The following is a 113,286-nucleotide window of genomic DNA, read 5'->3' as shown; positions in this document are numbered from 1 at the left end:
ATCTCGCCTTCTTCAATGGCCAGACTGGCGTCTTTGACGCCAAGCGACAGCCCCGTTTTTTCCAGTATTTGCGCTTTGTTGAGTCCTTTCTCAATATATTTGAAAGCACGGTGAGGGTGCTCGCCAAATATCTTATAAAGATTTTTAATTTCTAATTTAATTGCCATGCAATAGAGAAGTTCCTGTTATTTGTTTATTGCGATATGGTACCCAATGGTGATAATGATCTTTTTACACCCTAACATACTCAGATTCTGTGACAACCCTCAATGGCGAACTCTCGGCAAAATGGAGTGAGGGACATGGCGGCACAGCCCCCGTGATATAAGGGCTGAGCGGTAATTTGTTGTGGGTAATATTTTTTGATTATCTTTGGATAATTCGACTGAAATGGGCCGGTTTTCTGCTAAATATGACGAAGTGATGACGGTTAGACCATGGAGAGAATATTTGGTGGATTCATCGCGATTCTGTGAAATTGATCACCAGGAATATGCGGGCGATATTCCTGGTGAAAGTACGGTTAAAAGTCCCAGTCGTCGTCGGCGGTCTCTTCCATTTTTCCTATCACGTAGGAGGAGCCGGAGCCGGAGAAAAAGTCGTGGTTTTCATCGGCGTTGGGTGACAGCGCCGCGAGGATCGCCGGGTTAACCGCCGCCATCTCCGCCGGGAACAGCGCCTCGTAGCCGAGGTTCATCAGCGCTTTGTTGGCGTTGTAGCACAGGAAGGCGCTGACGTCGTCGAACCAGCCGCTCTCGCCGTACAGCTCCCGGCTGTAGGCCAGCTCGTTGTCGTACAGATCCATCAGCAGATCGAGGGCGAAGTTTTTCAATTCTTCGCGCTTACCGGGGCTGACGATCTCCAGTCCTTTCTGATACTTGTAGCCGATGTAATAGCCATGCACCGCTTCATCGCGAATGATCAGGCGGATCAGATCCGCGGTATTGGTCAGTTTTCCCCGACTGGAGAAGTGCATCGGCAGCCAGAAGCCGGAATAGAAGAGAAAGGATTCGAGAAACACGCTGGCGATTTTTTTCTTCAGCGGCTCGTCGGCCTGATAGTAGCCCAGCATCAGCTGCGCTTTGCGCTGCAGAGGTTCGCAGCTTTCGCTCCAGGCGAAGGCGGCATCCACCTCTTTGCTGTGGCACAGCGTGGAAAAGATGGAGCTGTAAGAGCGGGCATGAACCGCTTCCATAAAGCTGATGTTCGACAGCACCGCCTCCTCATGCGGGGTCAGAGCGTCCGCCATCAGCGCCGGCGCGCCGATGGTGTTCTGAATGGTGTCGAGCAGGGTCAGCCCGGTAAAAACGCGAATGGTCAACTGTTGCTCCGCCGCGCTGAGGGTTTGCCAGGCGGGAATGTCGTTCGACAGCGGCACTTTCTCCGGCAGCCAGAAGTTGCTGGTGAGACGATTCCACACCTCCAGATCTTTATCGTCATCGATGCGGTTCCAGTTGATCGCGCTGACGCGCGTTAAATGGGTCATCCTGTTCTCCTTACAGCGCGCAGGACACGCAGCCTTCAATTTCAGTGCCTTCCAGCGCCAGCTGGCGCAGTCGGATGTAGTACAGCGTCTTAATGCCTTTCTTCCAGGCGTAGATTTGCGCCTTGTTGATATCGCGGGTGGTGGCGGTATCCGGGAAGAACAGGGTCAGCGACAGCCCCTGATCGACGTGGCGCGTCGCCTCGGCGTAGGTGTCGATGATCTTCCGGGGGCCTATCTCGTACGCATCCTGGTAGAGGGCCAGATTATCGTTATTCATAAACGGCGCGGGGTAGTACACCCGTCCGGTTTTCCCCTCTTTGCGGATCTCAATCTTCGAGACGATCGGGTGAATGCTGGAGGTAGCATGGTTGATGTACGAGATCGAGCCGGTGGGCGGCACCGCCTGCAGATAGCGGTTGTAAATGCCATAGCGCATGACGTCTTCGCGCAGCTGGCGCCAGCTTTCCCGGTCGGGCAGGGAGATGCCGGCGCGGGCGAACAGCGCGCGGACCCGTTCGGTTTTCGGCTGCCACGACTCCTGCAGATATTTGTCGAAGTATTCCCCGCTGGCGTAGCGCGACTGCCCGAAGCCGGCGAAGCGCTGGCCGCGCTCGCGGGCCAACAGCATCGAGGTGTGCAGCGCGTGCCAGGTCACGGTGTAGAAGTAGATATTGGTGAAGTCCAGCCCCTCCGGGCTGCCGTAGGCAATGCCTTCCCGCGCCAGGTAGCCGTGAAGATTCATCTGCCCCAGACCGATGGCGTGGGAGGCGGCGTTGCCGGCCGCCACGGAGGGGACCGACTGAATGTGGCTCATGTCGGACACGGCGGTCAGGGCGCGCACTGCGGTGGCGATAGTGAGGCCGAAATCCGGCGAGTCCATGGTGTGGGCGATGTTCAGCGAGCCGAGGTTGCAGGAGATATCTTCCCCGATATGGGCATAGCTAAGGTCTTCATTATAGGCGGACGGCGTACTGACCTGCAGGATCTCGGAACACAGATTGCTCATGGTGACCCGCCCGGCCACCGGACTGGCGCGGTTCACCGTGTCTTCAAACATGATGTACGGGTAGCCGGATTCAAACTGGATCTCCGCCAGGCGCTGGAACAGGTCGCGGGCGCGGATCCAGCGTTTGCGAACCCGATCGTCGGCTACCAGCTGTGGATAGAGGTCGCCGATAGCGCAGTCGGCGAAGGGTTTGCCGTACAGCCGTTCGACATCATACGGCGAGAACAGCGCCATCTGCGCGTCTTCTTTCGCCAGCTGGAAGGTGATGTCAGGGATCACCACCCCCAGCGACAGGGTTTTGATGCGGATTTTCTCATCGGCATTTTCACGCCGGGTATCAAGGAAGCGCAAAATATCGGGATGGTGAGCGTGCAGCCAGACCGCCCCCGCCCCCTGGCGGGCGCCGAGCTGGTTGGCATAGGAGAAGGCGTCCTCCAGCATCTTCATCACCGGCACCACGCCGGAGGACTGATTTTCGATGCGCTTGATCGGCGCCCCGGCCTCGCGCAGGTTGGAGAGTAAAAAGGCCACGCCGCCGCCGCGCTTCGACAGCTGCAGCGCCGAGTTCACCGCCCGGCCGATGGACTCCATATTATCTTCAATGCGCAGCAGGAAGCAGGAGATCAGCTCCCCGCGCTGCTGTTTGCCGGCGTTAAGGAAGGTGGGCGTGGCCGGCTGGAAGCGGCCGCTGAGTATCTCCTCCGTCAGCTGCCGCGCCTGCTGTTCATCGCCCCGGGCCAGCGTCAGGGCCACCATTACGCTGCGTTCCGCGAAATCCTCGAGGTAGTGCTTGCCGTCAAAGCTCTTCAGCGCGTAGCTGGTATAGAACTTCCAGGCGCCGAGGAAGGTCTGGAAGCGAAACGCGGCGCGCCGGGCATGGGCGAACAGCGCCAGCACAAACCCGCGGTCATAGCCGGCCAGCAGCTGGGGATCGTAATACCCCTCGCGGACGAGCCAGCTGAGTTTATCCTCCTGGCTGGCAAAGGCGAGGGTGTTGGGCTGAACCTGGGTCGCCATAAAAGCCTCAACCGCCTGGCGATCTTTCTCAAACGGGATGCGGCCCTCGCTGTCGTACAAATTCAGCATCGCATTGAGGGCGTGAAAATCCACGGCGGCGGTTATACGTTCTGCGGTTGTCGTTGCCAAAATTCGCTGACTCCTTTACGTACGTTATCGATATCGTCGGGGGTTCCCATCAGCTCGAAGCGGTAGAGATAGGGCACGGCGCATTTCTGCGCGATGACATCCCCGGCGCGCCCCCAGGCGTCGCCAAAGTTGCGATTGCCGGCGGCAATCACCCCGCGGATCAGCCGACGATTATGTACGTCGTTTAAAAAGCGGATCGCCTGACGCGGCACGGCGCCGGCGGTACCGCCGCCGCCATAGCTGGGAACGATGAGAATATAGGGCTCGTCTACCTGCAGAGGTTCACGCTCGTTCAGCGGGATGCGCACCGCCGGCAGCCCCAGGCGCTGCACAAAGCGATGGGTGTTCTCCGAACGGCTGGAGAAGTAGACGATGAGGCTCATGCGCTGGCCGCCGCGACGGAGGGGCGCAGGCGATTGATCATATCCGGGCGGAAGCCGCTCCAGCGCAGGTCGCCGGCGATCACCACCGGCAGCTGGCGAAACCCCTGCTCGCGCAGGGTGTCGGCGGCATCCGGTTGCTGGTCGACGTTGACCATTTCAAAGGCAAGCCCCCGGCTCTCCATGGCTCGTCGGGTGGCATGGCACTGCACGCAGTCATTTCGAGTGTAAATAGTAATGCGCATGATTCGTATTTCCATTTAAGATAACAGCACGGCGCTAAACGTAGCGTCGAACGTTGTGGGCCATTCGATAAGGAAATACTAGATGTAGTTATTTAAAACTTCAACCACTCAATATATAGCGTTTTTAGCAAAGAATTCCCCCGCCGGGGTGGCCAGGCGGAGGAGGGGGAAGGCTGCGCGAAACTACAGACGCATGGCGACGGCGAGGCGGTTAAAGGCGTTCATCAGGCTGATGGCGAAGGTGAGATCGCTTATCTGACGTGGGGTAAAATGTTCGCGCAGCGGCAGGTAAACCTCATCTTCCGCATGGCTGGCGGCGATGTCGGTGACCGACTCGGCCCAGGCAAGCGCCGCGCGTTCGCCAGGGGTAAAATGGTCGCTCACCCGCCAGCCGGCCAGGGCATCCAGCTTGCTCTGCGCCATGCCGCCTTTGCGCAGCGCCTGGCTGTGCTTCTCAAGGCAGAAGGCGCAGCCGTTGATCTGCGACACGCGTAAATAGACCAGCTCCACCAGGGCGCTGCCCAGCTCGCTTTTCTCCAGCGCGAGGCTGGCCTGCACCAGCCCTTTATAGACTTCCGGGCTCAGTTCACTGAATGGCTGACGTAATTGGCTCATGGTGTTCTCCTCTCTAAGACGGCAGCCAAAATAGCACTATAATGGACTGCAAAAGATAGCCATATTGTGATGAAAAAAGCAGACCATAATGGAAGCCAGCCACCCCCCTCTCTATCAACGCATCGCCCGCCAGCTGAAATCCGCCATTGAACGTGGCGAACTGGCTCCGGGCAGCCGTCTGCCCGCCAGCCGGGTGTTTGCCCAGGAGCAGGGCGTCTCCCGGGCGACCATCGAAAACGCCTGGGGCGAACTGGTCGCCCAGGGCTGGCTCGAGCGACGCGGGCAGGCGGGAACCTTTGTCAGCGAGCGGCTCAGTCCGCGCCAGCTGGCGCCAATGCCGCCAGCGCAACCTGCCGCGCCGGCGGAGCCGTTGCCGTTTCAGATGGGGCTCCCGGCGCTGGATCTCTTTCCGCGCGGGCTGTGGGCGCGGGTGATGGGGCGCCGGCTGCGGACGCAGTCGCGGTTCGATCTGGCGCCCGGCGATCCCGGCGGCGACCCGCTTCTGCGTCAGGCGATCGCCGACTATCTGCGCCTGTCGCGCAGTATCGACTGCCAGCCGGAGCAGGTACTGATCGCCGGCAACTATGCCACCGCCATGAACCTGATCCTGCGTACCCTGGCGCAGCCGGGGCAGCATATGTGGATGGAGGATCCGGGATATCCCTTTATCCGCCCGGTGGTCGAGGCCGGGCAGCTGGTGGTGGATGCGATCCCGGTGGACGACGAAGGGATGGATATCGCCTGGGGCCAGCGCCATCACCCGCAGGCGCGGTTTGCCCTGCTCACCCCGGCGCATCAGAGTCCGCTGGGAGTGGCGCTCTCGCTGCCCCGGCGTCGCCAGCTGTTGGCATGGGCCGCGGAGCGTGACGCCTGGATCATTGAGGATGATTACGATAGCGAGTTTCGCTATCGCGGCAAACCGCTGCCGCCGCTGAAAAGCCTTGATGCGCCACAGCGGGTCATCTACGCGGGCACCTTCAGTAAGTCGATGTTTCCGGCGCTGCGCACCGCCTGGCTGGTGGTGCCGACCGCGCTGGCGGCGCGCTTTCACCAGACCGTGGAGCGCCAGCCCTGCACCGTTCCCACCCTGTGGCAGCAGACGCTGGCGGATTTTATCCAGCAGGGCCATTTCTGGCGTCATCTGAAAAAAATGCGCGCCAGCTACAGCCAGCGCAGGGAGTGGCTGGAGTCGGCTCTGCAGGCGCAGGGCTTTCAGGTCACGCCGCAGCAGGGAGGGATTCAGCTGGTCATGCCGGTCAACGGCGACGATCGCCTGCTGGCCCAACGGGCGGTGGCGGCCGGGCTGGCGGTACAGGCGTTGAGCGACTGGCGGATGCGCCATACCGGCGAGGGGGGATTACTGATGAGTTTTACCAATATTCGCTCGCCGGCAATGGCTGGCGCGCTGGCCCGGCGGCTGAGGGAGGCGATCGGCGGCGTCACGCCCGCTGGCGCATAAAAAACCCCTGCGGCCAGAGGCGCGCAGGGGCTGACGCGTATTTGTTATCTTCATTGCTTTCCGTGAAGCTGGCGGGCTTCCGCGCGCTTATCGCGCGGCGGCAGCAAACGCTATAGCTATTATCGACGTAAATTGAGCAATACGCCAATAAATACCCCGACGGCGGCGGCGGCGCCCACGCTGTGCCACGGTTTATTGCGCACGTAGGTGTCGGCGCAGCCCAGCGCATCGCACGCTGCCTGGCGCGCATCCAGCGCCGCCTGCTGCACCCGGTTGTGGCCATTAAGGCGGGCGCGGGTCTCTTTTAACAGCGACTGCGCTTTGACACGCGCCGCTTCCGCTTCCTCTTTCGCGTCACTGCCCCACGATTTCAGCACCTCTTCCAGCGTGTCCGCTAATTGGCTGACATCGTTATGAATATCTTCGGCGTTCTCGTCAAAATTGTTGCGGTTCACATGGTTAGCCATCGTTATCTCCCTTAATTCCATCGAGTGAGTAAGTGTAGGACAAGATTTTGAATTATGCTTACTGCTGTGGTTTCTGGAATATTCCGAAAGCACTGCCCTTAATGAATAAGGTAAGGTCAATGTGCGGTAAAAGATAACGAGGAATCAGTATGTATTTAAGACCCGATGAGGTGGCGCGTGTTCTTGAAAAAGCCGGCTTCACCATGGATGTTGTGACGCAAAAAGCGTACGGCTATCGCCGCGGCGATAATTATGTTTATGTGAACCGCGAAGCGCGCATGGGGCGAACAGCGTTAGTTATTCATCCAGCGTTAAAAGAGCGCAGCAATATGCTGGCTGAACCGGCTTCAGATATCAAAACCTGCGACCATTATGAACAGTTTCCGCTGTATTTAGCCGGGGATGCGCAGCAGCATTATGGTATTCCGCACGGCTTTAGCTCACGCATGGCGCTTGAGCGTTTTCTTAATGGACTGTTTGGCGAAGCCCAGCCGGCCATGTCGACGAATTAATTCGCTGGATAAAGACCCGGGCGAAGCTGGCTGGCGGGAGGAAGCGACTGGCAGAGCCAGTCGCTGTTAACGTGTCGGTCAGGCTTTTGCCTGCTGGTAGGGCGCTACGCGGAACAGGCGGCGGCAATAGTCGAGGAAGTAGCCGTAAGCGGCGCCCATCATCATTGAAACCGCCAGGTTCGAGCTCACCGCAGCGACAATCTGGTGCCAGTCCGCACCCACGCTCCACAGAATGGCGACATAAACCGGCGACTGAAAGGTCACGTAGGCCAGCACGTCGGCCATATTTTTCATCCAGCCGGCCGGAGTAATACGCCGGGCCTGACGCATCGCGAAGTCGCGATAAATCCCGTAAGGGACAGCGATAATAATGTTGACCGGGATCGCCACCAGGCGCGACGATAACGACTGCTCAAACGTCATACCAGAGAGAAAAATTTCGATCATCATGTTGACGACGGTGCAGTAAACCACCATCGCAAAGGTGTCTGCAACCGCATGCCGCAAGCGGGAGTGCGCAGAGAACATCGGAGTGCTCCTCGAAAATGAAGTCAATAACGCCGAAAAATGCGCGTTGGTATAGCGTTTTTGGGCTGCCTGTTTTGATGTGTGTAGAGTATATCTCTGCATTAAAAGTGGCAACTAGCTATAAATTTTTATTTATTGCCTTTTTGTCGATAAAATACTCTGCGAAGGTCGGTTTTTTTCCCGTTACGCTACTTTTATTGCTTGTTTTATTAAATTCTTTTACTTTCAAATAGTTGAGTTGTTTTGCGCCATGATATCTGACCAGGGGGTCGGTATCTGACCGCCCGCTGTGGCGCAAAATCGCGTTAGCCTGTGATGAGGGTCGTGTTTAGATGTTTTTATGCCATTATGCCGGTTTTTGTGGTGGAAAATTCTAAAACGATATGTGGCGTTTTATTCTGAATGGCTGAGTAACTATTCATTTGGCCGCTCGGCGAGGACCTGCGCATTCACCGATGATAAGAGGATAACCCGCTGACCATAAAGGTAATATCGCCTTCTTGATATATTTCCCTATCTCACCATCCGCCGTTTTTATTTATTCAGGGTCTTATTGGCCTGCGCTGGCGAAAAAGAAGCGGGGATTTTCCGATATAAAGTAGGTGGAAAAGGTTTACTCTCTGCATAATATATTTATCTGGATAACCGAAGGCTGGAAATAAATAAACGTTTCTATTACACTTGCCGCGTTGTGTCTTTTAATTTGCTATTTGGAATTTTTTAATTTTATGTCTTCAATGTTACACAAACTGAATAATATCCGTTCACTGCGCGCGCTGTCCCGTGAATTCTCCATTGACGTGCTTGAAGAGATGCTGGAAAAGCTCAGGATCGTCACTGAAGAAATACGTACGCAACAGCAGCTGGCGGCGCAGCAGCAGGCGGAATATCAGGAAAAAGTGAATACCTGGCTTGAGCTGATGCGCGCCGACGGTATTTCTCCTGACGAGCTGGTGGCCGATATTCAGCCGCCGATGGCGGGCGGTAAAAAGCGCAAACCGCGCCCGGCGAAATATCGTTATACCGATCATACCGGCGCCGAGAAAACCTGGACCGGCCAGGGAAGAATGCCGAAGCCGATTGCCCAGGCGGTCGCCGAGGGGAAATCGCTGGACAGCTTTTTAATTTAAAACCGATGCGGCCAGCGCCGCGACGGCGGAAAGACCCACCGCCCGGCCTGGCCTTATGATCTGCAGCGAGGGGCTTCAGCAGACGCCGAAGTCCCCCTCTTCCTGATAGGACGTCACCTCGTCTGACTTCAGCGTATAGTGTTCTCCCTGCTCCTGCGCGGCCTGAACCACCACCAGATCCTCGCCCTGCACTTCGACCACTTTCAGTTTTGGCCCGCCCGCACGCGGTTGTACCAGATCGCCGACAGAAAACATCATTCACTCCTCACTGTTAATACCACGGATGAACCTAAACCATAGCTCAACGCCCGCGCACTGAACACCGGGTGTGCTCTTTTTTGTTAAAACAATTTGGAGGTATATGTATTAATGTTGTTAATGTTTTGCTGGCGCCATACCGCTGCTGACAAGGGGGACGGCGAGGGTAGGGTTACCATCAATCAGGTCAGGAAAGACACCATGAAGTATATCATTCTGTTGATCATTGTTATTGCTGTGCTGTATGTCCATTACCGCGGACGGGTGCGCTATCGTTTCTGGCGACAGCTCTCCGACCATTCCACATTTACCGCGCCGTTGAATGGATTTATGTATTTATTTTCCCGCGTGCCGAATACGCCTTATCTGCGCCCGGAGATGTTTCCCGAGCTGGCGATATTGCAACAAAACTGGCTGGTTATTCGCGAAGAAGGCATCCGCCTCCAGCAGCTGGAGCAGATTAAAGCGGCCGATAAATATAACGATGCCGGATTTAACTCATTTTTTAAAACCGGCTGGAAACGCTTTTATCTGAAATGGTATGAGGATGCCCATCCCTCCGCCAGCCAGCTTTGCCCACAAACTACCGCGCTGCTGCGGGATATTCCGTCGGTGAAAGCGGCCATGTTCGCCACCCTGCCGGACGGCAGCCGTCTGCCGCGCCATCGCGACCCCTACGCCGGTTCCCTGCGCTTTCATCTTGGCCTGGCGACGCCGAACGATGACCGCTGCTTTATCGAGGTGGATGGTCAGCGCTACAGCTGGCGCGACGGGGAAGGTGTGCTGTTTGACGAGACCTATATCCACTATGCGGAAAATACCAGCGGTGAGAATCGGCTGATTCTGTTCTGTGATATTGAACGGCCGATGCGCTACCGCTGGGCGCAGAAGGTCAACCACTGGCTGGGGCGCAATCTGATGAGCGCCGCCTCGGCGCCCAACGACGCCAGCGATCGCACTGGCGGAATTAACCGGGCGTTTCGCTATATCTACCAGATCCGCATTGTCGGCAAGCGGCTGAAAAAATGGAATAAGACGGTCTATTACGTCGTCAAATGGCTGCTTTTCGGCGGCATTGCCTGGCTTATCTGGAGTGCGTTTTAACTCCCCTGGCGCCGGTTCCACGGCATGATCGCCAGCAGGCGCGCCATGCCGCAAAAGCCGGTTATCCCGGCGAAAGTGAGCCCGGCGCCGACCGCGCCGCTGAGCAGGAAAAAGCCGCCGTTCACGGTATAGCCCAGCAGTACCCCCAGTAAGATCAGAGCGCCAGCGGCGATTTGCACCTGGCGCATCAGCGGCAGCGGTTGCGATTTATCTTCCTCAACCGGGAGCCCCGCGGCTTTCCATGCCTGAATCCCCCCCGCCAGCAGGCTGACCTGCGCCGGCGCGGCGGCGGCGGCCAGACGAATGGCGTTGTTCTGCGTCCGGGAGCCGGCCTGGCAGTGGAAGATCACGCGCTCGCCGGCCCGGGCGTTTAGGGTCGCGCCGCCGTTCAGGGTGGCGAGCGGCACCAGCTCGGCATCGGGAATATGTTCGCGCGCGTATTCATCCGCATCGCGGATATCTATCAGTCTGGCGCCCTGGGCAATCTGCACCCGGGCTTCGGCAGGGGTTAAGGTGGCGATGGTCATAGGATCCTCACGGGCAATAGAGCGTTTTCAGCGTGTTGATCACCTGCTGTACCGCAGGATGGGTGATGAAATAGTGGATGCGCTGAGCGTCGCGTTCGCTGTCGATCAGCCCCTCGTCACGCATCCGCGCGAGGTGCTGCGAGGTGGCGGAAGGGCTCAGGCCGGTAGCGCGGGCCAGTTCACCGGCGCTGGCCCGCGGCGCGTCGCATAGCATGCACAGGATCAGCAAGCGGTGAGGATTGCTCATCGCTTTCATCAGCGCGGCGGCTTCGCCGGCGCGGGCCTGCAGGTCTTCGGGTGTGGTCATGTATTTTAGCTTTTTCTAAATTTAGATAACTCTAAAATAAAAAAGCCGCCAGCGCCAGCCCCTTTTTCCCCGCGACTCAGGCCGGAACGGCGAGATCGGCTATCTGCGCCCGGGCGCTGGCGATCCCGGCGTCGCGACCGTGCGGGCGGTTATCCAGCCCTTCGGCATAGATAAATTCCACCTCATGGATCCCCATCAGCCCCAGCACCGCGCGCAGATAGGGGGTGACGGCGTCGGTGGTTTCTCCCTGGTGAACACCGCCGCGGCTGCTGACGACCACCGCCCGGACGCCCTCGACCAGCCCCTGCGGCCAGCTGTCGGTGTAGCGAAAGGTTTCCCGCGCCCGCGCCACGAGGTCGAACCATTTCTTCAGATCGGTCGGGACGTTGAGGTTATACATCGGGGCGCCGATCACCAGCAGGTCGCTGGCTTTTAACTCGGCGATAAACTGGTCGGAGAGCGCTACCGCCGCGCGGATGGCCGGCCGCGGATCCGCCGCCCCGCGCAGGGCGGCAAACAGCGCGCCATCCAGCGTCGGCAGCGCCATAGCGCTGAGATCGTGTTCGCGGATCCGATCGTGGCGGCCCGCCGCCCGGCGCGCCGCGAGAAATTCGTTAATCAGCTGATTGGTCAGGGAAGTTTCGCCATTAATACTGGACTTTAATACCAGAACGTTAGCCATGATGAGTGCCTCAAGTGAAGGATAGAAGCAGAGACTAACACTGTCTTTTTTCTCTCTGGAGTGACATTATTTTCCTCTATTGTATCCCGTAAGGAACCAATCTGTGCGCGACGATCTGAACGCGATCCCAGTGTTTGTCACTGTGGTCGAGAGCGGTAACTTTGCCAGCGCGGCGACGATCCTCCACGTGACGCGTTCGGCGGTGGGAAAAACCATTGCCCGGCTGGAAGCGCGTCTCGGCGTGGCGTTATTCCAGCGCACCACCCGCAGGCAACTGCTGACGGAAGAGGGAGAACAATTTTATCACCAGTGTCGGGAGGCGCTGGGACGCATTCGCGAGGCCGAAGAAGCGCTGCAGCGCGGCAAAGGCGAGGTGCAGGGACGGCTGCGGATTTCGCTGCCGGTACTGTTTGGCCAGCGCTGCGTGGCGCCGCTGCTGTTCCGCCTGAGCCAGCGCTATCCATTGCTGAAGCTCGAACTCCACTACAGCGACCGGCAGGTCAATCTGCTGGAAGAGGGGTTTGATCTCGCGGTGCGTATCGGGAGCCTGGCCGACACCGGGTCGCTACGGGCGCTGGCGCTGGGGGAGCATGGCATGGTGCTGTGCGCGGCGGCGGAGTACCTGCGTCGCCAGCCGGCGCCGGGGACCATCGCCGGGCTGAGCGAGCACCGCACCCTCGGCTATCTGCATAACGGTCAGCTGCAAAAATGGCAACTTTACGACCCGCAGCAGGGCGAAGTGCGCTTCACCCCGGAGGCGTGGCTGGTGCAGGATGATTTTGCCGCCATCGCCGCGGCGGCGCAGCAGGGAATGGGCATCGCCTGGCTGCCGGACTGGCTGGTGGCGCAGGCGCTCGCCGACGGGACGCTGCAGCAGGTTCTGGCGCCCAGCGACCGTGTGCGTTTCGCCATCCACGCGGTGTGGCCGGAAGGGCCGTGGCTGCCGCAAAAAACGCGGGTGACGATCGATGCCCTGCGGGCGGGGCTGGGTCTGGCGTAGCGTCCGCGGCCGGCGCGCTTTAGGCCATCGCCTCAGCGGCGTGGCCGTCCGGCACGGGCGGCGCGGCGGTATAGCGTGCTGCGGGCGATGCCCAGCATCTGCGCCGCCCGGCTGACGTTGCCGTTGACCCTGGCGAGGGTATCGACAATCAACTGCTCGTCATGGGCCTGTAACCCCCCGCGCGGCAGCGGCGCAGGCGCAGCGCGGTATGCGTCCGGCAGCGCATCGGGCGTCAGCGTGTCGCCCTCATCGGCCAGAGCCAGCATCACCTTCAGGACGCTCTGCAACTGGCGCACGTTTCCCGGCCACGGCAGCTGGCTGAGGTGGGTCAGCAGCGCGGTGGACAGCGTCACCCGGCGCGAAGCGCCGCCCAGGTCGCGCCACAGGGTGGCGATAAAGGTTTCCAGCGCCGGCCACTCGCGTAGCGGAGGCAGCGCCAGGGCATACTCCCGCAGGCGCCACAGCAGATCTTCGCGAAATTCGCCGGCGCTGACCCGCTGGGTCAGGTTGCGGTGCGTGGCGCAGATCAGGGCGAAGTTCACCGGCACGCTGCGGCTGGCGCCGAGCGGGGCGACCTCTTTCTCCTGCAGTACTCGCAGAAGGCGGGTCTGCAGCGCCAGCGGCATATCGCCGATCTCATCAAGAAACAGCACCCCGCCCTCGGCCTCGCGGATTTTGCCGATATAGCCGTTTTTGCTGGCGCCGGTAAACGCCCCTGGCTGGTAGCCGAAAAGCTCGGACTCGATCAGCGATTCCGGGATGGCGGCGCAGTTAATGGCGACGAATTTACCGCTGCGCCAGCGGCTGTGCTGGTGCAGCGTGCGGCTGACATACTCTTTGCCGCTGCCGGTTTCCCCCTCAATACAGAGCGCGATGCCGGCGTTAAGCAGCCGGAGCAGCTTTTCGCCTTCCCGCGGGCTGGTGAAGGGGAGCTGCATGGCCGGCGGGGCGCTCACCGCCACCCGGCGGCGGGTGGGCTCGCGCAGGCGATAGTGATAGCGGCCCTGCGGGGTGGTCAGGGGCAGGGGAACGCTGACCGCCGTTTGCGTCAGCGTCGGAAAAAGCGACGCAAAGGTGAGCTGGCCAAACTGCGCCGCGCTCAGGCCGAACTCGCGCATCGCCAGCCGGTTGCCGGCGGTAAGGACGTTGTCGGAAAAGACCAGCAGCAGTTCCTCCACGCTGTCGAGTTTGTCCACCTGCCGGTGGAGGCTCATCAGCCACTGCTCAGGATGCAGGCTCTGCTTCACCCACAGATACTCAATCTGCTTTGCCGCCGCTTTCACCCAGCCAAAGGTGTGCTGGTGGGGAAAATCCGCCGGGCCGGAGATATCCAGCACGCCGGCGATGCTTCCGTCCGGCCGCTGGAGCGGCATCGCCGCGCAGTACAAATTCTGGTTGCGGGTGAGAAAGTGCTGACGCCCATCGATTTCGCAGCCGTCGTCAATCGCCAGCGCGGTGCCGATGGCGTTGGTCCCGCGTCCGCTTTCGCTCCACAGATTGCCCGGCGCCAGCGCGACGCGCTGAGCCTTCTGCATCGCCTGGGTATCGCCGACGGTATGGAGCACCAGGCCGCCGGGGTCGGAGAGGATCACCACCGACTGCAGGTCCGCCACCTGGCGCGACAGGGCTTCCACCACCGGCTGCGCCAGCTGCTGCAGGCTGCGGTGGCTGGCGAGCCGGTCCGCCAGCTCGCCGGCGTCGAGGCGGGGAAAATCCTCGGTGGCGGGATCCAGACCGTAGCGCTGGCAGCGAGACCATGAATCGCTCAGCAGGGGATTGGCGTTAACCTCTGGGGCGAGAAGAAAGGGATTGCCTGGCACAGGGCACCTCTGGGTCGATGTTGCTGTGTTGCAATATTGTAGCTATTTGGTTTATTTGGTGTTGCGATTTGCAACACATAAGTGGAAACCCGTGCGACAGTGGCTGACCATCTGCCCAGCCAGTGAATACAACCTGTTAATAAATAAACCTATTTAGAGAAAATGAAAAACTGGCATAACCCCTGCAAAGTGAGAAGCGTTCGGCGGCAAGTTTAAAAAATCAATATGCCGCTGCGTCTCAACCCTACAGAAGGAGATTTGCGATGCGTTATGCACACCCTGGCCAGCCCGGCGCCCTGGTTTCATTGAAATCCGCTTACGGCAACTTTATTGACGGTAAATTTGTCGAGCCGCTGAGCGGTGAATTCTTTATGAATACCTCCCCGGTAGACGGCAGCAACATTGCGCAGTTTCCCCGGTCGGATGCCAGAGACATTGACTTCGCCCTCGACGCCGCCCACCGTGCGGCGCCGGCGTGGGGCAAAACCTCAGTGCAACAGCGCTCCAGGCTGCTGCTGCAGGTCGCCGACCGTATTGAACAGCATCTGGAATATCTGGCGGTGGCGGAGAGCTGGGACAACGGCAAACCGATCCGCGAAACGCTGAATGCCGACCTGCCGCTGGCGGTGGATCACTTTCGCTACTTCGCCGGCTGCCTGCGCGCCCAGGAGGGAAGCACTGCCGAAATTGATGAAACCACGGTGGCCTACCATTTCCATGAACCGCTGGGGGTGGTCGGTCAGATTATCCCATGGAACTTCCCGCTGCTGATGGCCGCGTGGAAGCTGGCCCCGGCCCTGGCGGCGGGGAACTGCGTGGTGCTCAAGCCGGCGGAACAGACGCCGCTGAGTATTACCCTGCTGCTGGAGCTGATCGGCGATCTGTTCCCGGCGGGGGTGCTGAACGTGGTGCAGGGCTTCGGCAAAGAGGCGGGCGAGGCGCTGGCCACCAGCAAGCGTATCGCCAAGCTGGCGTTTACCGGCTCCACGCCGGTCGGGCGACATATTCTCGCCTGCGCGGCGGAGAATATTATCCCCTGCACCGTCGAGCTGGGGGGTAAATCGCCCAATATTTACTTCGCCGACGTGATGGAGGGTGAAGAGGAGTTTATTGAGAAGGCGGTGGAGGGGCTGGTGCTCGGTTTCTTCAACCAGGGTGAGGTCTGTACTTGCCCGTCGCGGGCGCTGATCCATGAATCTATCTATGAGCCCTTTATGGCGCGGGTCATGGAGAAGGTGGCGCAGATCCGTCGCGGCGATCCGTTAGATACCGACACCATGATCGGCGCCCAGGCTTCCCGCCAGCAGTTCGACAAGATCCTCTCCTATATTCAGATTGCCCGGGAAGAGGGCGGACAAATCCTCACCGGCGGCGAGCGGGCGGCGATCGCGCCGGCGCTGGATAATGGTTTTTATATTCAGCCCACGCTGATTAAAGGTCGCAACGATATGCGCTCCTTCCAGGAGGAGATCTTTGGGCCGGTGATCGGGGTGACCACCTTTAAGGACGAAGCGGAAGCGCTGGCTATCGCCAATGAGACCCAGTTTGGCCTCGGCGCCGGGGTGTGGACGCGCGATACCAACCTCGCCTATCGCATGGGGCGCGGTATTCAGGCCGGTCGCGTATGGACCAACTGTTATCATGTCTACCCGGCTCATGCGGCGTTCGGCGGCTACAAACAGTCCGGCGTCGGGCGGGAAACGCACAAGATGGCGCTGGATGCCTATCAGCAAACCAAAAACCTGCTGGTGAGCTACGGCACCGCGCCGCTGGGCCTGTTCTGAAGCCCATCTCATTACTGATTGATGCTCAGTCCGCAATCCGTTCGGGTTGCGGATTTTTTTTGCGTCAAAATAACCCGGTGAAAGGGAGCGGTTACGGTGGCGGATAACGGCAATACATTTGGGTTAATGAAGTAATAGCTTTCATTTGAAAATAAAAATACTTCCAGAACAAGAAATTACAGCGTGGATCAGGAGCGCTTTGCCCTAATTTGTGTAGAAATGATGAAGATTAATACCAGGAAAATTCCTAATTTTATCGTGGCGCCGGGTTTGAGCACAATAAAACAAGACGCTTTTTTGAGCAATTACCTTTAAATTTGTTAATAAAATTGACGTGTTGTTGTTGAGAGGTATTTAATTTTCTTTTGTATAGATATGTAAATTAACATCGAAATGCCATTTCAAAAAATAACTTTATGGCAAGTATAGTCGTTAACCTGTATGTAACATTTCATCAGGTTGCCTTTTTTTACATCGGGTAATATATTTATTTTGCACATCAAAATAACTCTTTTTCTTCTGCTTGTTATTCATGGCCACCTTTCGGCGAAATAAAGCGGAGTCAAAGGACGTGTGCCGATTATCCTGCGGAAGGAACGTAATGAACATTTACAGGGAGGAACGGACGAGCCGTTTCGCGATAGCCATGGGGCTATTGTCGATGACGGGAAAATATATTCGTTAACGATGAGATAAATAATGAAAACGCAACTTCGTATTATGGCAATTCTCATGGGAGCGCTGGTTTCTGGCGCTGCAATTTCTGTTACTACGCCAACCATTAACGTTAACCCTGGCACCAAGGCGGGTACCCAGGGTACCGGCGGACAGGTTATCTTCAATGGATCAATCACCGACAGCTCCTGCAATATCGACAGCGCATCCACCAGCCAGACGGTGGATCTGGGCAAATGGGCCAGCACCTATTTTACCAGCACAGGTTTTGAAACCACCAAAACGCCTTTCCATATCAAAGTAAAAGATTGCCCTGCCAGCGTGACAAATGTCGCGGTGCTGTTTGACGGCGCGCGCGATCAGTCCGATAACACGCTGTTGGCTACCACCGGCGGCGCCGCTGGCGTGGCGATCAAGCTGTATGAAGATGACAAGTCTACGGCGGTCAGCCTCGGCAAAGTGTCGAAAGCCAAAAATGTCGTTGCGGGCGCGACTGCCGGCACCGGCACTGCCGACCTCGAGTTTTTCGCCGACTATATCTCCACCGGTGCGGTGACGGCTGGCGATGCCAACGGTACGGCTAATTTCAATATGATTTATAACTAATCATATTGCGCGCTATTCAGAGTCAGTCCACTGCGACCTGATTAATTGCAGATAGCTAAAGTGATAATTGTCATAAAGTCACGGACTATATTCGTGACGGTATAGTTGTTTTTGCTAATTATCCCGACGGGTACTGGCTCTGATATTCCCTGCTTTATTTTATTGTTTGTTCAACCTTTACCTGATGGTAAGTCATGATGAAGAAAATAATTGCTGTTGCGGCCTTTCTGCTGTGCTCCACGGCAGCGCAGGCCGGTATTGTCATGGGTGGAACCCGTGTGATTTATCAGGAAGGGAAGCGTGAAGCCGCTATTTCAGTCACTAATGCCGATACCCATACGCCCTATCTGGTGCAGTCGTGGGTGGAAAATTACGCGGAAAACGATAAGGCCAAGGTGCCCTTTATTGTTACGCCGCCCTTATTCCGTCTCGATCCGGAGCAAAATAACGTCCTGCGCATTAACTTTATTGGCGCCTCGCTGCCCAGCGACCGTGAATCGGTCTACTGGCTGAACGTCAAAAGTATCGCCCCGACGCCCAAGGGCGAGGTGAACAAGCTGCAGGTCAATATTAAGTCGAAATTCAAAATCTTTTATCGCCCCAACGGCCTGGCGGGCGACCCGGCTAAAGCCTGGCAGCAGCTGAAGTTTAGCCAGTCCGGCGGTCATCTGACGGTGGCAAACCCCACTCCCTATTTTGTCTCTTTTTACGCCGTCGAAGTGGGCGGGAAGGCAATCGACGAGCCTGGCATGGTGGCCCCCTTTGGCGAGAAAACGTGGCCGGTGAGCGGGCACGGCACCGTCAAATGGCGGGCGATTAACGACTACGGCGGCGTCAGCGATTACGCCCAGCAGTAATTCCCCTTTGTGATGAGCTTACCGGACGGCGCCAGCATGAAAAGAATAACAACAGCCAGGGTGCGGGAGTATGCCGCGTTGCCCGTCACCGCCGGACGGGCGCTGGCGCTGGCGACGCTGCCGACGATGATGTGCTGTCTCAGCCCGCTGAGCCGGGCGCTGGCCGACGACTATTTTGATCCGGCGGCGCTGGAGTTTGCCGACCCGCAGCAGCAAACCTCCGATCTGCACTACTTCGCCAAACCCGGCGGGCAGCAGCCGGGGACTTATCCTGTCACCGTGGTGGTTAACGACCAGGAGCTGGGCCAGGCCAATATCACCTTTGTTGACGATGGCGGGCAGCTGCAGCCGGTGCTGACGCCCGGGCAGCTGGCGGATTATGGGGTCAACGTCAGCGCGTTTCCGGCTTTTCAAACGCTGCATGAAGGTGAGACCTTCACCCGGATCGAGAAGTTTATTCCCGACGCCAGCAGCCGCTTCACCTTCGCTAACCAGCGCCTGACGCTGAGCATTCCCCAGGCGGCGATGAACGTGCAAAGCCGCGGCTATGTCGATCCCTCGCGCTGGGACGATGGCGTGCCGGCCGCGTTTGTCGATTACTATTTTTCCGGCGCGCAGATAAAGAATGCCGATGAAGGGGAGAGCAGCCGCTCAAACTATCTCAATTTACGCAGCGGCGTGAACCTGGGCGCCTGGCGGCTGCGCAATATCTCCTCAATGCAGTACGACCAGCAGCGCCGACACTGGGATTCACAGAGCACCTGGCTGCAGCGCGACGTCCGCTCGCTGAAGAGTCTGCTGCGGATCGGCGATACTTACACCACCGGCGATGTGTTTGACAGCATCCCGTTTCGCGGCGTCCAGCTGATGTCTGACGATGAGATGCTCCCGGACAGCCAGCGCGGCTTTGCCCCTACCATCCGCGGCGTGGCGCACAGCAATGCCAAAGTGACCGTCTCCCAGCACGGGTATGTGATCTACGAAACCTTCGTGTCGCCGGGGGCGTTCGCCATCAGCGATCTTTATCCCACCTCGCAGAGCGGCGATCTGGAGGTGAAGGTGACCGAGAGCAATGGTTCGGTGCGCACCTTTACCCAGCCCTATTCCGCCGTGCCGTATATGCTGCGCGAAGGGCGCGGCAAATTCAGCCTCAGCGCCGGTCGCTACCACTCCGGGGCGGATTCGGTGCGCTCGCCGGAATTCCTGCAGGGCACCCTGTTCTATGGTCTGTCGGCGGGATTTACCCTCTACGGCGGCACGCAGCTGGCCCAGGACTATCAGTCGTGGGCGCTGGGCCTGGGCCGCGGCTTTGGCGAGTTCGGTTCGCTGGGAGGCGACGTCACCCAGGCCGTCACCCGTACGCCGTCGGGCAAGCGCTATGCGGGCCATTCGCTGCGCGCTCAGTATCAGAAAGATTTCGTCAGCTCGGGCACCACGTTCAGCCTCGCCAGCTATCGCTACTCCTCCAGCGGCTATTACGATTTTGCCGAAGCCAGCGCCCTCGAAAGCGCGCAGGGGCAGGTGGACAACCGGCGCCGCCGGGAGGAAGTGTCGGTGTCACAACGCCTCGGCGGTCTGGGCAGTCTGGCGGTTTCCGCCTGGTCGCAGGAATACTGGCACCGGCAGAGTCGGGATGAGACGGTGCATCTCGGGTTCTACAGCGCCTGGAAAGGGATCTCCTGGGGCGTGGGCTATTACTACACCCGCGCCAGCGGCCAGCAAAAAAATGACCGCTCCTGGTCTTTCAATATCAATATTCCGCTGGGCGGTCCGCTGTCCGACAGCGCGGTGAGCTACAACACCACCTCGGACAGCAATGGCTATACCTCGCAGCAGGTGTCGCTGTATGGCGCGGTGCCGACGCGGCCGAATCTGTTCTACTCGGTTCAGCAGGGCTACGGCAACCAGGGGCGGGGCACCAACAGCAGCGTCGCCCTGGACTACCACGGCGGCTTCGGCAACGCGCAGCTCGGCTATCGCCATGACGCCGCCAGTAATCAGCTGACCTGGGGAGGCGCCGGCTCGGTGGTCGCGCATCCGCACGGCGTGACCTTCGGTCAGACGGTGGGTGAGAGCTTCGCCATCGTCCGCGCGCCGGGGGCTGCCGGCGTGGCGGTGCAAAACGGCAACAATGTGCACACCGACTGGCGCGGCTATGCCGTGGTGCCGTCTCTGACCACCTACCGGAAAAATGTCATTACCCTCGACACAGAGTCGATGGCGGATGATACCGACGTCGACCAGCAGGGTCAGACGGTGATCCCCGGCGGCGGCGCGGTGGTGATGGCCAACTACCGGACCCGCATAGGCAACCGGGTGCTATTTACCCTGCGCAATGCGCAGGGGCCGTTACCCTTTGGCGCCAGCGCACGGTTGGTCGGGACGGAGGAGAGCGGCAATGCGCCGGGCGGCATGGTAGCCGACGGCGGTCAAGTGTACCTCAGCGGCGTGCCGCAGGAGGGAACCCTGGCGGTGAGCTGGGTCGTCAATAACCAGTCGCAGAGTTGCACGATGCATTTTCATCTTGCGGATAACCCACAGCAGAGTCTGAATACGGTGAAAACCGTCTCCGGGCTGTGCCAGTCACGCTGAGGCGGCTATGAAATCTGTTTTTCGTCTACTTCCTTTTCTCTTTTTGCTGGCGCTGAGCGGCTATCTTCCCGGCGCGCGGGCTGAAAACTGCCGCGCGAATATCGGCCAGACCACCGTCAATATTCCCAATATCAAGTATTTGCCCACGCTGCCGGTCAATACCCAGATGACCAGCGCGATGGCGGATAACGGCAGCGGGATCCCCTTTTCCTGCGACCTGCAGCTGCCGACGGCGAGCGCCAAACGCATTGTCTATAAGCAGCTGAAAACCGGCGGCTCGCCGGTGGTGATTAACGGACAGCACGTCTACCCCAGCGCCATCAATGGCATCGGCTACTCGCTTAGCTTCCAGTGCGCCGGCGGCCCGATGCGCGCTATCGACGGCAGCCACTCCGCTGGCGGCGAGTCGGTGGTGGTCTGCGACAGCACGATGCTCCCGGCGCTCATGACGCAGCAGCAGACGACGGTCAGGATCGCGGTAACCTTCTATAAGACCGGTACGGTACAGCTGGCGGACGGGACGCATACCAACTCGTCGCCGCTGCCGCAGGTGGGGGAGGTGACCATTGAACAGCAGGCCAACGGAAACGCCGGCTTTGTCGCCAGCGCGCCGGTCAGCATTGATATCGCCGCCCTGAACGTGGACATTGGCAGCAGCGGCAGCTGCCAGGTGGCGACCTCAACGATCCAGGTCAGTCTGGGCACGGTAAACCGGGCGGAGTTTCACGGTAAAGGGAGCACCGGCGGCCAGGCGAAGCGCTTTTCGATCCCGGTGTTCTGTCCGACGCCGACCGATGTGCGCATCGGCTTTTTCGGCGTCAGCGTGGAGAGTGATACCCTGGCGCTAAGCAAGGCCAGCAACAGCGCCAGCGGCGTCGGCGTGAAGCTGACCTACGGCAATAACCCCGGCGCGGCAGTGTCCGATGGCGCCAGCGTTAAAATCAATGAGGCCAGCAACTTGCCGATCCTGAAAAGGGTAACCGGCAGTAACGCCGGCACGGCTGAGGCCATCAATTTTAACGCCCAGTATGTGCAAACTGACGCCACGGTGACGGCGGGCACAGCCGACAGCATGGTGACCTTCGCCCTCGAGTATAACTAGCGTGGGGCCGGAGCATAGGCCGCCTGAAGGGGGATCGCCACCACCGCGCCGTCATCGTCGATATAGTTCAGCTTGTACAGGCGAGCGCTGTCGGTCGTTGACACGGTATAGCTGCTGTACGGCCGGAGCATCACGTTTCTCATCGGCGAAATGTGGCCTTTATTATCGATCAGCGCCCCGTTGACCAGGGTGATATGCAGTGGGCCTGAGTTAGTCAAGCGCAGGTTATTGCCGCTCTGCTGCCACTGCAGCTTTCGCACCTCTCTGGCGAGGGTGGTGGCGATGGCGGGAGGACGATAAAAGAGCTTCAGGCGGGTGCGGACGATAAACTGCAGCGTATGGTTACCGTCTGACGGCGGCGGATTCTCCTGAATATTGACCCAGTACAGGCTTTCCCGATCGGCGGGGAGCCCGCCGCCGAGATAGATAAAGCGCAGCTGGGCGGTTTGCTGGGGGGATAAATAGACCAGCGGCGGGGTCGCCACCATCGGCAGGCCGACGCGCGACCTGTTGAGCCCGGCGTCCAGCCAGATCTGCACTTTATAGGGTGTGCGGCTGCGGTTATGAATGTTCAGGGTGGCGGCTTTGTCTTTTCCTGAGTAGACCACCCGCGTGGCATCGATGGTGATCCCGGCGCAGGCCTGAAAGGTCATGGCGCTCAACAGCACAGCCAGCTGTATTTTCATCTTCGCTCCCTTTACGTCTCATCCCTGACCGGGAAGCTATTCCTGCATAATGGTAAACCGGGCCGTTGCGTTGCCGTCGCCGGGGAGTACGTGGGCTTTATCCCAGGTGTAATAGAAGGCTTTCAGACTGAAGGTGCCGGAGCCGCCGTCCACCGGGATCTCAATGCGGGGATCGTGCTGTGGATCGAGGTGTGCATCGAGGCCGAGCGGCGTCCCCGTACGGTCGGTGAGCAGAATACCCACGCTGCCGGCCGGCTTACCGCTATCGTTGAGGGCCAGCACATGATTTTCAGGCGTGGCGGTGGGAGAGGGGCCATCCACCACAATGTAGTAGGTGCCTTTCTCGCAATCTTTGACGCGAATATCGACGCCGACCGCTGGCCCGGTACCCGACTGGCTGTTTTTCAGTCTCGCCAGCGGAATATCGCCCATGCTGATGTCGATGACCCCGTTATTGCCCGCCCCTTCGAGTTTGCAGGCGCCGTTCACGACCCTGCCGATGAAATTTAGCGTGCCGTCGGCCGCGTAAACCGGGCCGGCGGCCAGTCCGACGAAGAGCATCGCCAGACCCAGGGTGGTTATTTTCATGTTCATTCCTCCTGTCGTGCCGGTAAACCTGGCGCCAGGGTCATTATTTTTCGGGTCAGATACGGCACAAAATGACTTTAATCGGGCATGTTTTTTATTAATTCATTTATTTGGCAAATATATTGTCGCCTGGAATTAATATATGCTTGTTATTTATTACCTGCGTTTTCCGGGATAGTACTGTGGAGGAATGCTGGAGTAAATAAGACGGTAGTTGTCGATGTCTGAACTCGAAATATCATGCATTTAAATAAATTATTAATTTATTCAATTGGTTGCTTCTCTCTTGCTGCTGTTTTTTGTGCTTAATTCGGCACGGCGTCAGTCTGGAAAATACGATCGCCGGCGTAAAGCTACGCCCGGCGGATGAGAAATCATTCACCGGGCGATAGCCCTGTTTCGTTGTCAGATTTGCGATCGGCAACCCGATCGTCGGGTTGTATGTCCCGATGTTTAAAAATAGGATGAATTCCCTGTTACGCGCTGCGGATGATGTTGACTGAGAAGCGGCCGGCCACCCCGGCGCAAAAACCCGATAACAATAAGGATGGCGAGATGAAACTGACGGTGGGGCTGGCGCTGACGCTGGCGATAATGACCTGCGGCGCCCAGGCGCGCGATATGCAAACCATTGAGCGCAGCGGTGAACTGAAGGTCGGCGTGCCGGGCGACTACGCCCCGCTGGCGTTTCGCAATGCCGCCGGCGAGCTGCAGGGCTATGACGTGGACATGGCCCGCGATCTCGGGCGCACGCTGGGGCTGAAGGTGAGCTTCGTCTACACCAGCTGGCCGGCGCTCGCCGCCGATCTGCAGGCGGACAAGTTTGATATTGCGATGGGCGGCGTGACGCAGACCCCGGCGCGGGCGAAGGAGTTCGCCCTCAGCCACCCGGTGGTGGCGAACGGTAAAATCGCCTTAGCCAACTGTCAGGCCGCCCCCCGGCTTGGATCGCTGGCGAAGATAGACCGTCCGGAGGTGAAGGTGGTCGTCAACCCTGGCGGCACCAACCAGAGCTTTGTCGATGAGCATATTAAGCAGGCGCAGATCATTCGCGTGAAGAACAACGTCGATAACCTGGAGGCGCTGCGGCAGAAAACGGCCGATATGATGGTGACCGATCTGATCGAAGGTGACTATTACCAGAGCAAAGAGCCCGGCGTGTTCTGCGTCGCCAACGAGACGCCGTTCGCCGGCACCGCCAGCGACAAGGTGTATATGATGAGTAAAGATAATCCGGCGCTGCTGGAGAAAGTGAACCAGTGGCTGGATAGCCAGGATAAAGAGGTTCTCAAACGGAAGTGGAAAATTCGCGGTTAAGCGCTGAGGCGCCCCACCGCCGACGGGCGCGTCCGGCGGTGGTTGTCGGCCGCGGTCAGCGCTGCGGCGACAGCGTCTGTCGCGCCAGGTCGCGGAAGTAGCAGGCGTAGCCGAGGGTGGCGGTCAGGCACAGCATATAGCCAAACGACTCGCTGCCTTCCTCCACCGTATTTTTCACCACCCGAGCGTAGTTCTCATCCAGCACGGCGTACCACAGGCCGTGCATACCGAACAGCCGCGAGAAGACCAGAATCGCCAGCAGGCCGCTGATCATCATCCCGTAATACGGGGTGCGGGTATAATCCGCCAGCTGCGACAGGGTCTGGCGCAAATGGCGCAGCGGCATCAGCAGGGACCCTGCGGTAGCCAGCAGGGCAAACCACACCCAGCTGCCATGGGAGAGTAAATCAAACAGGCCATCCAGTTCGCGGATCAGCATGGCGAGGAAGAAGCCGCCGATGAGGATATTGCTATAGCGCAGGTGGGCATATTTGCGCGCCAGCAGAAGATGAACCAGCACGATGACGGCCAGCACGCTCTCCTGAACCACTTCGGTGAGCGACACCTCCGGGATGTCGTTGCCAAATACCCGAATATCCACCCACAGGCAGAGTACCGCGATGGCGGCCGCGACCGCCGCGCCGAGAAAGAAAAGCAAGCTTCGTAACAGAGACATTAACACCACAACTTATATTTAAAACAAATATCATAAGTTTTGGGAATACATGTTCCTGTTCACTTTGTGCGACTTTGCGGCGGTTTTTTAACGTTTTGCGCTTTTTAGCGCCGGGAAAGACGACAGGGGAGGGGGACTCCCCTGAATGAGAGGACGTCAGAGAATATCATCCACCACGCCGCCGTCAACGCGCAGCGCGGCGCCGGAGGTGGCCGACGCCTGCGGCGAGCAGACGTAAACCACCATATTGGCGACCTCTTCCACCGAGGCCGCCCGCTGGATCACCGAACTCGGACGATGGGTCATGACAAACGCTTTCGCCAGTTCCTCCAGCGACTGGCCGGTTTTCGCCACTTCGTCTTTCAGCATTTCGGCAAAGCCGTCGGAAATCGTCGGCCCCGGCAGAACGCTGTTAACGGTCACTCCGCTGCCGGCGACATATTTCGCCAGGCCGCGGGCCAGCGACAGCTGGGCGGTCTTGGTGACGCCATAGTGGATCATATCCGCCGGGATATTGCGCGCCGATTCCGAGGAGATAAACACCACCCGCCCCCAGCCTTTACTGACCATCGCCGGCAGCAGCCCCCGCGACAGGCGCACGCCGGACATGACGTTGGTCTGCCAGTAGTTTTCCCAGGTCGCGTCATCGGTGGCGTAAAAATCCTGCGGGCCGTAGATCCCGGCGTTATTGACCAGAATATCGACGCCGGTCACGGCCTGCAGCAGCTGTGCCGCGCCGTCGGCGCCGCTGAGGTCGGCGACGGCGGCGCGCGCTTTCGCCCCCGGCACCTCATTTTGCAAGCGGGCGATCGCGGCGTTCACACTCTGCTCGCTGCGCCCGTTAAGGATGATCTCTGCGCCGCTCTCCGCCAGGCCTTTGGCGATAGCAAAGCCAATACCCGCCGTGGAGGCGGTGACCAGCGCGACTTTCCCCGATAAATCAATCTTCATGTTCCTGCCTTCTGGTTGTGGATCTCCCATTAAGCGTAGCAGCGGCGGTATCGGTGGGGATCAGTAACCGGCGTGCTTATTGACCAGGTTTTTGAGCGGCAGCCCGCGACGCTGGCGCTGAATGTTCTCCAGCAGCTGGCGGGCGATCACCTCGGCGGGGGCCGCAGAGGCCATATGCGGGGTGATCACCACCTGCGGATGGCGCCACAGCGGATCGTCCGCCGGCAATGGCTCCTGCGGGAAGACGTCGAGCACCGCTCCGGCGAGCTGGCCGCTCTCCAGCGCCGCCAGCACATCCTCATTGACCATATGCTCTCCACGCCCGCAGTTGATTAACACCGCCCCGGCGGGAAGCCGGCTGAAGAGCGGCGCGGCGAGAATACCCCGGGTCTGCGCGGTGAGCGGCAGGAGGTTAATCAGCCCGTCAAGCGACCCGAGGAAGCTGTCGAGCGCCTCCTCGCCGCGGTAGCAGGTGACGCCAGCCAGCTGCTTCTCACTGCGCGACCAGCCGGAGACCCGATAGCCAAGGCGGGCCAGCTGGTCGGCGATATAGCCGCCAATTTCGCCGAGGCCCATAATGCCGATATGGAAGTCGGCGGCGGCGCGCTGGGGATAGAGCTTCCAGGTTTGGGTCCGCTGGTGGGCCAGCGCCCGGTCAAAATAACGCTGGAACCACAGCACGCCCCACAGGGCATATTCGAACATGCCGTGACGAAAGTCCTCATCGATCACCCGGCACAGCGGGATATCGCTGGCGAACAGCGCGGGCGGCAGATGATCGACCCCGGCGGACGCGGCCTGGATCAGCTTCAGCCCTGGCGAGCGGGTCAACAGCTGCGGGCTAGGGAACCAGCAGCTGGCGTACTGCGCGTCGCGCGCCGCCTGGTGATGGGGCAGGAGCGCGGTGACGTCGGGAAACTGCTGCAGGGCGGCGCAGATATCGCGGGCGAAATCTGCGTCGTTACAATCCACCACGATAGTGATATCGGACATAGGCGTTAGTCTTTGTAAGAAGTATCGAGACGGTCAAGACGGCGCAACCACGCCTGCCAGACCTGTTGACGTTCATGCTCCACGCCCATCAGCTGCTCGCAGGCGTGCTGGCTGAGGTGCGGGGCGATGGTGTGGATCGGGCTGAGGGCCGCCAGCTGGGCGGCGGCCATCTGGATCTCGCAGGCACGATTGAGGTAGAACATGATGTAAAAGGCGTCAGCCACGGTACGGCCCACCGACAGCAGGCCGTGGCTCTGCAGGATCATGGCGATGTTATTCCCCAGCGAGCGCTGAATGCGCGCCCGTTCGTCGAGGTCAAAGGCCACCCCTTCATAGGGGTGGTAGCCGACGCGCTGGTAAAACTCAGTGCTGATTTGGTTGAGCTGCAGCAGGCCGTCCTCGCAGGCGGCCACCGCCATCCCCGGCAGGGTATGGGTGTGGATCACGCAGTGGGCGTCTTCCCGGGCCATATGCACCGCGCTGTGGATGGTGAAGCCCGCCGAGTTAGCCGGCGCCTCGCCCTCTACGACCTTGCCTTGCATATCCACCACGATCAGGTTGCTGGCGGTGACTTCGTCAAACATCATGCCGAAGGGGTTAATTAAAAAACGCGGCTCGCCATCGCCGGGCAGGCGCACGGAGAAGTGGGTGTAGAGGGTATCCTCCCAGCCGAACAGCGCCGCCAGACGGTAGGCGGCGGCCAGCTGCTGGCGCAGGTGTTGCTCAGTTGCCATTTAGTGCACTCCCATAAATTCACGGATTCGTTGCAGAGAAGGGGCCTCCAGCGGGCTGCGGATCACCTGCGGGGCGATGTCGGCCTGCACCACGCCGTTCTCCATCAGCACCACGCGGTCGGAAATCGACAGGGCAAAATCCATCTCGTGGGTGACAATCAGCATGGTCATGCCTTCGCGGGCCAGCGACTGAATGACCTTCAGCACCTCGCCCACCAGCTCGGGATCCAGCGCTGAGGTCGGTTCGTCAAACAGCATGATGTCCGGCTTCAGCGCCAGCGCCCGGGCGATCGCCACGCGCTGCTGCTGGCCGCCGGAGAGCTGTCCGGGGTACTTGTGGGCATGGGCCAGCAGACCGACGCGGTCGAGCAGCGCCAGGGCCTGCTCGCGGGCGACCGGCTGATCCAGCAGCTGGTGGTAGCGCGGGGCCAGCATCACGTTGTCGAGCACCGTGCGGTGGGGGAACAGGTTGAAGCTCTGGAAGACCATGCCGATGCGCCGCACCCCGGCGCGCATCTGGCGCTTATTGACGATGGCTCCGCCTTTCAGATAGTCCTCGCCGTAGAGAATGATCTCCCCGCCATCAATGCTTTCGAGGGCGTTGATGGTGCGGATCAGGGTTGTTTTGCCGGAGCCGGACGGGCCGATGATGCTGATCACCTCCCCGTTATCCACCTGCAGGTCGATGCCTTTCAGCACCTCATGCTGGCCCCAGGATTTGCGGATGCCCCGCAGATCCAGCGCCGGCGGCGCGCCGTTGACGGCCGGGGTGTTGATCGCTTCCGTCATCGCCGGCAGGCTCTGGCGCAGCGCCTGGCATTCCGCCTCGCTGAGCGTTTGCGGACGCTTGCGCTGAATATCGAGGCTATTCTCCAGCGCCCGGAACAGCCAGGTGAAGACGGTAACCACCATGACGTAGTACACGGCCACCGCCAGCAGCGTCTCCATCACGAGGAAATTTTGCGCATACAAGCGCTGGCCGGTGAGCAGCAGCTCGGGTAAGGAGACCACCGATAAAATCGAGCTCAGCTTAATGATGGTGATGTATTCATTGATCAGCGTCGGCAACGAGATGCGAAACGCCTGAGGAATTACAATCAGCCGCTGGATGCCGATAAAGCTGAAGCTCAGCGCATGGCCCGCCTCGCTTTGCCCTTTGGCCACCGACAACAGCCCGCCGCGGTGGATCTCCGCCATATAGGCCGCTTCGGTGACGGTCATCGACACCAGCCCGGCGATAAAGGGCACCCCGAGCAGCGGCTGGGTCAGCGGAAACAGCTGCGGCAGGTTGTAGACAAACACCAGCAGCACCATCAGCGGCACGCTGCGGAAAAACCAGATATAGAGTTCGACGGGGATCTTGATCCAGCGCGGCGCCGAGAGCTTCGCGCAGGCTAGCAGAAAACCGACCACCAGGCCGATCCCCCAGGACAAGGTGCTGATTACGATAACCGTCACGCACGCCTGCCAGAATGCCCCAATGCTAAATAATGAAAAAAAGTATCCCCAATCGAACGCCATACTGACTCCTGTTGCGCAGTGCTTATTGTCTTAATCGATGCTTTCTAAGTTGTATTTTTTGATCAGCGCGGCATATTTGCCGTTGGCTTTGAGCGTGGCGAGGGTGGCCTTGATCGCCTCCGCCAGCTCGGTGTTGCCTTTGGCGACATAGATCCCCAGCGGCAGCGGGTAGACGAGGCGCGTCGAGCTTATCCCCAGGCGACCGCGGCTCTTATCGACGATAATCTGCGCCGCCGGGGCTATCTCAAGCTGGGCGTCGATGTTCTTCGACAGCAGCGCCTGGGAGGCTTCCGGCGCCGTCGGGAACTCCTGAATAGTGATGGCCGGTTTGCCGTTTTTCAGGCACCACTCATCGGAGTGTTTTTTCAGGCTGGTCACCCAGGTGGTGCCTGCCTGCAGACCGACCTTCACGCCGCACAGCTCATCTTCGGTTTTCGGCTGCGCCGCGCCGCCCTTCAGGGCAATGATCGACGCGCCGGAAAGGGCGTAAGGGATGGCGTCGGCCTGCTTCTGGCGCTCCGGCGTCACGTACATCCCGGAGATCACTGCATCATATTTCTTGCCGATGCCGAGGATCAGGCTGGTGAACTTGGTGTCGATCAGCTGCGGTTTGGCCTGCAGATGCTCGGCAATCAGCGTCGCGAACTCGGGGTCGAGACCGACGATGTTGTTATTGCTGTCATAGGACTCAAACGGCGGGTAGGTGACCTCCATCCCCACCTTAAAGACGCCCTCGGTCAGCAGTTCCGCCGCCTGGGTGACAGAGGAGAAACAGGCGCTGACGGCGAGGGTAAGCGCGACGCGGCGCGAGATTTTTTTCAGGGTGCTAGTCATCATGGATCCTCACGGGTGGTTAGGGTTTTTTTTGCTGTGCCTGTTTTTTCAGATGGCCAAAGGTATGGGTGCCGCGCGCGCGCGCCGGCAGCTGGAGCTCGCCGCGATTGACCTTCTCGCGCAGATAGCGATAGGTTTGCAGCGCCTGGCTCCACATATGCTCGCCGATGCTCAGCTCCTGATATTCGCTGGCTTCTCCGGCGGCGAGAAAGGTCGGCAGCGGGCGGATCAGCGTGTGGTAATCGCAGGCGAAAAACAGCGGGAAGGAGTACCGCTCCTGCGGCACTTTGCGCACCCGGTGGGCTGTAGCAACAAATGTGCCAGCGCTGAGCACTTCCAGCATGTCGCCGATATTGATCACGAACGCCTCTTCTCCGGCGGCGTTCGTGACGGGAGGCGCGTCGATCCACACGCTTTCTTCATTGAGGACTTCAAGCCCGGGCTGGTCGGCGAGCAGCAGGGTGAAGCACTCATAGTCGGTGTGTGCACCAATTCCGGGAACATCTTCGACGCTGGCGTCGAACGGGTAATGGATGAGCCGCAGCTTGGCCGGCGGGCAGGTCACCATCGGTTTGAAATACCCTTCCGGCAGACCGAGCGCGAGGGCGAAAGCGTCGAACAGGCGGTGGCCGAGGGCGAAGACCGCGTCGTAGTAGGCCAGCACCCGCGCGCGGAAATCCGGCAGGTCGGGCCACTCGTTGGCGCCGATCAGCGGCGTACCGGCGAGCACCAGCGGATGGTCGTCCGCCGCCTGGAAGCCAATATCGAAGGCCTCTTTATGGTCCGGCTTGCCGGCGCCGTAGATCTCTTCTCCTTCCGGGACGTAGCCCTTATGGCTTTTGGAGCGGCCGATGTAATAGTTCATCTTCTCCGCCATCGGCAGAGCGAAGATCTGCTTCGCCGCCTCGCGGACGCCGGCGATCAGCGCCGGGTCGATGCCGTGGCCGGTGATGTAGAAAAAGCCCACCTCCCGCGCCGCGCGGCCGATGGCGTCGGCCACCGCCTGGCGCCTGGCGAGATCGTCGCCGGCCAGATCGCGGATATCGATGGTCGGGAGTTCAGTAAAAGCGTGCTTCACGGCGGTCATGGCTGCGGTTCCTGTTCAGTGAGCGTTAAAAACTGCTGAAAGTGGGCCTGCTGGCGCGCGGCCATCCAGGCGTTGAGCGACCAGAGGTCGGCCACCGGAACGTTGGTGAACGGCAGATGGTGCAGATAGCCGTCGGCGCCAAACTCCGGCGTCAGGGTGGTCTGCGGGTAGCCGCGCCGGCGCTGCGAATGCCAGATTTGCTCCCAGAAGCGCTCGGCAAAGGCCAGCGCCGGCTGATACTCCGGCGCCGCCGGGTGCGGCACCTGCGGCCCCTGGTCGTAGCCCACCCGGGCCTGCACGTGATGCACGCGGTCGATAAAGGCGCTGAAGTCATCGCAGGGGTCATCCAGCAGGCGCTCGCTGACCACCACCCAGTGGCTGATGTCGGCGGTAAAGCGCAGCTGGGGGAGCTGCTGAATGATCTCCAGGGTGAGCCACGGGCTGTACAGCGAGGTGGCGCGATGGGTTTCAAAGCTGCAGGTCAACCCAAACCCGGCGGCCAGCTCGTGCGCCTTGCCGAGAAAATCGACCTGCTGCGCCAGCGGCCAGCGATCGTTGCCCGCCAGCAGATTGACAAAGCGCGGGTTGAGGCCGCTGGCCTCGGCGAAGCGGATCCGCAGGCGCGCCAGATGCTGCTCCGGCGTTTCATGCTGAGCGGGGAGCACCCCGCCGCCGCTGAAGAGAATGGCGATATACTCCAGCCCCGACGCCTGCAGGCGGTCGGCGAGCTGCCGCCGCTCCTCCGCGGTTAACGGGACGCGGGCTTCGATACCGCAGCAGCCGACGCGCTGCAGTTCATCCAGCGTTTGCGGCCAGGGGGTCGTCACTCCCCAGAGGGTGCGAAAGCATTTCAGCTCCATGGCGGCTTCCTCAGGCGTACTTCACGCCGGGCAGGACGCAGAGCATCTCGTACAGCAGGTTGGCCGCCAGCTGGGAGGTATTACCGCTCACGTCATAGGGGGGCGAGACTTCAACCAGATCGGCGCCAATCAGGTTCAGGCCGCGGCAGCCGCGGACGATCTCCAGCGCCTGAATGGAGGTCAGGCCGCCGACTTCCGGCGTCCCGGTTCCCGGGGCCCAGATAGGATCGAGGCTGTCGATATCAAAGCTGAGATACACCGGCCCGTCGCCCATCTGCTGGCGGACTTCGGCCATCAGCGGCGCCAGCGAGGTATGCCAGCACTGCTCCGCCTGCACCAGGCGAAAGCCCTGGTCGACGCCCCACTGGAAGTCCCCGGCGGCATAGCCCTGGGCGCGCTGGCCAATCTGCACTACCCGCTTGAGGTCGAGCAATCCCTCCTCAACGGCGCGGCGGAAGGTGGTGCCGTGGGCGATTTTCTCACCGAACATCTCATCATTGGTGTCGGTATGGGCGTCGACGTGGATGAGCCCCACCGGCCCATGTTTTTTGGTCAGCGCCCGCAGGATGGGCAGGGTAATGGTGTGGTCCCCGCCGAGGGTGAGGGGGATCAGCGGATAACTATTCAAACCGGTGTAGTAATCTTCAATAATTTGCACCGATTTGAGCAAACTGTAGGTATTGATCGGCACATCGCCGATGTCGGCTACCGACAGCGAGTCGAACGGCGCGGCGCCGGTCGCCATATTGTACGGACGGATCATCACCGATTCGGCGCGAATATAGCGCGGTCCGTAGCGCGTGCCTGAGCGCTGCGAGGTGCCGATATCCAGCGGAATGCCGACAAATGCCGCATCAAGTCCCTGTAAATCTTCGATAAACGGCAGGCGCATCATCGTGGCGCGGCCGGCGAAGCGTGGCATCTCATTGCCACCCTGCGGTTGGTGAAAGAGGTTATCCATGTCTGCTCCTGAATCTGACGGATGAAACGTAACAGGAGAGATAGTGCGCAACCCGCGCTGGACTTTACATCGTCTGGCGTAAATACTCAGTTCATTTATTGGTGAACTAAATACGATGCATCACGACGCCAGCCTCAATATTCGCCAGCTGCAGGTTTTCGAGGCGGTGGCCCGCCTGGAGAGCTACAGCCGGGCCCAGCAGGAGCTGGGCATTTCGGTCTCCGCCATCAGCAATGCGATGTCGCAACTGGAGGGGCAGCTCGGCTTCACCCTCTGTCAGCGCGGGCGCGGCGGCTTTTCCTTAACGGAAAAAGGACAGCAGTTTTTACAGCAGGCGATCCGCGTGCTGAGCGAACTCAATGAGCTGGAGCGGCAGTCGGCCCTGCTCAAAGGGGAGCACAGCGGCACCCTGTGCATTTCGACGCTCGACTCCATCGAGACCGAAACGGCGCTCTCGCTGCCGGTGGTCTTGCGCAGCTTCAGCGACAAATTTCCCCATGTGCATATCAAACTGATTATTCGCACCCCGGCGGAGCAACTGAACGGGGTGCTGAACAACCATATCGACCTGGCCATCGGCAGCTACAACTCGCAGGTGCATAACATCATCAGCGAGCCGCTGTATCGCGAGCAGCACTGGCTCTATTGCAGCGATCTGCACCCGATGTTCTTCAGCCGCCAGCTCGATAAAGAGCAGATCAGCCAGTGTCCGCTGGTGACCCGCAGCTACTGGAACACCAGCGATCTCCGCCGCCGGGGCTTCAGCAAAGGCAGCGCCACCGTTGAGACCGTCGACGCCCAGCTGCTGCTGATTCTTTCGGGGAAATATATTGGCTATCTGCCGGAGCATTACGCCTGGCCGTGGATCAAAGAGAACCGCCTGCGGGTGCTGTTGCCCAACGAGTTTGGCTTTCAGTCGCCGTTCTCGGCCATCTGTAAGCGCGGGCGCAGCAATGAACCCTATCTGAAAGCGTTCCGCGATCTGCTGAAGAAGAACACGGTGGCGCGGCCGAAGTGGAATTATTAAGCGGGGCGGGCGCTTCCCTCCGCCGTGGTGGCGGTTTTCGCCCTAAGCGCGCTGCCCGGCGGGGGCGGTTTCCCTGTTCAAAAAACGAACGGCAGCCGGTAGCCCGCCCGGGCTGCGGCTGCCAGGCAACTGCCTCCAGGTTATCCACAGGGTTAGGCGCCGCTGATGTGGACAGGTCGCCTGGCGGCGTGGTCGTTAGCGATTCGCTTTAATGGTTTTTTCCGCGATCGCGATGGTGGAGATTTTGTGCAGGCAGATCAGCGCCAGACAAACCCCGCAGGCGAACAGATAACTTGCCATACAGAATTTTTGCAGACGGGATAAATGATTAATCCGCTCAATCACCGCCGGGCTGGCGAGGCCTTCATAGATGAAAGGCAGAGCCGTTAAGAAGCCGCCAATAAAATAGAGCGCCAGACTGATGACTTCGACGCATTTGCGATAGAGCCAGAAGCGATAGCCCCGCTTTTTCCATTTGAATATCCGCTTTTCATTATTGACGGAAATTAAATGCTGGCATTTGCTGTAATTATCAATATCGCTGACCGGATTTTTGCATTTCAACAGTATTTTTCTTTGTTCCATGGTCAGGTTTTTATCTTTGGTCAGCGCGGCGATACCATATTCGTACGCGATCCGTTGCAGATCGGGGTCGTCGCTGTTTTTATGCAGCGCCGTGGCGAACTCACTGATGTTTTTGCGCGAGGTGAATATTTTATCTTTAGGGAATACCCAGCCAGAACGCACGGCAAAAATTTGAATAATCAGCGGGATAATAGCGATAGCATATTTTAAGATCTCAGTCGGAATAATATTCATCTCCGTATTTTCCTTATCCATGATAAAGGCGGGCTGAAATATACCTTAGCCATCATGATGGAGGGGTGTCAAATATCACGAGGCACGCCGGTATATTTTCCATGGCGAAAGGTGAGCGTCTGGTGAAAGAGGGGAGAGGGCGGTCGTGTCGACGAATGAACAAGAGAATACTCCGCCGGCCTGGCCGGCGGAGGGGGCGTCGTTTATATCGGTCTCGCCGTCAGGGTCATCATATCGCCGATCGCCCGCTGACGGTCAAAATGGCGATCTCGGTGGATCTCGCTCTCGCCCACCTGCAGCGAGGCGGCCCAGATCTGCTGACAGCGCGGCCGGCGGCGGGCGTCAAAATGCGCCAGCGCGGCTGCGACGCTGTCGGTCTGCTGCAGCGCTTCGCGCAGCACGATGGCATCCTCAATCGCCATGCCCGCCCCCTGACCGAGATGCGGGGTGGTAGCGTGAACCGCGTCGCCCACCAGTACGACTCGTCCCTGATACCAGTGATCGTCGACGAATAGCTCCTCCAGCGGCTTATAGACGACCTCGTCGTTGTTAACGATATGCTCCCGCAGGCTCCCCGGTAACCCCGCGCCGGGCGGCAGACGGCGGCGCATCTCTGCCGCCAGCTGGTCGCGGGCGTAGCGGGGGTTATCCGCTTCGTGGGAGGTGATAAACAGATACATCAGATCTTCCCCCAGCGGCACCAGCCCGCAGTTGCAGCTCTCGCCCATAAAGCACATCAGATGGTCCACCTCCGGCGGACGCGGAAAGTTGTAGCGCCAAACGCCCTGACCGGTAAAGCGGGGACGATAGCGCTCGCCATACAGCATGCCGCGCACCCGGGAGTAGATCCCGTCGGCGCCTACCAGCAGATCGTAGCGCCCCTGGCCGCCGCGGCTGAAGCTCACCTCCACGGCATCGTCAACCTGACGAAAGGCGTCAATACTCTCGCCAGTGGTCAGTCGGACCCCCAGCTCCCGGGCGGTGGAACAGAGGACGTTGTGCAGGGCCAGGCGGGAGATGCCGACGTTGGCCGGGAACTGTTCACCCGCCAGCCGCTGGCCGGGAAAGCTGGCCAGCTGGTGGCCGCTCAGGGTGTGCACTGAGACGCTGTCAAACGGCCAGGCGGCGTCCAGATAGCGTTCCAGCACCCCAAGCCGCTGCATTTCCCGCACGACATTGTTCTGCTGAATGATACCGACGCCGTAGACCCGCCACTGCGGCTGGATCTCCACCACGTCGACGGCGACGCCGGCCTGGCGGAGGGCGATGGCGGTGCACAGACCGCCGATGCCGCCGCCAACAATTAATACGTTATTGATGTTCATCGTAGCTGTTTTCTCCAGGGTACAGAGTAGAGGACGTTAACCAGGCCAACGGCGCGCTGACTAATCGCGATAAAGAATGATCGCTATCGCAAAAAACGATATCGCCGTGGAAATTGAAAACAAAAAGTTGCAGAAAAGTTAAATTAAGCCACAGGATAAGCACGCCATTTCTCGCCGGGGGACCCATGCGTTACCAACATCTTGATCTGAACTTACTGGTGGCACTGGATGTGTTACTCGATGAACAGAACATCACCCGCGCCGCGGGCCGGTTGCATATGACCCAGTCTGCCACCAGCGGGGTGCTCAACCGGCTACGCACCTACTTTGAGGACGATCTGCTCACCCAGGTGGGCAGAAAGATGCGGCCCACGCCGCTGGCGGAAGAGCTGCGGGAGCCGGTCCGCGACGTGCTGATGAAAATTCAGACCTCCATTGCCCGCCGGCCGGTGGATGAGCCGGCAACCAGTAAGCGCCATTTCCGCATTATGGCCTCGGATTACGTTATCAACGTGATGCTGAAGGATGCGCTGCAGGCGGTACACCTGCAGGCGCCGAATATGACCTTTGAGTTTTTCTCGCCGGACGCCCAGTCCACCGGCATGCTCAACCGCGGCGAGCTGGATATCATCGTGGCGCCGGAGCGTTTTATGGCCGCCGACCATCCCGCCGAAGCGCTGTTTGACGAAGAGTTTGTCTGCCTGGCCTGGGCGGACAATCCCCACACCGGCGAGGCGCTGACCCTTGAAGCCTGGCAACAGCTGGGGCACGTGTCGGTGGTCTTTGGCCGCGAGCGGCAGCCGGGGCTGGAGGGCAATCTGTTTGCCGAGTCGGGGCTGAGCCGCCGTATCGAGGTGGTGACCCACAGCTACCACTGCGTTCCGCAGCTGCTGATCGGCACCTCGCGGATCGCCACGCTGCACCGGCGGCTGGCGGAGCAGTACGCGGCGATGCTGCCGCTGCGTCTTTTCCCGGTCCCGGTGACGCTGCCGGTCATGCGCGAATTTATCGGCTGGCACCGCTCGCTGGATAATGATCCTATCTTCGGCTGGCTGAAAGCGAAAATCGTCGCCAGCGCACGCTAACCCACTGGTATTGCTCCCGTCGATACCTGACATCCTGAGACATGATTGGTCGCCCGCAGGTGCTTTATGTGACAGTGCCTGCGCTACAGCGATTGCGACTGAATGTTGAAGGATGACCCTATGTTTCGCTATTTCCCTAAAAACTATGTCTGGAACCTGTCGGTGGATCTCTCCATCGAGATGGGCGCCCGCATCGGTGAGATCGAAGAGATGTGCGCGCCGCTATTGGCCGCGTCCGAGCATCCCGACGCCGAAGGCACCCGCGCGTTCCGGGAAACCTGGTCCCGCATGGCCGATAAATTATGCGCGCTGGCCGGCGAAGATGAGGCGCGGGGGCGGCGGCTGTCGGCAGGAGAGAAATATCTTCGGGCGGCCAACTATTACCTGACCTGCGAGCGCCTGCAGGCGCATGGCGCGCCGGACCGCGATGCGCTGTACCGCCGCTTTCTCGATGTCTTTGCCGCCGGGCTGCACCATACCCATGCCAACTGTCAGCGGGTGACTATTCCCTACGAGGGCAAAACCCTGTCGGCGCTTTACGTCCGCGCTGAAGGGGCGACCGGCCGCGCGCCGCTGCTGGTGCAGGTCAACGGTCTCGACTCCACCAAAGAGATGAAATATCTGGTGGGGCTGCCGCAGTGGCTGGCGCGGCGCGGGGTCTCCTCGCTGGTGGTCGACCAGCCGGGAACCGGCGAAGCGCTGCGTCTTCACGGCATGCAGGCCCGCTATGACAGCGAGCACTGGGCCAGCCGGATCGTTGACTGGCTGGAACAGCACCCGGAGGTGGATGCCGGGCGCATCGGCATGGAAGGGGTCTCGCTGGGCGGCTATTACTGCCCGCGGGCGGTGGCGTTTGAGCCGCGCTTCGCCTGCGGCGTGGTGTGGGGCGCCAATCACGACTGGCGGGAGGTACAGCAGCGCCGCCGCGAACGCGAAGGCGATTTTCCGGTACCGCACTACTGGCAGCATGTGCGCTGGGTGTGGGGGGGCGAGGATATCGACGCTTTTATGCGCATCGCGGAGAACGTCCATCTCGACGGCATTCTCGACCGCATACGGGTGCCTTTCCTCGTCACCCATGGTGAAAAGGACTCGCAGATCCCGGTGAAATGGGCGCAGCGCACCTACGACCAGCTGGTGAACAGCCCGCGCCGCGAGCTGAAAATTTTTACTGACCGCGAGGGCGGTGTGCAGCACTCCAGCTTCGACAACTCGATTAACGCCGGGCACTACATCGCTGACTGGGTGGCGGAAGCCCTCGGCGGCAGGGTGGCCTGAACACGCATAAGGAACAACCGCGATGAATATTCTTGGTCCGGATTATCTGGTATTTGGCGTCGATGACCTGGCGGGCTGCCGACAGTTTCTTCTCGACTACGGTTTACGCGAGCAGGAGAACGGTTTCTTTAGCGCGCTGGATGGCACCGGGGTGCTGCTGCGGGAGCGTGACGATCCGTCGCTGCCCGCGGCGCTGCCCAGCGGCAGCCAGCTGCGGGAAACCGTCTATGGCGTGGCGGATAGCGCCACCCTTGAGGCGATCGCCGAGACGCTGCGCCGCGATCGCGAGGTGAAGCTCGGCGCCGACGGCGTGCTGCGCTGCGTCGATGATGCCGGCTTTGCCCTCGGGTTTCGCGTCAGCCAGCGTCAGCCGCTGCAGCGGGAAGGGGAGAAAATCAACGCCCCGGGGGATCGCGCCGGGCGGCCGGTCAACCAGACCGGGGCCAGCGCTGACATGGCGGCAGAGCCGCGCTCGCTCTCCCATGTGGTCTATTTTGTGCCGGACGCCGCGCGCGCGGAAGCCTTCTATCAACGGCTGGGCTTTGTCTGTACCGATCGCTTCACCCACGTCGGCCCCTTCCTGCGGCCCGCCGGCACCCAGGATCACCATACCCTGTTTCTGATCCAGGCCCCGCCGTTTATGACCGGTATTGAACACTTTACCTTTCATCTCGGCGGCCCCACCGAGCTGATGATGGCCGGCAGCCGCTTTCAGCAGAAGGGATATCAGACCTTCTGGGGGCCGGGGCGCCATCAGCTGGGATCGAACTGGTTCTGGTACTTCAACAGCCCGCTCGGGTGTCACATCGAATACGACGCCGATATGGATCAGCACGATGACCACTGGCAGCCGCGCGAAGCGCTGCCGGGAGCCGATAACTCGCAATATTTCCTGCTGGGGTATCGCGAGAAGTGGGCCCCCGGTCCGGATAACGCCCGCTGATGGTTCGCCTGTGCCGTGCCGACAGCCTGGCCGAGGGCCAGGCGCGGGGATTTGACCCTACGGGCAGCGGGCAGGCGACGGTGATTGCCTGCCGCTATCAGGGAACGCTCTATCTGTGGCGTAACCGCTGTCCGCATCTGGATACCCCGATGAACTGGCGGCAGGACGCTTTTTTCAACGCCCGGGGCGACCGGCTGGTCTGCTTCGCCCACGGGGCGATTTTTATGCCGGACAGCGGCCTCTGCGTGCAGGGCGCCTGCGTAGGCCAACGTCTGAGTCCGCTGGCTGGCGAGGTGGACGCCGACGGCTGGCTCTGTCTGCTGGAGGAGGCAGGTCATGAAACTGGCAACACGAGATAACGGTGAACGCGACGGCTGCCTGGTGGTGGTCTCGGGCGATTTGACGCTGATGGCCGATGCGGCGGATATCGCTCCGACGCTTCAGCAGGCGCTGGAGCAGGCCGCGCGGGTCTGGCCTGCGCTGCAGGCGCGCTATCAGGCGCTCAATGCGCGCCGCTACCCGGCTGCGCAGCCCTATGATCCCCGGCGCCTGCTGGCGCCGCTGCCCCGCGCCTGGCAGTGGCTGGACGGTTCGGCCTTCCTCAGCCATGGCGAGCGCATGCAGCGGGCCTTTCATCTGCCGCCGATTGCCGGCGCCGACCAGACGCCGCTGATGTATCAGGGCAGCGGGGACGACTTTCTTGCCCCCCACGCCGGGATAGTCTGCCGCCGGGTCGAGGACGGTCTCGACTTTGAGGGCGAGTTCGCGGTGGTGGTGGACGAGGTGCCGCAGGGTTGCTCGCCGCAGCAGGCGCTGAGCTGTATCCGCCTGATCGTCTTGCTCAACGATATCAGTCTGCGGGCGCTGGCGCCGCGCGAGATGCAGACCGGGTTTGGTTTTATTCACGCCAAACCCGCCTCGGCCTTTGCGCCGGTGGCCCTTACCCCGGATGAACTGGGAGAGGCCTGGCAGCACGGGCGGGCGGCGCTGACGCTGCAGGTGACCCGCAATGGCGAGCCGTTTGGCTGCCAGTCGGGCAGCGAGATGCATTTCCATTTTGGCGAACTGATTGCCCATGCGGCGCAGACCCGCCGCCTGCGCGCCGGGACGGTGGTGGGTTCCGGTACGGTTTCCGGGCCGGACGCCAGCCGCGGCGCCAGCTGTATCGCCGAGGCGCGGGCCATAGAGATGCTGGCCTTCGGCGAGCCGCGCACGCCGTTTTTGTCCCCGGGGGAGCGGGTGACGATGGAAGCCCACGCCCCCGATGGCCGGCCACTGTTTGGCGTGCTGGATCAACATGTTGTGATGTTAACGGAGTAAACCATGATCAATCTTTTACAGGGGCGTCGGCTGATCGACCTCTCCGTCACCCTGGATAACAATCCCTGGACCGACCCGCCGCCGCTGCTGCCGAACATTGAGTATCAGGATCATCAGCAGGGATGGCCGGAAATGGCGGCGATGTTTCCGGGACTGGAAAAAACGCAGATGCCGGGAGAGGAGGCCTGGGCCTCGGAGCGTCTGACCGTGACGCCGCACAATGGCACCCATATGGATGCTCCCTGGCACTATAGCTCAACCACCAACGGCGGCGAACCGGCGTTTGGTATCGATGAGCTGCCGCTGGAGTGGTGCCTGCGCCCCGGCGTCCGGCTGGATTTTCGCCATGTCGCCGACGGGGCGATTCTGCAGCCGGAGGATCTGCAGCGCGAGCTGGCGCGGATCGATTATCGCCTGTCGCCGCTGGATATCGTGTTAATCAATACCGCCGCCGGCGCCCGCTACGGCCAGCCGGATTATCTGCAGCGCGGCTGCGGCATTGGCCGGGCGGCAACGCTGTGGCTGCTGGAGCAGGGGGTACGAGTGGTCGGCACCGACGCCTGGAGCTGGGATGCGCCCTTCCACTTTACCCGCGAACGCTTTCAGGCCAGCGGCGACGCCGGGCTGATCTGGGAAGGACATAAAGCCGGCAGGGAGATCGCCTATGGGCAAATGGAGAAGTTGAGCAATCTGGAGCAGCTTCCCGACCACGGCTTCTGGGTGAGCTGTTTTCCCTACAAGATCCGCCGCGGCTCGGCCGGTTTTATCCGCGCGGTGGCGATTGTCGACGCCTGAGGGAGTTGATGGTTATGTTAATTTAATGTGAATGCATTGTATTAATTGTGATAGCAATCGCAGTCCATGCCACCTGCATCCGGTAGGGTAGAACGGTATGTGTGCTGAGTTCGCTGCGGCGTGTTCAGCCAGGATACCGGGGCGACAGAGCGCCTTTCTTTATCGATAAAAAATAGAACTGTAATTCATATTCTAAATAAAGAGCAGTGACGGAGAGCGGAAGATGGTGATGCACAAGGTTTCAGCAACCCCGCGCGAGGCGGGGGCCGTACAGGCGATTTTACTGATGTTGGCGGCCCTGTTGCCGATCATGGGGACCTTGACCATGCTGCCGGTGATGCCGCTCCTGTTCGGCCATTTTGCCGCGCAGCCGCACGCCCAGCTGCTGGTGCCGATGATCATCACCATTCCGGCGGTGAGCATGGCGCTGCTGGCTCCGCTGGCGGGGAGGGTGGGCGATCGCCTGAGCCGTCGTCGCCTGCTGATTGCCGCCACCGCTCTGTACGCGGGGTTTGGCCTGCTGCCGGTGATGCTCGACGATCTGTATGCCATTCTGCTGGCGCGGCTGGTGATGGGCATCGCCGACGCCTTTATTCTTACCACCGCCAATGCGCTGATTGGCGACTACTTTGCCGGCGAGGCGCGCAGCAAATGGCTGGCGGTGCAGAGCGGCATCGGTTCGATACTGTCGACGCTGATCGTGCTGGGCGCTGGCCTGCTGGGCACCCTGGGCTGGTATGGCCCGATCTACCTGTATGCGCTGGCGATCCCGGTCTTTATCGGCCTGTGCCTGTTCACCGCTGAGCCGGCGACCCGCCGTCGCGCGGACAGCGTCGCTGACGAGGAGCCTGTCGCTTTTCCACGGCGCAAAATGGCGACGATCGGTCTGATTACGCTCGCCAGCGCGATCCTCTACTTTCTCGAGCCGCTGCAGATAAGCCAGGTGTTCAGTCAGCTCGGCCTGACCTCCAGCAGCCAGATCGGCATCGCCACCGCCGTTGCGGGCATTGGCGTGCCGCTGGGCGCCTGGCTGTATGGCCGTAGCGCCAGGCAGCGTGTCGACAGGCAGTTTTTCCTTTTTTACGCCATTTTTGGCCTCGGTCTGCTGTTTATCGCCGTGGCCCACAATCCGCTGGCCGGCGTGGCGGCAGCGTTCGTCGCGCAGGTTGGTAACGGAATGCTGATCCCTCTGATGCTGGCCTGGATGTTGGAAGCCCTGCCGGCGCCGCACCGGGCGACGGGGATCGGTATCTGGCACACCTTCTTTTTCCTCGGCATGTTCATCAGCCCGGTTCTGATGACCTTGCTGAACGGCATGACCGGCAGCATGCAGGACAGCCTGCTGCTGTTTGCGCTGCTGACGCTGGCTATCGCCGGCGCGACGGGTATCGCCAGCGCCCGGATGGGGGGCCGCCGCGCGCTGGCTCGTTAATTTCACCTGACGACATAATTACCACACGCCCGCCGGTCTCCCGGCGGGAAGGGGAGGCCATTATTTAGAAAAAGCGTACACCTTATTTAGCGTTAACTTTCAGCCTAATTAATCCCTGTAAATAAACGTATTGTGACTAATTTATTTTTCACGATATGGCGCATCTTACCTGCAAAAAATAAAAATGAGGGTTTATTATGAGTCTCTGCTGTACCGACGTAAGTAAGAAAATAGTGTTTCCACTTTCGGCGCTGACGCTGGCGATATTCTCCAGTACCGCGCTGGCCGATACCTGGACCTGTGAGCAACTGGATAAACTGAATACCCGCTCCGCGCAGGTCGTCAGCCCTCCGTCGACCTGCGAATCGCTCATCGGCGATATTGGCGGCTTTCGCAGCGCGCTGGCCGACCGCGGGTGGGGCGTCCAGTTAAGCTGGAACCCGATGGTGATGTACGATCTGAAAGGCCAGTCCGCTGACCCGCAACAATATGCCGGGCAGAATTTTACCTGGTCGCAAAATATGTCGCTGAACGTCACCTACGATTTAAGCCGAATTGGTTTTAGCAAAGACGCGCAATTTACCTTTTCTCCCCAGTGGGCGACCTCGAATTATCATGATAGCTATCCGGAACTGCATAATATTGCGGTGCTGGCGGTGAACCAGCCCTTATTAAACGGCCAGCTGGAACTGCAGTATGGTTTTTATCCGTTAATTCGTCAGTTTTACGGCATGGTGCTGGGGGGGAACTCCTCCTCAGCCGCGCTGGGGCCGACCAGCGTGATCCCGGTGCAGGTGGGGATCAGCCTCAACGCGCCGACGCCGACCTTCACCGCCATCGTCCGCGACAGCGATAAGAAGTTCTATAACAACTTTGCCGTCAGCCGCAGTATGTCGCCTGCCGGACATCTCGACGACGTGGAGCAGAACCCCTCGGGGCTGAAATGGCACGTCGATGGCGCCAACCCGATCCTGGTGAATGAGTTTGGCTTTAAGCAGGCGGCGGGCGAGTCGCAGCGATCGCTGTGGTTCCGCGCCGGGGCTATCTATAACACCTCGCACTACCAGTATTTTGACCAGCCCGGCGACAGCAGTAGTAACTATGCGTTCTACGTCGCCAACACCATGCAGCTGACCCAGCCGAAAAAAGGGCTTCCGCTGGGGCTGTATCTCGATGTGAAAGCGGACTACGCGCCGGACGATCGCAATGCTTACACCAGCGACTTCCAGGTGACCTTCTTTGACATCGGCCTGTTTCCCGGCCGCGAGCAGGATATGACCTCGCTGGGCTACACCCGCTCCTTTATCAGTAAGAAGTTCCGCGATTATGTCGGCGAGGCGGGGATGGAGGCGCCGCAGAGCATCAATGCCATCTCCCTGTCGCACGCCCTGCGCGTGACGAAAGGTATTTACTGGATCAACGGTATCACCTGGCAGGATAACCCGACGCTGGTGCCGAAGCATGAGTCGGCGGTCCTCTGGCAGTCCTCGATGTACTGGAACTTCTGACACCGATCGCCTCAGGCTTTTAACCCCGCCCGCCGGTACGCCGCCGCCGGGCGGTTTTTTTTTCGTGAATTGGCTGGCGCAGGAATAAAAAAAGAGGGCCGGCACGTTGCCGACCCTCTTTGACATCGATCCGGGCTTAGCCCCGGTGGCTGATTTTCCCGTCGGGAGTCAGCACGAAATCGAAGGTTGCCCGGATATCGTCGCTGGCGAAACCCACCGCCAGCTGCCAGGGGCCGCAGGCCAGGCGCCATTCCTGGGCTGGCACCTGCCAGCGCTGCAGCGCGTGACGCGGCAGGGCAAGGGTCAGGGCGACTTCCTCGTGCGCCGGGACGCTGACCGCCGCAAACTCCGCCAGCGCCGACCAGGCCGTCTCCGGCCCCCGCAGGTAGAGCTGGACCACTGCTTTTCCGGCGCGGGCGGCGCGGTTTTCCAGCCGGCAGCGCAGCTGCAGAGCATCCACCTCGTCGCCTGTCAGCGCGGCGGCGCTCAGGGTGATATCGGCATACCCCAGACCGTGACCAAAGGACCAGGCGGCGGGGCGTTCGCGGGCGTTAAACCAGCGATAGCCCACCTGCTGGCGCTCGTGGTACCAGAGGTCCCCTGCGGCGTCCGGCGTCAGGCTGCGCACCGGATAGTCGTCCAGACGCTGGGCGAAGGTCACCGGCAGGCGACCGCCAGGCTCACGATCCCCGGCCAGCACCGAGGCCAGCGCCGGGCCAAACTCCTGGCCCGGATACCAGACGACCATGACCGCCGCCGCGTCGGCGAGACACCCGGTATCCACCGGATGGGCGACGTTGAGCACCACCACCGTCCGCGGATTCGCCGCGCAGACGGCGCGGATCAGGGCGACCTGATGCGCCGGCAGCGCGGTAGCGTCCCGGTCGATGCTCTCCAGACCGGCATCGGCCGTTTCGCCGATCACCAGCACCACGCTGTCGGCCGCCCGGGCATGGTCGACCGCCTGCTGCAGCAGGTCGATGGTTTGCGGGGGCTGGCAGCCGAACCAGATGCCGTGGGCGATACTGCTGCCCAGCGCCATCTCGGCCCGGAAGGTCAGGGTTTCCCCCGCCTGCAGCGGGAAGTCGAGACGGGTATGCGGGGCTTGCATCAGCTTGCCCATGATATCCCCCTCCAGCGCCTCGCCGTTAAAGGTCGCCATACGCTCGCCGTTCAGCTGCAGGGCGATCTCCCCGGTGCCGCCGATCCAGAAGCCGTAGCGGCCGCTCACCGGCGCGGTGAACTGGCAGCTTACCGTCACGGTGGCGCGTTCGGTCAGGCGCAGCATGTCGCCGACGCCCGGCATATCGCGGAACCAGATCAGCGAGGAGGCGTCGCGTACCTCCTGATGAACCACGCCCCCGTCGGCGGTGGCGTAGGCAACGTCCAGGCCGCGCTCGCCGGAGGCGGTGCGCAGCGGCAGATGATGCAGAGGCGGGATGCGGTAATCGCTCTCCACCCCCTGGGCATAGCTTATTTCGACCCCGGCGGCGGAAAAGCGCTGGCGAATGGCCTCCAGAGGTGAGATCAGCCCCGGCATCAGCGCCACTCTGGCAAAGGTCCCGCCCTGGAAGCAGGGCGTCGTGGCGTTGGGGCCAATCACCGCCAGCCGCTGTCCCGCCTGCGCGGCGAGGGGCAGCAGCCGCTGGCGATTGTGCAGCAGGACAAACCCCGCCGCCGCCGCCTCTTCGAGGGTGTGACGCCGCTGCGCCTCGGCGGCGGCAGAGCCATCCCAGGGCAGGGGATGGCTGACCCGTTCGGCCAGCCGCGCCAGCCGGACGGCGGCATCGTCCAGCCGCCGGGCGTCGCTGTCGGTGTCCATCAGCGCGGGCAGCAGGCGCTCGCCCATATGGCGGGCCGGGCCCGGCATCTCCAGATCCAGCCCGGCGCGGAAGCTGGCCGGGCCGTTCTGGGTGCCGAACCAGTCGGACATCACCAGCCCGTCCCAGCCGAGATCGCGCTTCAGCCACTGGCTGATGGCCTGATGCTGTTCGGCGCAATAGATCCCGTTCACCCGGTTATAGGCGGTCAGCATGCCCCAGACGCCGCGGCTGGCCGCCACTTCGAACGGCCAGAAATAGACTTCGCGCAGGGTGGCTTCATCGACGACCACGTTCATGGTCCGCCGATCGGTTTCCGAATCGTTGCAGACCATATGCTTGACGATGCAGCCTACCCCCTGGCGCTGGACGCCGTCGATCCACGCCGCGCCGAGCTCGGCGATATGCCGCGGGTCTTCGCCGAAAAGCTCAAACGCGCGGCCGGCAAGGGGGCTGCGCAACAGGTTCAGGTTAGGCGCCAGCAGCGCCTGCGTTCCGGTGCGCAGCGCCTCCTCGCCGATGACGCCGCCAACCCGGCTGACCAGCTGGCGGTCCCAGCTGGCGCCAAGCGCCAGTCCGCAGGGGCTGAGCAGGGCAATATCCCGCTCGTCAACCCGGCCGCCGGTGATCCCCATCGGGCCGTCGGACAGGGTGACTGAACCCAGCGTGGAGTGGGGGATAGGGTGGGTGGACCACATCCCCATCCCGGCGGTGAGCCGCGCTTTTTCGGCAACGCTAAGCGACAGACTGAGCGCAGGCATCGGCATGTCTCCGTAAGGGGGCGGCGGGGGCGAAGGCCAGCGCCTGTTCGGCTACGATGGCCAGCGCGCGCTGGACCGCGTCGTCGGTGCAGCGGCCCTCGCTGTCGAACAGCGACACGCCGGCGGTGTTGAGGGTCACCCCCAGCGGAGTCGGCCAGCCGCGCAGGGCGTGAACGATCCCGCGCATGGCGCCGAGGGTAGTGTTGCAACCCTGCCAGCCGGCGGCGGTGACGATGCAGCCCACCGCGCGGCCATCAAGATAGACCCGGCTGTCGCCGCGCAAATCTTCCAGCAGGTCGATGGCGTTCTTCACCAGGCCAGACACCCCGCCGTGGTAGCCCGGCGAGGCCAGCAGAATGCCGTCGGCCTGGCGCACGGCGTCGACAAACGCCGTTTCCTGCGGCGTGCGGGTGGTGACTTCCGGGTTAAACGGCGGCAGGGCCGCCAGTTCAGCGCCGCCGAACAGTTGGGTCTGCGCGCCGAGCGTGCGGGCGTGGGCCAGCGCGGCGGCGAGGGCGCGCTCGGTGCTGGAGCCCGGGCGGGTGGTGCCGCCGATGCCGATCAGCAGCGGCGGGCGTGAGAAAGCAGGTTTATTCATAGCAGGATCTCCCGGTCGGATTAGCGAAAGCGCGGCAGGATCTGGTCCGCAAACAACGAGATCGACTGCTGGCTCAGGCGCAGGCGCTCCTCGGTCAGCGGGCCGTTGGTGAAGCCGAGCAGCACGTTGCCGATGCCCAGCTGCTGATGGCGTTCCAGCTCCTCGGCGACGGTCTCCGGGCTGCCGTACAGGCACCAGGTTTTGATCCACTCTTCGCTGAAACAGTCCGGATGGCGGTGCAGCGTAACGCTGCTGAACTCTTCCGCCCGCTTGTTGTACTCATATTCCCGGTCGATGGCCTGCTGGTACCAGCCCATGATCTGCAGCATCTCTTCGCGGGCCTGCTCGTCGGTGGGGGCGATATGGACGCACTGCCAGGTGTGGGTGGTCCACGAGAGGCAGTGGTTCACCACCTCGTCGCTATGGCCGGCGTTAAGCAGGGCATCGCGGTAGCGGGTGAAATAGTGGGTCAGCTGGCCAAACGGATCGTTGCTGGCCGGGATCGGCGGAGTAAACGCGGGAATAAAGGCCGGCCAGCCGTTATCGGCGGCGCGCTGCATGCTGGTTTCACGCAGCGCCACCGGCATAATGCGGTTGAACGGTTTTTGCCAGGGGGCAGGAACGATGCGCTGGACTACCGCGCCCTTATAGTGGCCGGTTTCGAAAATGATCGGATCGTCTTCAATATTTTTCTCCCACAGCCGCTGGACCAGATCGAGGTTCTCCTGCAGCAGGCTTGAGGCGTCCTTGTAGTTCACGCCAAAGCCGATCATCTCTTCCGGCGTGGTGCCGCTGCCGATGCCCACCAGCAGGCGGCCTTCGGTGAGTTGATCCAGCAGGTTAACGCGCTCGGCGAAGCGCACCGGGTGGTGCAGCGGGACGGTGGTCACCGACATGCCGAAGTGGATCTTTTTCAGCTGGCCGGCCAGGTAAGCGGCGAAGACAAACGGATCGCTGGACATCGGCGCATAGCCGGTGAAGTGATGGTCTGGCATAAAGACCGCATCGAAGCCGCGATCTTCGGCCTGGCGCGCATGATCGATCAGCGACTGCATGACAAAACGATCCTGCTCGGGGGCGGTGGAACGGCCGACGAGGAAAACAGAGAAACGCATAGCAACTCCTGGGTTGTGTGGTGGTTGTTATTATTAAATAGAACTAGAATTATGATTCTAGTTGTTTATCAAAGAATGAAAATGACCGCCATCACACTTTTGCCACATCGCCGACGGGGGAGTCGGGTGGGCAATTTGCAGCGTGGTCGCTAACTGCAATACACTGCGGGGGTTTTCTATGGATAAAGAGGTGAGAACTGCGATGACCGATCTTCCCGCGATGCGCCAGCCGAAACAGGACCGGAGCCGGGTGGCGCTGGAGCGGCTGATGGCCGCCAGCCGTGAAATCCTGCATGAAGGCACCTTTGAGCTGCTGACCATTGCTGAAATCAGTAAACGCTCGGGCGTTTCTGTCGGCTCGATCTATGCCCGCTTCGGCGGCAAAGAAGATCTGTTTATCGCCGTCATGATGGAGGTGATGCAGGAGCTGGACGCCGAATGGCAGCAGCTGATCCAGCAGCTGCACGCGCGCAATCTGCCGCTGCGCCAGCGGCTTCCGGCGCTGATGGATGTCCAGGCGGAGTATCTGCGTCGCCATGCCGGGATCCTGCGGCCGTTTATGGCGCGGGCGGATGATGAGCGCGTGGCGGGGATTGGTAAAGCCGCTTACCAGAAAAATGAGCAGACCTTTATCGACCAGCTGCTCGACGCCGCGGCGGAGATCCGCCACCCGGAGCCAGAGCAGGCCGCCCGCTTCTGCTTTACGGTTTCGTATGCCGCGCTGGCGCGCTTCCTCGGCCTGGGATCGGCGGCAGAAGCCGCCGGCGAGGGCGACTGGGAACAGCTCAAACGCCATCTGGGCATGATGTGTCTGAGCTATCTGGTTACCCCCGTCGAGGCCGGCTAAGCCGCGGGATTTTACTTCGCTAACTGCCAGGCGCTGGCCTGCTTGTGCTGACGCAGGCGCTGGCTATGGCGGGAGAAGGTATAAAGAAATATCGCGGCGGCCAGCACCAGCGCCGCGATGCCGAGCGTCAGGAAGGCGCTCAGCACATCGTTCCCGGCCCGCAGGCGGATCGCGCCGACGATAATCGGGCTGACGAACATGCCCGCGAAGAAGGCCCCGGACCAGGCGCCCATCGCCCGGCCGCAGTAGGCGGGCGGAATCAACGATCCTACCCAGTAAATCATCGCATTAATCGCCATGCCGGCACCCAGCTGCTGGATGGCGGAGCCGATCCCCATGGCGATCAGCGTCCGCGATTCGCCCACCACCAGCATTCCGATCCCCATCAGGCAGAGCATGATGGCGAGCACGCGCTCCGGCGTATAGCGGCGGGAGACCAGACCGAACATCAGCGAACCGACCGGCACGGCGAGGCTGACCAGCGACATAATCAGGCCGATACGCTGTGGGCTGGCGTTTTGCAGGGTATGAAAGGCGTTGGCGCCGTTGATGGTGTACACGTAATAAATGATGGCGCAGACAAAGGTGAGCACGCTGAGGGCGATCACTCGCGGCCACGGAAACGGATTATGCTGCGCCGCCTGGGCGGCGTGCTGTGGACGGGCCGCCTGAGCGGGTTCGAACATCCAGAAGTACATCGCCAGAAACAGCAGGATGGCGACAAAGTAGATCATAAAGGCGCCGTTCCAGCGCAGGGCGGTCAGATAGCCGGAGCTGGCCAGCACCAGCACCGCCAGCGCCGGGCCAATCACCCCCTGCACCGTCAGCCAGAAGCGGCGCTGTTTGTCGTCAAAGTAATCGATCAGCATGGTGTTAGCGATGGTCAATACCACCGCCTCCGCCAGCCCGACGCCGAGGCGGCTGCAAAAGATGCCGGTCAGGGAGGTGATGTACAGCGGCATTGTGCCGCAGATGCCATACAGCAGCGTGGCGCTGAGCAGCAGTTTGCGGCGGCCAAATTTATCCGCCAGCCAGCCGGTGCAGGGCCCGGCGATGGCGATCACCAGACCGGGCGCGGTGAGCATCAGCGGCACCAGGGTTTCGACATAAGGCACGCCGGCGAAGTGCTGGATCAGCGTCGGGACCGCCGGCGCCAGGGAAACGATCGCCAGGATGGGCAGAAAGGCGGTCAGGGCGATGATGATGCCCTGGATCGCGCCGGCTTGCGGCGCGTGGGGCGGATTCAGACTATGGCTCACGACGTTCTCCTTTTATCGCGCGGGTCGCCTGTCGTTGGCGGCGGCGCGGTTTTTTAGTATGCAGGTCAGGGATACAGGTGGCGGCGGGAATAGCCGCGGATTTAAGAGTAGGAGCAGGAACGGCGCGGGGAAAAATTGTGATTACGTATGTGATCCATCACAAACAAAAATACCATTGGTTTTGTATGGTTTTTGCGGCAATAAAAAGGCGACCGGTGTCGCCTTTCGCGGGGAGCGGGGCCGCTTGTGCCCCGGTGAGCCAGAGGCGCTACAGCAGCCGCGCCACGATATCGTCAGCGGCGAGGATCGCCAGCGCGACGCTGGTCAGCGTCGGGTTGCAGGCGGTTGAGGTGGGGATCGCCCCGTTGCCGCCGACGTACAGATTGTGAAAACCCCAGACCCGCGAGTGGCGGTCGGCCACGCTGTTGCCGTCGTTCGCTTCTCCCAGGCGACAGGTTCCCTGGTAATGCAGCGAGGTGCCCGCCGGCAGGATCATGGCCTCCCCGCCGGGCGCCACGCGGCCCAGCGCGGCGCCGACGCGTTCAGTCACTGCCACCGCCTGCTGTAAACGACGGCGATCGCCGTCGGTTAACTGATAGTTCAGCTGCATTTTCGGCAGTCCTACGGCGTCGGTGTCATCACTGAAGACGATCCGATCCTCCTCGCGCAGCTCCTTGGCGAGGAACAGCCCCAGGCCCACCACCGGCTTCGCCGGGGTACCCGACGGCTGGGCAAAGGCGATCGGCGAAGTATCCATCTGCATCAGCTGACCGTGGAACGGAAAATCGGGCTCATGGAACGGCAGCCAGGTGACGCCGGAGACATTGTCCCGTCCGTCGCGCACCGGGGAGGTCGGCGCGACGGCGGCCGGCGGGGCGTCCACTTCAATCAGAGCGATCACCTGCGGCTGATCGTTGAGCCAGCGCCCCAGCGCCCGCGGACGGATGCCCGAGGCGTACAGCAGCTGCGGCGTACGCAGCGCATCGGCGGCGACCACTACCGCTTTGGCCGTCACAACATACTGTTCGCCGGTACGCAGATCGCGCAGCTCCGCCCCGCGGGCGACGCCGTCCTCGCTGAGGATCCGCGTGCACAGGGTGGCGGTGCGGATCTCCACCCCGCGCTGGCGGCGGGTCTCTTCCTCCGCCAGCTCGCCGAGCACCGCGTCGACGCCGGACCAGCGCGGCTTGCCCTCCGGCGTCGCGGCGCAGGCCAGCGGCATAGGCTGCGCCAGCCGCGCCGGCGGACGGTCGCTGGCGAAGTGCTGATTAAGGGCATCGACGATTTGCCGGCCGATGGCGGTGGCCGGAAATCCTTCGCGGGTCACCTGCAGATAATGCTCTGCCGACTCCCAGGCGTCGGCCATCTCCCGGGGATCGAGAAAGGGAATGACTTCGCTGCCGCCCGGGCGCGGACAGGCGCAGGTCCAGTGGACGCCCATGCCGCCGAGGTTAGTGGAGAGCGCGGCGGCTGGCATGCCGCTGTGGGGCGCCGTCGGGTCGAGAAGATGGGTGCCGGGCCGCGCCTGCAGGGCGTCTGCCGGCAGGTTTTCCGGCAGGGCGGCCAGCGGAAACGCCCGGGCGCGGTCGTAGGCCGTTTCCCGCTGCGCTGGCGCCAGGTTGCGGATATTAACCCCGGTGGCGGGCGTCAGCGCTTCGCCGGCTTCCACCACCAGGATCCGCGCGGCGCGGCGGTCGGCAATCCGCCGCGCGAAAGCGGCGCCTACCGGGCCGCTGCCAATAATCAGTACATCGATGTTCTCATCCATATCAGTCCTTGCCATTGTTGTTCTCCGGGCGCATGCCCGTTGCAGGTGTACAGAAAATAGGTACTACAGCTTTGTGCGTCCTGATAAATGGTTCCTCATGATAGCAGCCATTGCCGGACGCGATAGGTCATGGCTTCCCTGGCGGGGGAAGCACCGAGACGGGCAGCAGGCGGCTGAGGGCGGCAATCGCCAGCAGGATCAGGGCGCCAAGGGTCAGCAGGGTGATAAACGCCCCGCGCCAGGCGTCCGGCGCGGAGGCGCTTTGCGCCAGATAGAAGCCGCCAAGGGTCGCCATGCCAAGGGCGGCGCCAAACTGCTGGCCGGTGCGAAATAATCCCGACGCCGCGCCGGCATGGGCCACCGGGATCGCCGCCATGGCAAAGGCCGGCAGCGGGGCGGAGATAAGCCCCATCCCACAGCCGCACAGGCCGAACCCGAGACCCAGCGCGGTCAGCGGCAGCGTCCCCGGCGCCGCGGCGATCCCGTAGCCCATCAGCAGCAGGCCGCTCATTTGTACGGCCACCCCGACCAGCGTCACGTTACGCCCAAGACGAGGCGATAGCCGGCGGCCGGCGACGGCGATGGAAAACATCGCCCCTAGGGCGAAGGGGATGTGCAGCAGGGCGGTATGGAACGGGCTGAAGCCCAGCCCGCTCTGCAGCACCAGCGCGGTGGCCAGCAGCAGCGAGGCGGTGGTCAGCTGATAGAGCAGGGTGATGACGATCCCGGCGCGAAAGAAGCGGTCGCGCAGCACCGCAGGGGGTAACAACAGCGTGCCGCCCCGGCGTTCACGGCCCAGCAGATGACGCCAGAGGAGGGCCACCGTGATGAGCGACAGCAGCGGCGGCAGCGCCATCCATAGCGGCCAGCGCAGGGCGGGGCCTTCGATCAGGGTGAGCAGCAGCGCGCCGCCGCCCACCACCGCCAGCAGGGTACCCAGCGGATCGATACCTTTGGCCTCCGGGCTGCGCACCGCCGGCAGCGCCCGCCAGGCCAGTATCACGGCGACGACGATCACCGGCACGTTGATCAAAAAGATCGGCCGCCAGCTGAGGCCGAACAGATTGCTTTCGATGATGATCCCGCCGAGCACCGGGCCGAGGATCCCGGCGGCGCCGCCGAGCAGGCCGAAAATACTCATCACCCGGAAACGTTCGTGCGGGCGATACAGAACCTGCATCAGGGAGAGGATTTGCGGGCCCATCATCGCCCCGCTGGCCCCCTGCGCAATACGCATCGCCACCAGCATCTCCGGGCTGGCGGCCAGTCCGCAGCCGGCTGACGCAGCGCCAAACGCCAGCAGGCCGCTGATAAACAGCCGCCGGTAGCCATACAGATCGCCGAGCCGACCGCCGGTGAGCAGCAGAATGGAGAAAAAGAACAGGTAGCCGGTGACCACCCATTCAATTTGCCGCGGGCTGGCGAGCAGATCCCGCTGTACCACCGGGATGGCGACATTAATGATCGAGACGTCGATGATCTCCAGCACCAGCGCTATCGAAACCACCAGCGTGGCCAGCGTGCGCTGCCGCTCGCTGGTATAGGGAGGCGCCTGAACCGCGGCCGCCGAAGCGTTATTGAGCATGATGTACCTTCAGATTTGGTTAAAAACTTGTTAAATAATGTTGACAATTTATAGCAACCAGAGATTAGAATTAGAGCACTCATTCTGGTTATGCCGCGTCAGATCCTGCTGTTGACCGCGAAGCCAGAAGGGAAGGCGTCACACTGCCGCTCCGAAACAGAATAAGAATTCTTATTCTAATTTTGTTTGTTTTGATCTGGCAAGTAGAGAAGGGGGTCGGATGTATTTGTCCGCATGTATTGAATGGCTGTTTCGTGAAGAGTATCCCGATTTCAGCGATCGGGTCCGGGCGGCGAAAGCGCAGGGATTCAGCCACGTTGAGTTTCATCTCTGGCGTGATAAACCGCTCGCGGCGCTGGCGCAGGCGCTGGAGGAGACCGGCGTGAGGCTGTCGAGCTTCGTGGTGGAGCCCCGGCGCAGCCTGGTGGATCCGGCGGAGCATGAGCAGTTTCTGGCGGCGGTGAGCGACAGCCTGGCGGCCTCGCGCCAGTTGGGGTCGCCGCCGCTGGTGGTGGCCTCCGGCTTCAGCCGCGAAGGGGTGGCGATCGCCGAACAGCAGGCGCAGGCGATCCACATCCTGCGCCAGGCGGCGACGCTGGCGGAAGCCGCCGGGGTCACTCTGCTGCTGGAGCCGCTCAACACCCGCATCGATCATCCGGGGATGTTCTTAAACGACACCCGGCTGGCGCTGGACATTATCGAGGCGGTCGACAGCCCGCGGCTGCAGCTGCTGTTTGACGTCTATCACTCGCTGGTGATGGAAGAGGAGATGGAGGAGGTGCTCGGCGGCAGAATGCACCGGGTGGGACACGTGCAGATAGCGCAGGCGCCGGAACGTAACGAACCGGATCCGCGCAGCGGCGAGTGGCCAGAAGTGATCGCCCGGCTGCAACGCCTGGGCTACAACGGGGCCATTGGCCTGGAGTATAAACCGTCGCTGCCCGCAGCGGCCTCGGTGGCCCGCGCCCGCGAAGCGACCGGCTTATCCTGTTAACCAACTTACCTGGTACTTTTATGACTCAGAAAATAAAACGCGGCGTCAGTCTGTACAGCTTTCAGAATGAGACTTATCTCGGCAAGATGTCCCTCGATCAGGCGATCGGTCACTGCGCGGCGTTCGGCGCCCGCGGCATTGAAGTCGTCGGCGAACAGACCTTCGCCGGCTGGCCGGAGTGCGGCATGCCGGAGGCGGCGATCGCCGACTGGCGCCGTCTGATGCAGCGCCATGACACGGTGCCGGTGTGCCATGACTTTATGCTCGACTATAAACGCTATAAAGACCGGCCGATGCCGTTTGACGAGCAGGTGCGCAGCGTGCAAAACGACATCGATTTTGCCGCCCGGCTGGGCATGCGCTTTATCCGCTCTCTGGTTTCCGTGGCGCCGGAGGTGCTGGTGGCGGCGGCGCCTTATGCGGAAGACAAAGGGATCACCATTCTGCTGGAGGTGCACGCCCCGCTGCATTTCGACCATCCGTGGATTATTCGCCATGCCGAAGCCTATGAAAAAGCCAACACCCGGGCGCTGGGCTTCCTGCCGGATATGGGGATGTTTTTAGCCCGCTTCCCGCGGGTGTGGAAAGAGCGCTTTATTCGTAACGGTTGCCCGCAGGCGGCGGCGGATTTTATCGAGAAAGCCTATGAGGAGCGGACGCTCAGCGAATACGTGATCCTGGATGTGATGCAAAAATGGGGGCCGGGCCCGCAGCTGGCGATGGCGGAAACGCTGCGCCACAACGCGGCGTTCGAGCCGAAGCGGATGCTCGATTTTATGCCGCGGATCCACAACATTCATGCCAAATTCTATGAGATGACCGACGAGATAAGCGAGTGGTCAATTCCCTACGATGAGATCTTCCGCGTGCTGCAGAAGGGCGGCTATGAGGGGTATGTGTGCTCCGAGTATGAAGGCAACCGCTGGGTGGAAGATGCGCAGGAGGTGGACAGCCTGGAGCAGGTCCGCCGCCAGCAGCTGATGTTCTGTCGCCTGTTAGATGAAACCCCACCCCCGGCGCTGCTGGGTCAGTAAGGAGCATTATCATGTTTGATCAGCATATTATCTGCCGCGAAGGTTTCGGCAACGTCACCCGCGACGGGGAAGTTATCGGCGTGCGCTTTTTGGCCCGTCTGCCTTACTACCGCGGTCTGGGTTTGTCGATGGTGGAAGATATCGCCGTGACCCTCAACGGCGAAGCCATCCCGCGGCAGGCGATCCGCCTGGCGCTGCGCGGCCGGGAGTGGACGCTCGACGAGCTGGAGAGCGTTTACGACGACCGGTGGAACTTCGGTGAAAAGGCGACCATCACGGTGCTCAAACCCGGCGGCCTGCCGGCCGGCTGGCATCGCCTGAAGGTGGCCGAGAGGCTGCGGATCTCCTATCTGCCGTTTGTGCCGGTGACCACCTTTGAAACCGAGCTGGAGTTAACGGCGTAACCTCCCGCAGGATCCGCTGCCGTTATGGCAGCGGATTTCTATACCACGGGGCAGCCACCGGGGAGCGCTGAGGAGATTGCCGTCCAGTCAAACCGCTTCGGAAGAGCGCGGTTTCTCAGCCCGCCTGTGCAGACGAAATAGGAAAATTTACTTCGCAGGCTAACCGCAGATTGCTTCAAAAAAATTCCCGTATTTGTTATATTGTTGTTCATTGATTACTCACCTCTGCGGTGCCAAAAAGAACAAGATTCACCGCAACCCAGGACAATACCATGTTAGATTACCGCTTCCCGACAGCTTTGCAGATGGTTCTCAGCGTAGCAATGGCGGAGCAGATGGGTGAACGTTCGACGAGTGCGATTCTGGCCTACGGCCTGGAAGCCAACCCGAGCTTTATCCGCAAATTAATGGTTCCGCTCACCCGTGACGGCATCATTGTCTCCACGCTTGGCCGCAACGGCTCTATTCATCTTGGCCGCCCGGCGGACAAAATCACTCTGCGTGATATCTATCTTTCCGTTATCGAAGATAAAAAACTGTGGGCGTCGCGCCCTGACGTCCCGGCCCGCTGCGTGGTCAGCGCCAACGCCTGCTGGTACTTCAAATCGGTCGCTGACGAAGCGGAGCAGGCTTCGCTAAACGTCCTCGCTCGCCATACCGTGGCCAGCGCGCTGGAGGCGCTTAAAAACGCTGATACCAGCGGCTGCGACCCGGTACCGGAAATGATCGCCCGCTTTAAAAAAGCGCATTAATCCTGGTCCTGACGAAAAAAAACCGCCTTCAGCTGAAGGCGGTTTTTTGTTATTTGCCGCAGGCTAGGCGGGCAGATCTTCCTGGACCGGCTTACTGCGGGTCACCAGTTTCCGTAGCGTCACGTAAAACACCGGCGTCAGGAACAGACCGAACAGCGTCACCCCCAGCATCCCGGAGAACACCGTGATCCCGGTGACGCCGCGGACTTCCGCCCCTGCGCCGTGGCCGAGGATCAGCGGAATGGTCCCGGCGATAAAGGCGATGGAGGTCATGACAATCGGGCGCAGTCGCAGGCGGCACGCCTCCAGCGCGGCTTCCATGATGCCTTTGCCCTGAATCTCCAGCTCGCGGGCAAACTCGACGATCAGAATGGCGTTTTTACAGGCCAGGCCCATCAGGACCACCAGCCCCACCTGCACGAAGACGTTGTTATCGCCCCCGGTCAGCCAGACGCCAAACAGCGCGGAGAGCATCGTCATCGGCACGATAAGGATCACCGCCAGCGGCAGGGTCCAGCTTTCATACAGCGCCGCCAGCACGAGGAACGCCAGCAGCACCGCCACCGGGAAGACGATCAGCGCCGTATTGCCCTGGGTGGCCTGCTGGAAGCTCAGATCCGTCCATTCAATATTCATTCCATTCGGCAGCACCTGTTTAGCCATGGCATCCAGCAGCGTCATCGCCTGCGAGGAGGAGAGGACGCGCGGATCGGCATCGCCAATCAGGTCCGCCGCCGGATAACCGTTGTAGCGGATCACCGGATCCGGCCCGTAGGTGGTACTGATATTCACCATACTGCCGATCGGCACCATTTCGCCCTGATTATTGCGGGTGCGCAGATTGGCGATATCTTCCACGCTCTCGCGGTACGGCCCGTCAGCCTGGGCCATCACGCGCCAGGTACGCCCGAACTGGTTAAAGTCATTGACATAAGACGAGCCGAGATAGGTCTGCAGCGTGCCGAACAGATCGGTCAGCGATACCCCCTGCGCTTTCGCCTTATCGCGATCGACCTGGACATCCAGCTGCGGCACGTTAGCCTGGTAGGTCGAGATCGGGAAGTGCATCCCCGGCGTCTGCATAATCGTCCCGGACATGGCATTCACCGCGCTTTGCAGCGCGCCATAGCCCAGCCCGCCGCGATCCTGGATGTAAAGGGAGTAGCCGGAGCCCTGACCCAATCCTAAAATCGGCGGCGGCAGGATGGAGAAGCCAAATCCCTGCTGGATTTGCGCAATTTTGGCGTTGATCTCCGCGTTGATTTCCGCCGCCGAGTGTTTGCGCTGGTCGAACGGTTTCAGGCCAAAAAAGACCGTCCCGGTATTCGGCGTGTTGGTGAACTGCAGCGCGTTAAGACCGGGGAAGGCGACCGCATAATCGACCCCTTCGGTATTCATCCCGATCTCGCTCATTTTGCGGATCACCGCATCGGTGCGCGCCAGCGACGAACCTTCCGGCATCTTCACGCCGCCAATCAGGTACAGCTTGTCCTGGGTGGGAATAAACCCGCCGGGGACGACTTTAAACATCACCCCTGCGGCGCAGAGCAGCAGCAGGTACACCACAAACACCGCGCCACGGCGGCCGAGGGTTTTGCTCACCAGCCCCTGATAGCCGTTCGAGCTGCGCAGGAAAAAGCGGTTAAACGGACGGAAAATCCAGCCGAACAGACGATCGATCAGCCGGGTAGGGAGGTCTTTTTTCGCGCCGTGCGGCTTTAACAGCAGGGCCGCCAGCGCCGGGGAGAGCGTCAGCGAGTTGATGGCCGAGATCACCGTGGAGATGGCGATGGTCACCGCAAACTGCTTGTAGAACTGACCGGTCACGCCCGAGAGAAACGCCATCGGCACGAACACCGCGCACAGCACCAGCGCAATAGCGATAATCGGCCCGGAGACCTCTCGCATCGCCTGATGCGCCGCGGCGAGCGGCGCAAGCCCCTCTTCGATATTGCGCTCGACGTTTTCCACCACCACGATGGCGTCATCCACCACGATACCAATCGCCAGTACCAGCCCGAACAGGCTCAGGGTATTCAGCGAGAAGCCCAGCAGATAGAGAATGCTGAAGGTACCGACCACCGATACCGGCACTGCGATCAGCGGGATAATCGACGCGCGCCAGGTCTGCAGGAACAGGATCACCACCAGCACCACCAGCACCACCGCCTCCAGCAGCGTCTGCACCACCGCGCGGATGGAGTCGCGCACGAACACCGTTGGGTCGTACGGCGCCGCCCATTTCATATCTTCCGGGAAGCGGGTGGCCAGCTCGGCCATTTTGGCGCGCACGGCGTTCGACAAATCGATGGCGTTAGCCCCCGGGGACTGGAAGATACCGATCCCGACCGCGTCCTTGTTGTTGAGCTGGGAGCGCAGCGCATAGCTACCGGAACCCATCTCGATGCGCGCCACGTCGCGCAGGCGGACCAGCGAGCCGTCCTGCGCTGTTTTCAGAATGATATTGCCAAACTCTTCTTCGGTATGCAGACGGCCCTGGGCGTTAATCGAGATCAGGAAGTCGCTCTCCTGCGGCAGCGGCTCGGCGCCAAGCTGCCCGGCGGAGACCTGGACGTTTTGCTCCTGCATCGCCGTGACCACGTCCGAGGCGGTCAGCCCGCGCGCCGCCACCTTATTGGGATCCAACCAGACGCGCATCGCATATTCGCCGGAACCAAATATCTGGATCTGGCCGACGCCGGGTAGGCGCGCCAGCTCATCCTTCACCTTCAGCGTGGCGTAGTTGCGCATATACAGCGAGTCGTACTTACCGTTTGGCGAAAACAGATGCACCACCAGGGTCAGCGTCGGGGACTGTTTCTGGGTGGTGATCCCCAGACGGCGCACATCCTCCGGCAGACGCGCCTCCGCCTGCGCGACCCGGTTCTGCACCTGAACCTGCGCCTGATCCGGGTCGGTACCCGGGCGGAAGGTCACGGTGGTCACCAGCACGCCGTCGGAGCCGGCGACCGATTTCATGTACATCATGTTTTCAACGCCGTTGATCGCTTCCTCCAGCGGCGTCGCCACGGTCTCGGCAATCACTTTCGGGTTGGCGCCGGGATACTCCGCGCGCACCTGCACGCTGGGGGGCACGACGTCAGGATATTCGCTCACCGGCAGCAGCGGGATGGCGATTAACCCGGTGATAAAAATTAAAATCGACAGCACCGCGGCGAAAATTGGCCTGTCGATAAAAAAGCGGGAAAAGTCCATGTCTTGGATTCTCTGATTAGGGATCAGTTGAGGGCGGCGCTGGGGGTCATGGCAACGGTTTTGGCGTTAACCGGCATACCCGGCATAAACACTTTTTGTAAGCCGTCGACGATGACGCTATCCCCAGGCTTCAGACCCTGCTTCACGACGCGTAAACCGTCGGCCAGCCGCCCCGGCGTGATATCACGTCGCTGCGCTTTGCCATCTTTATCAACGATATAGACATATTTACGATCCTGATCGGTGAGCACCGCTTTGTCGTCGATAAGCGTAGCCTGGAACGCCGCGCTGCCCGGCAGACGCACGCGGGCAAACAGACCCGGCGTGAACAGCCGCTGCGAGTTATCCAGCAGGGCGCGCATGCGGATGGTGCCGGTGCTCGGCGTTAACTGATTATCGAGAAAATCCACTTTGCCCTGATGGGGGTAGCCCTCCTCGCCAACCAGGCCAATCTCCACCGGGAGCGCCTGATTATCGCTGGACGCGCCTTGCCCGCGGCGGGCGAGATTTTGATAGTGAAGGTAGGTTGACTCGTCGACGTCAAAGTAGACGTACACCGTCTTCTGCGAGACCAGGGTGGTGAGCACGCTGGCGGTGTCGCCCGCCGTGACCAGGTTGCCGCTGGTGATCAGCGCGCGGCTGGCGCGGCCGTCGATAGGGGCGGTCACTTTGGTGAAGTCGAGGTTAAGCTGCGCGGCATCCACCGCCGCCTGCGCAGCGCGAATATCGGCCTGCGCCTGAACTGCGGCTGACCGGCGCTGCTCCCACTCTTCACGGGAGACGAGGTTGGTATGGACTAATTTATCGGTGCGGTTCGCCTCGCTTTGCGCCAGGCTGGCCTGCGTTTTGGCTCTCGCCAGCGTCGCCTGCGCCTGCTCCAGCGCGGCGCGATAGGTTCTGTCGTCTATCGTGAACAGCACCTGGCCCTTTTTCACCTCCTGGCCGTCGGTGTAATTCACTTTATCAATATATCCCGAGACGCGGGGGCGGAGCTGAACGCTCTCCACCGCTTCAATGCGACCGTTAAAACTATCCCACTGACTGATCGACTTCACCAACACCTTAGCGGCGCTGACGGCAGGCGCGGGCGGCGCGGCGTTTTGCGCGACGCTGTCGTCGCAGCCGACGAGCAGAAAGGAGAGCATCATCGCGCCGAGCGCGGTCAGGTGAATGTTTCCCCAGGTTTTTTGCAGGCTCATTATTTTTATTCCAGTCATTGTAGCCGCCGGGCAAGACGCAGCCTGAGAGGCTGCGCCACTTCCTTTGTCCGGGCTGGCTTAAGGCCATTTGTGTCGCTCATCGCCACAAAATTGTAACAATTTCGAATACACTATCGCGGCGATTGTAGGAAGGCGTTTAACTAAGTGCAAGAATAATTGTTGCACTTTATGTGCGATCCTCACCGGAGAAAAAAGGCGCGATCCTGGCAGGGTTTTAAATGCAACAATAAAACTTGCATTTTGTGTAAAACCAGGCCACCTTTTAATGCAACTGCTAAAGATGCTTTTAACCGGCCGCGAGGGGGAAATATGATGAACACTGGCGCCATCATTCAGGATCTGATCGACTGGATCGACAACCATCTTGATAGCCGTCTGGATATTGATACCGTTGCCCGGCGAGCCGGCTATTCGAAGTGGCACCTGCAGCGGATCTTCAAAGAACACACCGGGCACCCCCTCGGGGAGTATATCCGGGCGCAAAAGCTGCAAAAATCGGTCGAACGCTTAGCCCACAGCAACGAGCCGATCCTCAACGTGGCGATCGCCCTCGGCTTTGACTCCCAGCAGTCCTTCAACCGCAGCTTCAAGCGCCAGTTTGGCCAGGCGCCCGGCGTCTGGCGCCGGAGTATCAGCCGCTCTGCCGCGCAGACATCTCGTCAGTGATGCTCATGACCGGGGAGGGTCAGTCCTTACCCGGTCCATGATCGAATTTGCTGCCTTTGCCGATGGCATAGAACTGCCCGCCTGCGACATAGTGAACGGTCCGTAGTTCGTCCGGCGCATCATCAAAGATCCAGTGTCCGTTGCGGAATACCCGGTCATCGCTCCAGGCGGCGACGATGTCGCCCATAAACAGATTGTGCTGTTGCTGGATGTCCGGGTAAGGCATCACTTTACACACCAGCCAGCCCGCGCAGCCTGCGACAAGGGGGAGATCGAACCCCGGCTGATAAAAGAAGGGGATGGTGTCGTTTTTATCCGGCGCATCGGCATAGCTGCGCCCGCCAGCGTAGAGGACGGTTGCCATCTGGCTGACTACGGGGATCTGCACGACGAAATAGCCGCTCTTTTCCACCAGCTGACGAGTGAAGGCCTGGGGGCCGATATAGGCCACCACTTTTCGCTCGCCTGCCAGCCCAACCCAGGCGGCTGACATGACATTTTCGACGCCATCATATTTTGCGGAAATCATGGTGGTGGACCCGACCTGCAATAAACGATACGCCTTACGTAATTCGACAGGCTGAACGGACATTATTTTTCCTTTATGCGTGTTATTTAACGTGGTGATTCTCTGGATATTTATTGAGGGCATGGTCATTTTTGGCCCCTCACGCGATATCCACAGCGCAACGATACGCCAGGCGATTAAGCGCAAAAAGATGCCTAAATTGTTTTCATTATTCATAATCAACGAATAATCATGCCATCTGTCGGTAAGCTGCTCGCTACAGGAGAGAAAGAAGGTGGATCGTATCCAGGCTATGCAGATGTTTATGCGCGTCGCAGAGGCAGGGAGCTTCGTGCGTGCCGCGGAAACCCTTTCCCTGCCGGCCTCCACTGTCACCAGTACCATTAAAAGCCTTGAGAAGTACCTGAAGGTGCGGCTGCTGAACCGGACCACAAGGCGGGTGAGCCTGACTCCGGAAGGGATGCAGTATCTGGCGCAGTGCCGGGAAATTCTCGCCCTCATTGAACATAGCGAATCCAGCCTGAGCGAGTCTGTCGCGCGGCCTCAGGGGCGCCTGCGGGTTGATATGCCCGCGGGCATCGCGCATTTCATCGTCATGCCCCATCTGCAAGACTTTTACCGACGTTACCCTGATATCTACCTGATGATCGGCGTCAGCGATCGGCAGGTCGATCTCATTCAGGAAGGCGTCGACTGCGTGATACGCACGGGAGAGCTGAACAACTCCAGCCTGGTGGCCCGGCCTCTGGGCCGCTTTCGCTGGGTCACCTGCGGGTCACCGGACTATCTCAGGGAATATGGCGTGCCGCCATCACCGGAGGCGCTCTCTCAGCACCGGGCCGTGCATTATTTCTCCGGCCAGGCGAGGCGGGCCGATGAGTTCCGCTTCCTTCGACACGGCGAGACTTTTTCTGTACCCGTCAGCGGCACCGCCGCGGTGAATGAAACGGGGCTTTATATAAAAATGTGCCTGGCGGGCTTCGGGCTGGCGCAGCTGGCGGAGAATATCGTTGCTGACCACCTGCGGGAGGGGAGGCTGGTGGAAGTGCTGGCGGACTGGCAGCCGCCCCCGGTACCCGTCACGTTGCTCTATCCGCACCAGCGCTTTCTCTCTCCCGCCGTGCGGGCGTTTGCTGAGTGGATGAGCGAGGTGGTTTGAGGGGAGTATCGTTTCGGGAGCCCCTCATGGGAGCGCAGGGCTCCTGCAGAAATATCTGGTCTGCCGATCAATCACTCGATATTCTGTAATGCTTTGTCTTTTTTGTGAACAGGAAAAAGTATGTTTAATACGCTCCCCGATTTACACAGAAGTTTTGCAGAGCAACTGAAGCTTAAATTACAGTCTGACCCGCGGATCCTCGCCCTTCTCGCCGGCGGCTCGTTTATCCATGGCGGGTTTGATCAATACTCCGATCTCGATTTCGTGGTGGTGGTCGACCCTCTCTATTATGACGAAATCATGGCTCAGCGTATGGCGTTCGCCGGAACCCTCGGCCATCTGCTACATGCTTTCACCGGGGAACACGTCGGCGAGCCTCGCCTGCTGATCTGTCTGTTTGGCCCGCAACTTCTGCATGTCGATCTCAAATTTATCACCCTGGACATGCTCACTCAGCGCGTTGAGGAGCCTGCCGTGCTATTTACCCGTGATAGCGATGCTCTCAAGCGCCAGCTGGCAAAATTTAGCGCTTACTGGCCGAACATGACGCCGGAGTGGTTTGAGTCCCGAGCCTGGATCTGGCTGCATTATGCCGGGGTTAAACTGGGCAGGGGCGAACTCTTCGAAGCGCTGGGGATGCTGTCCTTCTTCCGCGAACAAATGCTGGGACCGATGCTGTTCCGTCGCGCCAATCTACCGCAACGCGGGGTTCGCCGAATAGAAGCCCTCGGCATTGATCCCGATGGCCTGCTGACTTCCACTCTGGCAACGCACGATCGTCACTCTGTCGGGATTGCCATCCGAAGGGCTGCCGACGCTTATGTCAATCTGCGGGCTGATGCGCTGCCTGACAATATTGCAGACGATGCGGCGCGGTGGGCGGTCTTTGCCATGCTGGACGCCTATTCTGACAGGGAGTAAATCTATCCCTCCGGCCGCTGACGCGGCCGGAGTATGAAAGGGTTGCGCGAGATGTTATGGGTGGTTTTATCCTTAGAGGGGGGCCGGGTAACCGGTAACGCTAAAACTTCCCCTGGCCCGGTTTATTCCGCACCGCCAGACGATTAGAGTTTATCCAGTTCACGCACCGTACGTTCATTGACGATATTACCCGTATTCAGGGTCGATTTTGGCTCCAGTAAAACGACGCAGCACTCTTCGGTTAACGCTTCAGGACAATGCTCAGTTCCTTTCGGCACAATAATAAACTCACCGGCATCAAGAATAATATCGCCTGTTCTTAAGCCCATTCGCAAGCGGCCGCTGACCACAAGAAAAAGCTCGTCCTCCTGTTCATGATGATGCCAGTCAAATTTTCCGGATAATTTAGCCAGTTTGACATATTCGTTATTCATTTCGCCGACAATTTTCGGGCTCCAGTAATCGCTGAACAGAGCAAAACTGTCTTTTAAATTAACTTTACGCATTCATCTTCTCCGTCACATATATTTAATGCGGGTGGGTTGATTTCGTCATAAAAAAAGAGCAGGCATTGGGCCGCACGGCGCACAGCCGGGTTAGGCGATATTGAGCGCTAATATAAAGACGCCAGGACCATCAGGAAAGTGACCGTATTATGGCCAGATTCCCGGCTATTACGCCTGCTTTGCTTTGCTTTGCTTTGTGGGGAAATACAGCGCAAGCAGGCCGGCTCTGCTGTTCGAAATAACAATACAGTTAACCCGCAAACTGAACAACGGGTTTCCCGATGACGGGGGAAGATATTTATCAGTTCGCAATCAATCGACTGAATTTAATTAATTTTATTGTTAAAATAATTTTCCCTCAGGCATTCAGCGGACCGTTTTTGTTTCTTTAAGTGAACAGATGCCCGAAACTCTGGCGCCATATCTCAGGTCTCCAGGTCCGATAATGGCGCGGCGGAGTTAACCGGGCTCGAGGTGAGTCATCACCACCGTCGCGCTAACCGCCGTTTCCGTTGCGCTGTACGTGTGCGCAATCTCCGCAGAGAAGGCATAAAAATCCCCGGGCTCCAGGGTGATGACTTCATACTGGCTCAAGCGCAGGCGCAGAGTTCCGCTGTGTACCAGAATATGTTCATGCGCCCCCTCTGAATGTCCGGGGCTGTGGATGGTGACCCGCGGTTCCATTTGCAGCAACCATATCTCGGAGGTATTGCCGGGGCCGATGCGGAATTTCATCATTTGCGAATACTCGCCCGGCACAGGGCGATATTTTTCAAAGCGGGGATACATCCTGCTGCCGCTTAGCAAATCGCCGACCGGTAAACGTAACGCGGTGGCGATAGCGTCCAGCGTATCAACTCGGGGACTGGAAGATCCTGATTCCAGCTTGGATAACGCTCCCTTTGAAACCCCTGACAATTTAGACAGATCGTTTAACGAAATCCCCCGGGACTGCCGTAGTCGTCTTATTTTACTGCCGATATTTAATGACAACGCAGCTGGTTTATCGCGTTCTGAATCTGCCATTATTGCCTCCCTCCCCGAGTGAGTCCTTCTCATCTGAATAAACGCCCCGCCCAGTTGAGATTGCGGTAGGGACATAACACTGCTGTCGCTGGCCTGATATGTCATCGCTGCATCAACAGTCAGTGATTCTTCACGCGCCCGACATGCCTGAATACCACGTTTATCCTTTCAAATGAATCATTTTGGTGTTTCCCGGTTTGATGGGCTGTCTGGGTAACGGGAGATATTGCACATTGAATCTGTTCGTTGCGTTCGGATGTTGCCGGGCTGTTTTAAGCGAAAAATGGACGATTCTGGAGTAACGGATTGTTTATTGATGTAAGCAGGGGCCGTTATTTTCCCCACTTCTACAGTGGGGGGTTGAGGATCTGTATCAGGAAATGATGCCGGTGTTGCCATATCTAGTAATGCACCAGCCCACCATCTACCGCGTACTGACTGCCGGTGACATAGGATGCATCATCAGAAAGCAGGAAAAGTGCGACAGCAGAGGCTTCTTCCGCGGTTCCTGCCCGGCCGAGGGGGACCTGGCTGACAACAAAATCTTCAAACTGCTGACGCGACTCTTCCGGCATGAAATGTCTAAAGTTCGTTTCGATCGGACCCGGTACCAGCGTATTGGCGCGAATACCCCGCACAGCCAGCGCAGAGGCCCAGCTTTTAACCATTGCGACAACTGCGCCTTTCGTTGCTGCATAGAGGCTGGTCATTGCCGCACCTTCATATACAGATGAAGATGAGGTGACAAGAACAGATGCGCCTGAATTGAGGGATCCAGAAAGAGCGGCAAGCTGCAGCATCGGGCCGCGGACGTTAGCATTCATCATGCGGTTAAAAGCATCCGCTGTCACCGATTCCGGAGCACCTACTTCTGCGAAGCCAGCATTAAGCCATAGTCCGTCGAGTGAACCCCAGTCGCTTATCGCTGCCTGAAGAACGCTTATATCTGCTTCGCTGGCTGCATCGTTTTTCAGAATGAGAGATGATTCAGGCAGTAGACTACGGGCGCGCTTCAGCCTTTCATCATTGAGGCCCGTAATGGCAACATTGCCGCCCTCACTAACAATGCGCAGTGCGCCTGCAAACCCCATACCGCTGGTACCGCCAGTGATAAGGATGCGTTTACCTTGAAATCTGCCCATGATTCGCCTTTCTTTGTCTTTAGAAACATCACGTACCTGACGAAGATAACCATCAGTCGTCATCTGTTACATCACGCCATGGTGACATTATGGCTGCAGCGTTGGCATTTGGCACCAAGCGGGGTGGGGTCCAATGCTGATGGTGGCCCTTTTTTTCAGCGCCGGGGGAGTGTATTTGAAGAACCAGATCTTTCTGCCGAATGGCTTAATCAACAACGCCAGCCCGTCGCCATCGCGTAGTTGCTACTCAGTATTAGTTTGGTATTTCAATTGGTTAGGTATGTTTTTGCACCATGGTTTTTTACGTTATGGCATCGTGGTGCAAAACAAGCATAGATGATGCTCGAGATTGATACAGAAAATATGACCGCACAGGTAACAAAAAAACCCGCAGGGCTTGCGCCGTGCGGGCTCTTAGGACTTCATCGGATGACTCTGGTAATCACCGATGGGCTGGCAGCGGCGTAATTAGTGCAGGAGTAGATCAATTCTGTTGGGGATGTTTATAGGTTGCTTAGAAGGGAAGGCGCAAAAAGAGTGGTGACGGTATTGATAGGGAAAGGCGTATTTATGCGTTGGATTTTTATGGTGATTCGTCGGACTCATTATTGTGAGTGGCTAGCTGTAATAAAGACCCGGCAAATTTAAGCCGGGTCTTTATTATTTACGGTCTTGAAGCCGTGCCGTCAGGTGTGCGCGCCATTGTCCAGGAAGGGATCCCCCCCTCGCACGGGTATTTCGCCGCCTCGGCTTCATCAATGTCGATACCCAAGCCAGGCTTATCGTTCAGGTAGGCATAGCCGAGGTCAATCTCCGGGCAACCCGGGAAGACATCACGCAGCGCGTCGTTCATGGGCGTGTATTCCTGAATGCCGAAGTTCGGTGAACTCAGATCCAGATGCATATTGGCGCAGACCCCGACTGGTGAAATATCACCAGGACCGTGCCACGCGGTACGCACGCCGTTCAGTTCGCTATAGACAGCGAGTTTCTTCGCCGGCGTGATACCGCCGATGGTGCTCACATGACAACGAATGTAGTCGATCAGTTTGTTGTCGATGAGCGGTTTCCACTCATTAACATTGACAAACAGTTCGCCCATGGATATTGGCGTGGAAGACTGCTGGCGCAGCATTTTCAACCAGTCGATATTTTCCGGCGCGACTGGGTCTTCGAGATAAAACAATTGATATTGTTCCAGTGTCTTTGCAAGGTTAATGGCGGCCACCGGGGTGACGCGCTCATGGACATCATGAATAAATTCGATGCCAAAACCGAGCTTGTTACGCAGGTGGTCGAACAGACGCGGAACGCTTTTGGCGTAGGCATCCGGGTCAAAGTAGATGCCAGGCGTTTTGATGCGCGGTGAACGTTTCGGCTGAATGTTCTTCGCACGTGCCAGCTGCGTGGCGATCAGTTTGAGGTCATCGGTCCCCGCACCACCGTACATTCCCATCTGGCAGCGAACGTACTGGTAGCCTTCTTCCATTCTGGCGCGGATGTTATCTTCCACTTCAACTTCATCGCCACCGTCAGTGTGACAGTACAATGGGATCCCATCACGGCATTTGCCGCCCAGCAGATCATAAACCGGCATCCCCGCCAGCTTACCTTTGATATCCCACAGCGCCATGTCCACGCCGGACAATGCATTGTTCATGATCGGGCCATTGCGCCAGTAACCGCTCACCGCGCCTGACTGCCAGATGTCCTCAATACGGGTCGGATCTTTGCCAATCAGAAAAAGCGCCATGTACTCATCGATCGCGTTTTTTACCGCGAAGATACGCTGCGTAAAGGTCGCGCATCCCAGCCCATACAGCCCCGGCTCATTGGTTTCTATCTTAACGACCGCCAAATCAATGCCGCCCGGCGCCGTCAGAATCGTTTTCACATTGGTGATTTTCAGGTTACTCACTTTCTCTCCTCAACTCAGCGAATTTACCGCATGTCATACCGTTGTGGATGACATGGTGCATATTTGTAAGTTGTCCTACAACTTGGTGCTGTTATATCACGCTTCTTTTACAAAGGATCGCTTAGAGTGCCATTCTGTGATAGCGATCAAATTGCGTTCAATGAAAATTAAACAAACACTTATAATTCAATTTGTTAATCGTAATAATATGATCGCGAAATGGAGCTGTTTGTGATCCTTGTTGCAAATTCATAGGTGAACTGTTGATTTTATCAGGACGAAAATTCAACCTTAAAAAAGACAGTCGTCATACAAATTAAACGAATGAGGAAACAACATGAACGCTTTATTTGATTTAACCGGGAAAACGGCGCTGGTGACGGGTTCTGCACGCGGACTGGGCTTTGCCTACGCTGAGGGCCTTGCCGCTGCAGGCGCACGGGTCATCCTGAATGATATTCGCGACACACTGCTGGCCGAATCCGTGGATACACTGACAAGCAAGGGTTACAACGCACAAGGCGTGGCTTTTGACGTCACCGATGAACAGGCGATTGAGGCGGCTTTTAGCAAACTCGATGCAGAAGGGATCAGTGTGGATATCCTGATCAATAACGCCGGTATTCAGTACCGTAAACCGATGGTCGAACTGGAGCTGGAAAAGTGGCAGAAGGTGATCGACACTAACCTGACCAGCGCATTTCTGGTGTCCCGCGCGGCGGCAAAACGGATGATGGCCCGCAACAGTGGCGGCAAAATCATAAATATTGGCTCGCTTACCAGCCAGGCTGCACGACCGACCGTTGCCCCGTACACGGCGGCAAAAGGCGGTATCAAAATGCTTACCTGCTCGATGGCCGCAGAATGGGCGCAGTTTAATATCCAGACCAACGCCATTGGGCCGGGCTACATTCTGACGGATATGAACACTGCACTTATCGAAGACAAACAGTTCGACGCCTGGGTGAAAAGCAGCAACCCCTCTCAGCGCTGGGGTCGTCCGGATGAGCTTATCGGCACGGCCGTCTTCTTATCATCCAGAGCATCCGATTATATCAACGGGCAGATTATTTACGTCGATGGTGGCTGGCTCGCCGTGTTATAAGCCGCCCGTACTCTACCTACTCGCCTTTAAAATTGATGGCATGTGTTCACCCCGATGCATGCCGATATAACACAGGTATCATTATGAAGGCTTCAAGACAACGACTCTTTATTCTCACATTGCTGTTTATTGTGACTGCAATTAATTATATGGATCGCGCCAATCTTGCCGTTGCTGGTTCGAATATCCAGAATGATTTCAGTCTGACGCCAACACAACTGGGTTTGCTTTTCTCCATGTTTACCTGGGCCTACGCCGCCAGTCAAATTCCTGTCGGCTATGTTCTTGATCGCATTGGCTCACGTATTCTTTACGGTGGTGCAATTATTCTGTGGAGTATTTTTACCTTTATGATGGGGTTCGCCTCACACCATTTATTCGCGACGGCAACCGCTTCATTTGCCATGCTTCTGGCCTGCCGCGCATTAATTGGTGTTGCCGAAGCACCGTCCTTCCCGTCTAACACGAAAATAATCGCAACCTGGTTCCCAGACCATGAGCGAGCCCGTGCGACCGCGATTTATTCCAGTGCACAATACCTTGGTCTCGCGCTGCTGACACCTGCACTCGCCTTTATTGTGGCTAATTACGGTTGGGAAATGTCGTTTTATCTGTCCGGGGGCGCCGGGATTCTATTTGGCATCTACTGGCTTATGTATTACCGCGATCCACAGCACAGCACCGCTGTGAACCAGGCAGAACTGGATTATATTAAAGCAGGCGGCGGCTATGGTTCGGCGAACCAATCCTCCGTGAGTGCAAAAATTAGCTGGCAAGATATTAAGTTCTTCCTCAGCAAAAAAACGATTTGGGGCCTGTTCATCACCCAGTTTGCCTGCTCGTCTACACTCTATTTTTTCCTGACCTGGTTTATTGTTTACCTGGAAAAAGGGCTGCATCTCTCTATTTCAAAAGCCGGGGTGGGTGCTATGCTGCCCTATATTATGGCGATGCTGGGGGTGCTTTGTGGCGGTACGCTAAGCGACATGCTGCTGAAAAAAGGAAAATCCCGAACGTTGGCACGAAAATTACCCGTTATGGCTGGCCTATGCGTCACCATGATTATCGGTCTGGTCAATTTCTTTGAAAACCAGCCGGTTATTGCGATTATCATTCTGTCTGTTGCGTTCTTTGCTAACGCCTTTTCAAACCTGGGTTGGGTGGTCTGGAGTGATGTGATTCCTCGTAATTTCCTCGGCACGATGGGCGGCTTTTTAAATATTTGCGGGAACCTTTCTGGGATCGTTAGTCCAATTGTTATTGGGGTTATTCTCCAGCGCACGCAAAACTTCCAGTACGCCATGTGGTATATCGCAGGCGTCGCCGGACTGGGCTTATTAGCCTACATATTCTTGGTGGGAAAGATTGAAGTGATCCTGCCTGAAAAAAAAGAATGCCGACACCGTGGATAAGAATACCATTAATCCGGCAACTGCCAACAAATAATGAGGTCATCATCAAAATGGGAAAAATAACCTGTAACGCTTGTCTGGCCCATGCGGAAAAAGACGTACGCTTTGAATCACGTGAAATCGAGCATGATGAACATGATGTCGTCGTGAAGGTCGCTTGCGGCGGCATCTGTGGCTCTGATATCCACTACTATCAGCATGGCCGCGCGGGGATGTCTGTCCTCAAGCATCCGATGGTGATTGGCCATGAGTTTGTTGGCGTGATCAGCAAAGTGCCAGCAGGCAGCGAGCTGAAAGTTGGCCAGACGGTTGCTGTGAACCCGTCCAGCCCCTGCAATCAGTGCGAGATGTGCCTTTCCGGCCATCAAAATCTGTGCGGCTCCATGTGCTTTATGGGCAGCGCGCAGTTCAATCCACATGTGAATGGCGGTTTTTCTGAATACGTGGTGGTAAAACCGGAGCAATGTATTCCTTACGATAGGCGCGTGCCTGCAAACGTGATGGCCTTTTCGGAACCGCTGGCGGTCGCTATTCATGCAGTAAAAAAGGCGGGCCAGTTGACCGGCAAACGCGTACTGGTGATTGGCGCAGGCCCCATTGGTTGTCTGATCGTCGCGGCGGCGCGCAGTGCAGGAGCATCTGAAGTGGTGGCTTCCGATCTCAGCCCACGCTGCCTGGAACTGGCTCGCCAGATGGGGGCCACTGCGGTGATGGATCCGCGGGTTGAAGAACAGGTTGTCTATTATCAGCAGCATAAAGGCTATTTTGATGTCGTGTTTGAGGCCTCTGGCGCGCCGATTGCCGTGACATCCACCGTCGATTTCACCCGCCCTGCAGGCACCATCGTTCAGGTGGGGATGGGCGCCAGCCCGGTAAGCTGGCCAGTGTCTCCGATGCTGGTTAAAGAACTCAATTGGGTCGGGTCATTCCGTTTTATCGGTGAGTTCATCACTGCGGTACGCTGGCTGGAGGATGGTCGCGTCGATCCTCGCCCGCTTATCAGCGCCGAGTTCCCGCCCCAGCAAATTGAAGACGCATTGATTACCGCCACAGACAAAAATGTCTCTGCTAAGGTGCTCATTCGTTTCGATTAACGGTGAAAAGCGCCCAGCCGGGCGCTTTGTTCTTAAAAGTGAAGTGTTATACAATAAATTACTTCAGCGACATCTTAACGGATACCCATCTTGAGCATAAAATCCATTCAAAAACAAAATGTTGTAAATGAAATTTATGATCAGATCTGCAGCAAGCTGCTGGACGGCAGTTGGGCGCCAGGTAGTCGTTTACCTTCGGAAGCGGAGCTAACTGCCTCATTTAACGTTAGCCGTGTCAGTGTACGTAGTGCGGTACAGCGTTTTCGTGATCTTGGGATAGTGGTGACACGGCAGGGTAGCGGTAGCTACGTGAGCGAAAACTTCACTCCACACATGTTGAGTAACGAGCCCCGCCCAATCATGCACCTAAGTCGCGAAGAATTTCACGATATGATGATTTTCCGCCAAACCGTGGAATTTAAATGTGTGGAACTCGCGGTCTTGCACGCTACCGAAGACGATATTCGTCAGCTCGAAGAAGCATTGAACAATATGCTGATCAACAAGGGTGACTATAAAAAGTATTCAGAAGCGGATTACGAGTTCCATCTGGCAATTGTCAAGGCCTCTCATAATAGTGTCTTTTACAATGTTATGAGTTCAATTAAAGATATCTATTACTATTATCTTGAAGAGCTCAACCGTGCACTGGGTATTACTCTTGAGAGCGTGGAGGCTCATATTAAGGTTTACATGTCCATTAAGAACCGCGATGCTAGTTCTGCTGTACAAGTTCTCAATGAAGCGATGTCTGGAAATGTTGTTGCTATTGAAAAAATTAAATCTATAGATATCTCTGGGGATAAATAATCGCAATTCCAGGCGGTAACCTGAATGGCTGTTGCTTTTATCTGGGAAATCATCTGCCTGCTGGTGTTTCGTTTTATTGATCTGCCTCCTGTATTAGATATAACCTTCAGGTTGATTTTTCTTCATGTTTCCTGTTTCGCCAGACTGCTGCAAATTCAAATGTCATCTGGTAATTCAGCGAAGAAAGAGGACTGGACTCGTTATAGTCATGCCGCCAGTCATGAATAGTTTTCCGGGCATGAAGAACTTCACTGAACCAGTTCTCATTCAGGTATTCATCCCGAAAGCGACCGTTGAAACTCTCAATAAATCCGTTCTGAGTTGGCTTGCCCGGCTGGATAAGCCGTAGTTCCACACCATGCTCAAAGGCCCATTGATCGAGCGCGCGACAGGTAAATTCCGGGCCCTGATCGGTTCTTATTGTCGCCGGGTAGCCCCGAAATAGTGCGATGCTGTCCAGAATATGCGTGACCTGAACACCTGAAATACCGAAAGCAGCCGTGATCGTCAGACACTCCTTTGTGAAATCGTATACCAATAATCACAGGATTTAGCCGGATGTTCTCGAACAACAACAGGCACAAAAAAGCCCGCAGGGCTTGCGCCGTGCGGGCTCTTAGGACTTCATCGGATGACGCTGGTAATCACCGATGGAGAATTTTGGGCTGGCGGAGTCTGAATAATTCACGTAAATATCTGTTATTAGGTGGCTTTTGCCAATTCAACTTTCTTCGGTATACCTAAGTGTATACCAATGGCGATTTGTTGCAGCGCTTCCTGTGATTAAGAGAACCTGTTTTTGGATAGATCACATCAAGAAAAAAACTTTTTTTAGAAAAACTGTTCATACTGTTCACTGTGCATTTTTATTTATAAAATTCATGATATTACGTGGTGAATGGTTGGTGAACAGTGAACACTTTACTGTTCATTTTACTTGCTCACAGAGGATTTCCATACGAATCCTTAAGGAATTGCGGTCATTTTCGCCATTCTCTTGTTCCACTAATGTTAGACATCACATCGTCGAAGTTGAATCTTGGATCTGTATCTGGATTAAATTGGCCATTTTTACTTTCATAAATGAAATTTTGACAATCACAATTGCTGTCACTTTCGCCGCAGTCCATGCATTCAGCATTACAGTAATCTATCATCCTATCAATGGCTTCCCAGGGTTCATAATCGTAGTCGAAATGTCCATAACCACTACTGCCATAAATTCTTCCATTTATGAAGTCGTCAATGTCACTAATATTTCTTAACTGGCAGTTGAAAATATTTGATATAGGTCTAAGGACTACCCTCGAATAATCAAATTTGTATAAGGGCATTTCAAAGAAAACCTTACCATTATCAGCTTTAAGACTGTGAAAAGATAAATCTCCATATTTTTCTATAAGTTCCTTATATCTTTTTTTATCCAGTTCAACATGCTTGAATGAGTTGTTAATCGCATCCAAAAGAGAAAACTTATTGCTAATGTGCTTACTCCCATCCACTTCATATCGTTTATCAAAGCTTTTAATAAAATCAGTTCTGGCTATTTCAGTTTTCTTTTTTGCAATAAATATCATGTAATCAACAACGTGAGCCACGATTGCGTTAAATGAAAATACATGATGAAGCTTCAGTGTATTGTTGTTTAGTATTGTGAAAAACTCTTCAGATGCTGGGGTTAAAACATCATCCAAATAAGAAAGGAGATAACTTGCATCTTTTTCATCGGAGCTGCCTGTGTATAGTTCCATTGCGCTTCCTTGATGGTTGAAATTTATCATTAATAACCGCCAGTAAGTTCTATTAATCTGGGAAAATTAAACGTGATAAATGCAGTATAGCGACTTCCTTCATTGCTATGCAATCATACGATTGTTTCATTACATTGAATCAATTCTCACTCAGAACTGTATCTTAAATTGTGCATAATGTCTGGACTGAGAGTGCAAAAAAAGACCGGCGATTGCCGGTCAGGTCAGGTTATTTCGCTAGGGGGTCATCACATTTCGGCAGCCAGTCGGCATTGCTTTCCTCTCTTAACGCGAGATTGGTTTGTATGCCCTGATTTTTTCGGCGCTTCTCATAACTTAATCCGTACTCTTTCAGCATGGCTGGCAGTCCTTTACCGAACATGGTAAGGCTCAGGGTATTCCTGTAGCCGTGGGCTTCCATATACGCCAGATAGGCATGATACAAATACAGGCGCGGCTGACGCGGAATGATGTTGGCATTGCCAATATACATACCCTCAGGTTCAGGCAGGGCTTCCAGATAGCCGCAAAAATCAAACGTCGGGTCGGCGTCGCGTTTAATACTGAGCGCCTCGTCGGAGTTCTGCTGTGACTGGAGCAGGGCGCGCGCGGTCATCGGGTCGCTGAACTTCTGCATAAGTTGGCGAACAATCACGGCCAGCTCGCGGGCGATTTTGTTCTTAAGCTGCGGGTCGTGCTCCTCCGGGGCAATCTGTTCCGGGAAATGCAGGATCACCCGGCGACGCGAGACACCGCCGCTGCGGTCGGTAAATCGCATCGGGTTATTGTTCACGGCCAGAATCACCGCCGGAATATGGGTGGAGTACGCATCCTTGTATTTCGGGTCAACAGAGACCACATCCCCGCCGGTGATAGCCTTGAGTCCTGCACCGTCACCGCTCCACTTTTCCTGGTCAGGCAGACGAATCAGCGAGAAGCCAATCAGCGCAGCGCGCTCGCGGGGTGATTCCAGCGTTTCGATGGTGGCCGACGTGGCGTTATCTTCCCCGGCAAGCATGGTCGCAATTTCGGCCAGAATACTTTTGCCACTGCCACCCGGCCCGGTCACCTCAAGAAAGAGCTGCCTGTCGTAGCGGTTCGCCAGTACCATAAACAGGGCGGCAAGTATCACGTCGCGTTTTTTCGGTCGGCCACCGGCGGCACGGTCGAGCCAGCGCCAGAAATCCGGCGCATGGGTTTCCAGCGTTTCGCCCTCCACCGGTGGGGTAAAATCGACATCACAGAGTGTGCGCAGCCAGTGCGATTTATGATGTGGGCTGAAAGTACCGGTGGCGGTATCGAGTACGCCGTTACGAAAACCAATCAGACGGCGCGCCGGTGCGTCCTGCTGCGGAATAATCAGTTTCAGGGTCTCCGCCACTGAGGCAATTTTCCCTGACGAGAACGGGGCACGCAGACGCTGAAATAACCCAGCCACGTCGCGGGCAAAGTCTGACGGTGGAATGATTTTCCATATCCCGGCCTCATAGCGGGACAGGAGCTGGCCGTTCGCGTCCACGGCCAGCGCTTCGCCGTAATGTTCATGCACCCGCATTGCCTTTTCACTGGCGCTCATGGCGGTAAATTCCGCCTCGCTCATGGTAGTGAAAGGACTGTCAGCCGGTGGCCGGATGGCGTCATAAATCGCTTTCCGCGTCGCCTCTTCGCCTTTCTGAACGAACGCATCATTCCAGTCACCGAACACCGGCGGCAGGGCAACAACATCCTTACAGGCGTCTGCGGCCGCAGCGGATTTGCTCTGGCCGTCGCCGTTAAGGTCACGGTCGGCAGCGAGCACAATCTGACAGGCCGGGTGTTTTTGTCGGGCAAGGCTCGCCAGAGAAAGGAGGTTCACGGAGGACAGCGCCACCATAACGGTTTCCCCGGTCAGGTGATGCACGGTGAGCGCGGTCGCATAGCCCTCCGCAATCCACAGGCGTTTTTCCGCCTGTTTTTTCCCTTCGATGGTGTAGCAAGCTCCTTTTACCGCCCCGCCTTTCAGGGTGCGTTTGAGACCGTCAGAATTGATAAGCTGAACGTTAACCAGCGCCCCGGCATCGTCATACAGCGGGACAACCACATCACCGGCGCGGAACGTCACGCCGCCGGTTTTGTGTGTGACCGTCAGCATGACACACTCATGACCGGGGAATCCCTTGCGGGTGAGGTAGGCGTTGCCGCTGACCGGTCGGGTTTTCTCCATGAGCCTGACGGCCAGCGCGGCGGCCGCTTTGCGGTCGGCATCGGTTCCGGCCTCTGCGGCCGCAATCACCTCAGGGGCAACCGGCGGCAGGTTGCCGGTCACGGCGTTCACCTTTCCGGCGGCCTCGGAGGCCGACACGCCAAATACTTTCTCAACCAGCTTAAGCCCGTCACCTGCGCCGCACTGGTTGCAGAACCACGTCCCGCGCCCCTCTTTATCGTCAAACCGGAAGCGGTCAGAGCCACCGCACACCGGACAGGCCTGATGGCGGTTTTTAATGACCTTTACCCCCAGCGCCGGGAGAATGCGCGGCCAGTGGCCGCACGCCTGTTTTACCGATTCTGATACGTTCATTTTCATTGTTATTTTCTCCCTCAGTGCAGTACCGGTGCGGTGATATGGAGGGCGCAGAGTTCATCCATCACGGCGAACCCGAGAAAGGACAGCGACGGCGCGGCCTTGAGTGGTCCGGCTTCCATTAAATCTTCCAGCAGTGCACAGGCAATCTGACGGCCTTTTTCCTCGCCATGCTGGCGCAGGTAGAAGCCCTCCAGCTCGGCGGCAATGGCGTTTTCTAGTGTGTCGAGGGTGAGTTGCGGGTAGCGGTGCTGACGTTCGCACAGGGTCAGCCATGCACAGGCCACGGCGCGACGATACAGCGCGGCGCGTAATACGGGCGGTAATGGCTTTTTCATACGTTGCCCTCCCCGGTCAGCCAGTGCTGATTGCAGCGTTCGACCACGCCGTCGAGCTGGGCGGTCATGAGGTAAATTACGGAGGTGAGCTGTAACTGCTGCGCAGGGTCACGACGAATGGACGCGCAGTCCTGCACCTGCATCAGCTCATTGACGGGCTGGCCGACATTGCGCATATGCTCCAGACATTGGAGGTCACGGGCGGTAATGGTGGTGTGTCTCATGCGCGCACCTCCGCAACCGGCAGACGACCGGCAAACGAGAGGACGTAATCACGAACGAGTGAAAGGCGTGCGGCGTGTTCATCACCGGCAACGGTGCGGAGCATACAGATACGGGGTTTACGGTCTGCGCGACGAACGGCGGCAAACACAAAGACAAACTGCGGGTGTGACGGAGTGAGGGTCGTAGCCATAGTGGCAACCTCCTTGAAGTAGCGGTAAATGCCACCACCGGAGTTCCTACGCTCATGGGTGGTGACCCGAACGGGGGTAGGAATACCGGCCTTCAAGGAAACCGGCCAGCCCGAAGGCTGCCCCGCCCGGACCACCATTATCTGACAGGGGCTAAGGTATAAGCACCACAGCCCGAAAAATGGGTGTGCCTGAGCAACGACATAAAAAAAGACGCATGGCGCGTCTGGTGTCGCCTTGAAGTAACTCGGGTTCCTACGCCCGGCTGCCGATTTTGCGACAGCGGGAAAACTATACCTGGAAACGATAAAAAGAAGCAAGCCAGAAAAAAGGGCTGTTTGCTGAATGGTCATCATCATGCGTCATAACCCCGGTTGCGTTCGGCAATGCGGTCAGTCATCCATGCCGTGATTTCTGAGTGCGCCCACGCCACATTTTTTCCACCGAGGGAGATTTGTTTCGGGAAGGCTTCCCGGCTGATGAGGTCGTAAATGGTCGAGCGGGACAGACCGCACAGATGCATCACTTCGGGCAGACGGATAAAGCGCTCGTGAACGGTATCAGAGACCGGCATCAGCGGCGCGGCAGGGGCAGAAGACGGGGAAGAATAAGCGGTGTGCATCGGGCTACCTCACAAAGTCCATACAGTGCCGGTCGTGTCCGTCCGGCTTCGGGTAGCTCTCTATTTTGTGAATATTTTTACGCAGGGCAACAAGTCATTTTGTAGTGCTTCACCACACAACAGAACAATTTTTATACAGTGGCAAACGTTGTTCATCTTTTGGTAAACGTTGGCAAACCGGTGGCCCATTTCTGATTACTTTTATATATATATTTTCATTTTTTTAATCGAAATAAAGTCTAAGTAAACAGGCCGGTCAAAATCCACAAGGTGAACAGTAGTGAACAGTCGGTGAACAGTCATCCCCTCAACTGTTCACCCTTTAATTAACTGTATTACTTATCTTTTTTCTCAAGGTGAACAGTAGTGAATAGTTATAAGTAAAAAAATAAACAGTAAGTAAGGTTTTTCTGCGACCTTTCTCTGGCCAGCCGGGTTTTAAGGTCTTTTTGTGCCATTTTTGCCACAACGGCAATGAATCGTGTTGTTGTGTCTGGCGCGGCAGAATCTCCTCAGGTTGAAACAAAGAGGAGACCCGATATGACCGATACCACCGCCATTCCCGACTACCTGAAACCCGCGATGGAACGCCTTGAGGTTGCCCGGTCAGCGCATCTTGCCAGTGCCAGTCGTATGGATGAAACCACGGCGGCCATCAGCCAGGTAAAAGCACAAAAAAACGAACTGGAGCAGGAAAACGGCAATGATTCCGGTGCATGGCGTACTGCGTTTCGTGCCGGAGGTGCAGTTATCACCGACGAGCTGAAACAACGCCATCTGGCGCGCGTGGCATGTCGGGAACTGGTGCAGGAATGTGACAATATGGCTGAGGTGCTGTCTTTTGAGCTGGACAACCTTAAGGGAGCCTGCGACCGGACGGCCAGAACGTATCGTCAGGCACATCACTGCGTCCTCAGCCAGTACGCAGAGCATGAGTTAAATGCTGCCCTGCGTGACACCTGTAGTGCGCTGGTCAGGGCAATGAAACTCAATATACTGGCCCTTAATAATCCGCTTGCTAATACGACCGGGCACGAGGGATATATTGAACCGGAAAAGGTTGTGATGCAGCAGGTGAAAGCGTGGCTTGAACAGGCCGTGAAGGGCTACAGTATCCGTGTGACCAATGAGCCGGTGCTGTTTAAAACAGGGCTGTCGGCCTCCACGCTGCCGCATATGGAGCATGATGTTGCGGCCACGCCCGTTCAGCGTAAGGTCTGGCAGGAAAAAATGAGGGCGCGTGAAGCCAGCCTGAAAGCAAGGGGATTACTGTCATGATGCGCTGCCCTAATTGTGGTCAGGCCGCCCACGTCCGGACCAGCAAATATATGTCTGAGAACGTAAAAGAGAGCTATCTGCAGTGCCAGAATGTGTATTGCTCAACGACGTTCAAAACGCATGAATCCATTTTTGAGATTATCCGCTCCCCTGCGGAAGAGAAGAAGGCCGAACCCGCTCCGCCGAAAACCAGAACCACCCGCAAAGTGAAAGGGTGTTACAGCTCGCCATTCAGCCATAATCAGGAGAGACGATAATGACTGGCCCGACCTTACAAAATGCGTTCGAAGCCTGTCAGACGAACAAAGCAGCGTGGATGAACCGTAAAGCTGAACTGGCCGCTACAGAGCTGGAATATCGGGATTTATTGCTGGACGACGCAACGGGTTCCCGCCGCTTACAGACGCTGCGTGAGCTCATCGATATAAAAAAATGGGAGATTAATCAGGCCGCCGGTCGCTATATCCGCTCACATGAGGAAGTACAGTGCATCAGCATTCGTAACCGGCTTCATGATTTTATGCAACAGAACGGCGCAGAGCTTGCCGCCGCACTGGCACCAGAACTGATGGGGGTTAAGAACCAGCCCGCGATGATAAAAAACCGTGCACTTGACCGTTCGTTGGCGTATCTACGTGAAGCCTTTTCCGTCTGGCTGGCCGCAGGAAATGACATTAGTTATTCAGCACCGGATAATGACATTTTAACGGCCATCGGATACAGGCCTGACGTGCCTTCGCGGGATGATAATCGTGAAATATTTACTCCTGCGCAGAACATGATTTACACCCGCCGACGCGCTGAGCTGGCCGCACAGTAGACCGTAAAAAATCCCCGTAAATCCCGTCATTTTTCCCGAATTAAGCCATGCATCCATAAGGTGCATGGTTTTGCATGCGTTTTCCCGCTCCTGCATTCCTTGTCTGCGCCAGTTGCGGCGCGGGCAGAAGCCACCTTTGCATCTGCATTAAAAGCGCCCCGTTAAGCGGGCAGGCGTGGCGGGGAGAGCATTGCGCGCTAAGGATGTAGATGTGGTATTTTTTTCTAGATTATTATAAGAATGTGTACTGAAGTGTGCAGGATTTAAAATCATAAGGATTCATATGATAAACCCGATGGGTTACAGTTTTTATGTATGTTAGGATTGGTTGTTACACTACTGAATAAGTCAACAAAAGGAATGTAATTAAAATGAAGAATAACATATTTTATGATTATATAGACAATGAACTTCAGGCTATTATTAACAGTGAGGTTTATTCGGGTTTCTTTGATAACTTAAATCAAGAGCAGCAAAAAAAATCATTTTCTTTTCTTATATGGTTCCTGAATAGTTATGCGAATATTTCGAATGTGGAGCAATATATAACTGATGGTCATGATGACTCTTCTTGTGACATTATATTAGATAAGGTTGATTCGCAAGGAGAGAAATCATTTTATATAGTTCAGTCGAAATGGAATGCAGTTGGCAACTGTAATTCTGATTTTGATAGTAAAGAATTGAAGTCATTCCTTAGTGACATTCATGCTGTTCTTAAAGGTGAGAAGCAAAAGGGTGCTAATGAAAAATTTAATTCTCAATATGATGCTCTGAGAGAGCACGTTAGGAAGAATGGCCGAGTTAAAATTATTTATTTGTGTTTGAAAAATAACTGTAAGGATGCGGATGATAACATCAAAGCACTTAAGAATGCTATCGGTGGGAATATTGAGATTGAAGGCTTTGATATTCATCGTTTGAAAATTGATTATATCAGTCGCGAATATAAGAAGAGTTTCCCACCTAATCCTTTGGAGAATGTATACAACCCCGAACTAGATAATATATCTGTATCCATATTGAGGGGCGAGGGAAGTAATAGTATTGAGGTTCATTCACCATTTAACGCTTACGTATTCCTTGTTCGTCCTAGGTTAATATACGAGCTTGTAAATAAATATGGTGTGTCATTGTTTGAGAGGAATGTTCGAAACCCACTAATGTCCTCAACAATTAATGAGGAAATAAAAAATACTTTACTAAAAAACCCATCTTATTTTTGGTATTATAATAACGGTGTGACGGGCATTACAAGAAGAATGCCGAGAATAAATAGCCAAGCTGAAGAATTTAATATCCTTGGGTTGCAGATAATTAACGGAGCGCAAACTGCATATTCAATTTATCGTGCATATAAAGAGTGTAGTTTAGAGGAACGTATGATTCTTGATGATGAAGCTAAAATTACATTTAGACTTTTGAAGTCAGGTGGCAGTGATTTCGACCTCAAGGTTACAAAGTACACAAATTCACAAAATCCTGTGTCAGAGAGAGATTTTTGGTCAAATGACCCTGTACAGAAAAAATTACAGGACTATTTCTTCAATACTCAGTTATGGTATGAAAAGCGTGACGGTGAATTTAGAGAAGAGCCTGAGGATGTGTATGTCATTCCCAACAGGATTTTTGCAAGTGCTTATATGGGCTTTTGGCTTCTGAAACCTGTTGACGTCGTGAAATCAGCTCTCGCATATAATAATGATGAAAGTGATAGGATTTTTACATCGAGAACAGAAAGTGCTGAGGGATTATATGAAACTATCTTTAACTCTCAAATAGATCCTAAAATTGTCCATGCTTCTTTTATTATGTTCGACATATTAACAGATGTTAGACCGTTTAGAAAAAGAAGGGATGGTATATTCTTCACAAATGTATTCCACGTGCTTAGTGTAATCAGAATTGTAACTGAAAAATATATACGTGAAAAATATGATTCTAAAGCTAATTTAATCTCCTTTATTCTTAAGAATAGCGATGACGATAAAAATGAGATACTAAAGCGATTGGTAGCATATTCTCTGGATTTATTAATCGCCGAAGTGGAATCAAAGCCTGAAAAGGAAAGGGGGGATTATATTTTTTCAATGATGTCTAAACAGGCTTATATAGATATGTTCCTTGAGGATGTTAGAACCAAAGATATAACTCCCGAAATCATTGAAAGTCAAGAGCTCGATATTTTCATTTTAGAAGATGAAGATGAAGATGAAGATGAAGATGAAGATGAAGATGAAGATGAAGATGAGAAAATAAACAATTAGTTTTGTGTTTCATTTATGGTCTAATTATTTTTTATTTGTTTGAAAAGGCCTTTGTATAAAGGCCTTTTAGTTCATCTTTGGTAGATTTTCTTCCCCCACCATTCCATTAGTTCTATTCTTTTTTTCAAATAATTAGAACGGTTATAGGCTCTTCTTATTTCATTTTTATCAATATGGGATAAAGCCGCCTCTATAGCATCCGGATTGAAAAAGGCCTCATTCATTGCAGTACTTGCGATAGCACGAAGGCCATGAGCTACAAGTTTTCCACCAAAACCAATACGTTTTAAAGCTGCATTAGCTGTCTGGCTATTCATTGGCAGCTTAGGGTCATTTCTGCTGGGGAAAACATGCTCTCGATGAGCACTGATAGGTTTCATCACATCCAGAACATCTAATGCCTGAGGAGATAGCGGTACAATGTGCTCACGCTTAGCTTTCATCCGTTCGGCTGGAATAGTCCAGAGCTTTGCAGAGAGATCGATCTCTGCCCACCGAGCACCGGAAGCCTCAGGAGGGCGCACAAGGGTCAGGAGCTGCCACTCAATTAGACAGCGGGTCGAAACAGATAGATTCGACATGACTAGAGAACGCATCAGCTTTGGCAATTCTTCTGGCCGAAGCGTCGGCATGTTTTGTTTTTTGGGCTTCTCAAAGGCCATCCCAACACCTGATGCTGGATTCGCATCAATCAGGCCTGTGTTTACGGCATAAATCATTATCTCGTTAATGCGCTGCACCAGTCGACGTACAGTCTCAAGCGCCCCACGAGCTTTGATTGGCTCAAGAGCTTCAACCAGTGTCCGGGCTTTGATTTGCTGAACGGGGAACTCACCGATGGCAGGGAATACATCTTTCTCCAGTGAGCGCCAAATGTCTTTTGCGTAATCAGGGGTAACGCTTTTGCTTTTGAGCTGGAACCAGTTAGCGGCGACCGTTGAAAAAATACTGTCCAGAGCGATTTGCTGCTGTTCCTCTGCAACTTCAGCTTGAATTTGCGGGTCAATTCCGTTGGCTAATAAGGCGAGATAATCAGCTCGTAACCCTCGGGCGTCAGCAAGTGAAAGGGCGGGGAAAGCACCTAGCCCCATCATTGTCCGCTGTTTTGTCGCCGGACGTTGATAACGGAAACGCCAGAGCTTTTTCCCGCTGGTTTTCACTATCAGGAAAAGCCCATCGCCATCATGCAGCGTTAGATCCTTCTCTAAGGCTTTAGCGCGCAGAACTTCGGTATTAGTCAGGGGGCGTGTTGTCCGTGCCACTGTGGCCGCTCCTTTATGAATTGGTATACGCTTTTAGGTATACATCCTACCGTATACCTAAACGTATACCAATAATCACCGGATTTAGCCGGATGTTCTCGGACAACGCCAGACACAAAAAAGCCCGCAGGGCTTGTGCCATGCGGGCTTTTTGTACTTCACCGGACGTATCCGGATCATGATTTGGTGGAGCTGGCGGGAGTTGAACCCGCGTCCGAAATTCCTACATCCTCGGCACTACATGCTTAGTCAGTCTTTACATTCGCTTGCCAGCTGCGGACAGACACGCCACTAACAAACTAGCCTGATTAGATTTAACGCTTCAACCCCAGGCAGGGCATCCACGCGATCTCTTTTGGGTTTGACCTCTCTTTGATCCCCGTCTTAAGAGCGGAAGCTAGGGAGAGAGGGCTCAGAGCAGGTTATTAAGCTGCTAAAGCGTAGTTTTCGTCGTTTGCGACTATTTTTTGCGGCTTTTTACGAGGCCAACCGCCCCTCGGCATGCACCTTGGGTTTCGCAAATCCCGTCGAATCCAGAATCAGCCCCAATGTGTAGGTCAAGTATAACAGATTTGTGAATGTCGTTACCAGCCCCATAACGCAGGATTCTTTCAGCAGGGGTGGACGAAAAAGCAGCATCAACAAGGATATAGCGTAAGGGCCAGCGAGAGCTGGCCCTCAGGGGAGGGGGTTAGCGTCCGGCGTGCTTCATAATACGCGCCTTATCCAGCGCCCATTCACGATCTTTCAGATCGGTACGCTTGTCATGCTGTTTCTTACCTTTGGCGACGCCGATTTTCACTTTGCACCAGGCATTCTTCCAGTACAGCGACAGGGCGACAACGGTGTAACCTTCGCGGTTAATGCGGCCGTACAGCGTGTCGAGTTCGCGCTGGTTGAGCAGCAGCTTACGGGTGCGCGTCGGGTCGCAGACATAGTGGGTGGAAGCCACGGCCATGGGCGTAAAGTTGGCGCCGAACAGGAAGGCTTCGCCATCCTTCAGGATGACATAGCTATCGCCGATGTTGGCTTTGCCTGCACGCAGGGATTTGACTTCCCAGCCCTGCAGGGCGAGACCAGCCTCGTATTCATCTTCGATAAAGTATTCGTGACGGGCGCGTTTATTCAGCGCAATGGTGGCTGATCCAGGTTTGTGGGCTTTTTTCTTAGTCATAATGTCCTGAAGTCATCGTCTTATACACAGTTACCTCGATCGCATCCTGCGAGGTGTACTGCGCATCTTAGCACGAGTTGCGGCACAGCGTTTTTTTTAGCAGCAGATAAATGATATTATTTGCACTGTGTTTAAATGTGGAACCTGCTATGCCTCAGATTAGCCGTACTGCGCTGGTGCCTTTCAGCGCGGAACAGATGTATCAACTGGTAAACGATGTGAAGTCCTATCCTGATTTTCTGCCAGGCTGCACCGGTAGCCGCGTGCTGGAATTCGGGCCGACGCAAATGACGGCGGCGGTTGATGTGTCCAAAGCCGGCATCAGTAAGACCTTCACGACCCGGAATACACTGACCAGCAACCAGAGCATTTTGATGAGCCTGGTGGATGGCCCGTTCAAGAAGCTGATTGGCGGCTGGAAGTTTATTCCGCTGAGCCCCGAGGCGTGCAAAATCGAGTTCCATCTCGATTTTGAGTTTACCAATAAGCTGATTGAGATGGCCTTTGGCCGGGTCTTTAAGGAACTGGCCGCCAACATGGTGCAGGCGTTCACCTCGCGCGCCAAAGAGGTCTACAGTGCCAGCTAATATTCGTGTTGAGGTCGCTTACGCGCTGCCTGAAAAGCAGTACCTGCAGCGGGTCACCCTGGACGAGGGGGCGACGGTCGAGCAGGCGATTGTCGCCAGCGGCCTGCTGGCGCTGCGTGATGACATCGATCTGGCGAAAAACAAGCTGGGTATTTACAGTCGTCCGGTTAAGCTGCACGACGAAGTCCATGACGGCGACCGGGTGGAAATCTATCGCCCGCTGATCGCAGATCCGAAAGAGCTGCGTCGCCAGCGGGCGGAGAAAAACGCCGCGAAGTAAACCGCAGCAGCAGACCCGCTATCGGCCATAAAAAAAGCGCTCATTGAGCGCTTTTTGCTTTTCCGGGCCTTACTGACTGGTCAGCGCGGGCTTGTTATCAATGTTGGTTAACACGCCGCCATTGTTGAAGGTCAGGGTCAGGGTCTGCTGAGTCACTTTCTCGTGGCCCGGCTCCTGACGGAATACATAGAACCAGGTGTTGGTGCCGAACGGATCCGACATCATTGGCGTTCCGAGAGCATAAGCAACCTGCTGTTGCGTCATACCGACACGAATTTTTGCTACATCGTTAGGTGCCAGATAGTTACCCTGGTTGATGTCAGGACGGTAAACCACTCGTTCCAGAGTGGAACAGCCTGCGGTCAACATAAGAAGAACCGCTGCGGCAGCAGTCAGCGTTTTACAGCGCATAGTGATTTGATTCCTTTTTGGGCCCGAGCAGTACGTGGCTCATCTGTAATATGCCGATAATAATAGACCTTCGCGCCGATGGAAACCTCCGGCTGCGGTCAGCAGGCAATTTGCTGTTCACTATGACCCTGTGAAAATCAAAAAGTTTACGCCGCAAGCAACTCTTTCGCATTCGCCAGGGTGTTGCGCGTGACCTCGCTGCCGCCCAGCAGGCGAGCCAGCTCCTGCAGACGAGCACGCTTATCCAGCGGCTGCATATGGGTTTCGGTCATCTCGCCATCGGTCTCTTTGCAGACAAAGAAATGATGGTGGCCGCAGCCTGCGACCTGCGGCAGGTGGGTAACGCACATCACCTGCGTGGACTCGCCCAGCTGGCGCAGCAGCTTGCCGACCACCGCCGCGGTCGGGCCGCTGATGCCGACGTCCACTTCGTCGAAGATCAGCGCCGGGGTTTCCATTTTACGCGCGGTGATCACCTGAATCGCCAGCGCAATACGCGACAATTCGCCGCCAGAGGCTACTTTCGCGATCGGCTGCAGCGGCTGACCCGGGTTAGTGGTGACGCGGAACTCAATATGATCGGCGCCGTCGGCGGTGAGATGGCGTTCATCGAAAGCGACCTCAATCGCGAAGACCCCGTGCGGCATCGAAAGTGAGTGCATACTCTCGGTGATAAGCTGGGTCAGCTCGTCGGCGCTGGCCTGGCGCAGGGCGTGCAGCTCGCGCGCGGTCTCCAGCGCCAGCTGATGATGTTCGACCACCTGCTGGCTGAGGGATTCCAGCGAGCCGGCGCTGTCGTCCAGCAGGCGCTGCTCTTCGAGCATCGCCTGATAAACCGCCGGCAGCTCTTCCGGCATCACCTGGTGTTTACGCGCCAGCGCGATTTGCCGGGAAATCCGCTGCTCAAGTTCGAACAGACGATTAGGATCGAGGTCCAGACGGTCGTGATAGTGGCGCAGCTCATCGCTGGCCTCGCTGAGCTGAATGGCCGCCTCTTCCAGCATATCCAGCACGCCGGAAAGCTTGCTGTCCATACCCACCAGCTCGCTGACCAGCTGCTTCGCGGTATAAAGCTGGCTCTGCAGGTTGGCCTCTTCGCCGTCCGCCAGTACCGTCAGGGCGTGCTGACAGGTGCTGAGCAACTGACCGCTGTTGGCCAGGCGTTTGTACTCTTCGTCAATCTGCTCAAACTCTCCCGCCAGCGGGTTAAATTCGTTCAGCTCTTTAAGCTGGTACTGCAGCAGATCGGCGCGGGCGGCGCGCTCCTGGCTCTGCTGCTGATGCTGGGCCAGCTCGCGGCAGCTCTGGTGCCACTGGCGATAGTGCTCTGCCATGCGCTGAGTGAGCGCATACTCACCGGTATAGCCGTCGAGCAGCGTTTTCTGGTGTTCGGGTTTGGTCAACAGCTGGTGCGCATGCTGGCCGTGGATCTGGATCAGCAGCTGGCCCAGCTCGCGCAGCTGCGAGAGCGGGACGGCGGTGCCGTTGATGAAGCCGCGCGAGCGGCCGTCGGCGCTGATCACCCGGCGAAGTAAACACTCACGCCCGCTCTCCAGCTGGTTCTCTTCCAGCCAGCGCTGGGCGGCCGGGGTATCTTTCAGCGCGAAGCGCGCGCACAGGTCGGCACGGGTGGCGCCGCGACGCACCATGTCGGCTTCCGCTCTGCCGCCGAGGCACAGCCCCAGCGCGTCGATGGCAATGGATTTCCCGGCGCCGGTTTCCCCGGTGATGGCGGTCATGCCGCTGTGGAAATCAATTTCCAGTTCACGAACGATAGCAAAATTACTGATGGTGAGTTGCGCCAACATAGCTGCCTTCCTGTATGAAAAACCAATACTGTGTTTTCGTACAGTATAGACTGGTTTTTTATCCAGTAAAGAGGCAGCGATGTAAATCAGAACAATTTTTTCGACCAGCCGAGCTTGGTGCTTAATGTATTGAAATAGCTGTAATCTTTAGGGTGAATCAGATTGAGGTGATAATCACAGCGGCGAATGAGAACGTCTTCGCCATCTTGGATCGGCAGGGCAATCTGGCTGTCGCAGCTGATCTCCAGATCGCTGCAGCGGTGAGAGAAGCGCAGGCGGATGGTGCTGTCGCCGTTGATCACCAGCGGTCGCGCCGAGAGGGTGTGCGGGAACATCGGCACCAGGGTGATGGCGTCCAGCGACGGGGTGAGGATCGGGCCGCCGGCCGACAGCGAATAGGCCGTGGAGCCGGTCGGAGTGGAGATAATCAGGCCGTCCGAGCGCTGGGAGAAGGCAAAGACTTCATCGATATAGACTTCGAACTCAATCATATGCGCCACTTTGCCGGGGTGCAGCACCACTTCGTTGATGGCGGTGCTGATGCGTTTCTGGCAATCCTGCTGGCACACCTGGGCCTCCAGCAGAAAACGCTTCTCCGCGATGTAGTGGCCTTCCAGCACGTCGGCGAGCTGCTGCAGGGCGTTGTCCGGGTCCAGGTCGGTGAGAAAGCCGAGGTTGCCGCGATTAATGCCGATGACGTTAATGTCATAACGGGCCAGAGTCCGCGCCGCGCCGAGCATATTGCCGTCGCCGCCTACCACCACCGCGAGGTCGGCCTGTTGGCCAATCTCCGCCAGCGTGCCGGTTTTCACGTTGCTGAGCTGGAGTTCATGGGCGATCTGCTGTTCAACCAGCACTTCATACCCTTTGCTGCACAGCCAGCGCCAGAGCATTTCATGTGTGGTCAGGGCGGTGGGGTGACGAGGATGTCCCACAATGCCGATACACTTGAAATGGTTCTTCATGATCTGGATGTCCTTGCGTTAAATGAAATAGTGACAATCTGTCCGCTTCCCTTGAAACCCGGAAACTGATCCCCATAATAAGCGAAGTTAGCGAGATGAATGCGAAAAAAACGCGGAGAAATTCATGAGTAGTAAAGAACAGAAAACGCCTGAGGGGCAAGCCCCGGAAGAAATTATCACGGAGCAGCACGACGACGTTGAGGCGGTAGAGCCTGAAGTTTCGGCTGAGCAGGTGGATCCGCGCGATGAAAAAATTGCGAATCTGGAAGCCCAGCTGGCTGAAGCGCAGAAACGTGAACGTGAAGTGATGCTGCGTGCCAAAGCCGACGAAGATAATCTGCGTCGTCGTACCGAGCAGGATATCGAGAAAGCGCACAAATTCGCGCTGGAAAAATTCGTCAATGAACTGCTGCCGGTGATCGACAGCCTGGACCGCGCGCTGGAAGTGGCCGACAAGGCTAACCCGGAGCTGGCGCCGATGGTGGAAGGGATCGAACTGACCCTCAAATCTATGCTGGACGTAGTGCGTAAGTTTGGCGTGGAAGTGATCGCCGACACCAACGTTCCGCTGGATCCGAACGTCCACCAGGCCATTGCGATGGTCGAGTCTGAAGACGTGGCGGCGGGCAACGTGCTGGCCGTGATGCAGAAAGGTTACACCCTGAACGGCCGCACCATTCGCGCCGCGATGGTGACGGTAGCAAAAGCGAAATAACGTTTGCTGCCTTGCTCAACGGCTGCCCGCGGGCGGCCGTTTTTTATGCCATCGCTCCCGGCGCGAGAAAAAAAACGGCGGGCCGCAGCCCACCGTGATGTTAATTCCTTCGCTCGCGCTACTCCGCGACGCTCTCGCGTAATGATTTCACCGGCATCACTTTCACCTGTTTGATCATGTTGTCCTGCACGTCGAGGATATCAATATCATACTGCTCAATGCGCACGCGGGTGCCCGGGACCGGGATCTCTTCCAGCGCTTCAAGGATGATACCGTTGATGGTGCGCGCTTCATCTTCCGGCAGGTTCCAGTTGAACGCTTTGTTGATCTCGCGAACGTTGGCGCTGCCGTCGATTATCACCGTACCGTCGTTGAGCGGGGTCACTTCCTCCGCCAGGGTGGGTGACATGGAGGTGGTGAAGTCGCCGACAATCTCTTCAAGAATATCTTCTACGGTAACCAGCCCCTGAATATCGCCGTATTCATTAACCACCAGGCCGACTTTCTTTTTATTGCGCTGAAATTTCACCAGCTGGGTGCTGAGCGGCGTCCCTTCCGGAACAAAGTAGATCTCATCTGCCGCCCGCAGCATGATTTCTTTTGTGAACTCTTTCTTCTCCGTCATCAGGCGGTAGGCTTCGCGGACGCGCAGCATGCTGATGGCATCGTCCAGCGAATCGCGGTAGAGCACAATGCGGCCGTGTGGGGAGTGGGTCAGTTGGCGGACGATAGATTTCCAGTCGTCATTGATGTCGATGCCGACAATCTCATTACGCGGCACCATGATGTCGTTAACGCTGACCTTCTCCAGGTCCAGCACCGACAGCAGCATATCCTGATTGCGTCGTGAGATTTGTGAACGGGATTCATTCACAATCGTGCGCAGTTCATCTTTACTCAGGGCGCTGCTGATGACGGTATCAGTGCGGATGCCCATCATGCGCATCAGCATGCGGGTGATGGTATTCAGCAGCCACACCAGGGGCATCATCAGCACCTGCAGGGGCGCCAACAGGAAGCTGCTGGGGTAGGCGACCTTTTCCGGATAGAGGGCGGCGATGGTTTTCGGCAGGACTTCGGCAAACACCAGCACCACAAAGGTGAGCACGCCGGTGGCGATCGCGACGCCGGCATCGCCGTAGAGGCGCATGCCGACGATGGTGCCCAGCGCCGAGGCGAGAATGTTGACGAGGTTATTGCCGATAAGCACAAGGCTAATCAGGCGGTCCGGCTTGCGCAGTAGCTTCTCCACGCGCTTGGCGGGGCGGTTGCCTTGTTTCGCCATATGACGCAGCCGATAGCGGTTCAGCGTCATCATGCCGGTTTCGGAACCGGAGAAATAGGCAGAGATAATCACCATGACGATCAGCGTTATGATCAGCGTGGTGGTGGAGATATGTTCCACGTAGGATTCCTTAAAAGACTTAGCTCACGAACTGTTGCAGCACGCGGCTACCAAAATAGGCCAGCGTCAGCAGACCGGCGCCAGCGACGCTGAACCAGACCACACGACGTCCGCGCCACCCTTCATGATAGTGGCCCCACAGCAGGACGATATAGACGAACCACGCAATAATCGACAGCACCGCTTTATCAATGTTTTCGCTGCTGAACAGATTGTGCATATAGAACAGACCGCTACACAGCGTCAGGGTCAGCAGCACCACGCCGACCTGGGTGATGTGGAACATTTTGCGCTCAATGCTCATCAGCGGCGGCATTTCGCTACTGAAGGCCAGCTTTTTGTTCTTTAACTGGTAGTCGATCCACGCCAGCTGTAGCGCATACAGCGCGGCAATGATCAGCGTGGCGTAGGAGAAGAGCGACAGGCCGATATGCACCAGCATCCCCGGGGTGGTTTCCAGGTGGGTGATATATTCGTTAGGCACGAAGGTGGCGAAGGCCAGATTGATCAGCGCGAAGGCATAGACGATAGGCAGCAGCAGCCAGCCGCGATTGCGCGAGGCCACGATAGTCATGACCGTACAGATCATCAGGCTCACCAGCGACCCGACGTTCAGTAAGCTGAGGTTTTGCCCACTCTCGCCGCCGGGGAATATCCGTGCTTCCAGCGCAAAAGCATGGCAGATCAACGCGATAGTCGCTGATAAAATCGCCATTCGCCGCCAGCTGCTGTTTTTTTGCAGCAAGCCGGGGATAATCAGCGCGAGGCTGACGGAGTAGGCGACAAGGGCGAGTAGAGCAAAAACAGGCATAGGTGTCGGCTGTTGGATAAATAAGAAAGAGAAGCAGTATAACGTCAGCAGGCCTCTGCTCCAACCGTTGCAGCACATTCAGATTGATGTCGTGTTATACTCCGCCACATTCGTTTTGTGTGTCGCTGCGGCGACCGACCGTTTCCACCTCAGGCGAGAGACAATGTTTGATAATTTAACCGATCGTTTGTCGCGTACGCTGCGCAACATTAGCGGCCGCGGACGCCTTACAGAAGACAATATTAAAGACACCCTGCGCGAAGTGCGCATGGCGCTGCTGGAAGCGGACGTTGCGCTTCCGGTGGTACGTGATTTCATCAGCCGCGTCAAAGAGAGCGCGGTCGGCCATGAAGTCAATAAAAGCCTGACCCCGGGTCAGGAGTTCGTCAAAATCGTCCGCAACGAACTGGTGGCGGCGATGGGCGAAGAGAACCAGACCCTCGACCTGGCGGCGCAGCCGCCGGCGGTGGTGCTGATGGCGGGCCTGCAGGGTGCCGGTAAAACCACCAGCGTCGGTAAGCTGGGGAAATTCCTGCGCGAGAAGCACAAGAAGAAAGTGCTGGTGGTTTCCGCGGACGTTTACCGCCCGGCGGCGATCAAACAGCTGGAGACCCTGGCCGAGCAGGTCGGCGTCGACTTCTTCCCGTCCGACGTCGGCCAGAAGCCGGTTGATATCGTCAACGCGGCGCTGAAAGAAGCGAAGCTCAAATTCTACGACGTGCTGCTGGTGGATACCGCCGGTCGTCTGCACGTTGACGAAGCGATGATGGACGAAATTAAGCACGTCCACGCCGCCATTAATCCGGTTGAAACCCTGTTCGTCGTCGATGCGATGACCGGCCAGGATGCGGCGAATACCGCCAAAGCCTTTAACGAAGCGCTGCCGCTGACCGGCGTGGTGCTGACCAAAGTGGACGGCGACGCCCGCGGCGGCGCGGCGCTGTCGATTCGCCATATTACCGGCAAGCCGATTAAATTCCTCGGCGTCGGCGAGAAAACCGAAGCGCTGGAGCCGTTCCATCCGGACCGCGTCGCCTCCCGCATCCTCGGCATGGGCGACGTGCTGTCGCTGATCGAAGATATCGAGAGCAAAGTCGACCGCGCGCAGGCCGAGAAGCTGGCCTCCAAGCTGAAGAAAGGCGACGGTTTCGATCTCACCGACTTCCTTGAGCAGCTGCGCCAGATGAAAAACATGGGCGGCATGGCCAGCCTGATGGGCAAGCTGCCGGGTATGGGCCAGATCCCGGACAACGTGAAAGCGCAGATGGATGACAAAGTGCTGGTGCGTATGGAAGCGATCATCAACTCGATGACCCTGAAAGAGCGCGCCAAGCCGGAAATCATCAAAGGTTCACGTAAGCGCCGTATCGCCGCCGGCTGCGGAATGCAGGTGCAGGATGTGAACCGTCTGCTCAAGCAGTTCGACGACATGCAGCGCATGATGAAGAAGATGAAGTCGAAAGGCGGCATGATGAAGATGATGCGTGGCATGAAAGGGATGATGCCGCCAGGCTTCCCGGGCCGCTAATCGGCCTGGCTTGTTTGCCATTTCGCCACCGGGGTGTGCTCGCCATCCTCACGTACTACGTGTACGTTCCGGTGGCTGCGCGCACGCCGGCAGCGAACTGACTGCACCGCCGACGGCCTTTTACAGCAGACTTATCAACTGCTGATTGCATTTTCCCCAGAAATCAGTAAAATTTTCGGGCTTTTAATATGACACCGGGCTCCGTTCCTCGATGGGGCCCGGTTGTTTTATTCACACAAGAGGATGTTATGGTAACTATTCGTTTAGCACGTCACGGCGCTAAAAAGCGTCCGTTCTACCAGGTTGTTGTCACCGACAGCCGTAATGCACGCAACGGTCGCTTCATCGAGCGCGTTGGTTTCTTCAACCCGATCGCTAACGGTGCGGAAGAAGAGACTCGCCTGGATCTGGATCGTATCGCTCACTGGGTTGGCCAGGGCGCTACTGTTTCCGATCGCGTTGCCGCGCTGATCAAAGCCGCTAACAAAGCAGCTTAATCTGTCACGGTGGTCATGATGAGCAAGCAACACACCGCACAAGCACCTGTTGATCCGATCGTATTGGGGAAAATGGGTTCTTCCTACGGTATCCGTGGTTGGCTCAGAGTGTTTTCCTCCACCGAAGACGCCGAAAGCATTTTTGACTATCAGCCCTGGTTAATCCAGAAGGCGGGTCAGTGGCAGGTCGTTGAGCTGGAAAGCTGGCGCCACCACAATCAGGACATCATCATCAAGCTGAAAGGCGTTGACGATCGTGATGCCGCGAATCTACTGACTAATTGCGAAATTATCGTGGATTCATCGCAGTTGCCGGAGCTGGAAGAGGGTGACTACTACTGGAAAGACCTGATGGGCTGCCAGGTAGTGACAACGGAAGGCTATAGCCTCGGTAAAGTCATCGATATGATGGAAACCGGGTCTAATGACGTGCTCGTCATCAAGGCAAACCTGAAAGATGCATTTGGTATCAAGGAGCGGTTGGTTCCGTTCCTCGATGGGCAGGTTATCAAGAAAGTCGATCTCACTACGCGTACTATCGAAGTAGATTGGGATCCTGGTTTTTAAATTCTCCGGATAAACGGTAAAAGACGGCGCTATGTGGATTGGCATAATTAGCCTGTTTCCTGAAATGTTCCGCGCAATTACCGATTACGGGGTAACTGGCCGGGCAGTAAAAAATGGCCTGCTGAGCATCGAAAGCTGGAGTCCTCGCGACTTCACGCATGACCGGCACCGTACCGTGGACGATCGTCCTTACGGCGGCGGACCGGGGATGCTAATGATGGTGCAACCCTTACGGGATGCCATTCATGCAGCAAAAGCCGCGGCAGGTGAAGGCGCGAAGGTGATTTATCTGTCACCTCAGGGACGCAAGCTTGATCAAGCGGGCGTCAGCGAACTGGCAACGAATCAGAAACTGATTCTGGTGTGCGGTCGCTACGAAGGGATAGACGAGCGCGTAATCCAAACCGAAATTGACGAAGAATGGTCAATCGGCGATTACGTTCTCAGCGGTGGTGAGTTACCGGCAATGACGCTGATTGACTCCGTTTCCCGGTTCATTCCGGGGGTACTGGGCCATGAAGCATCAGCAACGGAAGATTCCTTTGCTGATGGGTTGCTGGATTGTCCCCACTATACCCGTCCTGAAGTGTTAGAAGAGATGGAAGTACCGCCAGTATTGCTGTCGGGAAACCATGCTGAGATACGTCGCTGGCGTCTGAAGCAGTCGCTGGGCCGAACCTGGCTTAGAAGACCTGAACTTCTGGAAAACCTGGCTCTGACTGAAGAGCAAGCAAAGCTGCTGGCGGAGTTCAAAACTGAACACGCGCAACAGCAGCATAAACATGATGGGCAGGCGTGAGCCCCCAATATCAGTTTACCCAGGATAAGAGATTAAATTATGAGCAACATTATTAAGCAACTTGAACAAGAACAGATGAAGCAGGACGTACCTTCCTTCCGTCCGGGTGATACCGTGGAAGTGAAAGTATGGGTTGTTGAAGGTTCCAAAAAACGTCTGCAGGCATTCGAGGGCGTGGTTATCGCTATTCGTAACCGCGGTCTGCACTCTGCATTCACTGTTCGCAAAATTTCCAACGGCGAAGGCGTTGAGCGTGTCTTCCAGACTCACTCTCCGGTAGTTGACAGCATTGCTGTTAAACGTCGTGGTGCTGTACGTAAAGCTAAACTGTACTACCTGCGTGAGCGCACTGGTAAGTCTGCTCGTATCAAAGAGCGTCTTAACTAAGATTCGCTTTCGCGACATCCTGACAAAAAGGGCTGGCCTCAGGGCCGGCCCTTTTTTTATCTTTGTTGTAACCATCGTGATGTAAATCATTTACAATACGCCCTCTATTCGGAGGGGCGGTGGTCAGCAACAGTTTTCAGCAAACGACACCTAAACGGCGAGCCGCCTGGCTGGCGCTGTTGGCGATCCTGCTAATCGTCGTGGCTCCCCTGATCTCCGTCTCCCTGCAAAAAGACCCCATGAGCGCCATGCCCGGCATGCACCACGCCATGATGATGGACAGCTCGCCAGCGAGTATGGCGCAGATGCCTGGCCACGAGATGGCGACGACGCATAGCGCAGACGGCGCTACGCATACCGGACACGAACTGCCGCTGGATCATGCCGAAGCGTGTGGCTATTGCGTGCTGTTAGCCCATGTCCCGGGTCTGCTTTTCGCGCTGGCGCTGTTCGTCGCCATGCTCCTGCGGCGCATTCGCCTGCCGGCTTCTCGGCCGGTATTAAAACACTGGCGTTACTTTCCCTGGCTTTACCCCGAAACCCGCGCCCCGCCGCGGCTGTCTGCTTTTTCCCTTTAATAAAAATGAATCTGCGCACTGCGCAACGACCTCTTTTTGCTTTGAAAAAGGAAAAGTATGACAACCTGCACCTCGCGCGCGGCATGGCTGAACCTGCTGCGTCGCCTCCATTTCTATATCGGGCTGTTTATCGGACCGTTTATCTTTGTCGCTGCCCTGACCGGCACGCTGTACGTGGCGACGCCGCAGCTGGAAAACTGGCTCTATCACGATGCGCTGTATGGCCTTCCCGAAGGCACCCCGCAGCCGCTCAGCGCCCAGATTGCGGTGGCAGAAGAAGCGACCCAGGGTAATCTGCGGCTGCTGGCGGTACGTCCGGCCCCCGCGGTGGGCGAGACCACCCGCATTATGTTTGCCGATCCGAGTCTCGGGGAGTCGGAATCCCGGGCCATTTTTGTCGATCCGATCGCGCTGCGGGTGAAGGGTGATATGACGGTCTACGGCACCAGCGGCATCCTGCCGCTGCGGCAGTGGATTGACTATGCGCATCGTTCGCTGCTGCTGGGCGACAGCGGGCGGCTCTACAGCGAACTGGCTGCCTCATGGATGTGGGTGGCCGCCCTGGGGGGCATTGCCCTGTGGGCGATGACGCGTCCAAAACGGCGGCTCAATAACACCCTGCAGAATCATCGTCGGCTGCACGTGACGCTGGGCTGGTGCTTACTGCTGGGCATGCTGCTTTTCTCCGCCACCGGCCTGACCTGGTCGCAATGGGCCGGCGGCAACGTGGATAAAATGCGGGCGGCTTTCGGCTGGTGGACGCCACAGGTCAATACCCTGCTGCACGGTGAGGCGCCGATGGCGCACGATCCCCATGCCGGGCATCATAGGGAGGCGATGGCCATGACCCAGCATCAGCCAGCGCAGTTTGACCAGGCGCTGGCGGTGGCCCGTCAGGCGGGGCTGAACGCCAGCCGGCTGGAGATCCGTCCGCCGGTGTCAGACGAACGCGCCTGGACGGTGAATGAGATCGACCGCCGTTGGCCGACGCAGGTGGACGCGGTGGCGATCGATGGCGCCTCGATGCAGGTGGTGGATCGCACCCATTTTGCCGACTTTCCGCTGATGGCGAAGCTTACCCGCTGGGGCGTCGATTTCCATATGGGGATCCTCTTTGGTCTGGCGAATCAGCTGCTGCTGGTGGGGTTTGGCTGCGCGCTGTGCGTAACCATCGGCGTGGGGTACCGGCTGTGGTGGATACGCCGTCCGCCACAGGCCGTCTGGGATCCGGCGCTTTCCCTGCTGCAGGCATGGCTGTCGCTCGCCTGGCCTGCCCGTGGGCTGGTGCTGGGGATAGCGTTAGCCCTGGGGCTGGCCATGCCGTTGATGGGGATCAGCCTGGTGCTGTTCATTGCCGTTGACTACCTGCGCTGGCGCGCGGCAACGGCAATGAGGATAGCGAAGTCCAGCGATTAAGCGGACGTCTACGGCGTGCTGATGACCACCGTGACCCGGCGGTTTTCAGCGCGCCCGGCCGCGGTATCGTTGCTGGCGATCGGGTATTTTTTGCCAAGGCCCCGGGTGACTAAATTACTGCGCGGGATATGGGCGCCTTCCGCCCAGGCATCGGCTACGCTGTTGGCCCGCTTAAGCGACAGGGCTTCGTTATAACTATCCTCACCATAATTATCGGTGTGGCCTTCAAGGCGGCTATGTGTAATCCCGGTTGTCGCCAGCCGCGAGGCCATTTGGGTGATCTGCTGGCGGCTGTCGGGACGTAGTCGGTAGTCATTCTTGTCAAACAGGATGCTATCGGATAAGCCCAGGGACCAATCGCCATTGCTTTCAGTGAAGCCATAAGATTTCATCGCCGCCACCTGCTCAGGGGTAAATTTTCCCTGAGGAGCCTGGCAACCTGTCAAAAGCGCCGCCGCCATCAGGGCGGGGGCGAAATATTTCCTGATCATAATGCGTCCTTTATTATTTCAGCATCTGCTGGATACGTTGGTTTTTCATCCGATACATATTCTGATCGGCAAGTTCTTGCAGTGATTCCGCCGTGGCGTGTTCCCACGCCAGGGCATAACCGACGCTCAGCGAGAGCGTGGCGCTATGGCCATTGTGCAGGTTGAATGGCGGAAGAAATTGTTCTGACAGCGCCTGACACAGGGCCTGGACTTCTGCTTCCGAGCGCACCTCGCGCAGCAGAACGGCAAACTCATCGCCGCCAAGACGCCACGCCAGATGGCGTTTACCGGCGAAAGTCATCAGGCGGCTGGCGACTTCCATCAGCACTTTATCGCCCGCCGCATGTCCCCAGTTGTCATTGATCAATTTGAAGTTATCGCCATCAAGAAACAGTAACGCTGAGGTCTGGTGATCCACTTCATTTTTCATCAGCTCGGCGAGCGCGTTGCGAAAGGCGGCGCGGTTAGCCAGACCGGTCAACGGATCGTGTAACGAGCTGCGCAACAGCTGAGCATTTTTGGCCTGCAACTGGCGCTGCCAGTCCTCCATCTCCCCCAGCAGACTGTTAAAGTCCTGGGCAAACAGATGGAACTCCTCGATACGCTCCTCCGGCACCCGCCGGGAGAAGTGGCGGTTTTCGCGAATATCATGCACGACCTCGGTGATGCTCTGCAGGGCGGCGACGATCCCCCGGTGCAGGGAGTGGGTCAGCAGCAGGCCGATGAACGAGGCGAGCAGAATGCTGCCGGTCAGTACCAGAATCGAGATGCCGAGAAAGTGGCTAATCAGTTCATCCAGCGCGGTCAGTCGCAGCTCGCCGATTTGTTTCCCCTGGTGCCAGATGGGCTGCACCGTGGGCTCCGGAAACAGCCATTTACTGATAAGACCGCTCACTTGTTCTTTGTTGGCCAGCGGTTCGTGGCGCCAGGCGGCGAAGTGCTGCTTCTGGCCGTTGAGCACGATCGCCTGGGAAATCTGCCCTTGCTTCCCCAGCGAAGCGAGGGTCTCCTCTGCTGCCGCGCTGTCGCCAAATACCAGGGCGGCTTCGAGGCTGCGGCCCATGGTCGCGGCAGTGAGCTCAAGATTTTTCTGCGCGTACTGCTTGAGCGTGAAAATAGAGGCCGTGCTCAGCAGCAGCCAGACCAGCGTCATGGAGATCACCACGCTTATCACGCTAATGCGACGCAGCGCGCGTTTGAACGTCGGGCGCGATGTCTGTGAAAAGTCCTTATTCATGTGGTTTCTTCCGGGCAAGCATCAGGACGTCCGGGTTAACCCGAACCCCGCTGTGCGTCAGAACGTCCAGATTAACGGAGAAGCGGACCCTGTCGTCGTTGATGATCAGGCAAAACGCGCTACCAATTGAGCAATCCGTATTTTGTTCTGCGATGAGTAACAGCGGCCTCGAGCCATAGCGGCGAGTTAATTCCGACTGTTGGGTCGGCGTTTCGCTGCCAAAATAAAAACCATCGCAGGTCGTTTTTAACGCTTCTTCACTATTACGTACTATCACCGGTTGATAAGGCAATGCATCCGGCGCTTCATGAGCCAGGCTATGGGTGAAGCGTGATGAGGCAAAAATGCATAGCTTCGGCGCCCCTGTTAATGACGGCCAACGGGTGTAGGTCACGATCCCGGAAACAATAGCGCGAACATGTTCTGAAGGTCCGGCAGCAAAAACAGGAGATACCGCGATGAGAAAAAATACAGTCAATAAAAGACGGTGTAATACTGTCATTAACGCTTCCGTCAAATTCGCCATAGCGCGGGAATAGCCGCTGCCGATGCCCGGCGAAGAATACCACTGATAGCAAAACCCGTCATTAGATGCGCCCTTTGCTTTGGGACAAATCTCACCAGGATTTTTCGTAATGCCGATGGCGCTGGCGAGCAATTTTGGCGCGATTTCATTATCTGTAAATATTATTGTACGGTTAATGTCGTGGTAAGGGCCAATTAATTTATCACTGTAAAGTAAAATTTACGGAATATGGATTGAATTCTTTACTTCGTATGGTATCGTTACGTCATGCCCGCTGAGGCAACCCTTATCGCAAACGAGCTACACAGGATCGCAATCATGCAAAAAGACGCGCTGAACAACGTACATATTACCGACGAACATGTATTAATGACCCCGGAGCAACTGAAGGCGGAATTCCCCCTGAGCGTTGAACAGGAAGCGCAGATCGCGCACGCCCGTGAAACCATCTCCAATATCATCGCCGGTCGCGATCCGCGCCTGCTGGTGGTCTGCGGTCCTTGCTCCATTCACGATCCGGAAGCGGCGATCGAATATGCTCGTCGGTTTAAAGCCCTTGCCTCAGAGGTCAGCGATAGCCTCTACCTGGTGATGCGCGTCTATTTTGAAAAACCCCGTACTACCGTCGGCTGGAAGGGGCTGATTAACGATCCGCATATGGATGGTTCGTTTGATGTTGAAGGCGGCCTGAAGATTGCGCGTCGTCTGTTGGTCGAGCTTGTGAATATGGGACTGCCGCTGGCGACGGAAGCGCTGGATCCCAACAGCCCGCAGTACCTTGGGGATCTGTTCAGCTGGTCCGCCATCGGCGCGCGAACCACGGAATCTCAGACGCACCGCGAAATGGCCTCTGGTCTTTCCATGCCGGTAGGCTTTAAAAATGGCACCGACGGTAGCCTGGCCACGGCTATCAACGCTATGCGCGCCGCGGCGATGCCGCACCGCTTCGTCGGTATCAACCAGGCCGGGCAGGTCTGCCTGCTGCAAACGCAGGGTAACCCGAACGGCCATGTGATCCTCCGCGGCGGTAAGGCGCCGAACTACGGTCCGGAAGATGTGGAGAAATGTGAAAAAGAGATGGCGCAGGCGGGACTGAAGCCGTCGCTGATGGTAGATTGCAGTCATGGGAACTCCAATAAAGATTTCCGCCGCCAGCCGGCCGTGGCTGAATCCGTTGTCGCGCAGATCAAAGATGGCAATCGCTCCATTATCGGCCTGATGATCGAGAGTAATATCCACGAGGGCAATCAGTCCTCTGAACAGCCGCGTGAGGCGATGAAATACGGCGTTTCGGTAACGGATGCCTGCATCAGCTGGGAAACCACCGATGCGCTGTTGCGTGAACTGGATAAGGATCTCCGCGGCCACCTGGCGGCCCGTTTGGTGTAAGAGGAAAGTATGGTTGCTGAACTGACCGCGTTACGCGATCAAATTGATGAAGTGGATAAAGCGTTGCTTAGCCTGCTGGCTAAGCGCCTGGAACTGGTGGCCGAAGTCGGCGAGGTGAAGAGCCAGTATGGCCTGCCGATTTACGTCCCGGAACGCGAGGCGGCGATGCTCGCCTCCCGGCGTGAAGAGGCGGCTGCGCTCGGCGTTCCGCCGGATCTGATCGAGGACGTTCTGCGTCGCGTGATGCGGGAATCCTATTCCAGCGAAAACGACAAAGGCTTCAAAACCCTTTACCCGAATCTGCGGCCGGTGGTGATCGTCGGCGGCGGCGGGCAGATGGGGCGTCTGTTTGAGAAGATGTTAACGCTGTCCGGCTACCAGGTGCGCATTCTGGAAAAAGAGGACTGGGCGCGGGCGACGGATATCGTCGCCGATGCCGGTATGGTCATTGTCAGCGTGCCGATTCACACCACCGTGGAGACGATCGCCAGGCTGCCGCCGCTGCCGGCGGATTGCATTCTGGTCGACCTTGCCTCGGTTAAAGCAGAGCCGCTGCAGGCGATGCTGGCGGCGCATCAGGGCCCGGTACTCGGCCTGCACCCGATGTTCGGTCCGGACAGCGGCAGCCTTGCCAAGCAGGTGGTGGTCTATTGCGATGGACGCCAGCCGGAGGCCTATCAGTGGTTCCTCGAGCAAATTCAGGTCTGGGGCGCGCGCCTGCATCGCATCAGCGCGGTGGAGCACGATCAGAACATGGCCTTTATTCAGGCGTTGCGCCACTTTGCCACCTTCGCTTATGGTCTGCATCTGGCGGAAGAGAATGTGCGCCTTGAGCAGTTGCTGGCGCTCTCGTCACCCATTTACCGGCTGGAGCTGGCGATGGTGGGCCGTCTGTTTGCCCAGGATCCGCAGCTCTACGCCGACATTATTATGTCCTCGGAAAACAACCTGGCGCTGATTAAGCGCTACTACCAGCGGTTTGGCGAGGCGATCGGTCTGCTGGAGCAGGGCGATAAGCAGGCGTTTATCGATAGCTTCCGTAAAGTCGAACACTGGTTTGGCGATTACGCCCAGCGTTTCCAGAGCGAGAGCCGCACGCTGCTGCGTCAGGCGAACGATAATCGGCAGTAAAGCGAAAAAGATGTATACAATAAAGCCAGCGACCGCTGGCTTTTTTTATAGGGATGACAACGATGGCTGAACCACAACCGCTGTTTGACTACACCGGATACCTGCCGGAATGCCCGACCTGGAGTGAGGCAGAGCAGGCCCTCTACTGGGCCGATATCATGGAATGTGAAATTCACCGCTACGATACCCGCAGCGGCGAACACCAGGTGCTGCAGTTTCCGGAGGAGGTCGGCTGTTTTTCCCTGCGCGAGAAGGGCGGTTTTATCGTTGCATTGCGCAGCGGTATCTGGCTGACCGACGCCCACGGTCTGCTGCGGCGGAAAGTCTGCGATAACCCGAGCAACCCGGAACTGGCGCGCTTTAACGACGGCGGGACCGATCGCGACGGGCGCTTTTATGCCGGCACCTTCTGGGGCCCGGGGGATTACAACGGCGCGCTGCTGATGCGGGTCGATAACGACCTGAAGCCGACGGTGATCCAGTGCGACATCCATGGCGCCAACGGTCTGGCGTTTAGCGCCGACCGGCGCTGGATGTATACCTCCGATACGCCGAACGCCGTGATTTACCGTACGCCGCTGGATGAGCAGGGTGAGCCTGGCCGGCGCGAAGTCTTTCGCCGTTTTCTGCCGGGCGAAGGGATCCCGGACGGGGCGGCGATTGACGTGGAGGGATGTTACTGGAGCGCAATGTTTGACGGCTGGCGGATCGCTCGTTTCTCTCCGCAGGGTGAGGAGCTGGAGTCCTACCCGATGCCGGTACGTTGCCCGACGATGGTCTGCTTTGGCGGGGCGGATATGAAAACGCTCTACATCACCACCACCCGGGAAAACATGGCGGACGATGAGCTGGCGCAGTATCCGCTGTCCGGCGCTATCTTCACCCTGCCGGTGGCGGTGGCAGGGATGAAGAAATTGCTGTTCCGCGAACGCTAAACCGGATCCACCGGCACGACGTTTTCGCTGGGGTAGCAACCGAGAACCTTCATGGAGCGGGTGATCTCCGCCAGCTCCTTCAGCGCCTTGCGCATGGGCAGCGAGTCCAGGTTTGCCTGAATATCGAGATAAAACATCTCTTCCCATGGATTGCCATGGATTGGGCGAGACTCCAGTTTGGTCATGATCAGATTGTGATTGCGCAGCACCAGTAAGGCCTCCACCAGGGCGCCCGCCTGCTGACCGGTCGCCATTAACAGCGTGGTCTTCGCCGGAACCTGATCGGAGACGTTCACCGCTTTGCGCGCCAGAACGAGGAAGCGCGTAATATTCTGCGTCTGGTTGGCCTGGCAGTGCTCCAGCACCTGCAGACCGTACAGGGCGCCGCCCGCTTCGCTGCCCAGTGCCGCGACGGCCGGGGAGTTCGCCTGCGCGACTTTTTCCATCGCCGCTGAGGTGCTCTCGGTATATTCAATCTTCCAGTGCGGGTAGCGACTCAGATACTGGCTACACTGCTGGAACGGCTGCGGATGGCTGTAGACGGTCTGAATTTTATCGGCATCCGTCGAGGTGCTGACCAGTACGCAATGATCGATAGGGATCGTCAGTTCGCCAACGATCGACAGGCTGGTGTGCTGCAGCAGATCGTAGACGTCGTTGATCCCGCCGGAGCTAGTGTTTTCAATCGGCACTACGGCGTAATCGGCCTGACCGGTCTCCACCTGATTAAAAATATCGGCGAACTTTGCGCAGCCGCTTTCAATAAACTGCTCAAAGTGGCGAGCGGCGTACTGACGCGCCGCCAGATGCGAATAAGAGCCTTTGGGACCGAGGAACGCCACGCGAGCTGAATGCGGGTTAATTTTATTCAAGTGCTGCTGCAACAGGGTTTGCTGGGTCAGAACAGAGTCTTCGATAATCAGCTGGAACAGGCGGGTGATGTAGTGTGCATCCAGATTATGACGCTTGCCGAGGGTCATCAGACGCTCCAGCAGATCGCGTTCGCGGTCAATATCACGCACCGGACGATGGGAGGCCAGTTTGGCTTTACCAACCTCAACAGCCAGCCCGCGACGCTCCGCCAGCAGAGCAAGCAGTTTCTCATCCAGCGCGCTTATCTTGTCGCGCAGCGCCAGTAATGGGTTTTCCTCGGTCATAGATGTTGCCTTTGTTGTTATCAAATAAAAAAGGCCTCCCGGGTGGGAGGCCTTATTGTTCGTCTTCGCATTCTTTCTTATACGACGAATTGCCTCCCGGTCAGGGGAAGGTAAAAAAGAATGCGAAGAAGAACGGGACGAGTTTCATGATGAATTCCTTTAAGTAGTGGGGATTACAGTACCTGTACTGTTTTCACTCTGTCAATAAAAAACGCGCCCGAAGGCGCGTGGCATGACACAACTTAAGTTAAGGATTACTCTTCTTCTTCCACAAAGCCTGCCTCTTTCACCGACGTCGCGGCGCGGCGGGCTTCCCCTTTGTGTTGCACTTTATTGAGCTGCCGTTCCAGCTTGTTGATCAATTCGTTAATGGCGGCGTACATATCTTCATGACGCGCACTGGCAACCAGATGGCCGTTTGGCGTGTTAATGGTTGCGTCAGCGATAAAACCCTGCGGCTCCTTAGACAGAATGATGTGCGGGTTAATTAAATGAGTTTGCCACTTATCCAGTTTGGCGAGACGGTCTGCGACATGCTGGCGGATTGCCGGAGTAATTTCCATTTGTTTACTGGTAATGTTCATTGTCATAAATTTTACCTCTTGTCTTTCCCGTCTTGGTGAATCCAGCATACCTTTCCCAATGTCAAAATGTGTGATCTAAATCACATTTTATTGTCACTTTTTGTCAACGAATTCATTTTGTGAGACAGGGCAGGAAGAGATGAGATTTTACTTGTCGAACCCGACAAAGCAGGCCATATTTGATGAGTTAACCCGGCGCTAAACCGCTTCAGCTAGCCAGGATAATGGATAAAAAAACGGCAGCCAGTGGCTGCCGTTTGCGATCTATGAATCAGGCTCAGGTATTCTTGCTGTTCGCGGCGATAATCTTCGCGACTTTGTCCGCCTGAGCGTTCATCTGCATTTGACGATAGGCGTTTTCCATCTTCGGCAGGGCATCGCGGGTGGCCTGGGTATCCGGATAGTTACGCATCATACCTTCCACGCGGTTAACGACGGCAACCCATGCGCCGCGGTCGGTGTAGTAATCCACCACCGACAGCTCATACTTCGCCAGGCGATCTTTCAGGAACACCATGCGCTTATAGGCGTCAGTGGCATACTGGCTGTTCGGGTAACCACGTACCAGTTTGGAGAAGTCATTGAAGGCATCGCGCGCGTGCTGCGGATCGCGGTCGGAACGATCGACGCCGAAGAAGCCCTGCAGGGCGCTGTCATCCAGAGCCATGTTGGTCAGGCCGCGCATATAGATGACGTAGTCGATGTTCGGATGGGTGGGGTTCAAGCGCATGAAGCGATCGATGGCGGCCTGAGCCAGCGGCAGATCGGCGTTTTTGTAATACGCATAAATCAGATCCAGCTGTACCTGTTGGGAATAAGGGCCGAATGGATAACGGTTATCCAACGCTTCCAGTTGCGTTATCGCCTGTTTCCAGTTACCGTCCTGCAGTTTTTGCTGGGCGGTCGCGTAGATTTCATTCGGCGGATTATCAGGCACCTCTTCCTTAGAGCCGGAGCAACCCACCAAAGCCAGGCTCAGTGTGGCGGCTGCCACCAGGTATTTCATGCGCGTCATGACGTTTTGACTTCCTCAAAATGTTTATGCGGGAGAATCTCTGTTCCTGCTCCCGATTAAGACCAGCTACAATAGCACACTATATTAAACGGCAAAGCCGTAAAACCCAACGTTAAACGAAGAAGCTGTATATGGCACAACGAGTACAACTCACCGCAACGGTGACCGAAAATCAACTCGGTCAACGCTTAGATCAGGCTTTGGCCGAATTGTTCCCTGATTATTCGCGATCGCGGATAAAAGAATGGATCCTCGACCAACGCGTATTAGTCAATGGCGCCATTGGCGATAAACCGAAAGAAAAAGTGCTGGGGGGAGAACGCATCGCTATCGATGTGGAAATCGAAGAAGAGGCGCGCTTCCAGCCGCAGGATATTCCGCTCAATATCGTTTACGAAGATGATGACATCATCGTGATCAACAAACCGCGCGATCTGGTTGTACATCCTGGCGCGGGCAACCCTGACGGTACTGTGCTGAATGCGCTGCTGCACTACTATCCGCCTATTGCCGATGTGCCGCGTGCGGGTATCGTCCACCGTCTGGATAAAGACACCACCGGTCTGATGGTGGTGGCGAAAACCATTCCAGCGCAAACCCGGCTGGTGGAGTCGCTGCAGCTGCGCGAGATCACCCGTGAGTACGAAGCGGTGGCGATCGGTCATATGACCGCCGGCGGTACGGTGGAAGAGCCGATCAGCCGTCACCCGACCAAGCGTACCCATATGGCGGTGCACCCTATGGGCAAGCCGGCGGTGACCCACTACCGCATTATGGAACATTTCCGCATTCATACCCGTCTGCGTCTGCGTCTGGAAACCGGGCGTACGCATCAGATCCGCGTGCATATGTCGCATATTACCCATCCGCTGGTAGGCGACCAGGTGTATGGCGGCCGCCCGCGTCCGCCGAAGGGCGCGTCGGAGGAATTCATCACCGCGCTGCGTAAATTCGACCGCCAGGCGCTGCACGCCACCATGCTGCGTCTGTACCATCCGATTACCGGTATTGAAATGGAGTGGCATGCGCCCATCCCACAAGATATGGTCGAGCTCATCGAGGCGATGCGCGCCGATTTTGAAGCCCATAAGGACGATATTGACTGGTTATGACTAAACTGATTGTACCGCAGTGGCCAATGCCCGGCAGCGTGGCGGCCTGTAGTTCTACCCGCATCGGCGGCGTGAGTCTGCCGCCCTATGACTCGCTCAATCTGGGCGCCCATTGCGGCGACAATCTGCAGCATGTCGAAGAAAACCGGCGGCGGATGTTTGCCGCCGGCGGCTTGCCGTCTTACCCGGTTTGGCTGGAGCAGGTTCATGGTACCGATGTGCTCACGCTGGACGGCGGACCCTATCCGTCGAAACGCGCGGATGCCTCTTATAGCCGTACGCCAGGGACTGTCTGCGCGGTGATGACCGCTGACTGCCTGCCGGTCCTCTTCTGTAACCGCGCCGGTACCGAAGTCGCCGCGGCGCATGCGGGATGGCGCGGCTTATGCGAAGGGGTTCTGGAAGAGACGGTCGCCCGTTTCGCCGATAAAGCCGAAAACATTATGGCGTGGCTGGGGCCCGCCATCGGTCCGCAGGCGTTTGAGGTGGGGCCAGAAGTTCGCGACGCTTTTATGGCGAAGGATGAGAATGCGCACCGTGCTTTTCGTCCGGCAGGCGAAAAATATTTTGCTGATATCTACCAACTGGCTCGGCAGCGTCTGGCAAACGTCGGCGTTGAGCAGATTTTCGGCGGCGATCGCTGCACGCTAAGCGAAAAGGATGATTTTTTCTCTTACCGGCGCGACAAGACCACCGGTCGTATGGCAAGTTTCATTTGGCTGATATAACCTAGAGAATCAAGACGATCCAGAAGGCAAACTTATTTTTCGCATAGTTCAGGTCTTTAACCTTGAATAATTGAGGGATGACCTCATTTAATCTCCAGTAGCAAATTTGACCTGTTATGGGAGGAGTTATGCGTCTGGATCGTCTTACCAATAAATTCCAGCTTGCTCTTGCCGATGCCCAGTCGCTCGCACTCGGGCACGACAACCAATTCATCGAACCTCTTCATTTAATGAGCGCCTTGCTGAATCAGGAAGGGGGATCGGTACGTCCTTTATTAACCTCGGCGGGCGTGAATGCGGGGAAACTGCGCACTGACATCGAACAGGCTCTGAGCCGTTTACCGCAGGTGGAAGGCACCGGCGGCGATGTGCAACCTTCTCAGGATTTAGTGCGGATCCTGAACCTTTGCGACAAGCTGGCGCAAAAGAAAAAGGACAATTTTATTTCGTCAGAACTGTTTGTTCTGGCGGCGCTTGAATCACGCGGTACGCTGACCGACCTTTTAAAATCCGCCGGAGCAACAACCGCCAACGTGACCCAGGCGATTGAACAAATGCGCGGAGGTGAAAGCGTGAACGATCAGGGTGCCGAAGACCAACGTCAGGCATTGAAGAAATTTACCGTCGATCTCACCGAGCGTGCCGAGCAGGGCAAGCTGGACCCGGTTATCGGCCGTGATGAAGAGATCCGCCGTACCATTCAGGTACTGCAGCGCCGTACCAAAAACAATCCGGTGCTGATTGGTGAACCCGGGGTGGGTAAAACCGCTATCGTCGAAGGCCTGGCGCAGCGTATCGTCAACGGCGAAGTGCCGGAAGGGCTGAAAGGCCGCCGGGTGCTGGCGCTGGATATGGGCGCGCTGGTGGCCGGGGCGAAGTACCGAGGTGAGTTTGAAGAGCGTCTGAAAGGCGTGCTGACCGACCTGTCGAAACAGGAAGGCAACGTCATTCTGTTTATCGATGAACTGCATACCATGGTTGGCGCCGGTAAAGCCGATGGCGCGATGGATGCAGGCAACATGCTGAAGCCGGCGCTGGCGCGTGGTGAACTGCACTGCGTCGGGGCGACGACGCTTGACGAATACCGTCAGTACATTGAAAAAGACGCTGCGCTGGAGCGCCGCTTCCAGAAAGTGTTCGTCGCCGAGCCATCGGTAGAAGATACCATCGCTATTCTGCGCGGCCTGAAAGAACGTTATGAACTGCACCACCACGTGCAGATCACTGACCCGGCAATCGTGGCGGCGGCGACCTTGTCGCATCGTTACATTGCCGACCGTCAGCTGCCGGATAAAGCCATCGACCTTATCGATGAGGCGGCGTCCAGCATCCGTATGCAGATCGACTCGAAGCCGGAAGAGCTGGACCGTCTCGATCGCCGTATCATCCAGTTGAAACTGGAGCAGCAGGCGCTGAAGAAAGAGTCTGATGAGGCGAGTCTGAAGCGTCTTGATATGCTCAACGAGGAGCTGGCGGATAAAGAACGGCAGTACTCGGTGCTGGAAGAAGAGTGGAAAGCGGAAAAAGCGTCCCTCTCCGGCACCCAGACCATCAAAGCCGAGCTGGAGCAGGCGAAAATCGCCATCGAACAGGCGCGTCGCGTCGGTGACCTGGCACGGATGTCCGAGCTGCAGTATGGCAAAATTCCGGAACTGGAGAAACAGCTGGCGGCAGCCACTCAGTCCGAAGGGAAAACCATGCGTCTGCTGCGTAATAAAGTAACGGATGCTGAAATCGCCGAAGTGCTGGCCCGCTGGACCGGTATACCGGTTTCCCGCATGATGGAAAGCGAGCGTGACAAACTGCTGCGTATGGAGCAGGAACTGCATCATCGGGTGATTGGTCAGGATGAGGCGGTTGAAGCAGTATCTAACGCTATTCGCCGTAGCCGTGCCGGGCTGTCCGATCCGAACCGGCCGATTGGTTCATTCCTGTTCCTCGGTCCGACCGGGGTCGGTAAAACCGAGCTGTGTAAAACGCTGGCTAACTTTATGTTCGACAGCGACGACGCAATGGTGCGTATCGATATGTCCGAGTTTATGGAGAAACACTCCGTCTCGCGTCTGGTCGGTGCGCCTCCGGGATACGTCGGTTATGAAGAGGGCGGTTACCTGACCGAGGCGGTGCGCCGTCGTCCTTATTCCGTCATCCTGCTGGATGAAGTGGAAAAAGCGCACCCGGATGTGTTCAACATTCTGCTGCAGGTACTCGACGACGGGCGCCTCACCGATGGCCAGGGGAGAACGGTCGACTTCCGTAACACGGTGGTCATCATGACCTCGAACCTCGGTTCCGATTTGATTCAGGAACGGTTCGGCGAGCTGGATTACGGACATATGAAGGACCTGGTGCTGGGGGTTGTCAGCCAGAACTTCCGTCCGGAGTTCATCAACCGTATCGATGAAGTGGTGGTCTTCCATCCGCTGGGTGAGAAACACATTGCTTCTATTGCCCAGATCCAGCTGCAGCGTCTGTATAAACGTCTGGAAGAGCGCGGATATGAAGTGCGGATGTCTGATGAGGCGCTGAAGCTGCTAAGCGCCAACGGGTACGATCCGGTATACGGCGCGCGGCCACTGAAACGCGCTATTCAGCAGCAGATTGAGAACCCGTTAGCCCAGCAGATCCTTTCTGGTGAGCTGATTCCGGGTAAAACCGTCGAGCTGGTAGTGAAAGACGACCGTATCGTGGCAGTGCAGTAAGTCACAAAACGACAAAAACGGGCCCAGCGGGCTCGTTTTTGTTTAAAAACCAGGCAAGAATTAAAGCTCAACACCTGATTTGGTTGAAAAGTGAGCGGTTGAATTCTTTTTTTGAATTTATCCTTGTCACTTCAGAATTACCCCCTATAATGCGCCTCCACTGACACGGAACAACGGCAAGCAAGCCGCCGGGACAGCAGGATTCAACAGCGAAAGTAACGTTGAAAACCAACAGAGAAAAGCAAAATAAGCGCTTGACTCTGAATGAGGAAAACGTATTATACGGGACCTCGCGACAGAGCGCTAAAGCGCGTCGCAACTGCTCTTTAACAATTTATCAGACAATCTGTG

Annotated in this window: 110 protein-coding genes, 1 other RNA gene, 4 pseudogenes and 1 other annotated feature (1 of these 116 only partly in view); of the genes and pseudogenes, 52 read left to right on the top strand and 63 right to left on the bottom strand. The window is 57.5% G+C overall.

All coding sequences use genetic code 11. The annotated features are described in order from the left end of the window. The 6 genes from proV to ACOI7D_RS22615 form a co-directional block, all read right to left on the bottom strand. Positions 1–167, bottom strand: the 5' end (the start) of a protein-coding gene (proV, locus tag ACOI7D_RS22640; RefSeq protein WP_002914328.1) for a glycine betaine/L-proline ABC transporter ATP-binding protein ProV. 1,036 nt of this gene lie to the left of the window's left edge; only the first 167 of its 1,203 coding nucleotides appear in the window; the start codon lies at positions 165–167; the stop codon falls past the left edge of the window. Positions 168–523: 356 nt separating this feature from the next. Then, positions 524–1,486: a class 1b ribonucleoside-diphosphate reductase subunit beta gene (gene nrdF / locus ACOI7D_RS22635; RefSeq protein WP_032453806.1), complete on the bottom strand. Its 963-nt coding sequence runs from the start codon at positions 1,484–1,486 to the stop codon at positions 524–526. Between the two features lie 10 nt (positions 1,487–1,496). After that, positions 1,497–3,638, bottom strand: coding sequence for a class 1b ribonucleoside-diphosphate reductase subunit alpha (gene nrdE, locus ACOI7D_RS22630; protein WP_109547019.1), 2,142 nt, complete (start codon positions 3,636–3,638; stop codon positions 1,497–1,499). After that, on the bottom strand, positions 3,611–4,021 hold the full coding sequence (gene nrdI / locus ACOI7D_RS22625) for a class Ib ribonucleoside-diphosphate reductase assembly flavoprotein NrdI (protein WP_023290751.1): 411 nt from the start codon (positions 4,019–4,021) through the stop codon (positions 3,611–3,613). The genes nrdE and nrdI overlap by 28 nt, the downstream gene beginning before the upstream one ends. Next, positions 4,018–4,263, bottom strand: coding sequence for a glutaredoxin-like protein NrdH (nrdH, locus tag ACOI7D_RS22620; protein WP_048298086.1), 246 nt, complete (start codon positions 4,261–4,263; stop codon positions 4,018–4,020). The genes nrdI and nrdH overlap by 4 nt, the downstream gene beginning before the upstream one ends. Before the next feature lie 183 nt (positions 4,264–4,446). Beyond that, positions 4,447–4,878: a carboxymuconolactone decarboxylase family protein gene (locus ACOI7D_RS22615; protein ID WP_023290749.1), complete on the bottom strand. Its 432-nt coding sequence runs from the start codon at positions 4,876–4,878 to the stop codon at positions 4,447–4,449. An 88-nt stretch (positions 4,879–4,966) separates the two neighbouring features. Here ACOI7D_RS22615 and ACOI7D_RS22610 point away from each other — a divergent pair, with 88 nt between their 5' ends. Further along, on the top strand, positions 4,967–6,337 hold the full coding sequence (locus ACOI7D_RS22610) for a PLP-dependent aminotransferase family protein (RefSeq protein ID WP_109547020.1): 1,371 nt from the start codon (positions 4,967–4,969) through the stop codon (positions 6,335–6,337). Between the two features lie 119 nt (positions 6,338–6,456). Here the strand turns inward: ACOI7D_RS22610 and ACOI7D_RS22605 are convergent, their stop codons facing one another. Next, complete coding sequence (locus ACOI7D_RS22605) at positions 6,457–6,804, bottom strand: DUF883 domain-containing protein (RefSeq protein WP_002914293.1); 348 nt, start codon at positions 6,802–6,804, stop codon at positions 6,457–6,459. A gap of 149 nt (positions 6,805–6,953) precedes the next feature. On the opposite strand from ACOI7D_RS22605, the gene ACOI7D_RS22600 reads away from it, so the two are divergent. Continuing rightward, positions 6,954–7,316, top strand: a complete 363-nt coding sequence (locus tag ACOI7D_RS22600; protein ID WP_002914291.1) for a DUF2002 family protein — start codon at positions 6,954–6,956, stop codon at positions 7,314–7,316. A gap of 78 nt (positions 7,317–7,394) precedes the next feature. Here ACOI7D_RS22600 and alaE read toward each other — a convergent pair whose 3' ends face one another. After that, positions 7,395–7,844 carry an L-alanine exporter AlaE gene (gene alaE / locus ACOI7D_RS22595; RefSeq protein WP_004205719.1) on the bottom strand — a complete coding sequence of 150 codons (450 nt, stop codon included), beginning with the start codon at positions 7,842–7,844 and terminating at the stop codon, positions 7,395–7,397. Positions 7,845–8,572: 728 nt separating this feature from the next. Between alaE and stpA the strand changes: the two genes are divergently transcribed. Beyond that, positions 8,573–8,974, top strand: coding sequence for a DNA-binding protein StpA (gene stpA, locus ACOI7D_RS22590; protein ID WP_023290746.1), 402 nt, complete (start codon positions 8,573–8,575; stop codon positions 8,972–8,974). 75 nt (positions 8,975–9,049) lie between these two features. Here the strand turns inward: stpA and ACOI7D_RS22585 are convergent, their stop codons facing one another. Then, positions 9,050–9,229, bottom strand: coding sequence for a hypothetical protein (locus ACOI7D_RS22585; RefSeq protein WP_109547022.1), 180 nt, complete (start codon positions 9,227–9,229; stop codon positions 9,050–9,052). Between the two features lie 204 nt (positions 9,230–9,433). On the opposite strand from ACOI7D_RS22585, the gene lpxO reads away from it, so the two are divergent. After that, a complete protein-coding gene (gene lpxO / locus ACOI7D_RS22580) occupies positions 9,434–10,336 on the top strand; it encodes a lipid A hydroxylase LpxO (protein ID WP_032453800.1) in 903 nt (300 codons plus the stop codon). Here the strand turns inward: lpxO and ACOI7D_RS22575 are convergent. The 3 genes and pseudogenes from ACOI7D_RS22575 to ACOI7D_RS22565 all read right to left on the bottom strand — a co-directional run bounded on the left by ACOI7D_RS22575 (position 10,317) and on the right by ACOI7D_RS22565 (position 11,852). After that, positions 10,317–10,863: pseudogene (locus ACOI7D_RS22575) on the bottom strand (rhodanese family protein). The gene lpxO and the pseudogene ACOI7D_RS22575 overlap by 20 nt on opposite strands. Positions 10,864–10,870: 7 nt before the next feature. After that, positions 10,871–11,170: an ArsR/SmtB family transcription factor gene (locus tag ACOI7D_RS22570; protein ID WP_002914277.1), complete on the bottom strand. Its 300-nt coding sequence runs from the start codon at positions 11,168–11,170 to the stop codon at positions 10,871–10,873. A 76-nt stretch (positions 11,171–11,246) separates the two neighbouring features. Then, positions 11,247–11,852 carry an FMN-dependent NADH-azoreductase gene (locus tag ACOI7D_RS22565; RefSeq protein ID WP_109547023.1) on the bottom strand — a complete coding sequence of 202 codons (606 nt, stop codon included), beginning with the start codon at positions 11,850–11,852 and terminating at the stop codon, positions 11,247–11,249. A 103-nt stretch (positions 11,853–11,955) separates the two neighbouring features. On the opposite strand from ACOI7D_RS22565, the gene ACOI7D_RS22560 reads away from it, so the two are divergent. Further along, entirely contained in the window at positions 11,956–12,852 is an 897-nt protein-coding gene (locus ACOI7D_RS22560) for a LysR family transcriptional regulator (RefSeq protein ID WP_109547024.1), read from the top strand. A gap of 32 nt (positions 12,853–12,884) precedes the next feature. On the opposite strand, the gene ACOI7D_RS22555 is transcribed toward ACOI7D_RS22560, so the two are convergent. After that, complete coding sequence (locus tag ACOI7D_RS22555) at positions 12,885–14,672, bottom strand: sigma-54-dependent Fis family transcriptional regulator (protein ID WP_023290740.1); 1,788 nt, start codon at positions 14,670–14,672, stop codon at positions 12,885–12,887. A 263-nt stretch (positions 14,673–14,935) separates the two neighbouring features. On the opposite strand from ACOI7D_RS22555, the gene ACOI7D_RS22550 reads away from it, so the two are divergent. From ACOI7D_RS22550 to ACOI7D_RS22530, 5 genes are all read left to right on the top strand, one after another. Then, positions 14,936–16,456 carry an aldehyde dehydrogenase family protein gene (locus ACOI7D_RS22550; protein ID WP_032453792.1) on the top strand — a complete coding sequence of 507 codons (1,521 nt, stop codon included), beginning with the start codon at positions 14,936–14,938 and terminating at the stop codon, positions 16,454–16,456. Positions 16,457–17,155: 699 nt separating this feature from the next. After that, positions 17,156–17,737 carry a fimbrial protein gene (locus ACOI7D_RS22545; RefSeq protein ID WP_064157691.1) on the top strand — a complete coding sequence of 194 codons (582 nt, stop codon included), beginning with the start codon at positions 17,156–17,158 and terminating at the stop codon, positions 17,735–17,737. A 194-nt stretch (positions 17,738–17,931) separates the two neighbouring features. Next, positions 17,932–18,594 carry a molecular chaperone gene (locus ACOI7D_RS22540; protein ID WP_032418427.1) on the top strand — a complete coding sequence of 221 codons (663 nt, stop codon included), beginning with the start codon at positions 17,932–17,934 and terminating at the stop codon, positions 18,592–18,594. 36 nt (positions 18,595–18,630) lie between these two features. Next, a complete protein-coding gene (locus tag ACOI7D_RS22535; RefSeq protein ID WP_049013863.1) occupies positions 18,631–21,186 on the top strand; it encodes a fimbria/pilus outer membrane usher protein in 2,556 nt (851 codons plus the stop codon). Between the two features lie 7 nt (positions 21,187–21,193). After that, the gene (locus tag ACOI7D_RS22530; protein WP_109547025.1) at positions 21,194–22,288 is read left to right on the top strand and encodes a fimbrial protein; all 1,095 of its coding nucleotides are present in this window, start codon (positions 21,194–21,196) and stop codon (positions 22,286–22,288) included. Here the strand turns inward: ACOI7D_RS22530 and ACOI7D_RS22525 are convergent. Both ACOI7D_RS22525 and ACOI7D_RS22520 read right to left on the bottom strand, forming a co-directional pair. Beyond that, positions 22,285–22,974 (bottom strand): molecular chaperone, encoded by a 690-nt coding sequence (locus ACOI7D_RS22525; protein WP_023290734.1) that lies wholly within the window; start codon positions 22,972–22,974, stop codon positions 22,285–22,287. The genes ACOI7D_RS22530 and ACOI7D_RS22525 overlap by 4 nt on opposite strands. Before the next feature lie 36 nt (positions 22,975–23,010). Next, on the bottom strand, positions 23,011–23,562 hold the full coding sequence (locus tag ACOI7D_RS22520; protein ID WP_109547026.1) for a fimbrial protein: 552 nt from the start codon (positions 23,560–23,562) through the stop codon (positions 23,011–23,013). 492 nt (positions 23,563–24,054) lie between these two features. On the opposite strand from ACOI7D_RS22520, the gene ACOI7D_RS22515 reads away from it, so the two are divergent. Further along, positions 24,055–24,879: a transporter substrate-binding domain-containing protein gene (locus ACOI7D_RS22515; protein WP_226453113.1), complete on the top strand. Its 825-nt coding sequence runs from the start codon at positions 24,055–24,057 to the stop codon at positions 24,877–24,879. A gap of 55 nt (positions 24,880–24,934) precedes the next feature. On the opposite strand, the gene ACOI7D_RS22510 is transcribed toward ACOI7D_RS22515, so the two are convergent. From ACOI7D_RS22510 to speB, 9 genes are all read right to left on the bottom strand, one after another. Further along, entirely contained in the window at positions 24,935–25,555 is a 621-nt protein-coding gene (locus ACOI7D_RS22510; RefSeq protein WP_023290731.1) for a hypothetical protein, read from the bottom strand. 156 nt (positions 25,556–25,711) lie between these two features. After that, positions 25,712–26,506, bottom strand: a complete 795-nt coding sequence (locus ACOI7D_RS22505; protein WP_087827202.1) for an SDR family NAD(P)-dependent oxidoreductase — start codon at positions 26,504–26,506, stop codon at positions 25,712–25,714. A gap of 60 nt (positions 26,507–26,566) precedes the next feature. Continuing rightward, positions 26,567–27,499: a 2-hydroxyacid dehydrogenase gene (locus ACOI7D_RS22500; RefSeq protein WP_044524446.1), complete on the bottom strand. Its 933-nt coding sequence runs from the start codon at positions 27,497–27,499 to the stop codon at positions 26,567–26,569. 5 nt (positions 27,500–27,504) lie between these two features. Continuing rightward, positions 27,505–28,233, bottom strand: a complete 729-nt coding sequence (locus tag ACOI7D_RS22495; RefSeq protein ID WP_032453783.1) for a class II aldolase/adducin family protein — start codon at positions 28,231–28,233, stop codon at positions 27,505–27,507. Further along, positions 28,234–29,754 carry an amino acid ABC transporter permease/ATP-binding protein gene (locus tag ACOI7D_RS22490; protein ID WP_281166492.1) on the bottom strand — a complete coding sequence of 507 codons (1,521 nt, stop codon included), beginning with the start codon at positions 29,752–29,754 and terminating at the stop codon, positions 28,234–28,236. A gap of 30 nt (positions 29,755–29,784) precedes the next feature. Continuing rightward, positions 29,785–30,588: an ABC transporter substrate-binding protein gene (locus ACOI7D_RS22485; protein WP_023290726.1), complete on the bottom strand. Its 804-nt coding sequence runs from the start codon at positions 30,586–30,588 to the stop codon at positions 29,785–29,787. 19 nt (positions 30,589–30,607) lie between these two features. Beyond that, the gene (locus tag ACOI7D_RS22480) at positions 30,608–31,675 is read right to left on the bottom strand and encodes an isopenicillin N synthase family dioxygenase (protein ID WP_023290725.1); all 1,068 of its coding nucleotides are present in this window, start codon (positions 31,673–31,675) and stop codon (positions 30,608–30,610) included. Further along, positions 31,672–32,535: a sugar phosphate isomerase/epimerase family protein gene (locus ACOI7D_RS22475; protein WP_049013838.1), complete on the bottom strand. Its 864-nt coding sequence runs from the start codon at positions 32,533–32,535 to the stop codon at positions 31,672–31,674. The genes ACOI7D_RS22480 and ACOI7D_RS22475 overlap by 4 nt, the downstream gene beginning before the upstream one ends. A 10-nt stretch (positions 32,536–32,545) precedes the next feature. Then, entirely contained in the window at positions 32,546–33,496 is a 951-nt protein-coding gene (gene speB, locus ACOI7D_RS22470) for an agmatinase (protein WP_004145693.1), read from the bottom strand. Between the two features lie 115 nt (positions 33,497–33,611). Between speB and ACOI7D_RS22465 the strand changes: the two genes are divergently transcribed. After that, positions 33,612–34,523, top strand: coding sequence for a LysR family transcriptional regulator (locus ACOI7D_RS22465; protein WP_002914199.1), 912 nt, complete (start codon positions 33,612–33,614; stop codon positions 34,521–34,523). Positions 34,524–34,718: 195 nt separating this feature from the next. Here the strand turns inward: ACOI7D_RS22465 and ACOI7D_RS22460 are convergent, their stop codons facing one another. Beyond that, a complete protein-coding gene (locus ACOI7D_RS22460) occupies positions 34,719–35,342 on the bottom strand; it encodes a hypothetical protein (RefSeq protein WP_109547027.1) in 624 nt (207 codons plus the stop codon). Positions 35,343–35,545: 203 nt separating this feature from the next. Then, positions 35,546–36,667 carry an FAD-dependent oxidoreductase gene (locus ACOI7D_RS22455; RefSeq protein ID WP_109547028.1) on the bottom strand — a complete coding sequence of 374 codons (1,122 nt, stop codon included), beginning with the start codon at positions 36,665–36,667 and terminating at the stop codon, positions 35,546–35,548. 185 nt (positions 36,668–36,852) lie between these two features. On the opposite strand from ACOI7D_RS22455, the gene ACOI7D_RS22450 reads away from it, so the two are divergent. The 8 genes from ACOI7D_RS22450 (at position 36,853) to ACOI7D_RS22415 (ending at position 45,028) form a co-directional block, all read left to right on the top strand. Then, complete coding sequence (locus tag ACOI7D_RS22450) at positions 36,853–37,752, top strand: LysR family transcriptional regulator (RefSeq protein WP_023290720.1); 900 nt, start codon at positions 36,853–36,855, stop codon at positions 37,750–37,752. A gap of 120 nt (positions 37,753–37,872) precedes the next feature. Then, a complete protein-coding gene (locus tag ACOI7D_RS22445; protein ID WP_023290719.1) occupies positions 37,873–39,030 on the top strand; it encodes an alpha/beta hydrolase family protein in 1,158 nt (385 codons plus the stop codon). A 22-nt stretch (positions 39,031–39,052) separates the two neighbouring features. Next, positions 39,053–39,973: a VOC family protein gene (locus tag ACOI7D_RS22440; protein WP_044524437.1), complete on the top strand. Its 921-nt coding sequence runs from the start codon at positions 39,053–39,055 to the stop codon at positions 39,971–39,973. Then, positions 39,973–40,332, top strand: a complete 360-nt coding sequence (locus ACOI7D_RS22435) for a Rieske (2Fe-2S) protein (RefSeq protein ID WP_023290717.1) — start codon at positions 39,973–39,975, stop codon at positions 40,330–40,332. Before ACOI7D_RS22440 ends, ACOI7D_RS22435 begins: the two co-directional genes overlap by 1 nt. Further along, positions 40,310–41,293, top strand: a complete 984-nt coding sequence (locus ACOI7D_RS22430) for a fumarylacetoacetate hydrolase family protein (RefSeq protein ID WP_064155068.1) — start codon at positions 40,310–40,312, stop codon at positions 41,291–41,293. Before ACOI7D_RS22435 ends, ACOI7D_RS22430 begins: the two co-directional genes overlap by 23 nt. A gap of 3 nt (positions 41,294–41,296) precedes the next feature. After that, entirely contained in the window at positions 41,297–42,088 is a 792-nt protein-coding gene (locus ACOI7D_RS22425) for a cyclase family protein (protein ID WP_023290715.1), read from the top strand. A 229-nt stretch (positions 42,089–42,317) separates the two neighbouring features. Beyond that, positions 42,318–43,520, top strand: coding sequence for an MFS transporter (locus tag ACOI7D_RS22420; protein ID WP_225608534.1), 1,203 nt, complete (start codon positions 42,318–42,320; stop codon positions 43,518–43,520). A 197-nt stretch (positions 43,521–43,717) separates the two neighbouring features. Further along, positions 43,718–45,028 carry a carbohydrate porin gene (locus ACOI7D_RS22415; RefSeq protein ID WP_043521376.1) on the top strand — a complete coding sequence of 437 codons (1,311 nt, stop codon included), beginning with the start codon at positions 43,718–43,720 and terminating at the stop codon, positions 45,026–45,028. Positions 45,029–45,164: 136 nt separating this feature from the next. On the opposite strand, the gene ACOI7D_RS22410 is transcribed toward ACOI7D_RS22415, so the two are convergent. The 3 genes from ACOI7D_RS22410 to ACOI7D_RS22400 are packed head-to-tail and all read right to left on the bottom strand — an operon-like array spanning position 45,165 to position 49,322. Next, entirely contained in the window at positions 45,165–47,609 is a 2,445-nt protein-coding gene (locus tag ACOI7D_RS22410; protein WP_109547029.1) for a beta-glucosidase family protein, read from the bottom strand. Continuing rightward, positions 47,584–48,207 carry an NADPH-dependent FMN reductase gene (locus ACOI7D_RS22405; protein WP_060591880.1) on the bottom strand — a complete coding sequence of 208 codons (624 nt, stop codon included), beginning with the start codon at positions 48,205–48,207 and terminating at the stop codon, positions 47,584–47,586. The genes ACOI7D_RS22410 and ACOI7D_RS22405 overlap by 26 nt, the downstream gene beginning before the upstream one ends. A gap of 20 nt (positions 48,208–48,227) precedes the next feature. Beyond that, positions 48,228–49,322: an LLM class flavin-dependent oxidoreductase gene (locus ACOI7D_RS22400; RefSeq protein WP_109547030.1), complete on the bottom strand. Its 1,095-nt coding sequence runs from the start codon at positions 49,320–49,322 to the stop codon at positions 48,228–48,230. A 202-nt stretch (positions 49,323–49,524) separates the two neighbouring features. Here ACOI7D_RS22400 and ACOI7D_RS22395 point away from each other — a divergent pair, with 202 nt between their 5' ends. After that, on the top strand, positions 49,525–50,169 hold the full coding sequence (locus ACOI7D_RS22395) for a TetR/AcrR family transcriptional regulator (RefSeq protein ID WP_012967405.1): 645 nt from the start codon (positions 49,525–49,527) through the stop codon (positions 50,167–50,169). 11 nt (positions 50,170–50,180) lie between these two features. Here the strand turns inward: ACOI7D_RS22395 and ACOI7D_RS22390 are convergent, their stop codons facing one another. From ACOI7D_RS22390 to ACOI7D_RS22380, 3 genes are all read right to left on the bottom strand, one after another. Continuing rightward, a complete protein-coding gene (locus ACOI7D_RS22390; RefSeq protein WP_109547031.1) occupies positions 50,181–51,428 on the bottom strand; it encodes an MFS transporter in 1,248 nt (415 codons plus the stop codon). A gap of 268 nt (positions 51,429–51,696) precedes the next feature. Next, complete coding sequence (locus tag ACOI7D_RS22385; RefSeq protein WP_226453072.1) at positions 51,697–53,211, bottom strand: GMC oxidoreductase; 1,515 nt, start codon at positions 53,209–53,211, stop codon at positions 51,697–51,699. 112 nt (positions 53,212–53,323) lie between these two features. Beyond that, positions 53,324–54,781, bottom strand: a complete 1,458-nt coding sequence (locus tag ACOI7D_RS22380; protein ID WP_064157699.1) for an MFS transporter — start codon at positions 54,779–54,781, stop codon at positions 53,324–53,326. Positions 54,782–55,001: 220 nt separating this feature from the next. Here ACOI7D_RS22380 and ACOI7D_RS22375 point away from each other — a divergent pair, with 220 nt between their 5' ends. From ACOI7D_RS22375 to ACOI7D_RS22360, 4 genes are all read left to right on the top strand, one after another. Then, a complete protein-coding gene (locus ACOI7D_RS22375) occupies positions 55,002–55,775 on the top strand; it encodes a TIM barrel protein (protein WP_050533618.1) in 774 nt (257 codons plus the stop codon). Positions 55,776–55,795: 20 nt separating this feature from the next. Continuing rightward, the gene (locus tag ACOI7D_RS22370; protein WP_049013851.1) at positions 55,796–56,809 is read left to right on the top strand and encodes a sugar phosphate isomerase/epimerase family protein; all 1,014 of its coding nucleotides are present in this window, start codon (positions 55,796–55,798) and stop codon (positions 56,807–56,809) included. An 11-nt stretch (positions 56,810–56,820) separates the two neighbouring features. Then, positions 56,821–57,213: a C-glycoside deglycosidase beta subunit domain-containing protein gene (locus tag ACOI7D_RS22365; protein WP_023290704.1), complete on the top strand. Its 393-nt coding sequence runs from the start codon at positions 56,821–56,823 to the stop codon at positions 57,211–57,213. A 272-nt stretch (positions 57,214–57,485) separates the two neighbouring features. Beyond that, positions 57,486–57,965 (top strand): RrF2 family transcriptional regulator, encoded by a 480-nt coding sequence (locus ACOI7D_RS22360; RefSeq protein ID WP_023290703.1) that lies wholly within the window; start codon positions 57,486–57,488, stop codon positions 57,963–57,965. Between the two features lie 63 nt (positions 57,966–58,028). Here the strand turns inward: ACOI7D_RS22360 and oqxB are convergent, their stop codons facing one another. Both oqxB and oqxA read right to left on the bottom strand, forming a co-directional pair. After that, positions 58,029–61,181, bottom strand: a complete 3,153-nt coding sequence (gene oqxB, locus ACOI7D_RS22355) for a multidrug efflux RND transporter permease subunit OqxB (RefSeq protein WP_050533620.1) — start codon at positions 61,179–61,181, stop codon at positions 58,029–58,031. Between the two features lie 23 nt (positions 61,182–61,204). Further along, positions 61,205–62,380: a multidrug efflux RND transporter periplasmic adaptor subunit OqxA gene (gene oqxA / locus ACOI7D_RS22350; protein WP_044524416.1), complete on the bottom strand. Its 1,176-nt coding sequence runs from the start codon at positions 62,378–62,380 to the stop codon at positions 61,205–61,207. Positions 62,381–62,713: 333 nt separating this feature from the next. Here oqxA and ACOI7D_RS22345 point away from each other — a divergent pair, with 333 nt between their 5' ends. Next, positions 62,714–63,067 carry a helix-turn-helix domain-containing protein gene (locus tag ACOI7D_RS22345; RefSeq protein WP_032429203.1) on the top strand — a complete coding sequence of 118 codons (354 nt, stop codon included), beginning with the start codon at positions 62,714–62,716 and terminating at the stop codon, positions 63,065–63,067. A gap of 19 nt (positions 63,068–63,086) precedes the next feature. On the opposite strand, the gene ACOI7D_RS22340 is transcribed toward ACOI7D_RS22345, so the two are convergent. After that, entirely contained in the window at positions 63,087–63,659 is a 573-nt protein-coding gene (locus ACOI7D_RS22340; protein WP_044524415.1) for a flavin reductase family protein, read from the bottom strand. Positions 63,660–63,870: 211 nt separating this feature from the next. Here ACOI7D_RS22340 and ACOI7D_RS22335 point away from each other — a divergent pair, with 211 nt between their 5' ends. Then, positions 63,871–64,755 (top strand): LysR family transcriptional regulator, encoded by an 885-nt coding sequence (locus ACOI7D_RS22335; RefSeq protein WP_109547033.1) that lies wholly within the window; start codon positions 63,871–63,873, stop codon positions 64,753–64,755. 120 nt (positions 64,756–64,875) lie between these two features. Next, positions 64,876–65,676, top strand: a complete 801-nt coding sequence (locus ACOI7D_RS22330) for a hypothetical protein (protein WP_101881207.1) — start codon at positions 64,876–64,878, stop codon at positions 65,674–65,676. Positions 65,677–65,819: 143 nt separating this feature from the next. Here the strand turns inward: ACOI7D_RS22330 and ACOI7D_RS22325 are convergent, their stop codons facing one another. From ACOI7D_RS22325 to ACOI7D_RS22305, 5 genes and pseudogenes are all read right to left on the bottom strand, one after another. Then, positions 65,820–66,182 (bottom strand): cupin domain-containing protein, encoded by a 363-nt coding sequence (locus ACOI7D_RS22325; RefSeq protein WP_023290697.1) that lies wholly within the window; start codon positions 66,180–66,182, stop codon positions 65,820–65,822. Positions 66,183–66,641: 459 nt separating this feature from the next. Further along, on the bottom strand, positions 66,642–67,208 hold the full coding sequence (locus tag ACOI7D_RS22320; protein WP_049003977.1) for a helix-turn-helix domain-containing protein: 567 nt from the start codon (positions 67,206–67,208) through the stop codon (positions 66,642–66,644). 401 nt (positions 67,209–67,609) lie between these two features. After that, on the bottom strand, positions 67,610–68,350 hold the full coding sequence (locus ACOI7D_RS22315; RefSeq protein ID WP_023290695.1) for an SDR family oxidoreductase: 741 nt from the start codon (positions 68,348–68,350) through the stop codon (positions 67,610–67,612). A gap of 120 nt (positions 68,351–68,470) precedes the next feature. Beyond that, positions 68,471–68,590, bottom strand: a pseudogene (locus ACOI7D_RS22310) (integrase arm-type DNA-binding domain-containing protein); the annotation flags it as partial. A gap of 424 nt (positions 68,591–69,014) precedes the next feature. Next, the gene (locus ACOI7D_RS22305; protein ID WP_109547034.1) at positions 69,015–70,268 is read right to left on the bottom strand and encodes an enolase C-terminal domain-like protein; all 1,254 of its coding nucleotides are present in this window, start codon (positions 70,266–70,268) and stop codon (positions 69,015–69,017) included. A gap of 337 nt (positions 70,269–70,605) precedes the next feature. On the opposite strand from ACOI7D_RS22305, the gene ACOI7D_RS22300 reads away from it, so the two are divergent. The 4 genes from ACOI7D_RS22300 (at position 70,606) to ACOI7D_RS22285 (ending at position 74,689) form a co-directional block, all read left to right on the top strand. Next, a complete protein-coding gene (locus ACOI7D_RS22300) occupies positions 70,606–71,373 on the top strand; it encodes an SDR family oxidoreductase (protein WP_109547035.1) in 768 nt (255 codons plus the stop codon). Positions 71,374–71,456: 83 nt separating this feature from the next. Next, positions 71,457–72,785, top strand: coding sequence for an MFS transporter (locus ACOI7D_RS22295; protein WP_109547036.1), 1,329 nt, complete (start codon positions 71,457–71,459; stop codon positions 72,783–72,785). A gap of 50 nt (positions 72,786–72,835) precedes the next feature. Beyond that, a complete protein-coding gene (gene idnD / locus ACOI7D_RS22290; protein WP_064839457.1) occupies positions 72,836–73,879 on the top strand; it encodes an L-idonate 5-dehydrogenase in 1,044 nt (347 codons plus the stop codon). Positions 73,880–73,969: 90 nt separating this feature from the next. Next, positions 73,970–74,689: a FadR/GntR family transcriptional regulator gene (locus tag ACOI7D_RS22285; protein WP_049013857.1), complete on the top strand. Its 720-nt coding sequence runs from the start codon at positions 73,970–73,972 to the stop codon at positions 74,687–74,689. Positions 74,690–74,795: 106 nt separating this feature from the next. On the opposite strand, the pseudogene ACOI7D_RS22280 reads toward ACOI7D_RS22285, so the two are convergent. From ACOI7D_RS22280 to ACOI7D_RS22245, 8 genes and pseudogenes are all read right to left on the bottom strand, one after another. Continuing rightward, positions 74,796–75,224: pseudogene (locus ACOI7D_RS22280) on the bottom strand (integrase core domain-containing protein); the annotation flags it as partial. Positions 75,225–75,669: 445 nt separating this feature from the next. After that, the gene (locus ACOI7D_RS22275; RefSeq protein WP_203283521.1) at positions 75,670–76,440 is read right to left on the bottom strand and encodes a hypothetical protein; all 771 of its coding nucleotides are present in this window, start codon (positions 76,438–76,440) and stop codon (positions 75,670–75,672) included. A 229-nt stretch (positions 76,441–76,669) separates the two neighbouring features. Next, complete coding sequence (locus ACOI7D_RS22270) at positions 76,670–79,003, bottom strand: primase-helicase zinc-binding domain-containing protein (RefSeq protein ID WP_109547038.1); 2,334 nt, start codon at positions 79,001–79,003, stop codon at positions 76,670–76,672. Positions 79,004–79,017: 14 nt separating this feature from the next. Further along, positions 79,018–79,338: a DUF5375 domain-containing protein gene (locus ACOI7D_RS22265; RefSeq protein ID WP_109547039.1), complete on the bottom strand. Its 321-nt coding sequence runs from the start codon at positions 79,336–79,338 to the stop codon at positions 79,018–79,020. Beyond that, positions 79,335–79,562 carry a hypothetical protein gene (locus tag ACOI7D_RS22260; RefSeq protein ID WP_109547040.1) on the bottom strand — a complete coding sequence of 76 codons (228 nt, stop codon included), beginning with the start codon at positions 79,560–79,562 and terminating at the stop codon, positions 79,335–79,337. Before ACOI7D_RS22260 ends, ACOI7D_RS22265 begins: the two co-directional genes overlap by 4 nt. After that, a complete protein-coding gene (locus tag ACOI7D_RS22255; RefSeq protein ID WP_000246263.1) occupies positions 79,559–79,753 on the bottom strand; it encodes a host cell division inhibitor Icd-like protein in 195 nt (64 codons plus the stop codon). The genes ACOI7D_RS22260 and ACOI7D_RS22255 overlap by 4 nt, the downstream gene beginning before the upstream one ends. Positions 79,754–79,777: 24 nt before the next feature. Continuing rightward, a pseudogene (locus tag ACOI7D_RS22250) lies at positions 79,778–80,104 on the bottom strand (ash family protein); the annotation flags it as partial. Positions 80,105–80,106: 2 nt separating this feature from the next. Next, positions 80,107–80,373: a helix-turn-helix transcriptional regulator gene (locus tag ACOI7D_RS22245; protein WP_058676330.1), complete on the bottom strand. Its 267-nt coding sequence runs from the start codon at positions 80,371–80,373 to the stop codon at positions 80,107–80,109. Positions 80,374–80,913: 540 nt separating this feature from the next. Between ACOI7D_RS22245 and ACOI7D_RS22240 the strand changes: the two genes are divergently transcribed. The 4 genes from ACOI7D_RS22240 to ACOI7D_RS22225 all read left to right on the top strand — a co-directional run bounded on the left by ACOI7D_RS22240 (position 80,914) and on the right by ACOI7D_RS22225 (position 84,738). Further along, positions 80,914–81,651 carry a glycoprotein 3 gene (locus tag ACOI7D_RS22240; RefSeq protein WP_109547042.1) on the top strand — a complete coding sequence of 246 codons (738 nt, stop codon included), beginning with the start codon at positions 80,914–80,916 and terminating at the stop codon, positions 81,649–81,651. Beyond that, positions 81,648–81,908 (top strand): ogr/Delta-like zinc finger family protein, encoded by a 261-nt coding sequence (locus ACOI7D_RS22235; RefSeq protein ID WP_000984213.1) that lies wholly within the window; start codon positions 81,648–81,650, stop codon positions 81,906–81,908. The genes ACOI7D_RS22240 and ACOI7D_RS22235 overlap by 4 nt, the downstream gene beginning before the upstream one ends. Next, positions 81,908–82,471 carry a phage polarity suppression protein gene (locus ACOI7D_RS22230; RefSeq protein ID WP_109547043.1) on the top strand — a complete coding sequence of 188 codons (564 nt, stop codon included), beginning with the start codon at positions 81,908–81,910 and terminating at the stop codon, positions 82,469–82,471. The genes ACOI7D_RS22235 and ACOI7D_RS22230 overlap by 1 nt, the downstream gene beginning before the upstream one ends. 371 nt (positions 82,472–82,842) lie before the next feature. Further along, positions 82,843–84,738, top strand: a complete 1,896-nt coding sequence (locus ACOI7D_RS22225) for an AIPR family protein (RefSeq protein ID WP_109547044.1) — start codon at positions 82,843–82,845, stop codon at positions 84,736–84,738. A 71-nt stretch (positions 84,739–84,809) separates the two neighbouring features. Here ACOI7D_RS22225 and ACOI7D_RS22220 read toward each other — a convergent pair whose 3' ends face one another. The 3 genes from ACOI7D_RS22220 to smpB form a co-directional block, all read right to left on the bottom strand. Then, the gene (locus tag ACOI7D_RS22220) at positions 84,810–86,000 is read right to left on the bottom strand and encodes an integrase domain-containing protein (RefSeq protein ID WP_109547045.1); all 1,191 of its coding nucleotides are present in this window, start codon (positions 85,998–86,000) and stop codon (positions 84,810–84,812) included. Positions 86,001–86,184: 184 nt separating this feature from the next. Further along, positions 86,185–86,547: a transfer-messenger RNA gene (ssrA, locus tag ACOI7D_RS22215) on the bottom strand. A 144-nt stretch (positions 86,548–86,691) separates the two neighbouring features. Next, positions 86,692–87,174: an SsrA-binding protein SmpB gene (gene smpB / locus ACOI7D_RS22210; RefSeq protein ID WP_002914164.1), complete on the bottom strand. Its 483-nt coding sequence runs from the start codon at positions 87,172–87,174 to the stop codon at positions 86,692–86,694. Positions 87,175–87,323: 149 nt separating this feature from the next. Between smpB and ACOI7D_RS22205 the strand changes: the two genes are divergently transcribed. Then, a complete protein-coding gene (locus tag ACOI7D_RS22205) occupies positions 87,324–87,761 on the top strand; it encodes a type II toxin-antitoxin system RatA family toxin (RefSeq protein ID WP_008806099.1) in 438 nt (145 codons plus the stop codon). After that, on the top strand, positions 87,751–88,041 hold the full coding sequence (locus tag ACOI7D_RS22200; protein ID WP_049013859.1) for an RnfH family protein: 291 nt from the start codon (positions 87,751–87,753) through the stop codon (positions 88,039–88,041). Before ACOI7D_RS22205 ends, ACOI7D_RS22200 begins: the two co-directional genes overlap by 11 nt. Positions 88,042–88,110: 69 nt before the next feature. On the opposite strand, the gene bamE is transcribed toward ACOI7D_RS22200, so the two are convergent. From bamE to nadK, 3 genes are all read right to left on the bottom strand, one after another. Further along, a complete protein-coding gene (gene bamE / locus ACOI7D_RS22195) occupies positions 88,111–88,452 on the bottom strand; it encodes an outer membrane protein assembly factor BamE (RefSeq protein ID WP_004206850.1) in 342 nt (113 codons plus the stop codon). A 146-nt stretch (positions 88,453–88,598) separates the two neighbouring features. Beyond that, on the bottom strand, positions 88,599–90,260 hold the full coding sequence (gene recN, locus ACOI7D_RS22190; RefSeq protein ID WP_032453749.1) for a DNA repair protein RecN: 1,662 nt from the start codon (positions 90,258–90,260) through the stop codon (positions 88,599–88,601). A gap of 86 nt (positions 90,261–90,346) precedes the next feature. Further along, complete coding sequence (gene nadK / locus ACOI7D_RS22185; protein WP_002914158.1) at positions 90,347–91,225, bottom strand: NAD(+) kinase; 879 nt, start codon at positions 91,223–91,225, stop codon at positions 90,347–90,349. Between the two features lie 124 nt (positions 91,226–91,349). Here nadK and grpE point away from each other — a divergent pair, with 124 nt between their 5' ends. Continuing rightward, the gene (grpE, locus tag ACOI7D_RS22180; protein ID WP_004174800.1) at positions 91,350–91,940 is read left to right on the top strand and encodes a nucleotide exchange factor GrpE; all 591 of its coding nucleotides are present in this window, start codon (positions 91,350–91,352) and stop codon (positions 91,938–91,940) included. A 118-nt stretch (positions 91,941–92,058) separates the two neighbouring features. On the opposite strand, the gene ACOI7D_RS22175 is transcribed toward grpE, so the two are convergent. Beyond that, on the bottom strand, positions 92,059–93,345 hold the full coding sequence (locus ACOI7D_RS22175; protein WP_023290690.1) for an HlyC/CorC family transporter: 1,287 nt from the start codon (positions 93,343–93,345) through the stop codon (positions 92,059–92,061). 19 nt (positions 93,346–93,364) lie between these two features. Beyond that, complete coding sequence (locus ACOI7D_RS22170) at positions 93,365–94,156, bottom strand: cytochrome C assembly family protein (RefSeq protein ID WP_002914153.1); 792 nt, start codon at positions 94,154–94,156, stop codon at positions 93,365–93,367. Between the two features lie 163 nt (positions 94,157–94,319). On the opposite strand from ACOI7D_RS22170, the gene ffh reads away from it, so the two are divergent. The 7 genes from ffh (at position 94,320) to ACOI7D_RS22135 (ending at position 99,928) form a co-directional block, all read left to right on the top strand. Next, positions 94,320–95,684 (top strand): signal recognition particle protein, encoded by a 1,365-nt coding sequence (gene ffh / locus ACOI7D_RS22165; protein ID WP_002914152.1) that lies wholly within the window; start codon positions 94,320–94,322, stop codon positions 95,682–95,684. Positions 95,685–95,932: 248 nt separating this feature from the next. Then, complete coding sequence (rpsP, locus tag ACOI7D_RS22160; protein ID WP_002914149.1) at positions 95,933–96,181, top strand: 30S ribosomal protein S16; 249 nt, start codon at positions 95,933–95,935, stop codon at positions 96,179–96,181. A gap of 18 nt (positions 96,182–96,199) precedes the next feature. Then, a complete protein-coding gene (rimM, locus tag ACOI7D_RS22155; protein ID WP_004150977.1) occupies positions 96,200–96,748 on the top strand; it encodes a ribosome maturation factor RimM in 549 nt (182 codons plus the stop codon). Between the two features lie 31 nt (positions 96,749–96,779). After that, a complete protein-coding gene (trmD, locus tag ACOI7D_RS22150) occupies positions 96,780–97,547 on the top strand; it encodes a tRNA (guanosine(37)-N1)-methyltransferase TrmD (RefSeq protein ID WP_002914147.1) in 768 nt (255 codons plus the stop codon). A 39-nt stretch (positions 97,548–97,586) separates the two neighbouring features. Next, entirely contained in the window at positions 97,587–97,934 is a 348-nt protein-coding gene (gene rplS, locus ACOI7D_RS22145) for a 50S ribosomal protein L19 (protein ID WP_002914145.1), read from the top strand. 119 nt (positions 97,935–98,053) lie between these two features. After that, positions 98,054–98,512, top strand: coding sequence for a DUF2946 domain-containing protein (locus tag ACOI7D_RS22140; protein ID WP_044524405.1), 459 nt, complete (start codon positions 98,054–98,056; stop codon positions 98,510–98,512). A gap of 57 nt (positions 98,513–98,569) precedes the next feature. Beyond that, positions 98,570–99,928 (top strand): PepSY-associated TM helix domain-containing protein, encoded by a 1,359-nt coding sequence (locus tag ACOI7D_RS22135; RefSeq protein ID WP_048298034.1) that lies wholly within the window; start codon positions 98,570–98,572, stop codon positions 99,926–99,928. Between the two features lie 8 nt (positions 99,929–99,936). Here the strand turns inward: ACOI7D_RS22135 and ACOI7D_RS22130 are convergent, their stop codons facing one another. The 3 genes from ACOI7D_RS22130 to ACOI7D_RS22120 are packed head-to-tail and all read right to left on the bottom strand — an operon-like array spanning position 99,937 to position 102,158. After that, positions 99,937–100,419, bottom strand: a complete 483-nt coding sequence (locus ACOI7D_RS22130) for an OmpA family protein (RefSeq protein WP_023290687.1) — start codon at positions 100,417–100,419, stop codon at positions 99,937–99,939. Positions 100,420–100,432: 13 nt separating this feature from the next. After that, a complete protein-coding gene (gene dgcN / locus ACOI7D_RS22125; RefSeq protein ID WP_023290686.1) occupies positions 100,433–101,656 on the bottom strand; it encodes a diguanylate cyclase DgcN in 1,224 nt (407 codons plus the stop codon). Next, positions 101,649–102,158, bottom strand: coding sequence for a YfiR family protein (locus ACOI7D_RS22120; protein ID WP_023290685.1), 510 nt, complete (start codon positions 102,156–102,158; stop codon positions 101,649–101,651). The genes dgcN and ACOI7D_RS22120 overlap by 8 nt, the downstream gene beginning before the upstream one ends. Before the next feature lie 342 nt (positions 102,159–102,500). Here ACOI7D_RS22120 and aroF point away from each other — a divergent pair, with 342 nt between their 5' ends. The 3 genes from aroF (at position 102,501) to ACOI7D_RS22105 (ending at position 105,637) form a co-directional block, all read left to right on the top strand. Beyond that, positions 102,501–103,571 carry a 3-deoxy-7-phosphoheptulonate synthase AroF gene (gene aroF, locus ACOI7D_RS22115; RefSeq protein ID WP_050534359.1) on the top strand — a complete coding sequence of 357 codons (1,071 nt, stop codon included), beginning with the start codon at positions 102,501–102,503 and terminating at the stop codon, positions 103,569–103,571. 9 nt (positions 103,572–103,580) lie between these two features. Further along, a complete protein-coding gene (gene tyrA / locus ACOI7D_RS22110) occupies positions 103,581–104,702 on the top strand; it encodes a bifunctional chorismate mutase/prephenate dehydrogenase (RefSeq protein WP_004206843.1) in 1,122 nt (373 codons plus the stop codon). 62 nt (positions 104,703–104,764) lie between these two features. Further along, positions 104,765–105,637, top strand: a complete 873-nt coding sequence (locus tag ACOI7D_RS22105; RefSeq protein ID WP_244341680.1) for an SMP-30/gluconolactonase/LRE family protein — start codon at positions 104,765–104,767, stop codon at positions 105,635–105,637. Here ACOI7D_RS22105 and pheA read toward each other — a convergent pair. From pheA to bamD, 4 genes are all read right to left on the bottom strand, one after another. Further along, entirely contained in the window at positions 105,634–106,794 is a 1,161-nt protein-coding gene (gene pheA / locus ACOI7D_RS22100; RefSeq protein WP_023290682.1) for a bifunctional chorismate mutase/prephenate dehydratase, read from the bottom strand. The two genes, ACOI7D_RS22105 and pheA, sit on opposite strands and share 4 nt — an antisense overlap. A gap of 24 nt (positions 106,795–106,818) precedes the next feature. Continuing rightward, positions 106,819–106,943, bottom strand: a sequence feature (Phe leader region). Continuing rightward, positions 106,895–106,942 (bottom strand): pheA operon leader peptide PheL, encoded by a 48-nt coding sequence (gene pheL, locus ACOI7D_RS22095; RefSeq protein ID WP_100250063.1) that lies wholly within the window; start codon positions 106,940–106,942, stop codon positions 106,895–106,897. It overlaps the preceding feature by 48 nt. 105 nt (positions 106,944–107,048) lie before the next feature. Next, positions 107,049–107,384 (bottom strand): ribosome-associated translation inhibitor RaiA, encoded by a 336-nt coding sequence (raiA, locus tag ACOI7D_RS22090; RefSeq protein WP_002914111.1) that lies wholly within the window; start codon positions 107,382–107,384, stop codon positions 107,049–107,051. Positions 107,385–107,655: 271 nt separating this feature from the next. Continuing rightward, entirely contained in the window at positions 107,656–108,393 is a 738-nt protein-coding gene (bamD, locus tag ACOI7D_RS22085; protein WP_004145664.1) for an outer membrane protein assembly factor BamD, read from the bottom strand. A 131-nt stretch (positions 108,394–108,524) separates the two neighbouring features. Between bamD and rluD the strand changes: the two genes are divergently transcribed. The 3 genes from rluD to clpB all read left to right on the top strand — a co-directional run bounded on the left by rluD (position 108,525) and on the right by clpB (position 112,935). Continuing rightward, entirely contained in the window at positions 108,525–109,505 is a 981-nt protein-coding gene (gene rluD, locus ACOI7D_RS22080) for a 23S rRNA pseudouridine(1911/1915/1917) synthase RluD (RefSeq protein ID WP_057213255.1), read from the top strand. Further along, positions 109,502–110,233 carry a purine nucleoside phosphorylase YfiH gene (gene yfiH, locus ACOI7D_RS22075; RefSeq protein ID WP_023290680.1) on the top strand — a complete coding sequence of 244 codons (732 nt, stop codon included), beginning with the start codon at positions 109,502–109,504 and terminating at the stop codon, positions 110,231–110,233. Before rluD ends, yfiH begins: the two co-directional genes overlap by 4 nt. Positions 110,234–110,361: 128 nt before the next feature. Continuing rightward, positions 110,362–112,935: an ATP-dependent chaperone ClpB gene (gene clpB / locus ACOI7D_RS22070; RefSeq protein WP_004206837.1), complete on the top strand. Its 2,574-nt coding sequence runs from the start codon at positions 110,362–110,364 to the stop codon at positions 112,933–112,935. The last annotated feature ends 351 nt before the right edge of the window (positions 112,936–113,286 follow it).

It is taken from the genome of Klebsiella sp. C360, from assembly GCF_048822415.1.
GTDB lineage: Bacteria > Pseudomonadota > Gammaproteobacteria > Enterobacterales > Enterobacteriaceae > Klebsiella > Klebsiella quasipneumoniae.
Note: the sequence above shows the minus strand (reverse complement) of the source record. Positions and strands in the feature narration are given on the sequence as shown.

Coding starts and splice junctions, on each gene's coding strand:
- yfiH (WP_023290680.1), top strand. CDS start 109,502: ATGACTAAACTGATTGTACCGCAGTGGCCAATGCCCGGCAGCGTGGCG.
- clpB (WP_004206837.1), top strand. CDS start 110,362: ATGCGTCTGGATCGTCTTACCAATAAATTCCAGCTTGCTCTTGCCGAT.
- ACOI7D_RS22430 (WP_064155068.1), top strand. CDS start 40,310: ATGAAACTGGCAACACGAGATAACGGTGAACGCGACGGCTGCCTGGTG.
- recN (WP_032453749.1), bottom strand. CDS start 90,260: ATGTTGGCGCAACTCACCATCAGTAATTTTGCTATCGTTCGTGAACTG.
- ACOI7D_RS22375 (WP_050533618.1), top strand. CDS start 55,002: ATGTATTTGTCCGCATGTATTGAATGGCTGTTTCGTGAAGAGTATCCC.
- bamD (WP_004145664.1), bottom strand. CDS start 108,393: ATGACGCGCATGAAATACCTGGTGGCAGCCGCCACACTGAGCCTGGCT.
- ACOI7D_RS22475 (WP_049013838.1), bottom strand. CDS start 32,535: ATGGAGCTGAAATGCTTTCGCACCCTCTGGGGAGTGACGACCCCCTGG.
- ACOI7D_RS22600 (WP_002914291.1), top strand. CDS start 6,954: ATGTATTTAAGACCCGATGAGGTGGCGCGTGTTCTTGAAAAAGCCGGC.
- ACOI7D_RS22225 (WP_109547044.1), top strand. CDS start 82,843: ATGAAGAATAACATATTTTATGATTATATAGACAATGAACTTCAGGCT.
- ACOI7D_RS22520 (WP_109547026.1), bottom strand. CDS start 23,562: ATGAAAATAACCACCCTGGGTCTGGCGATGCTCTTCGTCGGACTGGCC.
- ACOI7D_RS22315 (WP_023290695.1), bottom strand. CDS start 68,350: ATGGGCAGATTTCAAGGTAAACGCATCCTTATCACTGGCGGTACCAGC.
- ACOI7D_RS22245 (WP_058676330.1), bottom strand. CDS start 80,373: ATGCACACCGCTTATTCTTCCCCGTCTTCTGCCCCTGCCGCGCCGCTG.
- ACOI7D_RS22490 (WP_281166492.1), bottom strand. CDS start 29,754: ATGGCGTTCGATTGGGGATACTTTTTTTCATTATTTAGCATTGGGGCA.
- ACOI7D_RS22300 (WP_109547035.1), top strand. CDS start 70,606: ATGAACGCTTTATTTGATTTAACCGGGAAAACGGCGCTGGTGACGGGT.
- ACOI7D_RS22275 (WP_203283521.1), bottom strand. CDS start 76,440: ATGGAACTATACACAGGCAGCTCCGATGAAAAAGATGCAAGTTATCTC.
- speB (WP_004145693.1), bottom strand. CDS start 33,496: ATGGATAACCTCTTTCACCAACCGCAGGGTGGCAATGAGATGCCACGC.
- ffh (WP_002914152.1), top strand. CDS start 94,320: ATGTTTGATAATTTAACCGATCGTTTGTCGCGTACGCTGCGCAACATT.
- ACOI7D_RS22340 (WP_044524415.1), bottom strand. CDS start 63,659: ATGTCCGTTCAGCCTGTCGAATTACGTAAGGCGTATCGTTTATTGCAG.
- ACOI7D_RS22465 (WP_002914199.1), top strand. CDS start 33,612: ATGCATCACGACGCCAGCCTCAATATTCGCCAGCTGCAGGTTTTCGAG.
- ACOI7D_RS22130 (WP_023290687.1), bottom strand. CDS start 100,419: ATGATCAGGAAATATTTCGCCCCCGCCCTGATGGCGGCGGCGCTTTTG.
- rplS (WP_002914145.1), top strand. CDS start 97,587: ATGAGCAACATTATTAAGCAACTTGAACAAGAACAGATGAAGCAGGAC.
- aroF (WP_050534359.1), top strand. CDS start 102,501: ATGCAAAAAGACGCGCTGAACAACGTACATATTACCGACGAACATGTA.
- nrdF (WP_032453806.1), bottom strand. CDS start 1,486: ATGACCCATTTAACGCGCGTCAGCGCGATCAACTGGAACCGCATCGAT.
- ACOI7D_RS22420 (WP_225608534.1), top strand. CDS start 42,318: ATGCACAAGGTTTCAGCAACCCCGCGCGAGGCGGGGGCCGTACAGGCG.
- ACOI7D_RS22395 (WP_012967405.1), top strand. CDS start 49,525: ATGACCGATCTTCCCGCGATGCGCCAGCCGAAACAGGACCGGAGCCGG.
- ACOI7D_RS22260 (WP_109547040.1), bottom strand. CDS start 79,562: ATGAGACACACCACCATTACCGCCCGTGACCTCCAATGTCTGGAGCAT.
- ACOI7D_RS22345 (WP_032429203.1), top strand. CDS start 62,714: ATGAACACTGGCGCCATCATTCAGGATCTGATCGACTGGATCGACAAC.
- ACOI7D_RS22450 (WP_023290720.1), top strand. CDS start 36,853: ATGCGTTACCAACATCTTGATCTGAACTTACTGGTGGCACTGGATGTG.
- ACOI7D_RS22505 (WP_087827202.1), bottom strand. CDS start 26,506: ATGAAGATTGATTTATCGGGGAAAGTCGCGCTGGTCACCGCCTCCACG.
- ACOI7D_RS22545 (WP_064157691.1), top strand. CDS start 17,156: ATGAAAACGCAACTTCGTATTATGGCAATTCTCATGGGAGCGCTGGTT.
- raiA (WP_002914111.1), bottom strand. CDS start 107,384: ATGACAATGAACATTACCAGTAAACAAATGGAAATTACTCCGGCAATC.
- ACOI7D_RS22515 (WP_226453113.1), top strand. CDS start 24,055: ATGTTGACTGAGAAGCGGCCGGCCACCCCGGCGCAAAAACCCGATAAC.
- ACOI7D_RS22105 (WP_244341680.1), top strand. CDS start 104,765: ATGGCTGAACCACAACCGCTGTTTGACTACACCGGATACCTGCCGGAA.
- ACOI7D_RS22530 (WP_109547025.1), top strand. CDS start 21,194: ATGAAATCTGTTTTTCGTCTACTTCCTTTTCTCTTTTTGCTGGCGCTG.
- nadK (WP_002914158.1), bottom strand. CDS start 91,225: ATGAAGAACCATTTCAAGTGTATCGGCATTGTGGGACATCCTCGTCAC.
- ACOI7D_RS22500 (WP_044524446.1), bottom strand. CDS start 27,499: ATGTCCGATATCACTATCGTGGTGGATTGTAACGACGCAGATTTCGCC.
- ACOI7D_RS22425 (WP_023290715.1), top strand. CDS start 41,297: ATGATCAATCTTTTACAGGGGCGTCGGCTGATCGACCTCTCCGTCACC.
- dgcN (WP_023290686.1), bottom strand. CDS start 101,656: ATGAATAAGGACTTTTCACAGACATCGCGCCCGACGTTCAAACGCGCG.
- ACOI7D_RS22415 (WP_043521376.1), top strand. CDS start 43,718: ATGAGTCTCTGCTGTACCGACGTAAGTAAGAAAATAGTGTTTCCACTT.
- ACOI7D_RS22295 (WP_109547036.1), top strand. CDS start 71,457: ATGAAGGCTTCAAGACAACGACTCTTTATTCTCACATTGCTGTTTATT.
- ACOI7D_RS22615 (WP_023290749.1), bottom strand. CDS start 4,878: ATGAGCCAATTACGTCAGCCATTCAGTGAACTGAGCCCGGAAGTCTAT.
- ACOI7D_RS22170 (WP_002914153.1), bottom strand. CDS start 94,156: ATGCCTGTTTTTGCTCTACTCGCCCTTGTCGCCTACTCCGTCAGCCTC.
- bamE (WP_004206850.1), bottom strand. CDS start 88,452: ATGCGCTGTAAAACGCTGACTGCTGCCGCAGCGGTTCTTCTTATGTTG.
- tyrA (WP_004206843.1), top strand. CDS start 103,581: ATGGTTGCTGAACTGACCGCGTTACGCGATCAAATTGATGAAGTGGAT.
- ACOI7D_RS22535 (WP_049013863.1), top strand. CDS start 18,631: ATGAAAAGAATAACAACAGCCAGGGTGCGGGAGTATGCCGCGTTGCCC.
- ACOI7D_RS22455 (WP_109547028.1), bottom strand. CDS start 36,667: ATGAACATCAATAACGTATTAATTGTTGGCGGCGGCATCGGCGGTCTG.
- ACOI7D_RS22410 (WP_109547029.1), bottom strand. CDS start 47,609: ATGCCTGCGCTCAGTCTGTCGCTTAGCGTTGCCGAAAAAGCGCGGCTC.
- ACOI7D_RS22400 (WP_109547030.1), bottom strand. CDS start 49,322: ATGCGTTTCTCTGTTTTCCTCGTCGGCCGTTCCACCGCCCCCGAGCAG.
- ACOI7D_RS22205 (WP_008806099.1), top strand. CDS start 87,324: ATGCCTCAGATTAGCCGTACTGCGCTGGTGCCTTTCAGCGCGGAACAG.
- ACOI7D_RS22565 (WP_109547023.1), bottom strand. CDS start 11,852: ATGGCTAACGTTCTGGTATTAAAGTCCAGTATTAATGGCGAAACTTCC.
- nrdI (WP_023290751.1), bottom strand. CDS start 4,021: ATGAGCCTCATCGTCTACTTCTCCAGCCGTTCGGAGAACACCCATCGC.
- ACOI7D_RS22270 (WP_109547038.1), bottom strand. CDS start 79,003: ATGAAAATGAACGTATCAGAATCGGTAAAACAGGCGTGCGGCCACTGG.
- ACOI7D_RS22405 (WP_060591880.1), bottom strand. CDS start 48,207: ATGAATAAACCTGCTTTCTCACGCCCGCCGCTGCTGATCGGCATCGGC.
- ACOI7D_RS22265 (WP_109547039.1), bottom strand. CDS start 79,338: ATGAAAAAGCCATTACCGCCCGTATTACGCGCCGCGCTGTATCGTCGC.
- ACOI7D_RS22570 (WP_002914277.1), bottom strand. CDS start 11,170: ATGACCACACCCGAAGACCTGCAGGCCCGCGCCGGCGAAGCCGCCGCG.
- oqxB (WP_050533620.1), bottom strand. CDS start 61,181: ATGGACTTTTCCCGCTTTTTTATCGACAGGCCAATTTTCGCCGCGGTG.
- pheA (WP_023290682.1), bottom strand. CDS start 106,794: ATGACCGAGGAAAACCCATTACTGGCGCTGCGCGACAAGATAAGCGCG.
- ACOI7D_RS22370 (WP_049013851.1), top strand. CDS start 55,796: ATGACTCAGAAAATAAAACGCGGCGTCAGTCTGTACAGCTTTCAGAAT.
- ACOI7D_RS22610 (WP_109547020.1), top strand. CDS start 4,967: ATGGAAGCCAGCCACCCCCCTCTCTATCAACGCATCGCCCGCCAGCTG.
- smpB (WP_002914164.1), bottom strand. CDS start 87,174: ATGACTAAGAAAAAAGCCCACAAACCTGGATCAGCCACCATTGCGCTG.
- ACOI7D_RS22230 (WP_109547043.1), top strand. CDS start 81,908: ATGACTGGCCCGACCTTACAAAATGCGTTCGAAGCCTGTCAGACGAAC.
- rimM (WP_004150977.1), top strand. CDS start 96,200: ATGAGCAAGCAACACACCGCACAAGCACCTGTTGATCCGATCGTATTG.
- idnD (WP_064839457.1), top strand. CDS start 72,836: ATGGGAAAAATAACCTGTAACGCTTGTCTGGCCCATGCGGAAAAAGAC.
- ACOI7D_RS22460 (WP_109547027.1), bottom strand. CDS start 35,342: ATGAATATTATTCCGACTGAGATCTTAAAATATGCTATCGCTATTATC.
- lpxO (WP_032453800.1), top strand. CDS start 9,434: ATGAAGTATATCATTCTGTTGATCATTGTTATTGCTGTGCTGTATGTC.
- alaE (WP_004205719.1), bottom strand. CDS start 7,844: ATGTTCTCTGCGCACTCCCGCTTGCGGCATGCGGTTGCAGACACCTTT.
- ACOI7D_RS22495 (WP_032453783.1), bottom strand. CDS start 28,233: ATGGCAACTGAGCAACACCTGCGCCAGCAGCTGGCCGCCGCCTACCGT.
- ACOI7D_RS22435 (WP_023290717.1), top strand. CDS start 39,973: ATGGTTCGCCTGTGCCGTGCCGACAGCCTGGCCGAGGGCCAGGCGCGG.
- ACOI7D_RS22120 (WP_023290685.1), bottom strand. CDS start 102,158: ATGACAGTATTACACCGTCTTTTATTGACTGTATTTTTTCTCATCGCG.
- ACOI7D_RS22525 (WP_023290734.1), bottom strand. CDS start 22,974: ATGAAAATACAGCTGGCTGTGCTGTTGAGCGCCATGACCTTTCAGGCC.
- ACOI7D_RS22235 (WP_000984213.1), top strand. CDS start 81,648: ATGATGCGCTGCCCTAATTGTGGTCAGGCCGCCCACGTCCGGACCAGC.
- ACOI7D_RS22380 (WP_064157699.1), bottom strand. CDS start 54,781: ATGCTCAATAACGCTTCGGCGGCCGCGGTTCAGGCGCCTCCCTATACC.
- stpA (WP_023290746.1), top strand. CDS start 8,573: ATGTCTTCAATGTTACACAAACTGAATAATATCCGTTCACTGCGCGCG.
- ACOI7D_RS22550 (WP_032453792.1), top strand. CDS start 14,936: ATGCGTTATGCACACCCTGGCCAGCCCGGCGCCCTGGTTTCATTGAAA.
- ACOI7D_RS22255 (WP_000246263.1), bottom strand. CDS start 79,753: ATGGCTACGACCCTCACTCCGTCACACCCGCAGTTTGTCTTTGTGTTT.
- ACOI7D_RS22585 (WP_109547022.1), bottom strand. CDS start 9,229: ATGTTTTCTGTCGGCGATCTGGTACAACCGCGTGCGGGCGGGCCAAAA.
- ACOI7D_RS22320 (WP_049003977.1), bottom strand. CDS start 67,208: ATGGCAGATTCAGAACGCGATAAACCAGCTGCGTTGTCATTAAATATC.
- ACOI7D_RS22445 (WP_023290719.1), top strand. CDS start 37,873: ATGTTTCGCTATTTCCCTAAAAACTATGTCTGGAACCTGTCGGTGGAT.
- rluD (WP_057213255.1), top strand. CDS start 108,525: ATGGCACAACGAGTACAACTCACCGCAACGGTGACCGAAAATCAACTC.
- ACOI7D_RS22240 (WP_109547042.1), top strand. CDS start 80,914: ATGACCGATACCACCGCCATTCCCGACTACCTGAAACCCGCGATGGAA.
- ACOI7D_RS22605 (WP_002914293.1), bottom strand. CDS start 6,804: ATGGCTAACCATGTGAACCGCAACAATTTTGACGAGAACGCCGAAGAT.
- ACOI7D_RS22440 (WP_044524437.1), top strand. CDS start 39,053: ATGAATATTCTTGGTCCGGATTATCTGGTATTTGGCGTCGATGACCTG.
- grpE (WP_004174800.1), top strand. CDS start 91,350: ATGAGTAGTAAAGAACAGAAAACGCCTGAGGGGCAAGCCCCGGAAGAA.
- ACOI7D_RS22330 (WP_101881207.1), top strand. CDS start 64,876: ATGTTTAATACGCTCCCCGATTTACACAGAAGTTTTGCAGAGCAACTG.
- ACOI7D_RS22480 (WP_023290725.1), bottom strand. CDS start 31,675: ATGACCGCCGTGAAGCACGCTTTTACTGAACTCCCGACCATCGATATC.
- rpsP (WP_002914149.1), top strand. CDS start 95,933: ATGGTAACTATTCGTTTAGCACGTCACGGCGCTAAAAAGCGTCCGTTC.
- ACOI7D_RS22365 (WP_023290704.1), top strand. CDS start 56,821: ATGTTTGATCAGCATATTATCTGCCGCGAAGGTTTCGGCAACGTCACC.
- ACOI7D_RS22385 (WP_226453072.1), bottom strand. CDS start 53,211: ATGGCAAGGACTGATATGGATGAGAACATCGATGTACTGATTATTGGC.
- ACOI7D_RS22485 (WP_023290726.1), bottom strand. CDS start 30,588: ATGACTAGCACCCTGAAAAAAATCTCGCGCCGCGTCGCGCTTACCCTC.
- ACOI7D_RS22135 (WP_048298034.1), top strand. CDS start 98,570: ATGACAACCTGCACCTCGCGCGCGGCATGGCTGAACCTGCTGCGTCGC.
- oqxA (WP_044524416.1), bottom strand. CDS start 62,380: ATGAGCCTGCAAAAAACCTGGGGAAACATTCACCTGACCGCGCTCGGC.
- ACOI7D_RS22540 (WP_032418427.1), top strand. CDS start 17,932: ATGATGAAGAAAATAATTGCTGTTGCGGCCTTTCTGCTGTGCTCCACG.
- ACOI7D_RS22510 (WP_023290731.1), bottom strand. CDS start 25,555: ATGTCTCTGTTACGAAGCTTGCTTTTCTTTCTCGGCGCGGCGGTCGCG.
- ACOI7D_RS22360 (WP_023290703.1), top strand. CDS start 57,486: ATGTTAGATTACCGCTTCCCGACAGCTTTGCAGATGGTTCTCAGCGTA.
- trmD (WP_002914147.1), top strand. CDS start 96,780: ATGTGGATTGGCATAATTAGCCTGTTTCCTGAAATGTTCCGCGCAATT.
- ACOI7D_RS22325 (WP_023290697.1), bottom strand. CDS start 66,182: ATGCGTAAAGTTAATTTAAAAGACAGTTTTGCTCTGTTCAGCGATTAC.
- nrdH (WP_048298086.1), bottom strand. CDS start 4,263: ATGCGCATTACTATTTACACTCGAAATGACTGCGTGCAGTGCCATGCC.